Source organism: Krasilnikovia cinnamomea (assembly GCF_004217545.1).
Lineage (GTDB): Bacteria > Actinomycetota > Actinomycetes > Mycobacteriales > Micromonosporaceae > Actinoplanes > Actinoplanes cinnamomeus.
Genome location: NZ_SHKY01000001.1, coordinates 807403 through 921669, shown reverse-complemented (window position 1 = coordinate 921669; position 114267 = coordinate 807403). Strand labels below are relative to the sequence as shown.

Sequence of the window (114267 nt, the reverse complement as noted above, 5' to 3'; positions counted from 1 at the left end):
CCGCTGATCTGGGCGATCGTCGCGCGCAGCGTCTGGGTGGCGCGGTCCAGTTCGGCGCCCATCAGGCCCACCTCGTCGCGGCTGTCCACGTCGGCGGTCCTGGTCAGGTCCCCGTCCGCGAGGGCGCGGATCACCTGCGACAGGCGGCGGACCCGGGTGACCAGGCCACGCGCCACCAGCACGCCGAAGATCGCCGCCAGGCCGAGCCCGACCACCAGCACCGAGATCGTCACCGTCCGGGCGGTGGCGTACCGCGACCGGGCGTGTGCCGCGTCCGCGCTGGCCTGCGCGCTCTCCCCGGCGATCAGATCGGTCAGGTAGGCAGTGGCCGTGGCCGCGGCCGGCGCGAGGACGTTGTCGCCGATCTGTTCCACGTCGGGTGCGGCGAGCCGGCGGCTGGCGGGGACGAACTGCTTGTCCCGTACGGTGCGGTACTCCTGCCAGGCGGCGACCAGCCGGTCGAGGTGCCGGGGGTTCACCGTGACCTTGCGGTACGCGGCCACGTCCCGGTCGAACGCCGCGTCGATCTTCTTGATCTCCTGCTCGTACCGGGTCTTGGCCGAGGGGGAGGAGGTGAGCCCGTGGTTGAACACCGCGGTGCGGGTGGCACTGATGTCCACCGCGATCTGGTCGAGCTGCTGGGTGGGCACGACGCTGCCGGTGTACAGGCCGTCGGCGGTCCGGCTGAGCCCGGCCATCTGCACGATGGCGAAGGCGCCGACACCCGCACCGACCAGCGACAGCACCGTGACGATCAACAGGATCTTGGTGTACATCGGCAGGTTGCGGATCCAGCGGGTCGCCCCGCCGGCCTTGAATGCGTGGGAAGTCAACTCTGGACCCTGTCCTAGGCGGCGATTGTTGTCTGATCAATCGGCCGTCTTGACCTTGGTGTGAACCTCACGTGATCCGCATCATGGCCGCCGCCGTCCGGGACCCCGGACCGCGGCTCAGCGCGTCGTCAGCGTCGCCTGCGCCAGCATGCTCTCCGTCAGCCGGTCGCCGAGCTGCTGGGCCGACAGCGGACGGGAGAAGTGGTAGCCCTGGGCGAAGCGGTACCCGAGCCGGTGCAGCGTGTCCGCCTGCTCGGCGGTCTCCACACCCTCGGCGATCGCCTGCAGGTGCAGACCGTTGGTGATCTGGATCATCGCGGTGGCGATGACCGCCTCCTCCGAGCGCCCGCCGATGCCGTCCACGAACGACTTGTCCACCTTGAGGGTGTCCGCCGGACAGGTACGCAGCAGGCCGAGCGAGGAGTGGCCCGTGCCGAAGTCGTCGAGCGCGACCTTCACGCCGAGGGTCACGAGCATCTGCAGGGCGTCCAGCGCCACGCCGCCGTCGAAGACCGCGGTCTCGGTGACCTCGACGACCAGCCGCTCCGGGTCGAAGCCGGACTCGGCCAGCGCGTCGCGGACCGTCTCGGCGTAGCCGGGCTCGCGCAGCTGCCGCGCGGAGACGTTGACGCCGATCTCGTGCGGTGCGTCGTCACCGAACTGCTGGACCCAGGCCATCGCCTGGCGCAGCGCGGTACGCAGGATCCAGTCGCCCAGCGGCACGATCAGGCCGGTGCGCTCGGCGATCGGGATGAACTTGTCCGGCCCGACGAACCCACGGGTGGGACTGGTCCAGCGCACGAGCGTCTCGACGCCGGTCCACTTGCCGTCGGGCAGCCGCACGATCGGCTGGTAGACCAGCGAAAACTCGCCGCGGTCCAGGGCCTGGCGCAGCTCGGCGCCCAGCTGCGCGTCGGCGGCCTGGTGCTGCTCGAGTTCGGCGTCGTACACGGCGTGGCGGCCCTTGCCGCGCTCCTTGGCCGCGTACATGGCGAGGTCGGCGCGGCGCAGCAGCTCCTGCGGGCTGGCGTCGGGCCACGCCTCGGCCAGGCCGACGCTGGCGCGTACGAGCAGGTCGTAGCCGAGCGCGTGCACGGGACGGCTCAGGGCCTCGGTGATGCGGGCCAGCACCTCGGTGGCCTCGTCGCCGCGCAGGCCGTGCAGCAGCAGGCCGAACTCGTCGCCGCCGAGGCGGGCGACCACGTCCTCCGCCCGTACGCATTCGCGCAGTCGCTGGGCCACCACGACGAGCATCGCGTCACCGACCGCGTGGCCGAGCCGGTCGTTGATCGCCTTGAAGTCGTCCAGGTCGATGAGCGCCAGGCTCAGCGTGGAGTCTTCGGCGCCCCAGGCGGCCACCGCGGCGAGCGCGTCCCGGGTGTGCTGCTCGAACAGCGCCCGGTTGGCCAGGTCGGTGAGGCCGTCGTGGGTGGCCCGGTGGGTCAGCTGGTGCTGGTACTGGTTGAGCTGCACCAGGTTGGCGTCGAGCCGGCGCAGCAGGCGGCCGTTCTCGCGCAGCGCGTTGACCTGGCGGAACACGACCAGGGCGGTGAGGCAGACCGCCGCCAGCGCGACCACGAGCGCACCGTCCCCGACCGCGTTGCTGATCACCAGCAGCAGGCCGTCGGTCGCGGCGACCGCCAGGTACGGCAGCACGCCGAAGCGGCGGCGGGGGCGCTCGACGGGCGCCACGCCCGCGGCGCGCCGCTGCCGGTCGGCGGCGAACGCCAGGAACAGCAGGGTGGCGGGCGTGAACATCTGCGAGCCGCGCAGGCCCGGCGGCAGGTCGACGAAGAGGGGGAACAGGCCGGCGCCGAAGGCGCCCACCGCGGTCGCGCCGGCCAGCAGCCGGACCGTGATCCGGTCCAGGCCACCTAGGTCGCTCATGGCCAGCTTGCCGACGGCGGCCACGCCGACGAGGGCGAGTGTGGCCAGCACGATGACGGGCAGGGCGTCGCTGCCGGCCAGGGAGGCGCTGACCGCGTGCCGGGTCAGGTACCAGGCGAACAGACCCACCGTCACCATGACCGTGAGGGCGTCGCCCGCGAACCGCAGCAGCCGCTCCCGGCGCTCGTGCCGGATCACCGGCAGCTTCAGCATCGCCCACAGCAGGACGGCCATCGACAGGCAGTACAGGATCGTGGTGGGCAGGTCGTGCTGTGCGCCGGAGCCGTTCGGGTGGGCCGCGGCCTGCCGCACGTCGCCGCTGGCACCGAGGCCGATCAGTACGGCCGCCAGCGCCTGCAGGCGCCAGAAGCGGCGGCCGACGGCGTCCCGTCCCGGACCGGTGGCGGTGCGCCAGCACACCACGGCGGCGGCCACGGCGGTGCCGATGGACGGCACCCAGTTCCAGAACAGGGGGGTCCACGGCCCGGCGAGGTTGCCCAGGAACAGCGTGATCGAGACGACGACCATGGCGCCGGCCATGACGAGCGCGGGAGTCGGCCTCAGCCGCTCCACCTGCTGTCCTTCGACCGTCATGCCTTGTCGCCTTCCGGTGTCCGCCCAGGGCACCCGCGTGCCCCTCGGCCTGGCTTATCGGTCGCCCGCCCAATGGTCTGAGCAGAACGCGTCAGGGCTGGTCAGCGCGATGATCGGGTGCGGTACGCGTGCACGTGCATCTGCACGGCACAATTGGGGGAGGATCCCTTCCTTCTCCCCTCCGGAGCGATCTGGTGAGCGACCGCATGCAGTCCCCGCCCGAGACGACCGCCCCGCCCGCCGACGACCGGTCCGGTCCGCGACCGGAGAGCGCCGGGCCGCCCGGCACGCTGTGGGCCCGGATGAAGGCCGACCCCGAGTACGCCCCGGAGCACCTCGCGCTGGAGGCCGTGCGCCGCCTGGGGCCGCAGGCCCGCGCGTGGGCGGCGCGTACCCGGGCCGAGCGGCCGGACGCCGGCCCGGACGCCGTGGCGCAGCTCGCCATCCGGCGCTTCACCCACCAGGCCCGGCTCTCCGGTGCGATCTCCGGCGCCGTCGGGTTGCCCGGTGCCGTCGTGGACGTCGGCGTGCTGGCCTGGACGCAGGCGCGGATGGTGCTGCACGTCGCGGCGGCGTACGGCCTCGATCCGACCCATCCCGCCCGGGCCACCGATCTGCTGGTGTTGCAGCGGGTGCACCGGATCGCCGAGTCGGCCCGGCTGGCGCTCGGGGTGGCCGCCGGCCGGGAACGGGCCAGCCGGATCTTCGAGGGGGTGACCGACCGGCCGCTGACCGGCGCGATCCTGCGGCTCGGGGCGAAGCTGGCCCAGATGACGGGCATCAAGGCGACCAAGCGGATGTTTGCCAAGATCATCCCCGGGGCCGGTGTGATCCTGGGTACCTGGGCGAACTCGACGGCCACCACCCAGCTCGCGCGCCGGGCCCGCGATCACTATCGCCAAGATCACTAAAGTGGCCGGTGCCGCGTCCGATCTGAACCGGGTAACAGTCCGATCGGCGGGAGGCGCCGTGCGACCCAGGAGTTGGGCGGTGCTGCCGTTGGCAGTCGCCCTTCTGGCCGGCTGCGGCAGCGCGTCAAGCCTGCTGACGCCGAGCGCGGGCGTGCCCTCCACCAGCCCGCCGTCCGGCGGTCCGCCGTGGATCGTGGTGGCGCAGGGCAAGCCCACGCCGTCGCCGACGCCGAGCTACCGCGCCCCGGCGCCCAGCCCCGTCGCGACCGGCTTCCTGCCGTTGCCCTCCGCGACCCCGGTGCCCACCAACGGCCAGACCTGCGAGCCGCGGACCTACGACTTCTCCCGGATCGACGCCCTGGACGTCACGACCGGGACCACCGACGCCGTGGCCACCTGGTACAACATCGGCGGCTACAACCTGGTCGAGTTCCGGCTCACCGCGATCAGCCAGGACCTCAGGGTCGGCAGACAGCGCGACTACGGCTTCGTGACGATCCAGCCCGCGTCGCCCTGCGGCAAGATGACCGGCCGCATCACCGGCCTCACACCCAAGACGGGGTACGTGTTCTCCATCGACGCCGTGGTCCAGCGGCGCAGCGGCGACGGCACCCACGCGGCGACCGTCTACCGCTCACCCCCCATCCGCACCAAGTAGGGCAACCGCGCTCACCGGGTCGGCCGCACCACCAGGCTGCGCCAGCCCGGCAGGGCCGACCGGCGGTCCACCCGCGCCCGCACCACCTCCGGCCGGTACGGCGCGAGCGCGGCCAGCAGATCCGCGAGCTGCGCCCGGGCCAGCCTCGCCCCCGGGCAGGCATGGGGGCCCGCACCGAACACCACCTGCGCCACCTGGGGCGGGGCCGGCGCGACCGGATCCGGATCGGACCGGTGCGCGTCCGCCGCGTGCCGGGTGACCAGCAGCAGCCGGTCCCCGGCCCGCACCGGGCAACCACCTGGCCCCGCCGTGGTGCCCAGCTCGCCCGGCCCTGCCGCCGTGGTGCCCAGATCACCCGGCCCTGCCGCCACCCGGGGCAGCAGTGGGGTGGGTGCGGTGACCCGCAGCAGCTCGTCGACCAGGGCGGGCCGGTCCGCGTAGCGCCACAGGTCCGCGTCGGCCGCCCACGCCGCGGCGCGTGGCAGCGCGGAGACCGTCGTGTTCACGGCGGCGGCCGCCAGCATCGCCGCCAGACCCGCCCCGCCACCGGCCAGCTCCGACCCGCCACCGGTCAGCCCCGCCCCGCCACCGGCCAGCCCCGCCCCGCCACCGGCCAGCCCCGCCCCGCCACCGGCCAGCCCCGCCCCGCCACCGGCCAGCTCCGACCCGCCACCGGTCGGCGCCGCGCCACCACCGGGCGCGCCCGGGCCGGTCGGCGGGCCGCCGCCGGGGGTGGTCAGGGCGGTGAGCCGGGTCGCCGCCCGCCGCGCCGCTCGCTGTGCGCGGCGGCGGCCGGGGCCCGGCAGGTGCGCGCGGGCGGCGGTCGCCCCGGCCTCCCGCGCGGCGTCCGCCAGCGTCAGCGGGTCGACCGCGACACCCAGCAGGGCCGCCGCGGTGACCCCGGCCAGCTCGGCCGCGACCGGTACGAGGTCCACCTCGCCGCCGTCCGCCAACGGCGCCAGGCCCCGCGCCAGGACGGCGGTCCACACCGGACGCAACCGGGCCACGCCGCTGGCGCCCAGGGCGTCCGCCAGCGCCCGCCGGGCCCGCCGGTGCTCGCCGCCGTGCTGGTCGAACAGCAGCTCGCCGCCGGTCAGCTCGGCCGCCACACCGCCCGTGGTGCCCGCCGCGGTCCGGTCCAACGGCACCCGGGTCAACGCGGCCAGGTACGCCGCCCGGTCGTGCACCAGCAGCGTGCCGCCGAGCCGCAGCACCGGGCGGCACCGGCTGAGCGCCAGCAACGCGAACAGGACGGGATGGCTGCCGAGATAGACCCGGCGGTCCCGGCGACGGGCTCTCATCGGACGTGCACCTCGGCGGGCGCGTACCGGCGGTCCCAGTGCCACAGCAGGGTCCGCCGTGGACCCCACGCCCGCAGTCGGCGCAGGCTCGCCTGCACGACCAGGTGCTCGGCGCGCACGATCCGGTCGGTGTGCCGCCGGGCCCGGTTCAGCAGGGTGACGTCCTCGGCGCCGTCCGCCAGCGCCTCCCTCGGGGTGCCGCCGCAGCGCAGGTACAGCTCCGCGGTGAGCGCCAGGTTGTGGCCGTGCACCAGCACGTACGGGGTGCGGAACGCGGGGTCGCGGTGGGCTTTGCGGAAGCGGCCGTACAGCGCGGCGAGGCGCACCGCGGCGGGGAAGACGTACCGGTGGACCGGGCCGGGGTGCTCGTCGCGGCGCGGGACGCTGCGCCCGCACACCAGCTCCGCCCCGCCCGCCAGCAGTGACCGGGCGGTGGCCACCCAGTCGCGCGCCGGGACACAGTCCGCGTCCGTACGGGCCAGCAGGGTGGCGCCGTGCGCGATGGCGTACCGGAATCCGGTGTCGGCGGCGGTGCCCGCCCCGGGCTGCGGCTCGCGGATCAGCCGTACGTCCAGCCCGCTGTCGCGGGCGAACGCGCGCACCACCCCGGCCGTGCCGTCCGTGCTGGCGTTGTCCACGACGACCAGGGTGAAGTCGGTGTCGGTCTGGGCGGCCAGTGCCCGCAGGGTGGCGGGGATCCACGCCTGCTCGTTGTACGCGGGCACCACCACGGCCAGCGTCATCGGTGTCCGCCCGCGGTGAGGTGGGCCGCGGCCAGGCGCGCGGCGGCGGCCCGGTCCGGTTTGCGGGACCGGCCCGCCAGCGGGACCCCGGTGAGCAGCACGTCGTCGGGGCGGGCGGCGCCCATCCGGGCCAAGGGGCCGCGCAGGGCGGCCCGCACCGTGGTCTCCGCGACGCCGGGTTCCGGTTGCACGAGGGCGACGACCCGCTCGTCACCGTCGTCGGCGGGCACCCCCACGAGCACCGCCAGCTCGACGCCGGGCACGTGCAGGGCGGGCTCGTACAGTCCGGGGTAGATGTTCTCGGCACCGCGCAGGATCATGTCCTTGCACCGGCCACCCAGCACCACCCGGCGGCCCTCGAGCCGGCCGACGTCGCCGGTCGCCACCCAGGTCATCGGCGGCTCACCGAGGTAGCGGTCGGCCGTGTTCGGGCCTGCGAGCAGGAGCTGGCCGTCGGCGTCGACACGTGCCCGCACGCCGGGCAGCAGCTCGCCGACGAGATCGCCCACGCCGTCGAATGCGGCCTTGCCGGCGGACTCGACGGCGGCGGCCGGGAACACCTCGGTCAGCGCGTACACCCCCCAGGCCTCGCGGGCGCCGGCGCGGCGGACCGCCGCCAGCAGGCCCGCGCTGACCGGCGCGGAACCGCTGTACACCCGGCCGGTGAACCGGGTGCCCGCGGCCAGGGCGGCGCGCAGTTGCGGCGGGGTCAAGTAGGTGGCCTGCGGACCGAGCCGGGCCGCCTGCCGGGCCAGCAGCCGGGGGCGGCGGGCGGGCAGCGCCACGGGAGCGCCCGCCGCCAGCGACGGGACCAGGACGAAGAACGTGCCGCCCAGCACGGCCGCACCCGGCACCGGCCGGACCAGTTCGGTCACCGCCCGCATCCCCGCGGCCAGGCTGGCCCGGGTGTGCACCACCGCGCGCGGCGAACTCGTGGTGCCCGACGTGAAGATCACCACGGCGTCGCCGTCGCCGTCGTACACCGGTGCCGGGCCGGTCGCGGGGGCCAGCGCCGGGGCGCTGCCGGGCAGCCGGGGCCCGATCGTCGCCGCCGGGGCCAGTGCGGTCAGGTCCGGCAGGGCCAGCTGGGCGCGCCGGGCCAGCGGGGCGGCCCACCCGGCCACCGCCTGCGCGGCCGCGTCGGCCAGCACCAGCCGGGGCGCGGCCACACCCAGCCGGGCCAGCAGCACGTCCGGGCCCGCGGTCGGGTCCAGCACGGCCACCCGCAACCCCAGCCGGTACGCGGCCAGCACCACCGCCAGTGACCGGGGCCCCGGCCGCACCGCCACGCCGACGGTGTCGCCCGGTGCGAGCCCGCGCGCGTGCAGCGCGGCCGCGTACCCGGCCGCCAGCCGGGACAGCTCGCCCCGGCGGGCCCGGACCACGGTGCGCCCGGTGCGCCCGGCGGTCAGGATCGCGGGGCGCTCGTCGTCGTCGCGCAGGCTCGCCAGCAGGTCGCCGAGCATCAGCGGGGATCCTGCGTACGCGCGCCGCTGCCCCGGTCCAGATACCACTTCGCGGTGCCGACCAGCCCGTACGCGCGCAGCCGCCGGGTCGAGTTCTCCACCACCATCCGCCGGTCGTGCCGGATCGCCGCGGTGGTACGCCGGACCCGGTTGAGGAAGGTGCGGTCGGTGGGGGACGGGCGCCGGGGCATCCCGCCGCATGCCTCGTACAGCTCGGGGGTGATCGCCATGTTGTTGCCCGCGTGCATCCGGTACGGCGCGAGGTACCCGGCGCCGCGGTGCGCGGGACGCAGCCGCCCGAACGCTCCCGCGATCGCGACCAGTGCCCCGAACGCGGCCCGGCCCACCGGCCCGTGCTCGTCGCGGCGGGCCGTGACCCGCCCGCACATCAGCCCGGCCCCGCCGACGAGCCCGGCCCGGGCGGCGGCCAGCCAGCCGGGGCGGGGCAGACAGTCGGCGTCCGTGCGGGCCAGCAGGGTGGCGCCGTGCGCGATGGCGTGCCGGAAGCCGGTGTCCACCGCGCAGCCCACCCCCTTCTCCGGTTCCACCAGCACGTGCACGCCGAACGGGGCGCGGGCCGCGAAACCGCGCGCGATGTCCGCCGTGCCGTCGGTCGAGCCGTTGTCGACCACCAGCAGCGTGAAGTCGGTGTCGGTCTGCGCGGCCAGCGCGTCCAGGGTCTGGCCGATCCGCCCCGCCTCGTTGTACGCGGGCACCACCACCCACATGCTCATGGGGACACCTCCCACACCATCGTCATGAGGCTGACCCCGCCGCCCAGGCCGACGAACAGCACCCGGTCGCCGGGGCGCAGCTGCGGCCGGATCCGGGCCAGCTGCACGCCGAGGGTCGCACTGGCCAGGTTGCCCAGCTCGGGCACGGTCACCACCAGCTTGTCCTCGGGCACCCCGGCCACCTCCACGAACCGGCGCAGGTACGGCCACGTCACCTGGTGCACCAGCACCCGCGCGTAGTCGTCCCAGCCCAGCCCGGTGCGGTGGGCGACCCGTTCCAGCAGGCCGAGCCCGATCTTCTCGAAGACCCCGCGCAGCTTGTGCCCGTCGCCGGTGAAGTAGGTGTGCTCGTCGCCGCGCGGGTGCCGGGACCCGCCACCGAAGATGCCGCCGACGTCCCAGTGCTGGGAGTGCGTCTCCGTGTCCACGTCGAGGATGCCGCCGCTGGCCACCGGCTCCACCAGCACGGCCGCCCCGGCGTCGCCGAACGTGAACCCGGCCAGCGCGGTGCGGGCCTGCGCCAGGTCGGCCAGCCGGGGGCGCATCGCGCGGGTCGGTGTCTCGCCGGTGACCACGAGCGCCCGCCGGGCCCGGCCGGACAGGATCATGGAGCGGGCCAGGTCGACGCCGTTGAGGAAGCTGTTGCAGGCGTTGGTGACGTCCAAGGCGTGCGCCCGTCCGCCGAGCGCGGACTGCACCACGTGGGCGGTCGCCGGTTCCACCATGTCGCGGGTCGCCGAGGCGTACAGCAGCAGGTCGATGTCGAGGGCGTGCAGGTCGGTCTCGGCCAGCACCTGCCGGGCGGCGCCGATCGCCAGGTCCGAGGCGTACTCGTCGTCCCGGGCGACCCGGCGCCGGTCGATCCCGGTGGCCTGCGCGAACATCCCGGCGGGCAGCGGCAGGCCGCTGGCCGCCGCCACCCGCTGCTGCAGGTCGGCGGTGGCCACCTCCTGCGCTGGCAGGTACGCGGCCGCCGCGGTGATCCCCACCCGGGGCACGGTCGATGTCATGCGGGCCAGCCTCCCCGGAACCGGTGTCGCACAGGTGAGTACGGCGACTCATTCTGGTTGCGCACGCGTACCCGGCGCAGCCCCGCGTCCCGGTGACCGGGATGTCTCTAAGCTTCCCGGCATGGAGGCCATCGTCGACACGGTCGTGCTCGTGACGATCAGCGTGCTCGGCGCGGCGCTGGCCCGGCGGTTCGGGCTGATCGCGCCGCTGGTGCTGCTGGTGGCCGGGCTGGGCCTGTCCTTCGTGCCGGGCGTCCCCGAGGTGCACCTGGAGCCGGAGCTGGTGCTGCTCGGCATCCTGCCACCGCTGCTGTACGTGGCGGCGCTGCGCACCTCCCTGCCGGCGTTCAAGGATGCCTTGCGCCCGATCCTGCTGCTGGCCGTGGGTCTCGTGGTGGTCAGCGCGTTCGCGGTCGGCGCCGTCGTGCACCTGCTGCTGCCCGAGGTGCCGTTCGCGGCGTGCCTGGCGCTGGGCGCGGTGGTCGCCCCGCCGGACGCGGTCTCGGCGACCGCGGTGGCGCGGCGGGTCGGGCTGCCCCGCCGGGTGGTCACCATCCTGGACGGCGAGAGCCTGCTCAACGACGCCAGCGCCCTGGTGCTGCTGCGGATCTCGGTGGGCGCGCTGCTCGGTTCGGCCGTGGGTTTCTGGGACATCGCCGGCCAGGTGGTGCTCAAGGCGGGCGGCGGGCTGCTGATCGGCCTGCTGGCCGCGATGGGCGCGGCGTGGCTGCACCGCCGCATCGAGGACCCGCTGCTCGACGACGCCCTGTCGGTGCTGGCGCCGTTCGTGGTGGTGATCGTCGCCGAGCGGCTGCACACCTCCAGCGTGGTCGCGGTCGTGGTGGCCGGGCTGTACCTGGGCCACCGGATCCCGTACCTGCTCTCGGCGACCTCCCGGCTGCAGATGGAGGCGGTGTGGCGGCTGCTGACGTTCCTGCTCGAAGGGGTCGTGTTCCTGCTGGTGGGGTTGCAGCTGCGGGAGCTGGTCGCGGGGCTGGAGACGCCGCCCGCCACCACGGCCGCGGTCACCGGCGCGGTGTTCGCCACGGTGGTGGTGGTCCGGTTCGCCTGGATGTACCCGGCCACGTACCTGGCCCGGCTGGTGCCGCGGGTGCGGGCCCGGGAGCAGCGGCCCGCCCCGGCGGTGCCCGCGATCGTGGCGTGGGCCGGGATGCGCGGCGTGGTCACGCTGGCGGCGGCGCTGACGCTGACCGAGTACGAGAACCTGCCGGGCGAGCTGTTCGTGTTCGTGGCGTTCGCGGTCATCGTGCTGACCCTGCTCGTGCACGGGACCACCCTGCCGTGGCTGTCCCGGCGCCTCGGCGTGGTGGAGGACACCAGCGCGCAGGACGCCCTGGCCGAGGCCGGGGTGCAGCACGCGGCCAGCCGGGCGGCGCTGACCGCGCTGGAGGACAACGCGGGCGGGGCCCCGCCCGCCGTGGTGGACCGGCTGCGGGCGCTCACCGACAGCCGGGCCAACGTGGCCTGGGAACGGCTCGGCAACCAGGCCCAGGAGACACCGTCGGCGGCGTACGGTCGGTTGCGGCGCGAGATGATCGCGGCGGAGCGGCACGTCTTCAAGGTGGCCCGCAACGAGGGCCGCATCCCCGAGGAGGTGCTGACCCGCGCTCAGCGCGAGCTCGACCTGGAGGAGTCCCAGTTGACCCGGAGTGACGATTGACCTGCCAGCATCTGAAGGAGGCCGGGGAGCCCGCCCCCCGGACGGCGTACGAGGACGGCTGCCCGCAGTGCGTCGCGGGTGGCCTCCACGACTGGGTGCACCTGCGGGAGTGCCTGAGCTGCGGGCTGGTGGCCTGCTGCGACTCCTCGCCGCGCCGGCACATGTCCGCCCACCACGACGAGACCGGTCACCCGGTGATGCGCTCGTACGAGCCGGGGGAGACGTGGCGGTGGTGCTTCGAGGACGAACTGCTCGGCTGAGTCAACCCGCCGGACGCGGGGTACGGGCCTGCCGGGCGGGCGGGATGGTGATGCCGGTGGCCAGCACGTTCCCGGTCTCCCGGGCGACCGGGCGGGCGTCGCCGGCATGGTCGAGCGCACCGAGGGCCGCGAGCGCATGCCCGGCCGCCGCGGCTCCGGCCGCCTCGTACACCTCGGCGGTGCGGGCGGCGATGCGCGGCCAGGCAAAGTCCTCGCGGGCGCGGCGCCGGGCCCGCCGGGCCAGCGACCGCGCGAACTCCCGGTCGGCCAGTACGGTGCCGACCGCCGCCGCCAGCGCCCCGGGATCGCCCGGCGGGAACGTCACCCCGGTGGCGCCGGGTTCGACGATCTCGGCCAGGCCGCCGGTGTCGGCCACGGCGACCGGGGTCCCCGCCGCGGCGGCCTCCAACGCCACCATGCCGAACGGCTCGTACAGGCTGGGCACCACGTAGCAGTCGGACGCGCCCATCAGGGCGGCCAGCTCGTGGCCGCCGAGGAACCCGGTGAAGGTCACGTCCGGCAGCCCGGCCGCCTGCGCCCGCAGGTCGTCGGCGTAGGGGCCGTCGCCCGCCACCACAACCCGCAGCCCGGGGTGACGCTCGCGCAGCATCGGCACCGCCGCGAGCAGGAACTGCACGCCCTTCTCGTAGACCAGCCGGCCCGCGTAGCTGACCAGGGGGGCGTCGCCGTCCGCGTACCGGCGCCGGGCCGCGGCCACCGCCCGGGGCCGGGCGTGCCAGCGCAGCGCGTCGACCCCGTTGGGCACCACCTCGGCGCGCTGCGGCGCCACAGCGAACAGCCGCAGCACCTCCCGGCGCATGTACTGCGAGCAGACGACGACCCGTACCGCCTCGTGGGCCAGCCAGCGTTCCAGGTCGTCGATGGTGCGGTTGTGCGCGGCGGGCAGCCAGCCCTGGTGCCGCCCCGACTCGGTGGCGTGGATCGTGGCGACCAGCGGCACGTCCAGGTGCTCGCGCAGGGTCACCCCGGGGTGCGCGGCCAGCCAGTCGTGGGCGTGCACCACGTCGTACCCGCCGGTGCGGGCGGCGCGCAGGGCGGCCCGGGTCAGAGCGTGGCCGAAACCCAGCGCCCACGCGAGCGGGTCCCCGGTGGCGGCCACGACCGGCGGCGCGTCCTCGGCGGCCCGTACGACGCGTACCCCCTCGGTGTACTGCTCGCGCAGCGCGCCCGGCGTGTGCCGGGTCACGACGGTGATCTCGTGTCCCGTGGCGGCCAGCGCGGTGGCCAGGGCGTGTACGTGCCGGCCGAGGCCGCCCACGAGCAGCGGCGGGTACTCCCAGCTCAGCATCAGCACCCGGGTCACCGGCAGCGCTCCCGTACCCGCAGCGCCTCGGCCACCGCCCGGGCCGAGAACGGGCGGCCGGTGGCCCGGTGCGGCGCGTCGCCGTCGGCGCTCTCGCTCACCGATCCGATGCCGTGCTCGTGCATGTGCGCCTCCAGTCCGCTCAGCAGACCCTCCGTCGGGCGGCCGGTCGCGGCGCAGGCGTCCGCGTACGGGCCGATGAGCCAGGGCCGGACCCGGCCCTGGTGTGCGGTGTCCGCCTGGTAGCCGTACTCGGTGGGCGCCAGGGTGCGCAGGCCGAGCGGGGTGAGCAGGGCGTCGCCGATCGACCGGACGGCCGCCGCGCCTTTGCCGTCCGCGCCGGCCAGCGGGCCGTACGGCAGGGACCAGGCCAGCAGCTGGTGCGGCCGCAGCGTGGGGTCGTCGTGGTGTGCCCCGCCGAGCGGGTACGCGGCGGCGGGGCCGTCGACCACGTCGTACAGCCAGCCCTCGGGGGCGGGGAACCGGGCGGCGAAGGACGCGTGGGCGCGGGCGTGCCGGGCGCGCAGCTCGGTGGAGTCGCGTCCGGCGAGGTCGTACAGGCCGGCGAGGGCGGCGAGCGCGTTGACCCACAGCGCGTTGATCTCGACCGTCTTGCCGGTACGCGGGGCGACGGCCGCCTGATCCGCCGGTGTGTGGCCGGTACCGGGGCTGACGCGCAGCAGCTGGTCGCCGGGGTCGACGTGCAGCGGACCGCTGCCGTCGAGGTGGGCGCGCAACAGTCGGCCCAGCGGGGTGCCCAGCTCCGCGGCGAGGTCGGTGTCCCCGATCCGGTGGACGTGCCGGTCGACCGCGTGCACCAGCCACAGTGGCGCGTGCGGGGCCCCGGAGTTCGCGGCCCCGGAGTGTGCGGCCCCGGAGTGTGCGGGCCCGGAGTGCGGGGCGCCTGGCGACGGGACGCCGGGGGACGGGGCGCTCGCGCGCGGGGCCGGGATGTCCGGCTCGGCCGGATGGGCCGCGCGGGCCGCCCGTACCGCCGCGCGGGTGCGTACCGTGAGCAGGTCGCGGCCCTCGTCGGCGCGGCCGCCGTCGAGCAGCAGCCCCTCGTACGCGGTCATCGTGTCGCCCGGGTGGTGGCCCGTCCACGGATATCCGGCGACCACGTCGGGCCCGCCGGGCCCGTGGATCACGAACGCGTCGGCGGCGAGCGCCAGCGCGCCCGCGTACCCGTCGCCCGCAGCGGTGACCAGCCGCCGCGCCCGCTGGCGTGCGGCGGCGACGACGGTGCCGGCGGGTGGCGGGCGCCGGGTGAGCTCGCCCGCCCAGGCGGAGATCTCCATGACACCGCCGGGGGTCACCCGTTCGAGGAAGGTGCCCGCGAACCACAGGTCCTCGACGGCGCCGTCGGCGCGGGTGCGCGCCCCCAGGTGCCACGTCCCGCCGGGCTGCCAGCCGGGCCCGGCCAGCCGGAACGCGTCCGCCACCACCGCGCCGTCGGCCACCTGCTCGACCCGGGAGTAGTGCGCGCCGCACATCGCGGCGACGGCCAGGCTGACCGGTTCCGGCGCGGCCACCACCCGGTGCACGACGGCGAGGCCGGGCTGCCCGCGGGCCATCGCGAGTTCCCGCTCGACGACCACCTCGCCGACCCGCCACCGCCACCGGGGCAGGCCGTCGGCCAGCGTGAACGTCTCCAGGTGGCGATGCCCGGCGGGGGAGACCGCACCGGAGGCCCACTCGTGGCTGAACAGCGGCACCGCCGTACCCGAGGGCAGGGTGACGGTGAGGTCCAGCGCCGCGAGGCCCACCCGCCCGGTCCCGCCCGCCGGGTCCGCGACCGTCAGCAGGGCGTGCTCGCGGCGGGTGCGCAGGCCCGCGACCGTGCCCGCGGCGAAGCCGCCCAGCCCGTCGACCACCAGCCATTCGCGTCCGGCACCCGCGGTGTCCGCCAGCGAGGCGCACACCTGGGGACCGAAGCGGATGGGCGGGATCATCGCCGGGCGGGTCCGGCGCCGCGCGGGCGCGGTGGTGGTAGCTCGGTCAGCGGCACGGTCACCCTTATGCTCGAAAGTGGATCCCGCGGGCGGTCTGCGGGTAACCGGACAGTCGCGCAGACGTTATCAGCCGAATCGGTCAGAATGGCTGGTGACGCGGCCGCAGGCCTGACGGTCGAGGGTGGGAGACGACATGCAGGTGTGGCCGGGACACCGGTATCCACTGGGCGCGACCTACGACGGCACGGGCACGAACTTCGCGATCTTCTCCGAGGTCGCTGAGGCCGTCGAGCTGTGCCTGTTCGACCCGTCCGGCAACGAGCGCAAGGTCCAGTTGCACGAGCAGGACGCGTTCGTCTGGCACGCCTACCTGCCCGGCATCGAGCCCGGCCAGCGCTACGGCTACCGGGTGTACGGCCCGTACGACCCGGCGCGGGGCCTGCGGTGCAACCCGCACAAGCTGCTGCTCGATCCGTACGCGCGGGCGATCGACTCGGACATCGACTGGCACCCGTCGCTGTACGCGTACGACTTCGACAGCCCGGATCAGATGTCGGATCTGGACTCGGCGCCGCACATGGCCAAGGGCGTGGTGGTCAACCCGTACTTCGACTGGGGCAACGACCGGCGCCCGGACATCCCGTACCACCATTCGGTGATCTACGAGACGCACGTGAAGGGGCTGACCCAGCGGCATCCGGAGGTGCCGCGGGAGCTGCGCGGCACGTACGCCGCGCTGGGCCACCCGGCGATCATCGAGCATCTCAAGGGCCTCGGGATCACCGCGGTGGAGCTGATGCCGGTGCACCAGTTCGTGCACGACAACCGGCTGGTCGACCTGGGGCTGCGCAACTACTGGGGCTACAACACCCTCGGTTTCTTCGCGCCGTACCACGGGTACTCGGCGATGGGGGCGCTGGGCCAGCAGACCCAGGAGTTCCGGGGGATGGTCAAGGCCCTGCACGCCGCGGGCATGGAGGTGATTCTCGACGTCGTGTACAACCACACCGCCGAGGGCAACCACCTGGGGCCCACGATGAGCCTCAAGGGCATCGACAATCGCACCTACTACCGGCTGGTCGACGACCAGCCGGTTTTCTACATGGATTACACGGGCACGGGTAACAGCCTGAACGTGCGCAGCCCGCAGAGCCTGCAGCTGATCATGGATTCGCTGCGGTACTGGGTGACCGAGATGCACGTCGACGGCTTCCGCTTCGACCTGGCCTCCACCCTGGCCCGCGAGTTCTACGACGTCGACCGGCTGTCCACGTTCTTCGAGGTGGTGCAGCAGGACCCGGTGGTCGGCCAGGTGAAGCTCATCGCCGAGCCGTGGGACGTCGGCCCCGGCGGCTACCAGGTGGGCAACTTCCCGCCGAACTGGACGGAGTGGAACGGCAAGTACCGCGACACCGTGCGCGACTTCTGGCGCGGCGAGCCGGCCACCCTGGCGGAGTTCGCCAGCCGGATCACCGGTTCGGCCGACCTGTACCAGGACGACGGCCGCAAGCCGTTCCACTCGATCAACTTCGTCACCGCGCACGACGGGTTCACCCTCGCGGACCTGGTGTCGTACAACGACAAGCACAACGAGGCCAACGGCGAGGAGAACCGGGACGGGGAGAGCCACAACCGGTCCTGGAACTGCGGGGTGGAGGGCCCCACCGACGATCCGGCGGTGCTGGAGCTGCGGGCCCGGCAGCGGCGCAACTTCCTGGCCACCCTGATGCTCAGCCAGGGCGTGCCGATGATCTCGCACGGCGACGAGCTGGGCCGCACCCAGCAGGGCAACAACAACGCGTACTGCCAGGACGACGAGCTGGCCTGGATCGACTGGGACAACGCCGACGAGCAGCTGCTGGAGTTCACCCGCAAGCTGACCGCGTTCCGCCACCGGCACCAGGTGTTCCGCCGCCGCCGCTTCTTCACCGGCCTGCCCGTGACGGCCCGTGGCGGCGGCGACCCCCTGGAGGATCTCGCCTGGTTCACCCCGGACGGCCGGGAGATGACCGGCGACGACTGGGGCAACGACTTCGGCCGGGCCGTCGCGCTGTTCGTCAACGGCGAGGGCATCCGCGAACGCGGCCAGTACGGCCAGCGCCACGTCGACTCGTCGTTCCTGCTGTTCTTCAACGCGCACGACGCGCCGATCGAGTTCTCCACCCCGCCCATCGACTACGGCGAGAAGTGGGAGGTCGTCATCGACACCGCCGAACCGTCCCCGCACCGGCACCCGATGGTGGAGGCCGGCTCCAAGATCCTGGTCCCGGACCGTTCCCTGATGGTGCTGGACCGGACGGTCTGAGACCATGCCCCCGGCCACCCCCACCGCCACGTACCGGGTCCAGGTCCGTCCCGACTTCGACCTCAAGGCCACCGCCGAACTCTCCGACTACCTCGCGGAGCTGGGCGTCAGCCACCTCTACACCGCCCCCCTGCTGACCGCCGCCCCGGGCTCCGAGCACGGCTACGACGTGGTCGACCACCGCCAGGTGAATCCGCAGCTCGGCGGTGAGCAAGGCCGGCTCGGGCTGGTGACCGCGCTGCGCGCCGCCGGGCTGGGCCTGGTCGTCGACATCGTGCCCAACCACGCCGGCGTCGCCACCGCCGCCGCCAACCCGACCTGGTGGGACGTGCTCAAGCACGGCCCCGACTCGCGGTACGCCGACTGGTACGACATCGACTGGTCGCGCGGTCGGCTGCTGCTGCCGGTCCTGGCGGACGAACCGGACGCGCTGGACCGGCTCACCGTCTCCGGCGACGAACTGCACTACTACGAGCACCGGTTCCCGATCGCGGACGGCACCGGCGACGGTTCCGCCCGCGAGATCCACGACCGCCAGCACTACGAGCTGGCGGCCTGGACCCGAGGCGACGCCGAGCTGAACTACCGGCGCTTCTTCGGGATCGCCGGGCTGGCCGGGCTGCGCGTCGAGGACCCGGACGTCTTCGCCGCCACCCACGCCGAACTGCTGCGCTGGTACGCCGAGGGCGCCGTGCAGGGCATCCGGGTGGACCACCCGGACGGCCTGCGCGACCCGGGCGAGTACCTGGAACGGCTGCACGAGGCCGCCCCCGACGCCTGGATCGTGGTGGAGAAGATCCTGGCGCCGGGCGAGCCGCTGCCGCCCTGGCCGATCGCGGGCACCACCGGCTACGACGCCCTCGCGGAGGTCAGCGGCGTCTTCGTGGACACCACCACGGAGGCGTTCTTCGACACCCTCGACCACCACCTGACCGGCCGCGAGATGTCCTGGCACAACCTGGTGCACGACACCCGGTTCCACGTCGCCACGACCATGCTGGCCGCCGAGCTGGGCCGGATGAGCCGGTTGGCGCCGGAGCTGGACGCGGGCCCCGGCCTGGCCGAGCTGGCCGCCTGCTTCCCGGTCTACCGCACCTACCTGCCGTTCGGCTCGCGGCACCTGGCCCGGGCCCGCGCCGAGGCGGGGCGGCGCCGCCCCCAGCTCATCTCGACCCTCGACCAGCTCACCACCCGGCTGCGCAACCCGGCCGACGAGCTGGCGCAACGGTTCCAGCAGTTCAGCGGCGCGGTCACCGCCAAGGGCGTGGAGGACACCGCGTTCTACCGGTGGACCCGGTTCACGGCCCGCAACGAGGTCGGCACCGACCCGACGAAGTTCGGGCTCACGGTGGACGAGTTCCACGACGCGGCGCAGGAACGCCAGCAGACCTGGCCCACCGGGATGACCACGCTGTCCACTCACGACACCAAGCGCGGCGAGGATGTCCGCGCGCGGCTGGCCGTCCTGGCCGAGCTGCCCGGTGACTGGACCGAGGTGATCCGCCGCTGGGTGCGGATCGCCCCGCTGCCCGACCGGTCGCTGGCCCACCTGATCTGGCAGGCCGCGGTCGGTGCGTGGCCGATCGAGCGGGAACGGCTGCATGCGTACGCGCTCAAGGCCGCCCGGGAGGCCGGGACCGTGACCTCCTGGCAGCGGCCCGACGAACGGTTCGAGGCCGCTCTGCGCGCCATGGTGGACACCATCTACGACGATCCGGCGCTGCACCGCGAGGTGTCCGACTTCGTGGCCGCGATCACCCCGCCCGGCTGGTCGAATTCGCTCGGCCAGAAGCTCGTCCAGCTCACCATGCCCGGCGTGCCGGACACCTACCAGGGCGCGGAGCTGTGGGACCACTCGCTGGTGGACCCGGACAACCGGCGGCCGGTCGACTTCGGTGAGCGGCGGGCCCTGCTGGCCCGCCTCGACGAGGGCTGGCAGCCGCCGGTCGACGCGACCGGCGCCGCCAAGCTGCTGGTGACCAGCCGGGCCCTGCGGCTGCGCCGCCGGCATCCCGAGCTGTTCGGCACCTACCGGCCGGTGTTCGCCCAGGGGCGGGTAGGCGAGCACGCGCTCGTGTTCGACCGCGGCGGCGTCGTCGTGGTCGCCACCCGGCTGCCGGTCGGCCTGGCCCGCCACGGCGGCTGGCACGACACCGCGTTGAGCCTGGACGGCTCCCGCCTCACCGACGTCCTCACGGACACCGAGTTCGGGGGCCGCCACGTCGCGGTCGCCGACCTGCTGGCCACGTACCCCGTCGCGTTGCTGGTGAAGCAGTGACCGTCTTCGAAGTGTGGGCGCCGGAGCGGACCGTCCGGCTGCGGGTCGGCGGCGCGGACCGGGACATGGCACGCGGCGACGGCGGCTGGTGGCGCCTGGAGGTGCCGGAGGCGGGGCCGGGCGCGGACTACGCGTACCTGCTGGACGGGCAGGACGGCGCGCTGCCGGACCCGCGCTCGCGCTGGCAGCCCGCCGGGGTGCACGGCCCCAGCCGGGTGTACGACCACGCCGCCTTCGCCTGGACCGACGCCGGGTGGACCGGCCGCCAACTGCCCGGCAGCGTGCTGTACGAGCTGCACGTCGGCACGTTCACCGCGCAGGGCACGTTCGACGCCGCGATCGCCCGGCTGGACCACCTCGTCGACCTCGGCGTCGACCTGGTGCAACTGCTGCCGGTCAACGCGTTCAACGGCGACCGCAACTGGGGCTACGACGGCGCCTGCTGGTACGCGCCCCACGAGGGGTACGGCGGCCCCGATGGCCTGAAACGCTTCGTCGACGCCTGCCACGGCCGTGGCCTGGGCGTGGTGCTGGACGTGGTGTACAACCACTTCGGCCCCAGCGGGGCGTACGCGCCCGCGTTCGCGCCGTACCTGGCCGCGTCGGGCAGCAACCCGTGGGGTGCCGCCGTGAACCTCGACGGGCCGCGCTCGGACGGGGTGCGCCGGTACATCATCGACAGCGCCCTGGCCTGGCTGCGCGACTACCACGTCGACGGCCTGCGCCTCGACGCCGTGCACGCCCTGGTCGACCACACCGCGACGCACCTGCTGGAGGAACTGGCCGTCGAGGTGGCCGCCCTCTCGGCGCACCTGCGCCGCCCGCTGACCCTGATCGCCGAGTCGGACCTCAACGACCCACGGCTCATCACCCCCCGGGAGGCGGGCGGGTACGGCCTGCAGGCGCAGTGGGACGACGACGTGCACCACGCGCTGCACGCCCTGCTCACCGGCGAGCGGCAGGGCTACTACGGCGACTTCGGCTCGCTGGAGTGCCTGCGTACCGTGCTGGAGGGGGGGTTCTTCCACGCCGGGACGTGGTCGAGCTTCCGGGAGCGCCGGCACGGCCGCCCGGTCGACCGGCGCATCCCGGGGCACCGGTTCGTCGCCTACCTGCAGAACCACGACCAGATCGGCAACCGGGCCACCGGCGACCGGCTGTCCGCGATCCTGTCTCCGGGGCTGCTCAAGGTGGGCGCCACGCTGCTGCTGACCGGGCCGTTCACCCCGATGCTGTTCATGGGGGAGGAGTGGGCGGCCGGCACCCCGTGGCAGTTCTTCACCGGCCACCCCGAGACCGACCTGGCCGACGCGGTGCGCCGGGGGCGGCGCCGCGAGTTCGCCGCGCACGGCTGGGCCGAGGCCGACGTGCCGGACCCGCAGGACCCGGCCACCTTCGCCCGTTCCACCCTGGACTGGTCGGAGCTGGACAAACCGGGCCACGCCGAGCTGCTGGACCTGCACCGGCGGCTGATCGCCCTGCGCCGCGAGCGTGCCGAACTGACCGACCCGGACCTGAGCAAGGTGTCGGTGTGGCACGGCGAGGACTTCGTCGTGGTCCGGCGGGGCCGGTGCGCGATCGCCGCGAACCTGGCCGCGCGGGCGCAGGCGGTGGACCTGCGGGCACCCGTGGGCGCGGTGCTGCTGGCCACCGAGCCGGGCGTGGCGGCCCGCGACGACGGGGTCGAGCTGCCGCCCGAGTCGGCGGCGGTGATCGAGTACCGCTGACCCTGGCTCCGGGTGCTCGCCTCGCTCCGTCACCATGGTCGCCGTGAAACATCGCAGCAAGTGGTACAGCCGGAGCCGGCGGAACAGGCGGAAGAAGGACCGATGGTGGGAGCACTGCGACTGCGCCTGCGACTTCTGCGACCTGCCGTTCTGTGACCTGAGCCTGGTGTCGTTCGGGCTGCTGGCGGCGGGCCGGCTGGGCGGGCGGTCGGCGACCGGCGGCGCCGCCGTGTCGGACCGGGCGGCGCTGGCCGCCATCCGGGCGTACCGGAAGGTGTCGCCCCGGCTGCCCACCCGGTGCCGGTTCACCCCGACGTGCAGCGCCTACGGCCACGAGGCGATCAGCCGGTACGGTCTGCGTCGCGGGTCCGCCCTGGCCGCCGCGCGGGTTCGCCGCTGCCGCCCCGGTGTGGCGGAGGGAACAGCCGACCCCGTTCCGTGACCTTCCTGCGGCACCATGTGATCCCGCCGCAGTTCGAGAGTGGAGTGTTCAGACGATGGGGGACGCGCGCGGCCTGGAGCCGGTGACGCCGAGCGCCGAGGAGCCGGCCGCCGAGGAGCCGGCCGCCGAGGAGCCGACCGCCGAGGAGTCGGCGGCCGACCGGATCCTGCCCCGGCGCAGCGCCATGGCCGTGCGGCTGGTGGCCCTGGCCGTGGCGCTGGTGCTGGCGATCGTGCTGGCGTTCGTGGTGGTGGTGTTCACCGGGCCGCCGTCCGTCGACGAGCTGCGGGTGCAGGCCGGGCTCGACGGCAAGCGGGAGCTGCTCATCGGCGTGAAGGACGACCAGCCCGGCGTCGCCCAGTACGCGGACGGCCGGTGGACCGGCTTCGACATCGACATCGCGTACCTGATCGCCGAGGAACTCGGCTTCCGGCGCAGCGAGATCCGCTTCCTGTCCATCGAGAGCGAGGACCGGGCCCGCATGCAGGCCACCGACCGCAACGGCGAACGCGTCGGGGTCGACATGGTCATCGCCAGCTACAGCATCACCCCGGCGCGGGAACAGATGGCCGGGGTGACGTTCTCCGCGCCGTACCTGTACACCGAGCAGGCCGTGATGACCCGGCGCGGCCACGCCCCCGTGTCCTCGCTGGAGGATCTGAAGGGCCGCAGGGTGTGCAGCCTGGCCGCCTCCACGAGCGAGTCCCCGGCGACGCGGGTCGGCGCGTTGTTGAGCAGCCGCAAGAAGATCAGCGAGTGTTTCGCGGCACTGGACCGCGACGACTTCGACGCGATCACCACCGACGCCGCGATCCTGGCCGGATACAAGGCGAAATTCCCGGGGAAGTACGACCACTGGGACATCGGTCTCGACATCACCGAGGCGTGGGGTGTGAACGTCGGCGAGAACCCCGCCCTGCGTGACCTGGTGAACCTCGCGCTCTACCGGTCCCGCAACGATCCCAAGGACAACCGGTGGGAGGAGGCCTTCGACCGCAACTTCCGGGTCGAGGAGGCGGTCAACGAGCCCGCCCCGATCGCGGTGGGCGCCCAGCCCGCCGTCGAGGAACCCAGCGTCCGGCAGTGGCCGTGGGAACGGGTCTGACCGGGTGACCGAGCCGGTCCCGACAGCGCCCCGGCGCTCGCAGCAGAACTGGCTGCTGGCGGTCCTGCCCGCGTTCCCGCTGCTGCTGCTCGTCCTGCGGTTGTGGTATCTGAGCCGCCAGGACCTGCCGACCATGCTGCTGCTGGTCCAGTACGTCAACCCGCTCGGCATGATCAGCGCCCTGTTCATCACGCTGGCGTGGTCCGTACCCGCGGTCGTGCTCGTCCTGCGGGCGCTGGGCGGCCTGCTGCTGGTCAGCGCGCGGGACCAGGCCCGGGCCACCCGCTCGCTGCTGGCGGTGACCGCGCAGCGGATGCCCGACTGGGTGGTGGTCGTCGCCGCGTTGCTGGCCGCGTTCACCTGGCAGCTGCGCTTCCTGCCCGCACTGGTCATGCTGCTGGTGGTCATCATGGGCCTGACCGCCTGGCAGCGGCATCCGGACGACCGGCTCGTGCTGCGGGTGGTGTCGGTCGGGGTGCCGGTGGCCGCGGCCGCCGTGGTGTTCGTGTGGGTGCTGCCCGGCATCGTGGACGCGGTCCGGCGCGGCGAGGCCGCCACGGCCGTGCTGCTGCTGGCGCCACCGCTGCTGGGCACGATGCTGGCCGGTCCGGTGCCGGTCCGCTTCGCCCGGCTGGCCACGCACTGGCCCGCGGTGCTGGCGGCGCTGATCGCCCCGTTCGTCGTCGGGGTGGTGTTCCTGCGGGCGCCGATCCTGCCCACCTCGGCGGTCGAGGTCGCCACGGGCAACGGCGTGGAGGTGCTGCGCGGGCAGGTCATCACGGTCGACGACGTGGCCACCACGATCATCGACCGGGACGGCCTGGTCCACTTCGTCCGCAACACGGACCTGCGTACTCGGACGATCTGCCCCGAAACGGCGCAGGTCCCCGCAAGTGCCGTGGAGGTGCGCGGTTGGCCCGTCGAGGCGTCCGTACTCGAATGGGTGGCCCCCGCCCGGCGCCTCGCCGCCCTGGACCCCAGGTGCCTCGGCAGGCCCCTCGACCCGGGCTGAGCGGCGCCTCGCCGCGCTCGCCGGCCCTTCCCGGTGCGGGCCCGCCCGTCCCCGGGGGCCAAAGGCGGTGACCGCGTGCAGACAGGCTCGACCCGACCTGGCAGGCTGCACGCCATGACCTTGCACCTTCGGTGGGCCGCCGTCACCGACCAAGGACGAGTCCGCAGCACCAACCAGGACTGTTTCTACGCCGGTGACCGTTTGCTGGTCGTCGCCGACGGAATGGGTGGCATGGCCGCGGGCGACGTGGCGAGCCGCATCGCCATCGATGCGATGACCTCGCTGGACGTCCCGATCGACAACGATCAGCAGATGGACGCCCTGCACAAGGCGCTGGAGGTGGCCAACGGCAAGATCGCCGAGACGGTCGCCGCCGACGCCGCCCTGGTCGGCATGGGCACCACGCTGACGGCGGTCATCTTCTCCGGCGACCGGGCGGCGCTCGCCCACGTCGGCGACTCCCGCGCCTACCTGCTGCGCGACGGCCGGCTCAACCAGCTCACCAAGGACGACACGTACGTGCAGATGCTGGTCGACCAGGGGCTGATCCGCCCCGAGGAGGCGGGCAGCCACCCGCGCCGGGCGGTGGTCACCCAGGCGCTGCAGGGTGAGCCGGTCAGCCCCGCGTACGTCATCGTGGAGCCGGTCTCCGGCGACCGTTGGCTGCTGTGCAGCGACGGGCTCACCGGGGTTGTCGCGCCGGAGCAGATCGAGGCCGAGATGCTCCAGGTCGCCGACCCGCAGGAGTGCGCCGAGCGCCTCGTGCAGCTGGCCCTCGACGGCGGCGGCCCCGACAACGTCACGGTCATCATCGCCGACCTGACCGTCGCGCCCTGACGGATCAGCCGCGCCGGTTGGTGCGGCGGGTCGGTTCCGCGCTGGTCGGATCCTCGGGCCACGGGTGCCGCGGGTAGCGGCCGCGCAGCTCCGCGCGGACCTGCGGATACCCGGTCGCCCAGAACGACGCCAGGTCCCGGGTCACCGCGACCGGGCGGCCCGCCGGGGAGAGCAGGTGCAGCAGCACCGCCACCCGCCCCTCGGCCAGTCGCGGCGCCTCCCGCCAGCCGAACGTCTCCTGCACCTTCACCGCCAGCACCGGCGCCGCCGGGTCCGCGTAGTCGACCCGCACGAGGGAACCGCTGGGCACCGGCAGCCGCTCCGGCGCCACCTCGTCCAGCCGGGCCGCGACCTGCCACGGCAACCGCCGCCGCAGCGCGTTCGCCACGTCGATCCGGGCCAGGTCCGCGCGGCGGCGCACCCCCGGGTCCAGCCAGTCCTCGGCGGCGGCCAGCAGCGCCGCGTCGTCGACCGGCGGCCACGGTTCACCGAGCGCCGCGTGCGCGAACGCCAGCCGCTGCCGCAGCCGGGTCGCCGCGTCCGTCCACGCCAGCAGCCCGAGCCCGTCGCGGCGCAGCCCGTCCAGCACCGCCGCGCGCAGCCGTTCCGGATCGGGGGCGTCCAGCCGCCGCTCGGCCAGGGTGATCGCGCCTAGGCGTCGCACACCGCGGGCCACCACGTCGCCGTCCACCCAGCCGATCTCGGTCACCTCGGTGTGCAGCGCCGCCGCGGCCTCCCGCGCGGTGTCCTCGTCCAGCGGGGCGGCGGCGCGGATCCGCGCGGTCCGTGCCCCGGGCGCCCGGTCCGCGTCCGCGACGGCCAGCCACGGCGTCCCGGCCAGGCCGCTGCCGGCCGCCAGCTCCGCGGCGGTCCCGCCCGCCATCAGGTACGCGCGCCCGCCCGGCTCCCGGGCCCGCGCCACCCGCTCCGGGTACGCGAGCGCGACCACCAGCCCCGCCGCGAGATCGTCCGGCAGCCCCGTGGCGGGGCCGGTCCGCGGGCGCGCCTGGCGCCCACCCGGCGTCTCACCCGGCGTGCCGTGGCGGGACAGCACCGAGGTCAGCCGCGCGACCTCCGCTCGCCAGGCCGCGCCGCCGTCGCGGCGTGCCCGCCGCCACGCGGCCACCAGGTCGTCGCCGTCGGCGCGGACCTCGTCGAGCAGCGCCACCACCTCGGCGGCCCGGCGGGCGCCGACCGTGGTGGCGCCGTCCAGCAGGGCCCGGGCCAGGCGCGGGTGCAGGCCCGCCCCGGCCAGGTCCCGGCCGCGCGGCGTCACCCGGCCGTGCTCGTCCAGCGCGCCGAGGTCGTGCAGGGTGCCCACCGCGGTCCGCAGCGCCCCCGCCGGGGGCGGATCGGGCAGGCTCAGGCCGGTGCCGTCCGGGTGCCCCCACAACGCCAGGTCCAGGGCGAAGCCGGTCAGGTCGGCGGCGGCGATCTCCGGCTCCGGCTGGGCGGGCAGCCGGTCGTGCAGCGCCTGCGACCAGCAGCGGTAGACCCGCCCGGGCGCCTCGCGGCCCGCCCGCCCCGCGCGCTGCCGCGCCGCCGCCCGGGAGACCGGCACGGTCACCAGGGCTCCGAGGCCACGCGCGTGATCCATCCGCGGTACCCGGCTGAGCCCGGCGTCGACCACCGCGCGGACCCCCGGCACGGTCAGGCTGCTCTCCGCGACCGCGGTGGCCAGCACCACCCGCCGCCCGGCCGCCGCCTCGCCGCTCAGCACGGCGTCCTGGGCGGCGGCGGGCAGGCGGCCGTGCAGCGCCAGGACCCGCGCGCCGACCCCGTCCAGCCGGCGCGCCACCGTCTCGATCTCGCGGGCGCCGGGCAGGAAGACCAGCACGTCCCCGGGCCCGTCGGCCAGGGCGCGCCGGACCGTGGCCGCGACGTGGTCGAGCAGGCGCGGGTCGACACGCAGCCCGTGCGGCGCGTCGACCGGCTGCCCGGGCGGGCACCAGTGCACCTGCACCGGGAACAGCCGGGCCGCCGCCGTGACCACCGGGGCGCCGCCGAGCACCTGTGCCAGCCGGTGCGACTCGGCGGTCGCCGAGGTGGCCAGCAGCCCGAGGTCGGGGCGCAGCGCGGCGCGCACCTCCACCAGGAACGCCAGCGCGAGGTCGGCGTCCAGATGCCGCTCATGGCACTCGTCGAGCACGACCAGCGCCGTACCGGGCAGTTCGGGGTCGCGCTGCAGGCGGCGTACCAGCACGCCGGTGGTCACCACCTCGACGACCGTGTCGCGGCCGGTCCGCCGGTCCCCGCGCACGGTGTACCCGACCCGGGCGCCGACCGGCTCGCCGAGCAACGCCGCCATGCGGCGGGCGGCGGCGCGGGCCGCGACCCGGCGCGGTTCGGCCACCACCACCCGGCCCCCGGCCGCGTCGGCCAGGGCGAGGGGAACCACGGTGGTCTTGCCGGTGCCGGGCGGGGCCACCAGCACCGCCGTCCCGGCCCGCGCCAGCGCGCCGGTCAGCTCCGGTAGGACCGCCCGGACGGGCAGGTCCGGCAGGGCCTCGGCGGCGATCAGCATCGGCCCATCCTCGCTCACCCCGGCACCGCGCCGCTGGTGATCGACCGGCGTAATTTCCTTCGCAAACCGATGCGCGATCCGTTGCGGCCTGCTTGACTGTCCGTCAGCGCACGAGGGGGTGAGCTTGGCCGGCGTCGAGGTGTTCAACTCCTTGCCCGCGCACGATCTGGAGGCCCGGCTGGCCGCATGCTGCGCGGCTCCCGAGTGGGGTATCGCGCTCGCGGCGGGCCGCCCGTACCCGGATCGGGTCCGGCTGTTGGCCGCGGCCGACGCGGCCGCCACCGCCCTGACCTGGGATGACGTCCTCAAGGGGCTGTCCGCGCATCCGCGCATCGGCGAACGCGCCGCGGGTGACTCCCGGGAGGCGCAGTGGTCGCGGCGCGAGCAGGCCGCGGCGGCGACCGAGGACGACGCGACCCGGGCGGCGCTGATCGAGGCGAACCGGGCCTACGAGGAGCGGTTCGGCCACGTCTTCCTCATCTCCGCGAGTGGCAAGACACCCGCGGAGATCCTCGCGGCCGCGCGGGAACGGCTGGGCAACGACGAGACAAGGGAGCGCGCGATCGTGGCGGACGAGCTGCGCAAGATCGCCCTGTTGCGGCTGTGGAGGCTGCTCGATGAGCTCGGCTGACGGCACCGAACCGGAGTCACACGCCCGGATCTCCACCCACATCCTGGACACCGTCGCGGGCGAGCCCGCCCGCGACGTGTACGTGCGGCTGGAGCGCCACGACACCGACGGCTGGCGTACGGTCGCCGAGGGCCGTACCGACGACGACGGCCGCCTGCGCTACCAGGTGGGCATGCACGAGTGGCAGGCGGGCGGGTACCGCCTGCTGTTCTATGTGGAGCCGTATCTGGGTGGCAAGGCGTTCTTCCCGGAGATCACGGTGGCCTTCCACGTGCACGACCCGAACCGGCACTACCACGTCCCGCTGCTGCTGAGCCGGTACGGCTACACCACCTACCGAGGGAGTTGACGCGTGGCGATCGTGCTCGGGCCGAACCGGTACGGCAAGGCGGAGACCCGCCTGGTCCGCGTCGTGCGCGACGGCGACACCCACGCGCTGGCCGACCTCAACGTCAGCGTGTCCCTGGCGGGCGATCTGACCGCCACCCACGTGACCGGCGACAACAGTGCGGTGCTGCCGACCGACACGATGAAGAACACCGTGTACGCGTTCGCCCGTGAGCACGGCGTGGGCGAGCCCGAGGCGTTCGGGCTGCTGCTGGCCCGCCACTTCGTGAAGACCGTGGGACACGTGGACACGGCGACCGTGACGATCGAGTCGTACGGGTGGCGGCGGCTGGGCCCGCACTCGTTCCAGCGCACCGGCGACCTGACCCGGACGGCCACGGTGACGGTGCATCCGGGCGGCGTGCAGGTGGTGTCCGGAATCTCCGATCTGGTGCTGCTGAACACGACCGCCTCGGAGTTCCACGGCTTCATCAAGGACCGGTACACCACGCTGGCGGAGACCTCGGACCGGATCCTCGCCACGGCGGTGAACGCCCGCTGGCGCCACCTCGGCGACGAGGCGGACTGGGCGGACTCGTTCGACGGGGTCCGGGACGCGCTGGTGTCCGCGTTCGTCAACACGTACAGCCACTCGCTGCAGCAGACCCTGCTGTCCATGGGCACGGTCGTCCTGAGCCAGCGCCCGGAGGTGGCCGAGGTGCGGCTGGCGCTGCCGAACAAGCACCACTACCTGGTCGACCTGGCGCCGTTCGGACTGGACAACCCGGGCCAGGTGTTCCAGGCGGGGGACCGGCCGTACGGGCTGATCGAGGGCACGGTGTCCCGCGACGACGCGCCCCCGGCGACCGCGGACTGGTATTTGTGATCTTCATCCAGTGGGACGCCCGCTGTGCCACGCACCCTACCGGCCAGTAACGTACGGGCATCCGCAGTGCTGCGAAGGGAGCCCCGCACGTGACCGAGATCCTCTCCGCCGAGGCCGTGGCGTTCGTCGAAGACCTGAACCGCCGGTTCCGGCCCCGCCGTAACGAGCTGCTGGCCCGGCGCGCGCAGCGCCGCGCCGAGATCGCCGCGGGCGGCACGCTGGGCTTCCTGCCCGAGACCGCCGACATTCGCGCCGGGGACTGGACCGTGCCACCCGCCCCGGCCGACCTCACCGACCGCCGCGTCGAGATCACCGGCCCGACCGAGCGGAAAATGACCATCAACGCGCTCAACTCGGGCGCCAAGGTGTGGCTGGCCGACCTGGAGGACGCCAACACCCCGCACTGGGCCAACGTGACCGACGGCCAGCAGAACCTGTACGACGCGATCCGCCGCACCATCCGCCTGGAGACCCCCGCCAAGACGTACGAGCTGGGCGCCGGGCCGTACCCGACGATCGTCATGCGTCCGCGCGGCTGGCACCTCGACGAGCGGCACCTGCTGGTGGACGGCGAGCCCGCGGTCGGCGCCCTGGTCGACTTCGGCCTGTACTTCTTCCACAACGCCAAGGAGCTGCTGGAGCGCGGCAGCGGGCCGTACTTCTACCTGCCGAAGATGGAGTCGCACCTGGAGGCGGCGCTCTGGAACGACGTCTTCGACCACGCCCAGGACACGCTCGGCATCCCGCGCGGCACGATCCGCGCCACCGTGCTCATCGAGACGATTCCGGCCGCGTTCGAGATGGACGAGATCATCCACGCGCTGCGCCCGCACCTGGCCGGGCTCAACGCGGGCCGGTGGGACTACCTGTTCAGCATCATCAAGTACTTCCGCGACAACCCGGACATGGTGCTGCCGGACCGGGCCGCCGTGACGATGACCGCGCCGTTCATGCGGGCGTACACGGAACTGCTGGTGTCGACGTGCCACAAGCGCGGCGCGTTCGCGATGGGCGGCATGGCCGCTTTCATCCCCAGCCGCCGCGACCCGGCGGTCAACGAGGTGGCGCTCGCGAAGGTCCGCGAGGACAAGGAGCGCGAGGCCGGGGACGGCTTCGACGGCTCCTGGGTGGCCCACCCCGACCTGGTGCCGGTCTGCCAGGAGGTCTTCGACCGGGTGCTGGGCGACAAGCCCAACCAGCTCGACCGGCTCCGCGACGACGTCTCCGTCGAGGCGGCCCAGCTGCTCGACGTCTCGGCCACCCCGGGCGCGGTCACCGAGGCCGGGCTGCGCAACAACGTCGACGTGGCGCTGCAGTACCTGGAGGCGTGGCTGCGCGGCAACGGCGCCGTCGCCATCCACAACCTGATGGAGGACGCGGCCACCGCCGAGATCTCCCGCTCCCAGATCTGGCAGTGGATCCACAACGGGGTCCGCCTCGAGGACGGGACCCCGATCACCGCCGACCTCGTGGGCCGGATCGAGGACGAGGAACTGGTCAAGATCCGTCAGGCCATCGGCGACGAGGCGTGGACCGCCGGGCGCTTCGACGACGCCCGCAAGCTGTTCGAGCGGGTCGCCCTCGCCGACGACTTCGCGGACTTCCTCACGACCGTGGCGTACGACGCCATCGACTGATGCGCCTCGGCGACTCCGACCGTGCCGCGCTGGATGCCCGGCTCGCCGCCCACGACGCGTTCCTCGCGGAGCGCTACCCGGGCGAGCGCGCCGGGCGCCAGCCGGTGCACACCGTCTACGTGCCCGCCGACCGGATCGCGGACTTCCGCGAGTGGGGCACACAGGCGGTCGCCGCGATGGACCGGTACGGCTTCGGTTTCCCGGGCGCTGACGCGGTGCGCGCGAAGCTCGCCACCGAACCGATCGAGGACCTGCGCGTCGACTTCGAGGACGGCTACGGCGTGCGCGACGACGCGCAGGAGGACGCGGCGGTCCGCACCGCCGTGTCCGTGCTGCGCGCGGGCCCGGTGCCGCCGTTCGTCGGCATCCGGATCAAGTCGCTGGAGGCCGCCACCCGGCACCGGGCCCTGCGCACCCTGGAGCTGTTCCTGGAGTCCTATCCGGACCCGTTCGTCATCACGCTGCCCAAGGTCAGCGGCGCCGACCAGGTAGCCGCGATGGTCTGGCTGTGCGAGCGCCTGGAGTCGGCGTACGGCCTGGCCGCCGGGACCCTGCGCTTCGAGATCCAGGTCGAACTGCCCGCGGCCGTGCTGGGCGCGGACGGCACGGCCACGGTGGCCCGGCTCATCACGGCCGCGGCCGGGCGCTGCCTCGGCCTGCACTACGGCACGTACGACTACAGCGCGGCGGCGGGGGTGGCGGCGGCGTACCAGTCGATGGAGCACCCGGCCGCCGACCACGCCAAGGCGGTGATGCAGGCCGCCGCCGCCCAGACCGGCGTACGCCTGTCGGACGGCTCCACCAACGTGCTGCCCGTGGGCACCCCCGCGCAGGTGCACGCCGCGTGGGAGCTGCACCACCGGCTCGTCCGCCGCTCCCTGGAACGCGGCTTCTACCAGGGCTGGGACCTGCACCCGGCGCAGCTGCCCACCCGCTATGCGGCCACGTACGCGTTCTTCGCCGACGGCCGCGACACCGCCGTCGAACGCCTGCGGCGTTACCTGGACCGGCAGGACAGCGGGATCGCCGACGAGCCCGCGACCGCCCGCGCCCTCGCCGGGTTCCTGCTGCGCGGCGTCGACTGCGGGGCCCTGACCGACGCCGGATTCACCCGCGCGGAGCTGACCGCCCTGTCCGGCCGCTGAGCCCGGTCCGCCGACGAATCGCCCCATCGCCCCGTTACCGAACCGAGACCGGAAGTTGCGAACCGGGCCGCCCGTTCCGGCATCGCACCAGGTGATCGAACAACGGAGACCCGAACGGGGGATCGAGATGACCAGGACGCGACTCGCCGGGGTGGTGCTCGTCGGCGCGCTGGCGGTGGCCGGCTGCGACGACGGCCCACGGCGGCTGGACGGCAACGCGGCGCCCGCCGGAGGCTCCCCGCCCACGAGCGCCGCCCTGGCCCCGTCCGCCCTGGCCCCGTCCGCTCCGGGCTCACCCGCCCCGGCCCCGTCCACCACGCCGCCCGCAGCCGGCCCGAAGCCGTCGACGTCACCGGCCGCCCTGGTGCTGGGCCCCCAGGGCCTGGGCGCGCTCAAGCTGGGCATGACCCTGGAACAGGCCCGGGCGACCGGAATGATCGTCGGATACAAGGTCGAGGACTTCACCGGGCACTGCGGCATCTCGAAGCTGCGGGGTACCAACGCCACCGTCTTCTTCACCCCCGGCCTGGGACTGTCGAGTATCGACATGTACGGCGGCATCCGCACGCCGGAGGGTATCCGGCTGGGCAGTTCGATCGACGGAGTTCGGAAGGCGTACCCGGACTGGGAGGAGATTGTCGGGGGCGGCGACACGGGGTACGGCTGGGCGGACACGCCGGGCAACCGCAAGGCCGGCTACCGCATCGATGTGAGGAAGGGCAAGGTGGACGGTGTCGCCCTCGCGCTCGAAGGCCAGAAGTGCATCGAATAGAAGCCGACGTGCCCGCTAGTGATCGAGCGTGCGGCTGGGCAGCTTCCCGTAGGTGCGGCGGTAGTCGGCTACGACACCGCCACCGGATCAGCGCTTCGCGGCATGTCGGGTCGCGGCGTACGCGGCACCGACAACGGTCTTCAACTCTTCGGCCAGCGTCATCGGCAGAATCGGCCCGGCCGCGGTCGCAAAGGCGCCGAAGTAGGGAACGCGGTCAACAAACGGCTGGCGAGTCATCCAGTACGCGGCTGGCGTCGGATGCCGCTGCGCGCGCCGCAGAATGGCGCCGATGCTGACCACCTTGTCGGCCGCACTGGCGACAATCACGTCGGGCTCCCCGACGTTCACTCCCGGGATTACGGCGTGGTGCAGGCAGTCATGCTCTTCCTGGATCGCCCGGACGATCTGGACCACCCTGGGATTGAGCTGATCGGTGAGTACGAGTCCGAGGTCGAGGTCCTTAGGCGCGAAGTAGGGCGCGTCGTGCAAGATCACCGCAGCGAGCAGGGACTCAGGAGCGTCGGGCAGGTGTTCCACGACCTTGCGAGCCACCTTGAGGGCGTGTCCGATGGCTGGTGACCCGTCAATGACGTGGCCCTGGCACCATTGCCGGGCCAGCGTGATCGCCTGGGTGACCAATGGTGTCCGGGGCAATGACGGTGCACCCATTCGCATCTGCTTTCAGCTGGTTTGCACATGTACTGTGCTGGCATGGCGATGACGGCCGAGCAGTTGATCGACGCGACGTGCGTCGTCTGCCCGGCGCAGTCGCTGCCCCTCGGGCAGTTCGATGTGACCGACCGTCCAGGCCCGACGTCCCGTTACGATCCGGAGCTCGGCTGCCGCGTGGACGTCCACACCCGGGTTCCGGTATGCGTCCACCCGTACCGTGTCGGCCTTCCACCGGGCGCGTACCGTTCGGGTGGCCTGCCGGTGCCGACGATTCCCGAGGAACCGCCGGCACCGACTCGCGACGCCTTGGAATTGCCCGACGATGTGACCAACCTCGAAGCGTGGATCATCGCGGTAGTTCGCGCCGCCGGCCCGGCCCGGATCCATCAGGCACTGGCGGCAGCCGAAACGCTGGCCGGTGACCGTTTCGCCGAGAGGGACGTCGTGATCGCAATGCGCCGCGTGCTGACCGTGGAGCTGGCACGGCGCTGAGCCGTTGGATTCAGGCCGTGACGCCGGCTGCAGCAGCCTCGGTCGGCGTCGGCTCGTCGAAGCTGAACCGATGGCTCCGACCTTCCGCCTGGATGCCGATGCTCTCGTACTTCACGCCCAGGATGTCGAGCCTGCGGCCCATCTCCGCGCGGCTGAGCCAGTACCGCCGGTTCGGCTCCCCCCATCCGCCTGCGCGGTAACACTGGTCGGTATAGCCGTCAGCCTCGTAGTTGAACCGTTCCTGGTCGGTCATGTGCACGAACCGGATGCCGATCCTCCCGGTCATCGCCTGGCACAACGTGTACTGCGCCAGCACCGCGTGCACCATCTCGTCGACCGGGGCGCTGATCTCCAGCTCGGCTGTGTGCTCATCGCCTCCGGACAGCTCGAACACCGCGGACTTGAGGGCGAGCACCCGCAACGCCTCCTCGAACAGAGGCGGTGTGTCGGCGGTGAGGTCCCAGTTGGCGACCAGGGGGTAGCCGGTGAACGTCGCCCAGCAGTCGGTGTACGCCTGCGACGACCTCTCCAGCCGGGGGAACTCCTCCGTGCTCTTGATCAGCGCGAGAATATCTGCGGCGCGCGGACCAACCTGTGCCGGCGGGGGTGTGGTGGTGTCCAAGACGGTTCCCTTCTCTCGGAGTGAGGAGCACCGAGGCCGGCGGATTTCCGTACCTTGTGGAGGCGGTCTCAGCACCGGCCCCGGTGCCGTGTGAGGAAGCCTGCCGGGCGCGCCTGCGGCATCGAGACGGCATGAACCGGGATCCTGCTGGCTTCTCGATGTCTTCTTGGCGGCTTATCGGGCCGATCAGTGCCTTCCTCCGGATCCGCGCCCCGATCCCCGCATCCTGCGCATTAGGCTGACCCTGCCGCTGGCAAACCGGACCGGAGGGCACACATGGCGCGCTCATCGACGTTGCTCAAGTTGCTCCTGACCGAGCGGCATCTGCAGTCGTACCCGGCCTTCTGCCGTGAGTATGAACGCGTCGCCAGACGCATCGACGCCGCGCTTTCCGCGGGCGCACCGGGTCGCGAGCAATATCAGCGGTGGCTGTCCGGTCGGATCAGGACCAAACCGCACCCGGACCATTGCCGGGTCCTGGAACGCATGTTTCCTGGTCGGACAGTCGCCGAACTGTTCAGCCTCCCACCCGATGAGGACGCTTCCCAGGGGAGCGGAAAGGGGAATCCGACGAACCGGCGACGGGCGCTGAAGTCCGGCGCTGCCCTCATCGCACCATTTCTGCTGGACAAGCTCTGGTCCGAACCGAACCGGATGCACGAAGCGCTCGACGGTTCCTCGGTCGGACCCCTCCGGCTGGGGCAACTGCAGGAGGAAGCGGTTGACCTCGGCGTCCGTGTCGTCCGCCTACCACCGGCGACCTTGCTGGATCAGGCGCTCATGCGATTTCGGGAGGTCCGAAAGCTGGCCGCGCGGAAGCAGACCCTGGCGATCGCCCGCGAGCTCGTCCGGTGCTCGGCGATGTACGCCACCGTGGTAGGCGAGATCATGTTCAACGAGGGGCAGTTCGCGCTCGCCGGGCACTGGTACGGCATCGCGCGCCGATGTGCAGATGCGGCGGGGGATCAGCTCCTGTCAGACCTCGCGTTGGCGGGCAGCGCATACATCCCTACCTATTGCCCGGATCCTCGCGAGGTGCTGCACACAGTGGGGCCCCGGCTCGACGGTCGTGTCACCCCTACTCCAGCGACTGCGTGGCTCTGGGGCTTCGCCGCCAAAGCGCACGCCATGCTTGGTGACAGGTATTCGTTCGAGCGAGCGATCGACAGGGCGAAACACGTGCTCGGGCAATCGGATCAGTCTCTCATCCATCCGGGAATCTTTTCCTTTCTGCCAGAGAAGATTGACTTTTACGAGGCGCGTGGATGGGTGGAACTCTCCCAGGTCGACGAGGCGTCGGCCGCAGCCGAGCGCGCCATCGCCAGGTACGATTTTGCGGAAACCACCGAACCTGCGCTCGCTCGCTTCGAGCAGGCAAGCGCGTTCGTTCAAGCTGGGGAAATTCAGGAAGGGTGTCGGCTAGCGACGGCCGCCGTTCTCGATCGCCGCACATATCACGGGGTGACAGTCGTCGCGCGTGCGAAGGAATTCACCGGGCTCATAGGTCCTTCCGCCGGTCAGGCTGCCAGCGAATGGCGGGAGGTATTTTCCTCCCTCCGGCAGCCTCAGGGTGCCCTTCGAGGGGGTTCGGATGAATGACGCACGCCGGCTCTTGGAGGAATACGTGCGCAATGGCCAGCTGATGCAGGTTGCCACCCTGTCGCCGAGCGGCGGTCCGAATGTCTGCAACGTCTGGTACTCATGCGGCTTCGGCCCGGACACCCTGAACTTCATCTCGAAGGAGCAACGGCAACACTGCGAGAACATCCGGCGCGACGGCAGAGTCGCCGGCAGCATCGTCGCAATCGATCTTACCGGGCTTGGCCAGGTCACCCGAGGCGTCACGTTCGTCGGAACGGCCAGGGAGCTGCCCACGATCGGTACGGAGGACAGGGTGCGGGCTTTTCTTACGCGCTGGCCTGCCGCCAGCAGCGCCATAGATCCCGGACTGCTGGCGCGTGGTGAGGCGCACAGCCGTCTCTATGAGATCGCGGTGAGGGAGTGGGTGCTCTTCGACGAAGCCAACTTCCCGCAGGACCCCCGGCAGGTCGTCCCTGCCGATGGTGGCGTGGAATGAGCGATGGTCCTCGCTTCCGGGTGCATCATGTCTCCATCAGTGTTGCGGACATGGCCGAGGCCTGCGCCTTCTACCGGCGGTTCGGATTCAGGGAGACATTCGAGTACAAGCATCCGGACGGCAGTGTTTCCATCACTCACCTCAAGCTCGGGGAAACCCTTCTGGAGATCTTCTGCTACCGGAATCACCACCCGCCGCCCCGGTCGGCAGCCGAACTGGTGACGGATCTGCCGCGTGTGGGCATCAAGCATTTCGCACTGCAGGTGGAATCCATCGAGGATGCTAGGCACTTCGTGGCAGATTCCGGCCTCGCGCCCGTGCCACCAGAGATAACGGAGGGTCGGACCGGCATCAGGTACTTCTTCATCAAGGACCCGAGCGGCAATCTTCTCGAAATTGTGGAGGACCGCCGTCCGTCCTGAGACGGCTCGGTGGTGGTCGGAGCCGCTGCTGTGGCCGCCAGTGGTCGGGCAATGTGGGCGAGCATGAAGCGCGGCGATTTTCCAGGGGCGGTAAGTCCCCGCGAGTCGTGTCCGGGCCGCTACGCTCGGCGCATGGCTGATCTCGTCGTCCGGTCCCGGCGCGCGGTGACGCCCGCCGGGGAACGACCGGCCGCGGTCGAGATCACCGGCGGGCGCATCGTGGCCGTACACGAGCACGGCGCCCGCATCGATGCCGACCACGACGTCGATCTCGGTGAGCTGGCCCTGCTGCCCGGCCTGGTCGACACGCACGTGCACGTCAACGAGCCCGGCCGCACCGAGTGGGAGGGCTTCGCCACCGCCACCCGGGCCGCCGCCGCCGGTGGCGTCACCGCCATCATCGACATGCCACTCAACAGCATCCCGCCCACGGTGACCGTGGACGCACTGAAGATCAAACGCGCGGCGGCGGATGGTCAGTGCCACGTCGACGTCGGCTTCTGGGGCGGCGCCGTGCCCGGCAACACGGACGACCTGCCCGCCCTGCACGCGGCCGGGGTGTTCGGCTTCAAGGCGTTCCTCGCCGACTCCGGGGTACCCGAGTTCCCGCCCCTCGACCCCGACGGGCTGGCCGGCGCGCTGGCCGGGGTCGACGCCCGGTTCGTGCTGCACGCCGAGGACCCACACCACCTGCACGCGGCCGCGTCCTCACCGGCGTACGCGGACTTCCTCGCCTCCCGCCCGCCCGACGCCGAGCACGCCGCCGTCGCCACCGCGATCGCGGCCGCCCGCGCGGCCCGCGCCCGCGTACACATCCTGCATCTGTCCGCCGCGGACGCGCTGCCGCTGATCGCGGCCGCCCGGGCCGACGGGGTCCGGGTCACCGCAGAGACCTGCCCGCACTACCTGACCCTGGATGCGGCGGACATCCCCGCCGGTGCCACCGAGTTCAAGTGCTGCCCGCCCATCCGGGACGGGGCCAACGCCGACCGCCTGTGGGCGGCCCTCGCGAAGGGCCTCATCTCCTGCGTGGTCAGCGACCACTCGCCGTGCACCCCGGAGCTCAAACACCGCGACACGGGCGACTTCGCCGCGGCGTGGGGCGGCATCGCCTCCGTCCAGTTGGGCCTGCCGGTGGTGTGGAGCGCCGCCCGCGCGCGGGGGCACAGCCTCGCCGAGGTCGTCGACTGGATGGCACGGCGCCCCGCCGACCTGGTCGGGCTCACCCGCAAGGGGCGCATCGCGGTCGGCGCCGACGCCGACCTGGTGGCCTTCGACCCCGACGCCACGTTCACCGTGGACCCGCTGCGGCTGCACCACCGCAACCCGGTCACACCGTACGCGGGCCGGACCCTGTCGGGTGTGGTGCACACGACCTGGCTGCGCGGCCGGAGCGTGACCGGCGACGAGCCCCGCGGCCGCCTGCTGGAAAGGGAGGATCCGTGACCGACGATTTCACCGCGCTGCCCGACCTCGCGTCGCGCACTCTGGGCGCCAGTATCGTGCACGCGAACGACGAGTTCTTCGCCGCCGCGGACCACCTGCTGGACCCGGCGCCGCCCGTCTTCGAACCGCGCACCTTCGACCTGCGCGGCCAGGTGTACGACGGCTGGGAGACCCGCCGCCGCCGGGTTGAGGGCACCGACCACGTCGTCGTCCGGCTCGGCGCCCCCGGCGTCGTGTACGGCGTGGACGTCGATACGACGTTCTTCGTCGGCAACTACCCGCCGCACGCCTCCGTCGAGGCCTGCGCGGTGGGCGGCTACCCGGACGCCGACGAGCTGGCGGCGGCCGACTGGGTGGCGCTGGTGCCGATGTCGCCGATCAAGGGCGACGGGCACAACCTGTTCGCGGTGGACGCGCCGTACCGGTTCACCCATGTGCGGCTCACCATCTACCCCGACGGCGGGGTGGCCCGGCTGCGCGTGCACGGTGAGGTCGTGCCCGACCCGCGGCTGCTGCCCGGGGTGTTCGACGTCGCCGCCGCCCAGCACGGCGGGCGGATCGCCGGGTGCAGCGACCGGTTCTTCGGCCACCCGGAGAGCATGCTGGCCCCCGGGCTGGCCACCAGCATGGGCGACGGCTGGGAGACCGCGCGCCGCCGCGACGACGGCAACGACTGGGCGCTCGTCGAGCTGGCCGTGCCCGCCGTGATCGAGCTGGCCGAGCTGGACACCACCTGGTTCAAGGGCAACGCGCCCGGCCGGGCCGCCCTGCACGCGGTGGACACCCGTACCGGTGCGCTCGACGACGCGGCGGACTGGTTCGAGCTGCTGCCGCCCGTGCGGCTGATGCCGGACACCCCGCACCGGTTCCCGGTGACGGTGGTGCCCGCGGCCACCCACGTCCGCCTGGACATCTACCCCGACGGCGGGATGGCCCGGCTGCGGCTGCACGGCCGCCCCGACCCGGCGGGCGCCGAGACCCTGCAGGCCCGCTTCGACGAGACCCGCCTGCCGCCCCGCGAGTGACCGACGCGCCCCGCGACGCGGTGGCGGGCGGGCGCTACGGTCTCGGCGTGGATGTGATCGTGGGGCGCACCGTCACCCTCGTGCTGGTCGACCGCGCCGGGCAGCCGCTGGGGGTGCTGCCACCCGTCGCCGTGCCGCTGCCGTGGTGGCAGGAGGTCTCGGACGTGGTGGCGGCCGTGCAGGCCCGCGACGGCGTCGAGGTGCAGGTCCTGCGCCTGCTGCACGGCACGGGCGACGGCCCGGTGGGCGGCGAGGTGACCTACCTGGCGCAGCTGACCGGCAACCCGCCGATCGCCCTGGGCCCCGCCGAGGTCGACCTGTCCCCGCAACCGAACCGCGCCCCGTACGCGCAGCCCGGCGGGCCCGCCGACTCGGTGCGCTGGGCGGTGGCGGCCCTCGCCGCGCTCGGCACCCCGGCAGCCGCCGCGCGCCAGCAGCGCACCTGGAACCTGTCCGCGATCTGGCGGCTGGACGCCGCCGGGACCCCGGTGGCGTGGCTCAAGCAGGTGCCCGCCTTCTTCGCACACGAGCCCGCCGTGCTGCGGCTGGTCGCCAGCGTCGCCCCCGGCCTGGTGCCGCCGCTGCTGGCCTCGGGCGCCCACGGCCGGATGCTGCTGGCGCACGTTCCCGGAGCCGACGGGTACGGCGCGGGCGCCGACGTGTGCGCCCGGATCGCGCAGGCGTTCCACCCCGTGCAGGCGCACTTCGCGGGGCGGGTCGAGGAACTGCTGGCGGTGGGCCTGCCCGACCGGCGCCCGGCGGCGGAGCCGTTCGCCCGGGTCGCGGCGCCGTACCTGGACGAGATCGCGGGGTTGCGGGAGCTGATCGACGAGCTGCCGCGCCGGCTGGCCGAGGTGGCCGCCTGCGGGCTGCCGCCCACGCTGGTGCACGGCGACCTGCACCCCGGCAACGCCCGAGTGGGCGCCGGGCGGCCGGTCCTCATGGACTGGGGCGACGCGACCGTGGGCCACCCGGCGTACGACATTCTGCGGCTCACCGGCGGCCTGCCTCCCGGCGACGCCGAGGCACTGGTGGCGGCGTGGGCACTGCGCTGGCGGCGGGACGCCCCCGGCAGCGACCCGGTCCGGGCGGTCGAGCTCATGCGGCCGGTCGCGGCGCTGCGCGGAGCTCAGGTGTACGCGGACTTCCTCGCCGCCATCGAGCCCGCGGAACGGCCGTACCACGCCGCCGACGTGCCCGAACGGCTCGCGGCGGCGGTGGTGGAAGCGAGGCGGTCCGCCCTGCCGATCAAGCACAGTGGAACACGGCCTCTCCTAGATCCGGACGGACCGGCCTTCGCGTGAGTCCCGCTTGACGGCCCGGGTCGCCAGCACGATGGGGACCGGCGCGCCGCCCTCGGCGAAGCGTACGAACTCCAGCCCCGCGTCGAGGAAGGCGTGCAGCAGGGCGGGTAGCGGCAGGTGGGTGGCACCGACCTTGCCCCGTACGCCCTCGGTGGTCCACGACTGTTTCGTCCAGCGCCCGTCGAGGTAGCCGGGACGGATCACTACGGCCGCCGGGTCAACACGGTCGGCGAAGCCCCCACAGAACGCGGGGTGCACGCCGATGTGGACGAACGCGCCCCCGGGCCGCAGCACGCGGGCCGCCTCCCGCAGCACCGCCGGGTAGTCGGGCATGTCGGTGTGCACCATCACCGCGACGACAGCGTCGAGGCGCGCGTCGCGCAGGGGTAGCCGCACCGCGTCGGCGCGGGCGACCGGCAGGCGCCCTCGCGCGTGGCGCAGCATGCCCGCGGAAAGGTCCACGCCGGCGGGGTGCCAGCCCAGCATGCGAATCTGCGCGGCGTGGATGCCGGTGCCGCAGCCGACCTCCAGGCAGGTGCCGCCGGTGCCGGGGCCGAGCAGGGTGGTCAGCGCCTGCCGGATGCCCAGCGGGTCGGTGTCGGCCTGCTGGGGGAGGAACTCGGTCTCGTACCAGTCCGCGATCTCGTCGTATGCCGCCGAGGGTGCCATGGTCCTCAATATCCCGGGGAAGTGGTGAGCGTCAACCCGTGGTGAGGGCCGCAGCTCCTGCTCGTCGGTGAAGCCGCGACCCATCGGCGGCAGCCGGTGTCCGACACCAATGGGTGCCGGTACCGTTCATTGGAGATCCCCGAGGAAGGGCGTTTGCCATGCCGGGTGAGCACATCGGAGCCAGGGTCCGGCCGTGGCGTCGCCGCCGGGGACTGTCGCAGGCCACACTCGCCGGTCTGGCCGGGTTGAGCCAGGGCTACATCAGCCAGATCGAGGCGGGAACTCGCGGAGTTGATCGGCGGAGCACGCTGATCGCTCTGGCGTCCGCATTGGACACGTCGGTTGCCGACCTGCTCGGGCAGTCCGGTGATCCGGTTGATCCGGTCCGAGTGAGGGCCTCCGAGGCGGTCGCGGCCATTCGGGTCGCACTGGTGGAACTCGAAGCCGGGGAGGCGGACCCTGCCCGGCGCGGTCGTGACGAGATGGCCGACGCGGTCGAGAGCGCGATGCGGCTGCGGCAGAACAGCGACTACCTGACGTTGGCTCCGATGTTGCCCAGCCTGTTGCGCGACGCGGCAGGCCATCCGGGCACCGACGCACTCGTACGTATCGCTTATGAAGCCTCGGTGTGCCTGCGTAATCTCGGCTACCGTGATCTTGCGTGGCCCGCTGCCCGCATCGCGGTGAGTGCGGCCCGCGAGCTGGGGGATCCCGCGTGGATCGGTGCCGCGGAATTCGTCTATACGCTGTCCCTGCCGGTCGAGGCGGCCGCTGTCGCGCGCAAGGCCGGTGAGCGCAGTCTTGTTGCGCTACAGAATGCTGCCGGGGATCCCAGGGCCCGGCAGATGCTCGGACAGATTCACCTCTCGGCGGCGTTGTCGAGCGCGGCGGCCAAGCAGACGGCGCTTGCCGACGCGCACCTGGCGGAAGCGGAACGGGAGGGCCGAGCGTGCGGCCCCAGCGCCCTTCCGGCTCAACCCGATCACCCGTGAGCTCGTTTCAACCATGGTCGCCAGGTCCCGGCGCAGGGCGGTAGCCGAGGATCTACTCGCCATGACCAAGCGCCTCGGCCTGGGCGTCGCATAGCTCGGTGCAATGAAGTGCTCGCCCATCGACCCTAACTTCAGCGAAACGGCCGAGCCGGCATCCGCGGGCACAGGCCAACGCGTTCCTGGGGCGTGGGAGGCTGAATGCGGCATGGACGCCGGGTTCCGTTCATTCGTCGACGCAGATGCGGTCTCACGTGGCCATGCCCGGACGCCGAATGGCAGCAGCTCGGCGAGGCGGCGGACGACCTCGTGGCGGTCATGGGGAACGTGCCGCCCGACCTGTACGAGCGATTCCTCGGATGGATCCACTTGGCAGCCCGGCCTGACGACGGGCGTCCTGGATCAACCGGTGTGCGGTAGCCGTTCCGCCGGGATGACGCCCAGACGGCCCTGCTGGAAGTCCTCGAAGGCCTGGATCAGCTCTGCGCGGGTGTTCATGACGAACGGCCCGTACTGCGCCACCGGCTCGCGGATCGGCCGCCCGCCCAGGGCGAACAGTTCGAGGGTGTCCGGCGCGGGTTCGGCGGTGATCCGGATGGCGTCCCCCGCCCCGTGTACGACGAGCTGCCCGAGCCGCAGCGGCTGCTGGTCGGGGCCGACCGTGCCGCGCCCGGCGAGAACGTACACGAGCGCGTTGTACTCCCGCTGCCAGGGCAGGTCGAGCTGGGCGCCGGGCTGCAGGGTGATGTGCGCGAGGTTGATCGGCGTGTGGGTGGATCCGGGGCCGGCGTGCCCGGCGATCTCGCCCGCGATGACCCGGATGAGTGCGCCGCCGTCGGGCGTGGTGAGCAGGGCGGCCGCCTGCCCGCGGATGTCCTGGTAGCGCGGCGGGATCATCTTGGCCGCCCGGGGCAGGTTGACCCACAGCTGCAGGCCGTGGAAGAGCCCGCCGCTGGCGACCAGCCGCTCGGGCGGTGCCTCGATGTGCAGGATCCCCTGGCCGGCGGTCATCCACTGGGTGTCGCCGTTGGTGATCGTGCCGCCGCCACCGTTCGAGTCCTGGTGATCCATGGTGCCGTCGATCATGTACGTCACGGTCTCGAAGCCGCGGTGCGGATGCCACGGCGTTCCCTTCGGCTCACCCGGGGCGTAGTCGACCTCGCCCATCTGGTCGAGATGGACGAACGGGTCCAGCTCGGTGAGCGGCACCCCGGCGAACGCGCGGCGTACCGGGAAGCCCTCGCCCTCGAAGCCGCTCGGTGCCGTGGTGAGCCGATGGACCGGCCGGATGACGGCCGTGGGGTCGAGCCCGGGCAGGCGGGGCAGGACCAGGACGTCGTCAACAGTGATCGCAGGCATGTCACACCCTCCTGACCTGTCGGCCGACTCTACGTCCTCAACCTGTACGCCGCCCGCGAAGTAGCCGGTGATGCCCGATGTCCGGTTCGGGACGTTCGCCCCGTGATGGCACCGCTGCGGGAGCGACGCTCACCGCCCAGCCGAGCCCGGCGATAGGTAGGGCGAGCAACGGTCGGAGGTGCCGAGAAATGCAGATGTTGGTGGTCGACGATGACCTTCACGTCCAGGACTTGATGGCGGCGTGTCTGCGCACCCACGGACATACCGTGTTGGTCGCGGACGGCGCTGCCGCCGCCCTTGCCGCGGTGGACCGGCACGGGATGCCCGAAGCTGTGGTGCTGGACGTCACCCGGCCCGACGCCGACGGGGTGACCCTGCTGCACCGGCTGCGCCAGCGCGTCCCGGGCCTGCCGGCGCTGCTGCTGACCTGGTCGTGGAAGCCGGCGGACCTGGCCCCCGTCCCGCCCGGAAACGTCGGCTTTCTGGCCAAGCCGTTCACCTATGCCGATCTGTTCCGGGCCGTGGGCGAGCTGTCTGCCCGATCCGTCTAGCGGACGCTGGCGCCAAGCGCGGCTCGGCGCGGCTGCCCGGCCAGCCGCCGTGGCCGACGCGAAGGCGGCGCTCGACGCTCTACTCGCGGAGACCGAGAGGAAGAAGTAGGTAATCATCCGCCTTGGGTCCTTTTGCGGACGTCGATCCGTGCGAGCGGGTGCAACGAGGGCAAATGGGTGTAGCGTGGGTGCGTATGCACGTCGTCGGGTCCTTCGGCTGCTCACAGAGCCGTCCACTCGGCACCACCTCTGGGCTTCCAGGGTGGTTCGCACGCATGGACGATGGTGAGACCGACGGGAAGGATCCGTGGTGGACATTGCTGACATGCCGGACGTCTGCCCACCGCTGCACGTGGACGTTCGGCGCACCGCGAGTGTCACGACCGTGGTGATCGCCGGTGAGGTCGACCAGGTCACCAGTGCGGAGATGTCGAAGGCCGTCGCTGGAGTCCTCCAGGAGGACCGGAACAGCCACGTCGTCCTCGATCTGGGCAACGTGACCTTCCTGGACTCGTCCGGCATTCGGGCCCTGGTCATCTGCCGTGGCGACGCCGAGCAGCTCGGCATCCGGCTGGAGATTCGCCCGGTGCACGATCGAGTTCGTCGCGTACTCCACGTTTGTGGACTGGAGGACCTGTTTCACCTTCCGGCGGCGTGACGGCGGGTCAGTCCATCGCGTCCGCATTCGCGGTCAATCGGCACCAGCGCGTCAGGCGGCCCGGTGCTTGAGCGACTCGGTCAGCCCCGCGCGTAGTGTGGCGGCGTCGACGTGCGCGTCGGTGAGGATCCGCGCGGCCAACCCGTGGTTCTCGCGCAGCAGGCCGAGCATGAGGTGCTCGCGCGCGATGTAGTTGTGCTTGAGCCGGATCGCCTCCCGAAGCGACAGCTCCAGCACCTTCTTGGCGCGGTCGGAGAACGGGGTGTGGCCGCTGCCGTAGAAGCGGCTCATGAAGCCGCGGCGTTTGGGTTCGGTCTCGCGTGGCAGCCGCAGCGCCCCCGGTCCGAACGTCTCCTCGATGGTGCGGCGCACGGCGTCCAGGTCGATGCCGATGGCCTTGAGTGCGGCGGCGTCCTCGGCCTCCGGGTCGGGAGCGTCGGCGCCCGGTCCGGCGATGCCTCCGGCTCGCCGCAGGATCTCGGCCCGCACGTACGCGGCGTCGACGCCGTCCGCCCGGAGGGTCGCGGCTGGCGCCCAGTCGGGATCGGCCAGCAGCGCGAGCAGAAGGTGCTCGGTGCCGACGGGGGACTGGCGCAGCTGCTTCGCCTCCGTCGTGGCGCGGACGACCGCCTCGCGGGCGGAGCGGGTGAAGCGTTCGAACATCGGTCAGTCCTCCCGTGGGTCGCGCATCGGCATGCGGGCCGCGTGCTTCTTGTGTACGCCTTGGCGGGTCACCTCGAGGGCGTCGGCGATTTCCTGCCAGGACCAGCCCTGGTGGCGGGCGTTGGCCACCTGCAGGTGCTCCAGCCCTTCGAGCAGGCGGCGCAGCGCCACGACCGCCCGCAGGCCCACCCGGGGGTCGGCGCTGCCCGCGGCGGCGGCCAGGTCGGTTGCTTCGGTCATGCTGTCAACGTACGTTGACACGACCGCTCTGTCAACCAATGTTGACACGCGACCGGGGCCGGCCCCGCGAAGGGACCGACCCCGGTCGTCGTGTCGTCCGGCGCTCGTGTGCTAGCCCGGGAAGGTCAGCTCCACCCCCGTCGGCGATCCGAACGACATGCCCAGCTCCACCGGCACCCCCACCGGGGCGGCGACCGCGAACCGGCTGCCCCACGGGTCGACCAGCTCCGCGTACCGGCCCACGCCCATCTGCACCGGCCCCGCGACCACCCGGCCGCCGAGGGCCTGGCAGCGTTCGATGGCCCGGGCGCAGTCGGCCACCTGGAAGGCCGAGCGCCAGCGGGTCCAGCCGTCGCCGGGGGCCAGCCCGGCGATCGCGTCGTGCCCCCGGGTCAGCCACTCACCCCGGGTACGGGCACTGCCCGGCTCGTCGCGCAGCAGCCAGCCGAAGGCCCGGCCGTAGAAGTCCAGCGCGGTCTGCGCGTCATGGGTCAGCAGCTCCGGCCACGTCATCGCGCCCGGCTCGCCGCCCACCTCGATGCCCGCGAAGTCGCCCGCCTGCCACAACCCCAGCGTCGCCCCCTCCGCGTCGGCGACGATCGTGGACCAGCCGCCGTGGGCCGCCGCGGGCGCGCTCACGCAGTGCCCACCCGCCCGCAGCACGCGGTCGAGCGCGGCATCCAGATCGGGTTCGTTCAGGTAGGCCAGCCAGCCCGCCGGCCGGTCCGCGCCGGCCCGGGTCAACCCGGCCACGACGCGCCCGTCGAGGCGGAAACGGTGGCCGGCCGGCTCCCAGCCGAACAGGGCCGCGTAGAAATCCGCCGCCCGGGCGGGGTCCGCACTGGCCAGCTCGACCCAGCACGGGCTCGCCGGCGCGAAGCCTCGAATGCGCATCGGCCGCACCTCTTTCTCTCTCCGGTAGCTCCATCGTGGATGCCCGACTGATGGGGGAGGGGTGCCGAACACCTTACGACAATGAATACGCTCTGCCATCACACCGAGGTTCAATGTCCGAAAGAACTACGTTTCACGCTGCGTTCATCACTCAGCGTTGCGCATCTTGCAAGTACGGAACGTGAATGGTTGACGCGTTGCGCCGGCGTGAACACGCAGTGGCGCCGGTCCACCTCGGACCGCGTCCGGTGGGGTCAGCGGTGGGGGATGAGGATCTCGAACCAGACCGTCGCGCCGCGCACGCTCGGGTCCGTCCCCCAGGCGTCGCTCAGCTCCTCGATGAGCCCGAGGCCCCGGCCCCGGCTGCTCATCGTGTCGGTCTGCGCACGGGCCACGCTGCCGCGCGTGCCCGTGTCCGCCACCGAGACGAGCAGCCGCTCAGCGCTCAGGTCGATGTGCACCTGAGCGGGGGTGCCCGCGTGCAGCAGGGCATTGGTGGTCAGCTCGCTGGTGCACAGGATCGCCGCGCCGATGACCGGCTCGGGCACGGACCACTCGCGCAACCGGCTCGTCATCCAGTGCCGCACCCGGCTCGGCCCGGTCGGCTCCGCCGGCACCTGCATGGTGGCGGAGCGGCTCAACGTGACCGCGTGCTCGACCGCCAGGACCGCCACGTCGTCGTCGGTGCGCCCCGGAACCGCGGCGTTGGCCAGCGCGCAGAGATTGCGCGGATCACCGCTGGGCGCCGCGGCCACCACGTCGACCAGGGCGTCCAGGCCCACGCTCAGGGCCTGCTGGCGGCGCTCCACCACCCCGTCGCTGAACATGAGGATCGTGTCGCCGGGCTCCAGGCGTACCTTTCCGACATTCCACCGGCCGCCCAGGCCCAGGGGCGCACCCGGCGGGAGCGCGACGAGCTCGGCCGTCGCCGGGCCGCCGTCGGCGCCCGCGCGGCGCAGCACCGGCGGCGGGTGCCCGGCGCTGGCCAGCGTGATCATGCCGTCGACCGGATCCAGTACGCCGTAGACCACGGTTACGAAGATCTCCTCGTTGCGCGACTCCGCACCCAGCGAGCCGATCAGCCGGTCCAGCCCGGCCAGCACGGTCTGCGGGGCCGGATCCGTCAGCGCCAGCGCCCGCAGCGCGGCCCGGACCTGGCCCATCACCGCGGCGGCCCGCACATCGTGGCCGGCCACGTCACCGAGCACCATGGCCAGGCGTCCGCCGGCCAGCTCGAACGCGTCGTAGAAGTCGCCGCCCGCCGCGTTGCCGTCCACCCCCACGTCGTAGCGGGCCGCGATGCGGAAGCGGTCGAGCTCGGGCAGGTGCTCGGGGAGCATGCTGCGCTGCAGCAACTGGGCCGTGCCGTGCTGGGCCTCGAACCGGCGGGCCCGCTCGGCAGCCTGCGCGACCAGCTCCACCGCCGCCGTGAGCAGTGCCCGATCCGCGGGCGGCCAGGCATGGGCGCTGCGGTAGCCCAGCGAGAGGGCCCCGCGTACCGACATGGCCCGCAACGGCAGCACGGCCAGCGACCGGAGGCGTTGCTCGTGCCGGTCGGTCGCGACGTCGCGCAGCGGTGTGCCCTCGGCGGTGAACGCGCTCCGGCCGCTCTGCGCGGCCGCCACCAGCGGCGAGCCGGATTCGGGGCCGACCCGCTTCCACAGCGGGGGCAGCCGCTCGTCGGCCTCGTCGAGCATCTCACCGCGGATTCGGCGAACGGATCGCCAGGCCGGGCCGTCGTCTACCACGAAGGCACAGTGGTCCACGTCGAACGAGGCCGTCGCGAACGCGAGCACGACCCGGGCCACGTCGTCGATGGTCAGGGCGCCGGCCAGCTGGGCCGTCAGCTCGCTCAGGCTCTGCAGGCGCCGGGTCACCTGGGTGGTCTCGGCCGCCGTCACCTGCCACAGCTCGGCGGAGACCTCGGCGACCGGGCGACCGAGCGCGCCGGGATGCCGGTCGCCGAGCGCGCCGGCGTGGGCGTCGTTGTAGATCAGCCGGAAGTCGTCGCCGAGCGTGAGGGCCATCGGCACCGTGGCGGCGAGCACCACGTCCACGGCCGCCCGGACCTGCGGGTCCCACTCCGCCATGGGCCCCAGCGGGGTCGTTTCCCACGGGAACTCGTGCACCAGCCGGGCGCAGTCCGGGTCGCCCTGGGCCGCCGCGCCCGCCTGGGTCGGCAGCGCGGTGATCGTGGAAGGGTCCCCGCCTCCCGAGCCAGTCATGTAGAAAGCCTATCCCCACTCAACCTTTTGGACGATGTGGGCACCATCCGACCGTCCGAAACTTGCGAGTGCCACCTGGAGTGCCCTGCGTCACATGTGACGTTATCGCCCACGACCTGACGCTGGGTAGTCTCGTCGTACCCCAATTGACCTTGGTGTTCTCCATTTCCCAGGTCCTATAGTCCCGGCGTGACTTTTCCCAGCCAGCCCCGGCCGAGCCGCGGTGTGATGGGGTACGTCGCCGAGCTGCAGCAGTTCGACACTCAGCCCGCGGCCGAGCCCGACCCCGAGCCGACCGACCCGTACGCGGCCCTCGCCGATCTCGCCCCGCGCGATGAGGAGCCGCCGGGCCGGTCCGCCGCCGCGCCGTCCGCGCAGCCGGGCGGGGGGCACGCACCGGAGGGGGCGGGGCGGCCGGTTTCCGGCCAGGCGGCCCTCTTCCGGGACGCCTGGGCGCTGCCCGAGCCGGGCACGGAGCAGGAACAGCCGCGCGGCCGCTTCGCGGTGCCGGAGCATCCGCCCCACGACGCGGGCGACAACCGGCGCGCCGGAGGATCTCTGCTCAGCGGCGGGACCGGCGGTTTCGCCTGGCGGCCCGACGGGCCGTCGGCCGGGCCCGCCCAATCCCCGTACGGGGCCGGAACGTACGGCACCGGCGGAAACCAGGCCGACGCCGCGTCCGTTTGGTTCCCCCAGCACGAGGCGGCCGATTGGCGCCAGGAGCAGTACGGAACCGATTGGCGCCAGGAGCAGTACGGAACCGATTGGCGCCAGGAGCAGTACGGGGCCGATTGGCGCCAGCGGCAGGAGACCGATTCGCGCCAGGAGCAGCAGGCGTCGGATTGGAACCAGGAGCAGCAGGCAACCGGCTGGGGCCGGGAAGATCAGGCCGCTGGCTGGGGTGCTGAGGAACAGGCCGGTTGGGGCGCGCAGGAGCAGGGCGCCACTTGGGGCGCGCAGGAGCAGGCGACCGGCTGGGGCGCGCAGGAGCAGGCGACCGGCTGGGCGGCGGCGGACCGCTGGCAGGCCTCGGCCGTGGTGCCGCCGGCCCCCGGGTGGGACTCGCGGACCGCTGACGGCTGGGTGGCGCCCGCCGACGCCCCGGCCGAGGATGACTGGGCGGCGCACCGCACCGCCCCGGACGGCGACGATCGGGAACTCACGGTCACCGCCGACAACCGCCGCGGCGGCCCGCCGGCCGAGCGCCACGGCGCGGCGGCGGGGCACCGCCTGCCCGAGACGGAGACGCCGCGCGGCGCGCGGCGGCGCCGCCTCGTGCTCGGCGCCGCCGCCACGGCGGTCCTGCTCGGCACCGGCCTCTGCTACGCGGCGCTGCGCGGTCCCGCCGCGCCGTCGCGCGCGGCCGCACCCGCCGCGACCACCTCGGTCCTGCCCTCGGACGACGCGCCGCTGGACCCGGCGGACTCCGGCGCGGACGCCAGCCCGGCCCTGCCGAGCGAGTCCCCCAAGCCCACCACCGTGAGCCCCACCGCCACACCTTCCGCGTCCCGCCGCACCGGCCCCGCCGGGGGCAGTTCGCCCACCGGCACGCCGGGTGGACCGGGTACGGCCCTGCCCGGCGCCGCCACGCCGGGCAGCGGCACCCCCACCCCGAAGCCGACCGGCAGTGCCTCGTCGTCGGCGACGGCCAGCCCCACGCCGACCGCGCTTGCACCGCTCACCGCGACGTTCACGCACACGTCCGACACGGGACCGGACGGCATCACCGACTACGCGGGCACGGTGCGGGTCACCAACCCCCGGGACCGGGCCGCCGGGCAGTGGCGGGTCACCCTGAAGATCCCCGGCGGCAACGCGGTCGACGCTGACGCGGCCGTCGCCGTCACCCAGGACGGTGAGAAAGTCACCTTCACGCCGCCGGGTGACGCGACCATTCCCGCGGGCGGATCGGTCACCTTCACCTTCCGGGTGCAGGGTGTGCTCACCGCCGAGCCGCTGAACTGCGCGATCAACGGTGACCCCTGCGCCTGACCGGACGGGCGAACAGCCGCGCTGCACTCGGCGGGCTCCGCGCGACCGACCTAATGTCGTCAGTGTGCCGGCAGGTCGCCGGCCGGTTGCGGCAGCTAGGGGGCGCGGATGAATGGCGACGACCTGAGCCGGGGGTTGAGCGACATGTGGCGCTCGGTGCTGTTGTTCGTGCCGACGGCGCTGGCGTTCATCGCGATCCTGGCCATCGGGTACGTCGTCGCCCGGCTGGCCCGCACCCTCGTGGCCAAGGCCCTGCAGCGGATGGGCTTCGACCGGGCCGTGGAACGCGGCGCGGTACGCCGGGCGCTGCGGGGGAGCAACATCGACGCCAGCGACCTGTGCGCCAAGATCGCCTTCTACGCGGTGTTGCTGTTCGCCCTGCAGCTCGCGTTCGGACTGTGGGGTCCGAACCCGGTCAGTGATCTGCTCACCGTGCTCATCGCCTGGCTGCCCCGGGCGTTCGTGGCCATCGTGATCGTCGTGGTGGCCTCCGCTATCGCCGGGGCCGCGCACGACCTGATCGCGAGCGCGCTCGGCGGCCTGAGCTACGGCCGGCTGCTGGCCCGGATCGCCTCCGTACTGATCATCACGCTGGGGGTCATCGCGGCCCTGGATCAGGTCCACATCGCCACGTCGGTGACCCAGCCGCTACTCATCGCGGTTCTCGCCACGATCGCGGGCATCCTCGTCGTCGGCGTCGGCGGTGGCCTGGTACGGCCGATGCAGAAGCGCTGGGAGGAGTGGCTCGAGCGGGCTGGCGCGGAGTCCGCGGCGATCCGCGAGCACGCGCGGTCGTACGCCGACGAGCGCGCCCGGGAGGCGGCCGAGCAGGCCCGCCTGGCGGAGGAAGCTCGGCTGGCGGAAGAGGCCCGCAAGGCGGAGGAGGCCCGCCTGGCGGAGGAAGCTCGGCTGGCGGAAGAGGCGCGCAAGGCCGAGGAGGCCCGCAGGGTGGAAGAGGCGCGCAAGGCGGAAGAGGCGCGCAAGGCGGAAGAGGCCCGCAAGGCCGAGGAGGCCCGCAAGGCCGAGGAGGCCCGCAAGGCCGAGGAGGCGCGTGAGGCGGAGCAGGCCCGCCGGGCGCAGGAGATTCAGCGGGCCGCGGATCGGGCCCGCAAAGCCGAGGAGGCCCGGAAAGCGGAGGAGGCCCGCGAGCAGCAGCGGGTCGCGGGGGAACGCGCGGCCGACGAGGCCCGGCGCGCGGAGCAGGCCCGCCTCGCGGCGGCCGACGCGGTCCGGGCGGAGGCCGAGGCCGAGGCGGCCCGCCAGCGTGAACGCCGCGCGGCGGCCGCTGGACAGAACCGGGGCGGTTCGGGGCGCCGTTCCGGCGGCCGGGCCGATACCGAGGACGACCGGCCGGACTTCGTGCCCGGGTTCGGCCGCGACGACGACGAGGCGACCACCGACCTGTCCGCGGTTCCCGGCGCCGGTCCGGGCGGGCTCGCACCACCCGGCGGCACCCAGCCGCAGCCACCAGGCGACATCCAGCCGTTCCGCGCCGCCGATGACACCCAGCCGCTCCGCGCCGCCGATGACACCCAGCCGCTCCGCGTCAGCGACGACACCCAGCCGATCCCGGCGGATGACACCCAGCCGATTCCCGTAGCGACCGAGACCGCGACGGGGCCGGACGTGACCGAGCCGATCGCGGTCGGTGACGCCGACGCGGCGGCCGACACCCAGGTTCTCCCGCCCACCGGACCGGACGCCGACGCGGCCGGGCCGGAGCACCCACCCGCCACCACCCGCCGCGCCCGCCCCCGCAAGCGCAGCTGAGCGGACGACGAGGTAGCGGACGGACGAAGGCCGGTGCCGGAGATTCCGGCACCGGCCCATGATCGGTACGGCCTGATCGGTGTTTCCGCCTCGCGGGTCAGCGGCGCGGGGGCAGGCTCCGGGCGAGTGTGCACACGGCCAGCAGGCGCACCAGCACCCAGTCCTGCACCTCCCAGTCGATCCCGTCGGCCGGCGCGCGCCAGCCGTGCTTGTACGCGGCCTCCCGGACGCCTTCGGCGTACGCGGCGAGGACCACGGCCGTCAGCGGGCGGCTGTCCGCGGACAGGCTCTCCCGGATCCCGGCGGAGTGCTGGTCCACGGCTGCCAGCAGGCCGGGGGACTCCGCGGCCGCGGCGAAACCGGAAACTCCCACCGACGCGTGTACGGCGTCGAGGCAGGCATGGGCGGAGCGCAGTGCAGCGCGGGCGGCGTGGCCGCCGAACAGGCCAGTCATGGAAAGAGACGGTAGGAAGCCACGGGTAGCCATAGGTTCTCCCGACCGGTGCAGATCGGTTGAACCGCGATGACTATTCGGCTGGTTCCGGGCGGCGCCGTTGGACGTCGTCGGCGAGGATCACGGTGGCAACCACGAGCGCCACGACCAGCGCGAACAGCCAGGACGCGTCGTCGGTGAACTTCGCCGCGAGCGGAGCCTGGAACGCGGCCAGCACGAAGCCGAGCCACGCGAACCGGCGCTGGCGGTCGGAAAGGAAGCCTGCGGACTGCACCCGGCAAGTCTGCCGCGATGCGGGCGAAACGCCGTCACCCGTTCGGCCGATTCCGCGTTGTCCGATCGTGTTCCGCGAGCTGAGCCGCCGCCGCCCGGCCGCGCTGTTGTCCGCTCTGCTGGCCGTGCTTCCGGCGGCCGCGTGCACCGGCGCGGCCGAGCACGCCGGACCCGCCGAGCACGCCGGACCCGCCGGGAGCTCCACGGGAACCGCCGTACCCACGGGAACCGGGGCGGGCCACGTCGTCGAGGCGCCGCTGCGCGGGCGCGGTGGGGCGTCGCTGGTCGTCGGGGACGCGGCCTCCCGGGTCGACGTGCGCCTGGCGGACCTGCCTGGGCTGCTCTACCGGATCAGCACCCCGGCCGGGTCGGGCCTGGCCCCGCGGGTCACGGGCATGGACGGCCGGCTTCGCCTGGCCCTGCGGCCCACCGGCGGCGACGGCGCGGACGCGGTCGGGATCGCGCTGAACCGTACGGTCAGCTGGGACCTGCGGCTTCCGGCGGGGGCGGGGGAGCAGCACCTCGACCTGAGCCACGGGCGGATCCGGCGGCTGGACGTGGGCGCCGCCGGGCTGATCGAGGTGCGGCTGCCCCGCCCGCGCGGCACCGTGCCGGTCACGGTCACCGGCCCGGCCGCGACGATCACCGTACGGGCACCCGCCGCCAGCCCGGTCCGGGTGCGGCTGCGCGGCGGCGCCGGGTCGGTCACGACTCCGTGGGCGGCGCGGGACGCCGTGCCCGCCGGGTCGGTGCTGGCTCCGGCCGCCTGGCCGCGCGTTCCGGACCGGTACGCCATGGAACTTCGCGCACCCGCCACCGCCCTGAAACTCCGCACGTTCTGATGGGCCGGGTCGGGTTTATCCCGAGCTGGCCGGGGCACATCGCACCGAGTGTCACGGCCTTCCTCCGGTCGTCCTCCCGGAGGCTGCTCTGCTGGAGGAGGACCCATGCGCGTCGCGATGATCTCGGAGAACACCGGTTCCCTGGGCGCCGGCGGCCGGCACGTCCTGGAGCTGGCCGAGGCGCTGGCGGAGCTCGGCCACGACGTACGGATCCACACCCGGCGCGACGACCCCGCCGCGCCCGACGTGGTGCGGGCCCCGGGCGGTGTCCCGGTGGTACGGGTTCCCGCCGGTCCGGCGCGGGTGCTTCCCGTCCAGGAGCGGCTGCCGTGCCTGGGTGAGTTCGCGCGGTGGCTGGGCCGCTCCTGGCGGGACGGGGACTGGGCGCCGGCCGTGGTGCACGCGCACTTCTGGACGGGCGGTCTCGCCGCGGTGACCGCGGCCCGCCGGATCGGCGTACCCGTGGTGCAGTCGTTCCACGAGCTGGGCGCGGGCCCCGCCGAGCCGGGCGGCAACGGCCCGTCGCGGGCCGGCTACGAGCGGGCGCTCGGCCGCGCCGTCGATCGGGTGCTCGCCCGCAGCCAGCAGGAGGTAGGCGAACTGGTGGACCGGGGGGTGCCGCGCCCGCGGATCACCTTCGTCCCGGCCGGGGTGGACAGCCGGCGGTTCAACCCGGACGGCCCGGTGGCGGAGCGCGACCCGCGCCGCCCCCGCATCCTGGCCGTCGGGCGGCTGGCCGACGGTACGGGCTACGGCGCCGTGGTCCGGGCCATGCGGGCCGTGCCGGGAGCGGAGTTCGTGCTGATCGGCGGCCCGCCCGCGGCCGGGCTGCCCGACGACCCGCAGGCCGCCCGGCTGCGCGAGCTCGCGGTGCGCTGCCAGGTCGCCGACCGGGTCCGCCTGGTCGGTGCCGTCACCTCGGCGGACCTGCCGGCCTGGTACCGCTCGGCGGACGTGTTCGTCGTCGCGCCCGGGCAGGACCGGTACGAGGCGGCTCCGCTGGAGGCGATGGCGTGCGGCGTGCCCGTGGTGGGCGTCGCGTCCGGCGCGCTGCCGGAGACCGTGGTGGACGGCCTGACCGGTGATCTCGTGCCAGCCGCCGACCCCGAGGCGCTGGGGGGCACGCTGCGCCGGCTGATCATCGACCCGGTGCGCCGGTTCGCGTACGCGACCGCCGCGCTGGACCGGGCCCGCCAGGCGTACTCCTGGCAGCGGGCGGCGGCCCAGGTCGGCGCCGTGTACGCGGCGCTGGAGAGCCGCTCCGACGCCGAGGCGGTCGCGTAGCGCCCCGGCGCGTGATCAGTCCGCGAGCGCGGCGGACAGCTCGTCGCGGAACCGGCGCTCGCTGTCGGTCACCGTCTCGGCGCCGATGCCGAGCACACCTCCGGTGGAGGCGGCCCCGACCACCGATTCCGCGATCTCCACGAGCCAGTGCCGGTACGTCCGGGCGTCCTCGGCCGGGGCCTTGGCGGCCAGCAGCGTGACCGCCTGCCCGACCCGCTCCAGCACGTCCCCGGCGTACCCGGCGGGGTCGGCCGGGGCGAGGACCGGCAGTTCCTCGCCGAGTTCGGGGTCGCCGACGCGGTCCACCACGGCGGCGGCGACCGCCGCGACGAGCGGGCTGCTGCTGGTCCGGGCGTCCGCGATCTCGTCGAGGCCGGCGGCGTTCTCGGCGCGCGTCTTGCGGGCCCCGTCGAGGCTGGCGGCGCTGGCGGCGGTCAGCACCGACTGCGGCAGGCCGGTCAGCAGTCCCCATTCGGCGTCGGTGTAGCCCAGGCTGGCGTACATCGGTTGGTCCGTCACTCGGGTGGTCCTTTCCACGGTTGTCGGCGACCGAGAGTGCATTCTCCTCGCCTGCCGGAACGGACGGGATCCGTACCCGGGCTGCGCCGAACCGAATCGTCATCCGGTACCGCGGCGAATGTCGGGGACCGGCCGGGCCCGTATCGTCTGCCGCCCGGGTCCCGATTCCCGGCACCGCCGGACGGCGGGCTCGGCTGTGACCTACGCCACAGACCCCTGCCCGGGTCGTCCGCTTCCGGGGGTCTTGGACCAGCCGTGTCCCGCCGGGTACCCGACCGGGCGTCGGGTTCGTGAGTCGCGAGGTCCATGCAACCGCAGTGGCGGTGAGCCGGTTCGCCCCCGTGCCGACGGTAAGGGCGCACCCCGAACCCGGGGTCGCTGCTTCCGGCCGCGGAGTCCTGCCCGCCGGGAGTGCGAACGAAGACTGACTCCTATCAGTGACTTCGATGGGCAGGAGCGGGGGACCCAGTGTGCCGGTGCCCGACACCGGCTGGGGGTGCGGCCACGCGGAGCGTGGCGGGCCACTTCAAGGCCTAACCCGACAGCTAACCTCGCACGCGGGTTGAAGGATCAGGATGCCTGAATGTCTCATTCCCACCCGCCGGTTCTGCGTCGCCTCGCTCTGTTCGGGCTGGCCGCAGCGCTGGTAACCACCGTCACCCTGGGTGCCGCGGCGCCGTCGCCGGCGGCGGCGGACTCCAGGGCGGCCGGGTCGCACGCGACCGCGGCTCAGCGGGCCGCCAAGGCCCGCGCGGCTCAGGCGCGCGCCGTCGCGGCGGCCAAGGCCCGGGGCCTGCGGATCGTCGCGTTCGCCAAGGCGCAAAAGGGCAAGCCCTACCGGCTCGGCGCCGGCGGCCCGAAGGCCTTCGACTGCTCCGGCCTGGCCGGATACGTCTACCGCAAGGCGCAGCTGAAGCTGGGCCGCACCGCGAACGCCCAGTTCCACCAGGTGCGCCGCCTGGCCAAGGCGCAGCGGCGCCCCGGCGACCTGGTCTTCTGGGTTCGCGGCGGGCACGCCTACCACGTGGCCGTCTACGCCGGTCAGGGGAAGGTGTGGCACGCCCCGAAGCCCGGCAGCCGGGTCAAGCTCGCGGCGATCTTCGAGCCCGGCAGGGTCAGGTACGGCCGGATCGGCGTCTGACCCGGGTTCGGCCGCCTCGGCGGTGAAGTCAATTTGGCCGCCTCGGCGGCTGTCGCGGTCAAGGCCGCCCCGGTCACCGGGGTGGCCTTGACCGTTGCGTGGGCCGCCCAGGAGTGGGTCAGCGTTTGCCGCCGAACATGCGGCGAATCGCCCAGATCAGGATGAGCGCGGCGAGGGCGACGCCGAGCAGCCGGACGGCATGCACTTCGGACCAGTCCACGCCGGAGGTTGCCGCGAGGGGGGTCTGCACGCCGAGAACTCTAACGGGCGCGGACACCGTACCAATAGAAAGGTTTGTTGACTGAACGCGGACCGGGTGTGACCATTGGTCCGTCCGCCGCGCCCATGACGGTTGTCGGTTGTCAGTTGGGGACGCGCTCACCGGAGCGCGTGTCGATCGTCACCGGAGGTTCGGGGCTCATGCCGCGACAAGGGGACTTGCCGGAACTCGCCGCCACCGTGCTGCAGCCGGGCTTCGTGGGCACCACCGCGCCGGACTGGGTGCGCCGCCGCCTCGCCGAGGGCCTCGGTGGAGTGGCGCTGTTCGCCCGCAACGTCGAATCCGCGGCCCAGGTCGCCGCGCTCACCGCGCAACTGCGCGCGGAACGGCCGGACGTCATCGTGGCGATCGACGAGGAGGCCGGTGACGTCACCCGGCTCGAATCCCGTTACGGCAGCTCGCGTCCGGGCAATCTGGCCCTCGGCGCGATCGACGACGTCACGGTCACCGAGGTCGTCGCCCACGACCTCGGGCTCGACCTCGCCCACGCGGGCATCACTGTGGACTACGCCCCCGACACCGACGTCAATTCCAATCCGGACAACCCGGTGATCGGCGTACGGGCGTTCGGATCCGACGCGCACCTGGTCGCCCGGCACGGCGCCGCGTTCGTCACCGGCCTGCAGCGGGCGGGGGTGGCCGCCTGTGCCAAGCACTTCCCGGGTCACGGTGACACCAATGTGGACTCGCACCACGCCGTACCCGTGATCGACCGCAGCCGGGCCGAGCTGGACGCGTGTGAGCTGCTGCCGTTCCGTGCCGCGATCGCCGCCGGGGTGCAGGCCGTGATGACCGGGCATCTGCTGGTGCCCGCCTGGGATCCGGAGCTGCCCGCGACGCTGAGCCGGCGCATCCTCACCGGCCTGCTGCGCGAGGAACTCGGCTTCACCGGGCTCATCGTCACCGACGGCATCGAGATGGAGGGTGTGCGCCGACGGTACGGGCTGGCGGGTGCCGCCGTGCGGGCGCTGGCCGCGGGCGCCGACGCCATCTGTGTGGGCGGCGACCACGCCGACGAGCACACCGCGGTGCTGTTGCGCGACGCGATCGTCGCGGCGGTGCGCTCCGGCGAGCTCGGCGAACAACGACTGCGGGACGCCGCCGAGCGGGTCCGCCGGCTGGCCGCCTGGACCGAGGTGAGCCAGATCGCCACCGGCGCCCGCGCGGCCGCCGACGCGCGCGCCGCCAGGTCGCCGACGGCGCCCGGCCCCATCGGCGCCGCGCAGGCCGGATCCGCGGTGGGCCTGGCGGCCGCCCGGCGGGCCGTCAAGATCACCATCGGCGCGGCGGCCCCCGCCCTGCCGCTGACCGAGGCGCCGCACGTGGTCGAGTTCGCCCCGCCCCGCAACATCGCGGTCGGGTCGGAGACCCCGTGGGGCGTGGGCGGTCCCCTGGCCGAGCGCATGCCCGGCACCACGGCGGTCCGGCTCGACGCCGACGATCTCGCCGGGGTGCCCGATCCCGCCGCCCCGGTGCTGGCGGGTGCCGCCGGTCGCCCGCTGGTGCTCGTGGTCCGCGACGCGCACCGGCACCCCTGGATCGCCGGGGCGCTCGCGCACACCCTCGCCGTGCGGCCGGACGCGATCGTCGTGGAGATGGGTGTCCCGGTCGCGGTCAGCGGCGGCGTGCACGTCGCCACGTACGGCGCCACCCGCGCCTGCGGGCTCGCCGCCACCGAGGTCATCGCCGGATCGACCGTGCCCACGCCGGAGCCCGTGGCGGCCTGATCCCTACCCTCCGCGCCACCGCACCGCCCCGCAGCGCCGCCGGGTGGTGCGGTGGCGCGGCCCGCGTATCCTGGTCGGGATGTGGATCCGCCCCGCGCGCCGTAGCGCCGCCCTGCTGACCAGCGCCGTCCTCGCCGTCGCCCTGCTGTCCGGCTGCGGCGGCGACAACGTGGACTGCGGCGTCGACGCCTGCACGGTGACCCTGGAGCGCAGCACGGAGGCGAGCGCCAGCGTCCTCGGCGTCGACGCGCGTTTCGTCCGGGCCGACGGGGACACCGTGACGCTGGAGGTGGCCGGTGAGCAGATCCAGCTCACCACCGGCCAGTCCGCCGTCGACGTGGCGGGCCTGCAGGTGAGCCTGGACAGCGTCACCCAGGACGCCGTGAAGGTGCGGATCTCGCGCTGAGCCTGGGGCGCCCGGGCATCGCCTTCGGCGCCGTCGTCCGGGCCCCGGTGCGGGCCCGTCGTGTACGGTGTGAAAGGGAATTTTCGGGCGCTCGCGATCTCGCGGAGGAGAGACCGTGTCCGACTTCCTGAACGCCCTGCTGGCCGTGGTGCTCGCGGCCGGCACCGCCATCGTGCTCGTCGAAGCCGTGCACTGGCTGCTGACCCGGTACGCGCGCCGCTCACCCCTGCTGAGCAGGCTCGAGCGCACCGCGCACAAGCCCTTCCTCACCACCGTCACCCTGTTCGCGGTGCAGCAGGCGCTGCGCACCGCCACCGGCGAGTTCCCCGGCCGCCACGAGGTGCTGCACATCCTGGTCATCCTGGTCATCGTCTCCGGTGCCTGGCTGGTGGGCGCTCTGCTGCTCGTGCTCGAGGACATGGCGCTGTCGCGGTGGCGTACCGACGTGCCCGACAACCGCAAGGCCCGCAGGGTCCGCACCCAGGTGGTGATGCTGCGCCGGGTCACGGTCGCCGTGATCGTCGTACTGGCGTTCGGGGTGGCGTTGATGACCTTCCCCGCGGTCCGGGCCCTGGGGGCGAGCCTGCTGGCCTCCGCGGGCATCATCAGCGTGGTCGCGGCGGTGGCCGCGCAGAGCACCCTGGCCAACGTCTTCGCCGGGATCCAGCTGGCCTTCAGCGACGCCATCCGCATCGACGACGTGGTGGTGGTCGAGCAGGAATGGGGCCGGATCGAGGAGATCACCCTCACGTACGTGGCCCTGCAGGTCTGGGACGACCGGCGGCTGATCCTGCCCACCTCGTACTTCACCACCAAGCCGTTCCAGAACTGGACCCGGACCGGGTCGGCGGTGCTGGGCACCGCCGAGATCGACGTGGACTTCGGGACCGCGGTGGAACCGCTGCGCGCGGAGTTGCGGGCGGTGTGCGAGAGCACCGAGCTGTGGGACGGCCGGGTGTGCGTGCTGCAGGTGACCGACGCGGTGCGCGGCATGGTGCGGCTGCGGGCGCTGGTGAGCGCGCACGACGCGCCGTCGCTGTGGGACCTGCGCTGCCTGGTCCGGGAACGGCTGGTCGCCTGGGTCTGGGAGCACCAGCGCGAGGCGTTGCCCCGCTACCGCGCCGAGACGCCGCCCGCCCATGATCCGGGACGGCCCGCGACCATCACCGCGGTGGTACCCGAGACCGACGAGGACGCGCGGGTCTTCAGCGGCGGGTCGGACGGCGAGAGCCGCGGCGCGACGTTCGTGGGCCGCCCGGCGCCGGGCGCGCAGCCGTGAGCTGAGGTGTACCGGCCGGTGTCACCGGTGGGGGATTTCTCCCGGGTCAGGATTGACGCCTCGCTGATCAGGGCATAAAGCCTAGGCAGAAGAAGGGAGGACGCAATGGCTGACGTCCTGAGCGGTGGCCCGGCCGCCCCGGCCACCGACCAGTCGACCGCAGCGCTGATCCAGCGTGCGAGCGACCAGCTCAGCACCCTGGTGCGCAGCGAGATCGCACTGGCGAAAGCGGAGCTGATGGAGAAGGGCAAACATGCCGGCCTCGGTGCGGGCCTGTTCGGCGGTGGAGGCGTGCTGGCCCTGTACGGCGTGGGCGCGCTGATCGCCACCTGCATCGTGGTGCTGGACCTGTTCCTCCCGCTCTGGCTGGCCGCACTGATCATGACCGTGGTGTTGTTCGCCGCGGCCGGGGTGATGGCGTTGCTCGGCAGGAAGCAGATGCGCCGGGCCACCCCAATCGAACCGGAGAGCGCCATCGAGAGCGCCAGGGCGGATGTCGACGAGGTCAAGCACGCGATCAAGGAGCGCAGCCGGGCATGAGTGAGAAGAACGGTTCCCCGCAGGCCAAACCGGAGATCACCGCGCTGCGGGAAGAGATCGCGGAAACGAGAGCCGATCTTGGCGAGACCGTCAGTGCGCTGGCCGCCAAGACGGACGTCAAGGCCCGCGCCAAGGAGCAGGTCGAGCAGACCAAGCAGCGGGTCAAGACGCAGGCGGCCGAGGCCACCGGCGCGGTCCGGGACGCGGCGCAGTCCGCCACGGACGCGGTCCGCGACGCGACGCAGTCGGCCACCGACCGGGTTCGCGAATCCGGCGCGCTAGACGTAGCCGCCGACGCGGGGGAACGGGTGCGCCGTAACCCGATCCCGCTGGTCGCGCTGCTGGCCGGCGCCGCGGTGCTGGGCGGCATCATCCTGGTCATGCGACGGAGGCGCCGATGAGCGCCCGGGTGCAGAAGATCGCGTACAAGCCCGTCGGGTTGCTGCTCGGGGTGATGGCCGGTGCCGTCGCGGGCATGGTGACCCGGAAGATCTGGCAGGTCGCCTCCGGCGACGACGACACCCCGGACGCGACCGATGAGGACAGGGGCTGGGGCGAGATCGTCGCCGCCGCCGCGTTGCAGGGCGCCGTCTTCGCCGTCGTGAAGGCACTGGTGGATCGCGGCGGCGCGACCGGGGTGCGCAAGCTCACCGGAGAGTGGCCGGGCTGAGTGTACGGACATTGATCGACCCTGATCGAGGGCCCTCACACGCAATCGCGTTGTGGGGGCCCGTTTCCCTGTCCTGTCAAGGGTTTTCGATGCGGCCGGGGGGCAGCTTTGCGCGCCGTTCTTCGGTACAGTATGGCCAGTTTTTGCGTACGTGGTTTGCTGCTTCCGCCCGCCGCGCTCCGCCGCCAGGTGTCGCGTGGCGAGCGGGTGGGACTGTCCTTCACAGGGCCGCCTGAGGCGCCGCTGCTCGAAAACGGCCATCGGCCCCGCATCACGGGGGCCGGCATTGTCAGAAGGAGAGTTCAGCATGGCGCAGGGAACCGTGAAGTGGTTCAACGCAGACAAGGGCTTCGGCTTCATCACCGTCGACGGTGGGGGCGCTGACGTGTTCGTCCACTTCTCGGCCATCGAGATGAGCGGCTATCGCACTCTGGAAGAAAACCAGCGGGTCGAGTTCGAGATCGCCCAGGGCCAGAAGGGCCCGCAGGCGGAGCAGGTCCGCCCGCTCTGAGACCAGCCCGCCGGTGGTGACACCGGCTGCCGGCCGCCTGGCGGAGGTCGGCCCGGGTTGGCCCCGCATCCTCGCAGGATGCGGGGCTTTCCCGTTATTCGGCCGCGCTTCCGGCCCTGCCGCGGCTGCGCTGCCGGAGTCCGATCACGATGAGGGCCAGGCCGCCGACCGCGACGACCGGGCCTATGACCGCCCACGCGGTCACGCCGCTCATCGCGCTGTCGGTGAGCACGTCCAGCCCCTGCAGTGTCCACACCGCACCGAGCACGACCGCCAGCAGCCCGAGGCTCATCGCCAGCCATCCGCGCATGACGTCGTTCACCACCGATCGTGGACCTGGGGCCGGACGAGCTCGTCGTAGACGGCCCGTACGGCGTCGTGGGTGCTCTCGGGCAGGGGGGCCAGACCTGCGGCGGCCGCGTTGGCGCGGGCCTGTCCGGCATCGCGGGCGCCCGGGATGACCACCGTCACCGCCGGCTGGTCGATGATCCAGCGCAGGGCGAACTGCGCCATGCTCGCCCCGGCGGGCACCAGCGGGCGCAGGCGGCGTACCGCTTCCAGGCCGGTGGCGAAGTCCACACCGGCGAAGGTCTCGCCGACGTCGAAGGCCTCGCCGTGCCGGTTGAAGTTGCGGTGGTCGTCGGGCGCGAACGTGGTGTGCTCGTCGTAGCGGCCGGAGAGCAGCCCGCTGGCCAGCGGCACCCGGGCGATGATGCCGACCCCGGCCGCCGCGGCGGCGGGCAGCACCCGTTCCAGGGGCTTGAGCCGCAACGCGTTGAGGATGATCTGGACGCTGGCGACGCCGGGCCGCGCGATGGCGGTGAGGGCCTCGTCGACCCGTTCCACGCTGACGCCGTACGCCGCGACGCGCCTCTCCTGCACCAGGGTGTCCAGCGCGTCGAAGACGGCGTCCATGGCGAACACCGGCGAGGGCGGGCAGTGCAGCTGGACCAGGTCCAGGGTCTCCACGCCGAGGTTGGCGCGGGAACGGTCCGTCCAGGCCCGGAAGTTGTCCAGCGTGTACGCGGAGGGCTCCTGCGGCACGCGGCGGCCCATCTTGGTGGCGACCGTGATGCCGGGGCGGTCCTTCAGGAAGCTGCCGATGATCTGTTCGCTGCGGCCGTCGCCGTACACGTCGGCGGTGTCGAAGAACGTCACGCCCGCGTCGGCGGCCGCCTGCAGGGTGGCGTGGGCGTCCTGCTCGGTCACGCTGCCCCAGTCGGCACCGAGTTGCCAGGCGCCGAGCCCGACCACGCCGACATCTCGCCCCATCCGGGCAAAGGTCCGGGTTTCCACGTCCAGAGCCTACCCGCGAGGTGTTACCGTCATACAAAACGTACGTACGGTTTTATTGGGAGGCGCGTCATGTGGGACCCCGCCGTCTACCGCCGGTTCGGCGCCGAACGCTCCCGGCCCTTCGCCGACCTGCTGGCCCGGGTGGCCGCCGAGGCGCCGCGCGCGGTCGTCGACCTCGGCTGCGGCTCCGGCGAGTTGACCGCCACCCTCGCCCAGCGCTGGCCGTCCGCCCGGGTCACCGGCCTCGACTCCTCGCCCGAAATGATCGAGAGGGCCGTGGCCCTCGGCGCCCCGGCCGACTTCCGGGTCGCCGACGTACGGGCCTGGCGGCCCGGCCCGGACGACGACGTGGTGATCAGCAACGCCGTCCTGCAATGGGTGCCCGGGCACGACGACCTGCTGCGCCGCTGGGTCCGCGAGCTGCCCCCGGGGGCGTGGCTGGCCGTGCAGGTCCCCGGCAACTTCGACGCCCCGTCCCACCGGGCGCTGCGCGAGGTCGCCCGGTCCACGCCGTGGGCCGACCGGCTCGGCGGCCTGCTGCGCGAGGCGCCGGTCGACGACGCGCCCGGCTACGCGCGGGTGCTCACCGACGCCGGTGCCACGGTCGACGCCTGGGAGACTACGTACGTGCATCTGCTGCCCGCCGATCCCGCCGCGGCCCACCCCGTGCTGCGCTGGATGGAGGGCACCGCCCTGCGGCCGGTCCGCGCGGCCCTCGACGACGCGGCGTGGCAGGAGTTCCGCGCCGCCCTCGGCGAGCGGCTGGCTGCCGCGTACCCCGCCCGTGGCGGCCTCGTGGCCTTCCCGTTCCGTCGCGTCTTCGCCGTGGCGACCACACCCAAGGAGAGTCCACAGTGACCGAGCTGGCCTCATTCATCGCCGGCCTGCCCAAGGCCGAGCTGCACGTGCACCACGTCGGTTCGGCCTCCCCGCGCGCCGTGGCCGAGCTGGCCGCCCGGCACGAGGGCGCCACGCCCGTGCCCGCCGATCCCGCCGCGCTCGCGGACTACTTCGCGTTCCGGGACTTCGCCCACTTCATCGAGGTCTACCTCAGCGTCGTCGACCTGATCCGCGACGCCGAGGACGTACGCACCCTCACCTACGAGGTGGCCCGCGAGCTCGGCCGTCAGCAGGTCCGGTACGCCGAGCTGACGGTCACCCCGTACTCGTCCACCAGCCGGGGAATCCCCGCCGCCGAGTTCTGCGGCGCTATCGAGGACGCGCGCCGCAGCGCGGCCACCGACTTCGGCGTGCAACTGCAGTGGTGCTTCGACATCCCCGGCGAGGCCGGCCTGGCCGCCGCCGAGGAGACGCTGCGGATCGCGCTGGAACAGCGCCCGGACGGGCTGGTCAGCTTCGGTCTCGGCGGCCCCGAGGTGGGGGTGCCCCGGCCGCAGTTCAAGCCGTACTTCGACAAGGCGCGGGCGGCCGGGCTGCGCAGCGTCCCGCACGCGGGCGAGACCACGGGGCCGCAGACCGTCTGGGACGCGCTGCGCGAGCTCGGCGCCGAACGGATCGGCCACGGCATCGCCAGCGCCCAGGACCCGGCGCTGATGGCCCACCTCGCCGAGCACCAGATCACCCTGGAGGTGTGCCCCACCTCGAACGTGCGGACCCGGGCGGTCACCGACCTCGACGACCACCCGCTGCCGACCCTGGTCGCGGCGGGGGTCCCGGTCACGATCAACTCCGACGACCCGCCGATGTTCGGCACCACCCTGGAGCAGGAGTACGCGGTCGCCGCCCGCCTGCTCGGCCTCGACGAGTCCGGGGTCGCCGACCTGGCCCGCGCCGCGGTGGACGCGTCGTTCCTGCCCGCCCAGGGCAAGGCGGCGCTGCGGTCCGAGATCGACGCGTACGCGGCCGGTCACTGACCCGGCGCGGCGCCTCCCGGGCCCGCGCCCACGGGTGCGGGCCCGCGCGTCAGGAGCGGCCCGCGTACAGCGGGTCCTGCCAGACCGCCAGCACCACCACGATGCCGACGGTCAGGACCGCCACCCAGCGCACCAGGCGGCGGCGATTGAAGCGGGCCGGGTCCTCGTCCGGTTCCAGCCCCGGCTCCACGGTCACGTCCGTGTCCAGCATGGTCGTTCCCCTTCCCTCGGCGGCGGGTCCGGCGCCACCCGTCCGCTGTCGGTTCTGTGTCCGCCTGCTCAGCCCGGCACGGCCGTCCAACTCTGATGCCGGGACCCGTTGCCCTGCTGCAGCACCAGCAGCCGGTGCGCCCCGAACCGCTGGTCGCCCACGCCCACCGCCAGATCCCCGACCGTCGTACGCAGCGTGAAGCCGTAGTCGGAGGCCTGCAGCGACCAGCGCCCCGCGTCCGCCGTGCAGTCGCCCTGCACCAGCGGCGTGCCCGCCACGAGGTTGCCGTCGAGCGGCACGACGCACTTGCCCGTGGCCCGCGACTGCAGCGCGAACGTGCCACCCGAGGCCGGGACGAACTTCCACTGCTGCTGCGCGTCGCCGTCCGTGCCGCCGAGCGTGATCGGCGTGCCGCTGGCCGTGCGGGCCGCGTACAGGTCGGCGGCGCCGCCGGTCAGCGAGTTGGTCAGCACGAACCAGGTGTTCTGCGCGGGCCGGGCCGCGGGCACGGTCCGCGCGGTGCTGCGGGCGAGATAGCCGTGCTTCTCGCTGCGCACGCTCACCTGGTACGACGTGTCGGGCTTGAGCCCGATGAGCTGCGCCCGGGTCGCCGCCGTGGTCGCCACCGGCACGCCGTCCACGGCCACCTCGTAGCGGGCGTCGCGGGCGGCGGCGCTCCAAGTCAGCCGGACCGCCGTGCTGGTCGGATCGCGGATCTCCAGCACCGCCTGCACCTGCTGAGCCACGGGATCGGCGGGGGGCGCGCTACCGGACGCCCCGGCCGTGGGCGGGGCGGGCGGGGTCTCGGCGGACGGCTCGGCGCCGGGTGGCGTGCTCGCCGGAGCGCTCGGCGTGGGCTTGCCCCGGTCGTCGGGTGGGCCGTTCCCCTGCTCGCCCGGCGTGGCCGGGGCTCCGCCCGGCTTCGGGTCGGCGGGCGGCGCGGTGGTGGCCGCCGGGGAGGAGGGCGTACCGGTCGGCGCGACGGTGGTGGCGGGGGACTGTGCCGGGACCGCCCCCTCGGGCAGGTCGTCACCGCCGTCCGTGCGCAGCAGGAACTCGCTCTGCGCGACGTTCCAGTTGCGGGCCAGGTAGCTGTCCGGCTTCGGACTGGTGTGGAAGTAGTCGTCGTGGCCGCAGTCGAGGCGGTTCTCGTGCTTCTTCGGGCAGACCGTGCGGACCGGCTTGCCCGAGCGGTCCCGCCCGCACAGCAGGTCGTAGTCGTCGGTGCAGCCGCCCGCACCGCTGGCGTTGGGGGAGTCCTGCAGCACCGCGCCCAGCGTGTACGTCACCTCACGCGCCGCCATCGTGGAACTCCAGCAGCCGGAGTCCACCCGCCCGTACGAGGGGCCGCCGTTGTTGCGGTTGCCCAGACCCGGCCGCCGGTCGGCGATGTACGTGCCGATGCCGCAGTACACGTTCGCGTCCGCGAAGATCAGGTACTTGCGGTCGGTGCGGTTGTAGCCCAGCGTCTGCAGCGCGTCGATGCTCGCGGTGAAGGAGGCGAGCGCCCCCTCGGGCACCTGCACCTCCGCGACGTCCACCCGGCACTGCGGGGTGGTCACGAAGCGCACGTGCCGCGACCCGCCGGTCTCCGCCGCGCTGGCGTCGAAGATGGCGTCCACCCCGGCCGACCAGACCCGCATCGAGCCGAGGTAGTCGGGGTACCGGCTCGGCGTGCCGAACTCGTGCAGGTAGAGCACCTGGACCCGCTTGCCGGTCCGGCCGTCGCCCGCGCAGGCGACGTCGTGGCTGCCCATGACGAAGTCGGCGTCACCGGGCGCCGCGTCCGGGATCAGCGCGGGGGCGGTGGGGGTGAGCGCGCTGCCGCCCTGGTCGCGGACGATCTCGGCGTCGGCGGGCACCCGGCCCGCCTCGCGCCGCGGACCGGCCGGTTCGGGCGCCTTCTCGGTCACCGGGGGCACGCTGCGGCGTACCCGCAGCCCGGCCGGGGCCGGGTCGGGCCCGTGGGTGCAGGTCAGCTCGTCCAGCTGGTACGACCCCGCGCACAGCGAGTCCGCCGAGGCGAGCCGCAGCCCGTCGTAGATGAGGCCCTGGTCCGGCACGTCCGGCAGGGCGGCGAAGGTGATCCGTTCCCGGTTCTGCCCGTCCTCACCGTTCCAGCCGCCACCGACCACCCCGGGACCCGCCACCGCGGCGATGGCCAGCAGGCCGAGGCCGAGCGCGACCGGCAGCAGCCGGTGCGTACCCGAGCGCGTCCGCCGACGAGGGCGCACGGCAGCCAGGCGACGTCGCGCCGCCTCGCGCAGCGCGGGCCGTCGGTGCGCGGACAAAGACCCTCCTCGTGCTGCCGGAGCGCGGTGGGAGGGGGTTATGGGGTGACCACCTCCCACCGCGCGGGGGCTCGACCGGTCCGCGCTGCGAGGACGACGTGCGCCCGTCGAACCGGCAAGCCGGATGGGATCGGTTGGGATCGTGCCAGGCCTGCCGCGCCAGGGGAACGCCCTTAATAGAGATCTAAGCAAGAGTTGGTCCGTCCGGAGTGAATCGCCCAGGTCGGGCGGATCGGGCAGGTCCTCAGGTCTGCTCGGTGCGTTGCTGCGGCCATCTGCGCCGCACCGGATCTCGTTCCCGGGCCAGCCGCCCGACCAGGCCGAACCGGCTGGCCTGCTTCGGGGCGGCCTCGGCGTCGGCCAGCAGCATCACCACGCTGGCGCCGCCCAGCACGGCCCGGTCGATGCTCACCGACCCGCCGGTCGCGGTCGCCGCGCGCCGGGCGATGTCCAGCCCGAGGCCGGTGGAACCCTGCTCGCTCTCGCCGCGGCGCAGCGCCTTCTCCGGGTCGGCGATGCCCGGCCCCGCGTCGTCCACCCGCAGCGCCACCCAGCCGTCGCGGCGCGAGATGCTGACCTCGAAGTCGGTGCCCTGCGGGGTGTACCGGAAGACGTTGCCCAGCACGGCGTCGAGCGCGGCGGCCAGCTCGGCGCGGTCCACCGGCACCGGGATGCGGGTGCTGGCCCCCAGCACCCGGTGCTTCCGGTCCTGGTCGCCGGCGAGCGCGGACCAGAACACCATCCGGTCCCGGACCACCTCGCTGGCGTCGCAGAGGCCGTCCTCGGGCGCCTGCACCTGCGCGGCGACCGCCTTGCGGGTGGTGTTGATGAGCTGGTCGACCTCGCCCTCCAGGGTGGCGATGGCCTGCCGGATGCGCCGGATGCCCCGGCGGCGGTCCAGCTCGGCGGCGGAGTACTCGCCGATGTGGGTGTCGTCCGGGTCGAGCGCCTCCGCGTCGAGCCGCAGCACGGTCAGCGGGGTGCGTAGCCGGTGCGACAGGTCCGCCACCAGCTCCCGCTCCATCGTGCGGGAGGTGACCAGCCGGTCCGCCATCCGGTTGAACGCGTACCCGGCCTCGGCCAGTTCGCGCGGCCCGCTGGGCTGGATCCGGACGCCCAGGTCACCGCCGCCGACGGCCATCGCGGCCTGCACCAGGTTGCGCACGGACGCCACCGCGCCGCGGGCCAGCCGGTCCACCACGATCACCGAACCGACCACCAGGCCGAGCGCGATACCCAGCAGGATCCACCAGTCCCGGGCGGTGTTCTGGCCCAGCTCGGCGTCGGGCACGAACACCTCGACCACGGAGGTCTTGTCACCGACCGTGACCGGCTGAAGGCGGACGACTCCGCCGTCGACGTCCTCGGTGAGGCTGCGCCGGCCGGTCGCGGCGGCGCGGACGTCGTCGGCGGCCGCGCGGCCTGCGCCGGTGCCGCCGGGCGCGTGCACGACCGGGGTGCCGCCCGCCGCGTCGATCGCGGCCTGCAACTCCCGGCGGCTCGCACCGGCCACGAGCGCACCGGCCACGGTCGCGCTGCGCTGGTCGGCGGCCGACAGGGCCTGTACGCGGTGGTCGTCGCGCAGTTCCCAGCCGAGCGGGATGAGGAACGCGAGGGCGGCGACGGCGGTGGTGGCGGCGCTGACGTACGCCAGCCGCGCCCTCAGTCCGGGGCCACCAACCGGAATCCGACCCCCCGCACGGTGCGCAGGTAGCGAGGTTTCGCCGCGGATTCGCCCAGTTTCCGGCGTAGCCAGTACAGATGCACGTCGATCGTCTGGTCTTCCCCGACGGATGGCTGTCGCCATACCTCCTCCAACAGCTCACGACGCGAGACCACCCGGCCCGGGCGGGCGGCGAGATACGCCAGCAGGTCGAACTCCTTGCGGGTCAGCGCCAGCGGAGTGTCACCGAGCGTGGCGCTGCGCTCCCCGACGTCCACGCGCAGCTCGCCGACCTCGTGCACGGCGGGCTGCGCGGTGCGGCTGGCCCGGCCCACCCGGCGCAGCACCGTGGTGATGCGCGCGTCGAGGTGGGCTCCGGTGAACGGTTTGACCATGTAGTCGTCCGCGCCGGCGCGCAGCAGCCGCACCACGGTCTGCTCGTCGTCGCGGGCGGTGGCGATGATGATGGGTACGTCGGTGATGCCGCGCAGCATCCGCAGCGCGTCCGAGCCGTCCAGATCAGGTAACCCCAGGTCGAGCACGACCAGGTCGGGTGTTTCGGCGGCGACCCGGCGCAGGGCGTCCAGCGCCGTACCGACGGCGTGCACGGCGTGGCCCCGGTCGGCCAGCGACCGCAGCATCGCGCCGCGCACGACGTGGTCGTCCTCGACGAGCAACACCGTGGCCATGCCGAGCACCGTACTGCCACCGGCACGTAACTCCTAAATGGTGATGCAGGGGAATATCACGATGACACAGAGTCACGAAAGCGGGGGGTCGGAACGGGGCGCCGAGGTCCTGGGGCGGGCTTTTCCGGCATTGGCCGGGCGCACCGGAAATCCGGTGGCCGCGTCGGTTCCGAGGTGCGCAAATGGAACCACTAGCATCGGGAACGGCCCGCAATCGGCGGGCCGGTACACCACCGGCGAAAAGGAGAAAGACCGTGTCTGCACCCCGTACCCATGCCGTGGCCGACCCCGTCGTCGTCCCGGCCGGGACGACGGCGGGCGACGCGGTGGCCGCCGCGGGCCTGCCCGCCTCCGGCCCCAAGGCGATCGTGGTGGTGCGCGACGCCGACGGCCGGCTGCGCGACCTCGACTGGGCCCCGGACGCTCCCGCACAGGTGGAGCCGGTGTCGATGGACTCACCCGACGGGCTGAACGTGCTGCGGCACTCCGCCGCCCACGTGCTGGCCCAGGCCGTGCAGGACATCTTCCCGGAGGCGAAGCTCGGCATCGGCCCGCCCATCCACGACGGCTTCTACTACGACTTCGACGTGGCCAAGCCGTTCCAGCCCGACGACCTGGCGAAGCTCGAAAAGCGGATGCAGGAGATCGTCAAGGCCGGGCAGCTGTTCCGCCGCCGCCGCTACGACTCGCTGGACGAGGCCAAGGCGGAGCTGGCGAACGAGCCGTTCAAGCTGGAACTGGTCGATCTCAAGGGTGACGTCGAGGACGACGAGGTGATGGAGGTCGGCGGCGGCGAGCTGACCGTCTACGACAACATCGACCCGAAGTCCGGCGACCGGGTCTGGGGCGACCTGTGCCGGGGCCCGCACCTGCCCTCGACCCGGCTGATCCCGGCGGTCAAGCTGATGCGCTCGGCCGCCGCCTACTGGCGCGGCAGCGAGAAGAACCCCCAACTGCAGCGGGTGTACGGCACCGCGTGGCCGAGCCGCGACGAGCTGAAGGCGTACCTGAACCGGCTGGCCGAGGCGGAGCGGCGCGACCACCGGCGCCTCGGCGCCGAACTGGACCTGTTCTCGTTCCCCGACGAGATCGGCTCCGGCCTCCCGGTGTTCCACCCCAAGGGCGGGGTGATCAAGCGGGAGATGGAGGACTACGTCCGGGCCCGCCACATCCAGGAGGGCTTCCAGTACGTCGGCACCCCGCACATCAGCAAGGAGGGGCTGTTCCACACCTCCGGGCACCTGCCGTACTACGCCGACACGATGTTCCCGCCGATCCCGTTCGAGGGCGCGGACTACTACCTCAAGGCCATGAACTGCCCGATGCACAACCTGATCTTCCGCTCGCGCGGGCGGTCGTACCGGGAGCTGCCGCTGCGGCTGTTCGAGTTCGGGTCGGTGTACCGGTACGAGAAGTCCGGGGTGGTGCACGGCCTGACCCGGGTGCGCGGCCTGACCCAGGACGACTCCCACTCGTACGTCACCGCGGAGCAGGCCCCTGGCGAGATCAAGCACCTGCTGGACTTCGTGCTGTCGCTGCTGCGCGACTTCGGCCTGGACGACTTCTACCTGGAGCTGTCCACCCGCGACCCGAAGAGCGACAAGTTCATCGGTACGGACGAGCAGTGGGAGGTGGCCACCGCGGTGCTGGAGCGGGTCGCCACCGACAGCGGCCTGGAGCTGGTGGCCGACCCGGGCGGCGCCGCGTTCTACGGACCGAAGATCTCCGTGCAGGCTCGCGACGCGATCGGCCGTACCTGGCAGATGTCGACGATCCAGTACGACTTCAACCAGCCGGCCGGCTTCAACCTGGAGTACCAGGCCGCGGACGGGTCCCGGCAGCAGCCCGTAATGATCCACTCGGCGAAGTTCGGCTCGATCGAGCGGTTCTTCGGCGTCCTCGTGGAGCACTACGCGGGGGCGTTCCCGGCCTGGCTGGCGCCGGTGCAGGTGGTCGGCATCCCGATCCGCGACGACCACGCCGACTACCTGGAGCAGTTCGCGGCCAGGCTGCGGGCCGAGGGCATCCGGGCCGAGGTGGACCACTCCACCGACCGCATGCAGAAGAAGATCCGCACCGCCCAGCAGCAGAAGATCCCGTTCATGGCGATCGCGGGCGACGACGACGTCAGCGGCGGCACGGTCTCGTTCCGCTACCGCGACGGCTCGCAGCGCAACGGCGTGCCGCTCGACGAGGCGGTCGCGCACGTCGCCGAGGTGGTGCGCTCCCGGGTCAACACCGGGCCGTCCGCGGCCTGAGGCGGCCCGCGCCCGCTCGTCCACTACGCCTAGGATCACAGGCGTGGTGGACGAGCGGCGCGGGCAGGATCCGGACGGGCTGGAGCGGCTCTGGACGCCGCACCGGATGACGTACATCTCGGGGGAGGACCGGCCGGAGGGCGGGTACGAGCAGCCGTCGGGCTGCCCGTTCTGTCTCGCGCCGGGGCGCGCCGAGCCGGACAGCCTGGTGGTGGCGCGCGGCGAGAAGGTCTTCGCGGTGCTCAACCTGTACCCGTACAACCCGGGGCACCTGATGGTGTGCCCGTACCGGCACGTCGCCGACTACACCGAGCTGGACGCGGCCGAGACGGTCGAGCTGGCCGAGTTCACCCAGCGGGCGATGCGGGTGATCCGCAGTGCCAGCCGCCCGCACGGGTTCAACCTGGGCATGAACCAGGGCGCGGTCGCGGGTGCGGGCATCGCCGCACACCTGCACCAGCACGTGGTGCCGCGCTGGGGTGGCGACGCCAACTTCATGCCGGTGATCGGGCGCACCAAGGTGCTGCCCCAGCTGCTGGCCGACACCCGGGAGATGCTGGCGAAGGCGTGGCCCGAGGTCGCCTGAGGGCCCCGGGCCGGTCGTCGGGAGCGGTCAGCGGCTGGCCACGGCCTCCTTGCGGACGGCCTCGGCCAGGTGAGCGGGCATCGGCTCATGCCGCACGTACGTACGGGAGAAGGTGCCCGCCCCGGAGGTGATCGCGCGCAGCTCCACCGCGTACCGGATCAGCTCGGTGGCCGGGACCTCGGCCCGCACGAGGCTGTAGCCGGTGTCGTCGTCGCTCTCGCTGCCCATCGGGCGGCCCCGGCGGCCGGACAGGTCGCTCATCACCGCGCCGACGTACGTCTCCGGCACCCGCACGACGATCTCGTCGACCGGTTCGAGCAGGGTCATCTGGCCGGCCTCCGCGGCCTCCTTCAGCGCCATCGAGCCCGCCGTCTGGAACGCCGCGTCGGACGAGTCGACGCTGTGCGCCTTGCCGTCGAACAGCGTGACCCGCAGGTCCACCACGGGGTAGCCGGCGACGAGGCCGCGCTCCAGCTGTGCGCGTACCCCCTTCTCCACCGACGGGATGTAGTTGTGCGGCACCGCGCCGCCCACCACCTTGTCGACGAACTCGAAGCCCGAACCGCGCGGCAGCGGCTCCACCTCGATGTCGCAGACCGCGTACTGGCCGTGGCCGCCGGACTGCTTGACGTGGCGGCCGTGGCCCTTGGCGGCCGCGCCGAAGGTCTCCCGCAGTGACACCTTGACCGGCTCGGTGTCCAGCTCGACGCCGCCCGCGCGCAGCCGCTCCAGCACCACGTCGGCGTGCGACTCGCCCATGCACCACAGCACGAGCTGGTGGGTGTCGGCGTTGCGTTCCAGGCGCAGGGTCGGGTCGCCGGCGACCAGCCGGGCCAGGTTCTTGGCCAGGGCGTCCTCGTCGGAGCGGGACTTGGCCACCACGGCGATCGGCAGCAGCGGCTCCGGCATCCGCCACGGCGCCATCAGCAGCGGCTGGTCCTTGCCGGAGAGGGTGTCGCCGGTCTCGGCGCTGCCGGACTTGGTGATCGCGCACAGGTCCCCGGCCACGCACGCGGAGACCTCGCGCAGCTGGGCGCCGAGCGGGGAGTAGATGTGCGCGATGCGCTCGTCGGCGTCGTGGTCCGGGTGGCCGCGCTCGGCCATGCCGTGCCCGGAGACGTGCACGGTCTGCTCCGGGCGCAGGGTGCCGGAGAAGACGCGGACCAGCGAGACCCGCCCGACGTGCCGGTCGATGGTCGTCTTGACCACCTCGGCGACCAGTGGGCCGTCCGGGTCGCAGGTCAGCGGCGTACGCGGGGAACCGTCCACCCCGGTCACCGCGGGCAGGTCGTGTTCCAGCGGGGTCGGCGCGCTGGTGACCAGCGTGTCCAGCAGCGCGTCGAGGCCTACCCCGGTCTGGGCGCACACCGGGATGACGGGGTAGAAGTGGCCGCGGGCCACCGCCTTCTCCAGGTCGGGGATCAGTACGTCCTGGCCGACCGGCTCGCCGCCGAGGTAGCGGTCCATCAGGGTCTCGTCCTCGCTCTCGGCGATGATCCCCTCGATGAGCGTGTTGCGGTCCTCCTCGACCGGGGCGAGGTGCTCGGGCTCGGCGTCGCGCGCCTGCGGCGGGTAGCCCGCCGAGTAGTCCAGCACCCGCAGTGTCACCAGGCCCAGCAGGCCCGCGACCGACTGGCCGTCGTCGGCCAGCATCGGCTGGTAGAGCGGCATGACGTTGTCGCCGAACGCCTCCTGGCAGCGCTCCAGGGTGCCGTCGTAGTCGGCGCGCGGATGGTCCAGCCGGGTGATCGCCACGGCGCGGGGCATGCCGACCGCGGCGCACTCCTCCCAGAGCGCGGTGGTGGCGTCGTCCACGCCGTCCACCGCGGAGACGACGAAGAGCGCGGCGTCCGCGGCCCGCAGGCCGGCGCGCAGCTCCCCGACGAAGTCGGCGAACCCGGGGGTGTCCAGCAAGTTGATTTTGACGTCGTCGTGCACCAGCGGGGCACACGCGAGGGAGACGGACCGTTGCTGGCGTACGGCCGCCGGATCGTGATCGCACACCGTGGTGCCCTCGGTCACCGAACCGGGCCGGGGAATCGTGCCGGACGCGGCGAGCAGCGCCTCCGCCAGCGTCGTCTTCCCGGAACCGGAGTGGCCCACCAGCACCACGTTACGAACTCTGCCGGGCTCGGTAACCACCGGCGCGGCAGCGCCGGCGAGCCCCCTCTCCGAAGTCTTCTGCGCCATGGCAGCGCACCTCCGTTTCAGAAGAGTTACGACGCTGTTCTTGGATCCCACACCCTGCGCAGTCGTGACCGCAACCCCCAGTAGTCGCCGGCGGCGCCACCATGACGATACGGCCAACGGGTGACCTGGGCCGTACCGTCGGCAGACGGCACGCCGTTATGGTGAGACGGCCATGGCAAAGATCTTCACCGGAACCGCCCGTGCGGTCGTGTCGCACGGCGTCGACCCGACCGCCCGGTTCCTGCTGCGCCTCGGCGTCACCCCCAACGCGGTCACCGTGGCCGGCACCGTCGGGGTGCTCGCCGGCTCGACCGTCGCCGCGTTCGGCCACCTGTTCTGGGGCGTCTGGATCGTCACCGCCTGCGCGCTGACGGACGCGCTGGACGGCACGATGGCCCGGATGAGCGGCGGCACCAGCAGGTTCGGGGCGCTGCTCGACTCGTCCATGGACCGCATCGCCGACGCGGCCGTCTTCGGCGCCGTCACCTTCTATCTGGCCGAGCGCGGCAACCCGTACGGGGGAGTGGTGGCCGCGCTGCTGTGCCTCGCCTCCGGCCAGGTGGTCTCGTACGTCAAGGCCCGCGCGCAGAGCCTCGGCCTGGACGCCGACGTCGGCATCGCCGAACGCCTCGAACGGCTGCTCATCGTCGGCGTCGGCGGCCTGCTCTCCAGCGCGGGCCTGCTCTGGGGCCTGCCCGTCATGCTGTGGCTGCTGGCGGTGCTCTCGATCATCACGGTGTTCCAGCGGCTCACGCACGCCGCCCGCTCGGCGCGGACCCCCACCCCGTGAGCAGGGCCCAGGACCGGCTCGCCGAGTTGGGGTACGCGGCGGGCTGGCGGCTCGTCCGCGCCCTGCCCCAGCGCGCCGCCGAGGCGCTGTTCCGCGCCGGCGCGGACCGGGCGTACCGCGGCGACGGGCGTGGCACCCAGCGCCTGCGCCACAACCTGCGCCAGGTCGTCGGGCCGGACCTGCCGGAGGCGGACCTGGACGAACTCGTCCGGGCTGGACTGCGCTCCTACGCCCGGTACTGGATGGAGGCGTTCCGGCTCCCGTCGCGCACCCCAGCGCAGCATCTCGACGGCTTCCGGCTGGCCCAGGCCGACGAACTGGCCGAGCTGCTGAACCACGGCCGCGGGGCGGTCCTCGCGCTGCCGCACGTCGCCAACTGGGACGCCGCGGCCGCCTGGGTGTCCGCCAACGGCTGGCGGCTGGTCACGGTCGCGGAACGGCTCAAGCCCGAAAGCGTGTTCCGGCGCTTCGTCGAGTACCGGGAAAAGCTCGGCATGGAGGTGCTGGCGCTGACCGGCGGGCAGCGCCACCCGCTGGACGTGCTCGCCGAACGGGCCACCCAGGGGTACGCGGTGGCCCTGCTGGCCGACCGTGACCTGTCCGCGCGCGGCGTCGAGGTGAACTTCTTCGGCGGCCGCACCCGGATGCCCCCCGGCCCGGCCCTGGTGGCGCTGCGCACCGGCGCGCCACTGTACGCCGTGGACATGTGGTTCACCCCCGAGCGCACCGAGGCCAGCATGCGCCGCATTCCGCTGCCCGGACCGGACGAGGGGCCGCTGACCGCGCGGGTCCGCGTGGCCACCCAGCGCCTCGCCGACGCGTTCGCCGAGGGGATCGCCGCGCACCCGCAGGACTGGCACATGCTGCAGAAGCTGTGGCTGGACACGCCCGCGCGCACGGGCCGGGCCTGAGGCGGGCGGCGTGCGGATCGGGATCGTCTCCCCGTACTCGTTCGACGTGCCCGGCGGGGTGCAGAACCACATCATCGACCTCGCCGAGGCACTGATCGAGCTGGGCCACTCCGTCAGCGTGCTGGCCCCGGCCGACGAGGACGCCGACCTGCCGCCGTACGTGGTGCCCGCGGGCCGGGCGGTGCCGCTGCCGTACAACGGGTCGGTGGCGCGGATCGCGTTCGGGCCGGTCTCCACCGCCCGGGTGCGGCGCTGGCTGTCCCGGGGCGAGTTCGACGTGCTGCACGTCCACGAGCCGATGGCGCTGAGCCTGTCCATGCTGGCCGTACTGTCCGCCCGGGGTCCCGTGGTCGCCACGTTCCACACCGCGATGACCCGGTCCCGGGCGCTGGCGGTCGCCCAGGGCCTGCTCCAGCTCATCGTGGAGAAGATCACCGCGCGGATCGCGGTGAGTGAACTGGCCCGCAAGGTGCAGGTGGAACACCTGGGCGGCGGGGCCGTGGAAATCCCCAACGGGGTGGCGGTGGCGAAGTTCGCCCACGCCGAACCGCTGCCCGGCTGGCCGGGCGACGGCGGCGCACTGGGCTTCCTGGGCCGGTTCACCGAGCCGCGCAAGGGCTTCGCCATCCTGCGCACCGCCTTTGTCACCCTGGCCCGGCAGCGCCCCGGCCTGCGGCTGCTGGTCGCCGGCCCCGGCGACCGCGACGAACTGTACGACGAGCTGCCCGCCGACCTGCACGACCGGGTGACCCTCCTGGGGCTGGTCTCCGAGGCCGACAAGGCGCGGATGCTGCGCAGCGTCGACGTGTACGTGGCACCCAACACCGGCGGCGAATCCTTCGGCATGATCCTCACCGAGGCCATGGCGGCCGGGGCGGCCGTCGCGGCCAGCGACCTGGACGCCTTCCGCCGCGTCCTGGACGGCGGCCGGGCCGGAGCGCTGTTCCCCACCGGTGACGCGGACGCGCTCGCCGAGGTGCTGGCCGGGCTGCTGGACTCGCCCGCCCGCCGGGCCGAGCTCGCCGCCTGCGCCCGCGAGGTGGTGCGGGCCTACGACTGGTCGTCCGTGGCGCAGCGGGTCCTGGAGGTCTACGCCACCGCCATCGAGGCCACCGACGGGCGGGTTTTCGACGCCGAGTGGGCGGAACCACCCCCCGCGCGGTGAGTGCCACGAGCGATCCCGCACTACGATGCCCGGCATGTGGTGGGTCATGGGCATCGTCATGGCGGCTGCCCTGCTCTCGGGTTACCTGACCTGGACGGCGCACCGCGTCGAGCGCGTACACGTGCGCGCCCGTTCCGCCCAGCGCGCCCTCGACGCCCACCTGCTGCGCCGCGCGGCGGCGGCCGCGGTCGTCGCGGAGGCCGCCGAGAACACCGAGCTGTACCTGGCCGCCCGGCTGGCCCTGGACGCCGCGCCGGGGGAGCGGGAGGCCGCCGAGAACGACCTGACCCGCCAGCTCGAGGCGATCGACCTGACCGGCACCGACCCGGCCACCCACGCCCTGATCGTGCACAGCCGGCGGGTGGTGCTGGCCCGCCAGGTGCACACCGACCAGGTACGCGACGCGCTCACCGCCCGCCGCCGCCCGCTCGTGCGGGTGCTGCGGTTGGCCCGCCGCTACCCCCGGCCGCAGTACTTCGACATCGTCGACCCGTACACGACGATGGCCCGCCTTGCCCCGCCCGCCGTCGCGGTGGAGGCCGGCTGACCGCAGGTGGCTCTGCGGAGCAGGCCACTGGGGGGTCGATTGGCCATCGGTGGCCCCAAGTGGCCGCTCTAGACTCGGACCCCGACAAACCCCGCCGTAAGGAGCCGATCTCCGTGTCCGACAGCCAGCAGCCGACGCCCGTCACCGGTACCGCCCGCGTCAAGCGCGGCATGGCCGAAATGCTCAAGGGCGGCGTGATCATGGACGTGGTCACCGCCGAGCAGGCCAAGATCGCCGAGGACGCCGGAGCCGTCGCCGTCATGGCGCTCGAACGGGTCCCCGCCGACATCCGTGCCCAGGGCGGCGTGTCCCGGATGAGCGACCCCGACATGATCGACGGCATCATCAACGCGGTCTCGATCCCCGTCATGGCCAAGGCCCGCATCGGCCACTTCGTCGAGGCCCAGGTCCTGCAGTCGCTCGGCGTCGACTACATCGACGAATCCGAGGTGCTGACCCCGGCCGACTACGCCAACCACATCGACAAGTGGGCGTTCACCGTGCCGTTCGTCTGCGGCGCCACCAACCTCGGCGAGGCCCTGCGCCGGATCAACGAGGGCGCCGCCATGATCCGCTCGAAGGGCGAGGCCGGCACCGGCGACGTCTCCAACGCGGTCACCCACATGCGCACCATCCGCGCCGAGATCCGCCGCCTGCAGTCGCTGCCCGCCGACGAGCTGTACGTCGCCGCCAAGGAGCTGCAGGCCCCGTACGAGCTGGTCAAGGAGGTCGCCGAGGCGGGCAAGCTGCCGGTGGTGCTGTTCACCGCGGGCGGCATCGCCACCCCCGCCGACGCGGCCATGATGATGCAGCTCGGCGCCGAGGGCGTGTTCGTCGGCTCCGGCATCTTCAAGTCCGGCAACCCGGCCGAGCGGGCCGCCGCCATCGTCAAGGCCACCACGTTCCACGACGACCCCGACGTCGTCGCCAAGGTGTCGCGCGGCCTCGGCGAGGCCATGGTCGGCATCAACGTCGACGACATCCCGGTCCCGCACCGTCTCGCCGAGCGCGGCTGGTAATCCATCCCCGGGCACCACGCGGTCTCCGGGCCCCTCGAGGGCCCGGGGACCGCTTTTGACGAGTTGGAGGACGACGTGACCATCGGGGTGCTGGCCCTGCAGGGCGACGTGCGCGAGCACCTGAACGCGCTGACCGACAGCGGCGCGCAGGCGCGGCCGGTGCGCCGCACGGAGGAACTGGACGCGGTCGACGCGCTGGTCATCCCCGGCGGGGAGTCCACCACGATGAGCAACCTGGCCGTCTCGTTCGGCCTGCTCGACCCGATCCGCAAGCGGATCGCCGACGGCATGCCGGTGTACGGCTCCTGCGCCGGCATGATCATGCTGGCCACGACCGTGCTGGACGGCCGAGCCGACCAGGAGTCCTTCGCCGGCATCGAGATGACCGTGCGGCGCAACGCGTTCGGCCGCCAGGTCGACTCGTTCGAGGCTCCGGTCGCGATCGACGGCATCGCGGGCGGCGACTTCCACGCCGTCTTCATCCGCGCCCCGTGGGTCGAGGAGATCGGCCCGGCGGCGCGGGCGCTGGGCCGCGTCACGGCGGGACCGGCCGCCGGTAGGATTGTCGCGGTTCAGCAGGGAAACCTGCTCGCCACGGCCTTCCATCCCGAGCTGACCGGCGACCTGCGCGTCCACCGGCACTTCGTGCAGATGGTGTCCAGCGCCGCAGACGACCGGTGAAGACGGAGGTTCCCCATGTCCGGCCACTCCAAGTGGGCGACGACCAAGCACAAGAAGGCCGTCATCGACGCCAAGCGCGGCAAGATGTTCGCCAAGCTGATCAAGAACATCGAGGTCGCGGCGCGCACCGGGGGCGGCGACCCGGCCGGTAACCCCACCCTCTACGACGCCATCCAGAAGGCGAAGAAGAGCTCCGTACCCAACGACAACATCGACCGCGCCGTCAAGCGCGGCTCCGGCCTGGAGGCCGGCGGCGCCGACTGGCAGACGATCATGTACGAGGGGTACGGCCCGAACGGCGTCGCCATCCTCATCGAGTGCCTCACGGACAACCGCAACCGCGCCGCCACCGAGGTGCGGACCGCGCTCACCCGCAACGGCGGCACGTTCGCCGACGCGGGCAGCGTGTCGTACCTGTTCAACCGCAAGGGCGTGGTCATCGTCCCGAAGACCGGCCTGAGCGAGGACGACGTCATGCTGGCGGTCCTCGACGCCGGGGCCGAGGAGATCAACGACCTGGGTGACTCGTTCGAGGTGATCAGCGAGGCCGGCGACCTGGTCGGCGTCCGCACGGCCCTGCAGGGCGCCGGCATCGAGTACGACTCGGCCGAGTCGTCGCTGGTGCCCACGATGACCGTGGAGGTCGACGAGGAGGCGGCCCGCAAGGTGTTCAAGCTCATCGACGTCCTGGAGGACTGCGACGACGTGCAGAACATCTTCGCCAACTTCGACGTCTCGGACGACGTCATGGCCAAGATCGACGCCTGACGCCGATGCTGCAGTGGTCCTCCGCGGAAGGCTCAGCTCGGCCGCCCACCGCGTAGCTCCACTGCCGCTCGCTCCTCCCGCGTTGTACGCTATTACGTACGAACCGGGGAGGTGTGCGATGCGAGTGATCTCCGCGTCTGATCTGCGGTCGAACCTCGCGGCCGCGCTCGACGCCATCGAGAGCGACGCCGAGAACTTGGTCGTGACCCGCAGTGGTCACGAAGACGTCGTGATCATGCTCAAGCGCGACTACGACGCCTGGCGGGAGACCGACTACCTGTCTCGTGGTGCCAACGGTCTTGAACTGCGCCGCCGTATTGCGGAGATGGACGCCGGTGGCGGTGTGGTGCACGACCTGATCGACGGCGACACCGGTCCGAGCCTTGCGTGAAGATCATTTGGCATCCCTCCGCGTGGGACGAGTATGTCGCCTGGCAGGCGGAGGACCGGCGCGTGCTGCGCCGCGTCAACGAACTCATCCGAGACATCCGACGGGGTAACGACGGGGGCATCGGCAAACCCGAACTGCTCAAGGGCGACCTGAGCGGTTGGTCGTCGCGCCGTATCAACCAGGAGCACCGTCTCGTGTACCGGACCACGGCGAGCGGCGACCTGGAGATCCTCATGTGCCGCTACCACTACGGCTGATCCAGCCTCGACTCCGCGATGGGTCCGTCGCAGTGATCGACGCAATGAACCACCCGGCGGTCAAGGGATCGGCGCGGACAGGTGGGACATGATCTGGACGATGCCGCCCACGATCAGCACCACCGCCGCGGCCACCCGCCCCACCCGCCGCCAGCAGTACCGCTGGTAGGCATGCACCCAGGCGATCTCCGCCTCCGCCACCGCCCGCCCGGTCACCCGGATCGTCGACCCCAACAACGGCGCCAGCCCCTGAGCCACGCTGACCGGCCGGGCAGCCGCCAGACACGAGGCCGCCCCAGTTGCCGGTATCGAGGCAGCTGCCGGCCTCCGGGCGTCTGACGGCACGGAACGCACGTCGACCGGATACGGCCGGTCCTCGCGCCACTGCTTCGCCCGGGCCACGAGCCGGCGCGACAGGAAGTCCGCCGCCGCGTCGCCCCGGCGCAGCCGGGACCACCACCGCAGCCGCCGCCAGTGCCCCGCCACGTCCGCCAGCACCTCACCGGGCAGCTGATTCGCGTACGGGTCGCCGTCCGTCAGGCGCGCGGCGTCCCGGCGCAGCGCGGTGAGATGACCGGCCACGAAGTCCACGTAGTCGCTCGGCGGCTCCTCCGCCATCGGCGGGAACAGGTACGCCATGACGCCTCCCACCCCATCGTCGAGGCGTGTCGCTTCCTGGCACAAGAGGTACTCGTACTAGGGTGTCGAACACACGTACGCCAGGCATGGGGAGGTCGCGTAGTGCGGGTGCTCGGCATCGACCCGGGGCTGACCCGGTGCGGGGTCGGCGTCGTCGAGGGTGTGCCGGGCCGGCCCTGCAAGCTGGTCGCCTACTACGTGGTCTACACCGAGGCCGACGAGGACATCGCGTTGCGCCTGCGGCACCTCGACGAGTCGCTGGCGAAGCTGGTCGCGGAGCACCGGCCCGAGAGCGTCGCGGTCGAGCGCGTCTTCAGCCAGCACAACGTACGTACGGTCATGGGCACCGCCCAGGCGAGCGCGGTCGCCATCCTGGCCGGGGCGCGCGCCCGCCTGCCGGTGCAGACGTACACCCCGAGCGAGGTCAAGGCGGCCATCACCGGCTCCGGCACCGCCGGAAAGGCGCAGGTCACTAGCATGGTGACCCGGCTGCTCGGCCTCGACAAGCCGCCCCGCCCGGCCGACGCCGCCGACGCGCTCGCCCTGGCCATCTGCCACATCTGGCGCGGCGGCACCCGCGCCCGCATCGCCGCGGCGGCCCAGGCCGCCGCCCGCCGGACAGGAGCCCCCCGATGATCGCCAGCGTCCGCGGCGTGGTCGCCGCGATCGCCCCCGACAGCGCCGTCATCGAGGTCGGCGGCGTGGGCCTCGCGGTGCTGTGCGCACCGGGCACCCTCGCGGGCCTCAAGACCGGCGCGGAGGCGCGGCTGGCCACCAGCCTCGTCGTCCGCGAGGACTCGCTCACCCTGTACGGCTTCGCCGACGACGACGAGAAGCACCTGTTCGAGCTGCTGCAGACCGCCAGCGGGGTGGGTCCGCGGCTCGCGCAGGCCGTGCTGGCCGTGCACGCGCCCGACGCGGTGCGCCGGGCGGTGTCCGGTGGCGACATCGCCGCCCTGACCCGGGTGCCCGGCATCGGCAAGAAGGGCGCCGAACGCCTCGTTCTGGAGCTGCGCGACCGGATCGGCGTCGTACCGGCCACCGACGGCGCGTCCGGCGGGGTGCTGCGCGGCGACTGGCAGGACCAGGTACGCCAGGGCGTCGTCGCGCTCGGCTGGTCCGCCGCCCAGGCCGACCAGGCGGTCGCCGCGATCGGTGAGACCCTCGATGGCGAGATCCCGCCGGTGCCCGTCCTGCTGCGCCAGGCGATCCGGCTGCTCGGGCGGACCAGGTGACCGGCGACGGCGTGGTCTCGCCGTACGTCGGTGATGAGGAGCTGGACGCCGAGGCCAGCGTCCGCCCCCGCCGGCTGGCCGAGTTCATCGCCCAGCATCGGGTCCGCGACCAGCTGGAACTGCTGCTCAAGGGCGCGATGGGGCGCGGCACCCCACCCGACCACATCCTCTTGTCCGGTCCGCCCGGTTTGGGGAAGACGACCCTGGCCAACATCGTCGCCGCCGAGCTGGGTACGGGCATCCGCACCACGAGCGGCCCGGTGATCGAACGCTCCGGCGACCTCGCCGCCATCCTCACCAGCCTCGGCCCCGGGGACGTGCTGTTCATCGACGAGATCCACCGGATCGCCAAGCCCGCCGAGGAACTGCTCTACAGCGCCATGGAGGACTTCCGGGTCGACGTGGTGGTCGGCAAGGGGCCCGGCGCGACCGCGATCCCGCTGGACGTGGAGCCGTTCACGCTGGTCGGCGCGACCACCCGGGCCGGCCTGCTGTCCGGGCCGATGCGCGACCGCTTCGGGTTCGTGGCGCACCTCGACTTCTACTCGCCCGCCGACCTGGATGCGCTGCTGCACCGCTCCGCGCGCATCCTGGGCGTGCCGATCACCCCGGAAGGCGCCGTGGAGATCGCCGGGCGCTCGCGGGGCACCCCCCGGATCGCGAACCGCCTGCTGCGCCGCGTGCGCGACTACGCGGAGGTCCGCGCGGACGGGGTGGTCAACGAGCAGACGGCCCAGGCCGCGCTGGCCGTGTACGACGTCGACGAGCTGGGCCTGGACCGGCTGGACCGGGCCGTGCTGCGGGCGCTCATCGAGTCGTTCCGGGGCGGGCCGGTCGGACTGTCGACGCTGGCCGTGGCGGTGGGGGAGCAGGCGGACACCGTCGAGGAGGTGTGCGAGCCGTTCCTGGTCCGGGCGGGGCTGCTGGCGCGTACCCCGCGCGGGCGGGTGGCCACCGACGCGGGCTGGCGGCATCTGGGCAGGACCCCGCCGGCGGACGGGCGCGGCCTGGTCGCGGGCCAGCCGGAGTTGTTCGCCCGTGACGCCTGAGCGCGGGTGCCCTCGTAATGTGAACGTGACGTGTGCCGCGCGCTGTGTTCCCAGGAAGAGGGACTAAACTCGCCGCGGTTCTTACGGGATGTCTGTCTCGCCCCGTCGCGCACCATGTGCCGCGCCGGAGGCTCCATGGAAGGCTCACTTCGTGTTTCTTGCAGCTGATCCCCAGGGTGGTGGCAGCTTCACGCCGCTGCTGCTGATCGCCCTGCTTTTCGGCGTCATGTACTTCATGATGATCCGCCCCCAGCAGAAGCGGCGCCGGGAGGCGCAGGCGATGCAGTCCGCGCTCGGCCCCGGCGACCAGGTCGTCACGATCGGCGGGCTGCACGGCACGGTGACCGCTGCGGACGACGAGGTGGTGACGATCGAGGCGTCTCCCGGCGTCGAGCTGCGATTCGCGCGCCCGGCCATCGCGCGGGTGGTCAAGCCCGAGACGACCGCGACCGCGGCGGACGAGGCCGAGTCCGAGCCCGCCGCCGACGCTCCGGCCGCCGAGGAGCCGATCCAGAGCCCGGTCGTCGAGACCCGCAAGGACAAGGACTGATCGCTCAGCTTCGATGGCGGGATGTCCGGGTCGGGGAGACCGGGCAGCCCGCCATTGTGAATAATCATCGCCGGGCGGATCGTCCGGTTTGACGCGGCTGCCCCGCACCTTTACCCGTTGTCGTCGCGAGCGTGCGGCGGCCGTACCGCACGAGGAGACCGAACGCCGTGGCCCGACCACCACAGGGACAGATGCATCCCGGGCGGCAACTCGCCGTGCTCGGCTTCATCTTCGTCGTGCTGTACCTGCTCGTCTTCTTCGCGGCGGGCGCGGAGGGCAGCGTCCGGGACCGGTTGCAGCCGAAGCTCGGCCTCGACCTCATCGGCGGTACGCAGGTGACGTACCAGGCCTCCCTGCTGGCCAACGGCCAGGTGCCGTCGCGCCAGAGCATGGAGCAGGCCAAAGAGATCATGGAGAGCCGGGTCAACGCGCTCGGTGTCTCCGAGGCCGAGGTCGTCATCGAGGGTGACCGCAACATCGTGGTCTCCGTCGCGGGCCAGGAAGCCGACGAGCTGAAGAACATCGGCCAGGCCGCGCAGATGCGCTTCCGCAAGGTCCTCAAGGCCACCCCCGACGTCGCCGCGGCCGCGCTCAACCCGCCGTCGGCGGCCCCGAGCGCCGCCCCCAGCGGCAGCGCGAAGCCGTCGGCACCGGCCTCCAAGGCGCCGAACGTCACCGGCACCGACCAGCCGACCACCACGCCGAGCGGTGGCCAGGGCGGCGGCCAGATGGCGCCGAGCGCGTCCCCGAGCGCACCGGCCCCGTCGGCGACCGCGGCGGCCACCTCCGCTCCGGCGGCGTCCGCGTCGGCCGCGCCCGTTGCGGGAAAGACGGCCCCGACCCGCGCGGACGTGGAGAAGAAGGTCGGCCCGGAGGCCTGGGCGGCCGCCAGCAAGCTGACCGACGCGCCGGACCTGTCGCAGAACCCGCAGGCCGCGGCGCAGTTCGCGAAGTTCGCGACGCTCACCGGCGACGAGGTCAACGCGCTGACCCCGGAGATGCAGTACAACGTGCCGACGATCAGCTGCAAGCAGCTGCAGGACCGGCCCAACGGCGCGATCGACAACGAGACGGCCAAGGCCACCGCCTGCGACAAGGCCGGGCGGAAGATGTACCTGGACGTCGCCAAGGTGGTCGGCACCGACATCGACACGGCCAGCCCGCAGTACGACCAGCAGCAGGGCCAGTGGGTCGTGTCCCTGGACTTCACCGCGTCGGGCCAGCAGAAGTGGGCCGACCTGACGCGCGAGGCGTACAACAAGACTCCCCCCGACGGGTGTGAGAACGCGGCCCAGGCGCTCGGCGGGGACGGCCAGCACTGCCACGTCGCGGTCGTGCTGGACAAGACGGTCATCTCGGCGCCGGAGATCCAGGGTGTGCTCACCGGCCAGTCCCAGATCACCGGCGACTTCGACGCGAAGTCGGCCCGCGAGCTGGCCGACCAGATCCAGTACGGCGCCCTGCCGGTCACGTTCACCGCGGGCGAGGCCATGACGGTCTCCCCGACGCTGGGCACCGCGCAGCTCAAGGCCGGTCTGCTGGCCGCCGCGATCGGCATGGGGCTGGTGGCGATCTACGCCTTCTTCTACTACCGCCTGCTCGGCACGGTCATCTTCCTGAGCCTGATCCTGTCCGGCGTGTTGACCTACGGGGCCCTGGTCTTCCTGGGCCGGGCGACCGGCTTCACGCTGACCCTGGCGGGCATCGCGGGCTTCGTCGTCTCACTCGGTGTGGCGGCGGACTCGTTCGTCATCTACTTCGAACGCCTCAAGGACGAGATCCACGAGGGGCGAAGCCCGCGCAGCGCGGTGCCCCGGGCGTGGGTGCGGGCGCGGCGTACCATCATCAGCGCCAACACGATCACGATCATGGCGGCCGTGGTGCTGTACGTCGTGTCGATCGGCGCGGTGAAGGGGTTCGCGGCCGCGCTCGGCCTCGCCACGATCATCGACCTGTTGGTGGTGTTCCTGTTCCGCCACCCGATCATGACGATGTTCGCGAACACCAAGGCGTTCCTGTCGCCTCGCGTCAGCGGCCTCGGCCGGGTGCTTCCCGCCCGGACCAAGGCAGACGAGTCGGCGCCCCGCACGTCGCGCGCGAAGGAGGCATGAGATGGCCCGCACCGGCGGTTTCGCCGATCGCCTGTACCGAGGCGAGGCGAACCTCAACATCATCGGGCGGCGCAGGCAGTGGTTCCTCATCTCGGCTCTGCTCACGCTCGTCGCGATCGGCAGCTTCATCTTCCGCGGTTTCGAGCTGGGCATCGAGTTCGAGGGCGGCACGGCGTTCAACGTGCCCGCCACCGCTCAGGGCCGTGAGCTGACGCAGACCGAGATCCAGGACGGGGTGTCGCGGGCGGTCGAGTCGGTCGCTCCGGAGGCCCACGTCGGCGCCGCGCAGAAGGTCGGCCGTGCCGGAGGGGGGCAGCAGTTCTACACCATCCGGGCGTCCACGATGACCCCGCAGCAGGCCGCGGACGCGAAGGCCGCCATCGTCCAGGATCTCAAGGTCGACGCCACCCAGGTCAGCGACAGCCAGGTCTCGGCCGCCTGGGGCGGAGCGGTCACCCGGCAGGCCCTGATCGGGCTCGGCGTCTTCCTCGTCCTGGTGATGGGGTATCTGGTGATCCGCTTCGAGTGGCGGATGGCCGTGGCCGCGGTCTCGTCGCTGCTGCTCGACCTGGTCCTCACGGCGGGCGTCTACTCGCTGATCGGCTTCGAGGTCACCCCGTCCACGGTGATCGGCTTCCTGACGATTCTGGGCTTCTCCCTGTATGACGTGGTCGTGGTGTTCGACAAGGTGCAGGAGAACACCCGGGGCATCACGGCGGGCAGCACGCAGACCTACGGCGAGGCCACCAACCTGGCGGTCAACCAGACCCTGATGCGCTCGATCAACACTGGTCTGGTGGCGCTGCTGCCGGTCGGCGGTCTGCTGTTCATCGGCGCCGGCCTGCTCGGCGCGGGCACCCTCAAGGACCTCGGCCTGGTGCTGTTCGTCGGCATGGGCATCGGCGTGGCCGCCTCGATCCTGTTCGCGGCGCCGCTGCTGTCCTGGCTGAAGGACCAGGAGCCGCGGATCAAGGCGCACAACGCCCGGGTGATGAGCCGCCGTTCCGCGGCCCGGACGGAAGGCGCGGCCAAGCGGGCGGAGGGCGCCTCCGACGAGGCCGCCCCGGCGCTGGCCGGTTCGTCCCCCCGCCCGGGGGCTCGCCCGGCCGCCAAGCGCAACTCTCGCGGGGGCCGTCCCGGCGCGTCCGGCAACCGGCCTGGCGGCGGCGGCAAGCGCCGCTGACCGTCAACCTGCTGGTGGCGGCAAGCGTCGCCGACCGGCCCGAGCATGTCCCGAACGGCCCGCCCACCGCACCGGTGGCGGGCCTTTCGGCCGTCGATAGGCTGAGCGGGTGACTGAGACCGCAGCGGTACGCGGCGACAGCGGGCGGCTGGCCGCCGAGCTCGTCGCCAGCCGGGTGCTGGATGTGCCCGACTTCCCGAAGCCCGGCATCCTCTTCAAGGACCTCATGCCGCTGTTCGCGGACGGGCCGGTGTTCCGGCAGGTCATCGACCAGATCGTGGCGCACCACGGCGCGCAACGGTTCGACGTGGTCGCGGGGGTGGAGGCACGCGGGTTCGTGGTCGCGGCGGCCATCGCCTACGCGACGGGCACCGGCGTGGTGCCGGTGCGCAAGGCCGGCAAGCTGCCGCGCCGCGCGCTGTCGGCGACGTACGCGCTGGAGTACGGCGAAGCCACCCTCGAGGTGCACGAGGACGCGTTCATCGCCGGACAGCGGGTCCTCGTGGTCGACGACGTGCTGGCCACGGGCGGCACCGCGGCGGCGGCGCTCGACCTGGTGGAGCAGGCGGGCGGCACGGTCGCCGGGTTCACGGTGTTGCTCGAGCTCGGCTTCCTGGACGGTCGGCAACGGCTGGCCCCGCGTACGGTCCATGCGGTCCTGACCGTTTGATCCGTTTGGGCCCCACCAGGTGACCCCTTTCGGAGTTCAGGCCCGGCCACCGGGTATGAAGACCCGGGTAGGATGACGTTTCCAACCAGGTGAGCAACGGTGTTCCTGGCGGTGAAGGAGCCCGGTGGCCGACTCCGGCCGGCGGATTCCCTGGCGATGGTGTGAGGAGGCCGGTGTCCAGCGACGTCGCTCCTCCAGTGAAGGGCGCGGTGCAGCCGACCGACAGCTCACCGCCCGGCGCGGACGCCCAGGCGGTGGCCGCTGCGGACTCCGCACGCCCAGGCGCATCACAGGCGGCCGGAGACGCGACGAATCCCGGAGCGGCGCCGGTCGCTGACCTCGCGCAGCCCAATGGCGGTCCACCGGTGGTGGAAGGCCCCACCAGGTCGCGCTCGGGCAACCGCCCGGCCGATCCCGCGCCGCCCGCAGGCGACCGCCCGTCGAAGGCGTCGCCCAAGGCCGCGCCGCCCAAGGCTGAGCCGCCCAAGGCTGAGCCGCCCAAGGCTGAGCCGCCCAAGGCTGAGCCGCCCAAGGCTGAGCCGCCCAAGGCTGAGCCGCAGGCAGCGCCGGCCAAAGGCGGGCCGCAGGCAGCGCCGGCCAAGAGCCAAGCGACCAAGGCCGCGCCGTCCAAGGGCGAGGTCACCAAGGCCCCGTCCCCCCAGGCTGAGCCGCACGCCGCGCCCGCCAAGGGCCAGGCGGCCAAGACGGCGTCGCCCAAGGGCGAGGCGTCCCCGGGCGAGGCGTCCCCGGGCGAGGCGTCCCCGGGCGAGGCGTCCCCGGGCGAGGCGTCCCGGGGCGAGGCGCCCAAGGCCGCAGTGTCCAAGACGGCAGCCTCCAAGACCGCCCCGCCCGCTGCGTCGCCGAAGGCGGAGACGTCCAAGGGGAAGACGCCCACGGGTCAGACCGCCAAGGGCGGTGACGCGTCCAAGGGTGAGGCGACCGCCCGGGCCGCGCGCACCGGGGCCACCACCGTGCGGCCGGGAGCGCCCAGCCGGCCGGCATCGTCTGGCCGCCCGACCACGACCGCGCGCCCGAGCGGCCCCGACCCCGACGCGACCCAGCCGCTGGCGCCCGCCGACGACCCGAGCGCCCCGCTCGGTGCGCTGGCCAGCGCACCGACCGGCCGCCGGGTCCGGGCCCGGCTCGCCCGGTTCAACGCCCCGTGGCAGAGCACCCAGGTCAGCGAGGTGCTCGAGCCGCTGATCGCGACCCACCGGGCCAGCCACCCGAAGGCGGACATCCGGGCGTTGCAGCGGGCGTTCGACGTGGCGGCCCGCTGGCACTCGGGGCAGTACCGCAAGTCGGGCGACCCGTACATCACGCATCCGCTCGCGGTCGCGACGATCCTGGCGAACCTCGGCATGGACACCACCACCCTGGTGGCCGCGCTGCTGCACGACACGATCGAGGACACGGCGTACTCCCTCGAGCAGATGAAGGCCGACTTCGGCCCCGAGGTGGCGCTGCTGGTCGACGGCGTGACGAAGCTCGACCGGGTGAAGCTGGGCGACGCGGCGAAGGCCGAGACGATCCGCAAGATGGTCGTGGCCATGGCCAAGGACCCCCGGGTGCTGGTCATCAAGCTGGCCGACCGGCTGCACAACATGCGTACGCTGACCTTCCTGCCCCGCGCCAAGCAGGAGCAGAAGGCCAAGGAGACGCTGGAGATCCTCGCCCCGCTGGCCCACCGCCTCGGTATGAACACGATCAAGTGGGAGCTGGAGGACCTCGCGTTCGGGACCCTGTTCCCAAAGCGGTTCGAGGAGATCAACCGGCTGATCGGGGAGCACCAGCCGCAGCGCGAGGCGCTGCTGCGCCAGGTCACCCAGCGGGTCCAACTCGACCTGAAGTCCGCGAAGATCAAGGCGGAGGTCACCGGCCGCCCGAAGCACCTGTACTCGATCTACCAGAAGATGATCGTGCGGGGCCGCGACTTCAACGACATCTACGACCTGGTCGGCGTGCGCATCCTGGTGGACACGGTCCGCGACTGCTACGCGGCCCTCGGCGTCATCCACGCGAACTGGCAGCCCGTGCCGGGCCGGTTCAAGGACTACATCGCGATGCCGAAGTTCAACATGTACCAGTCGCTGCACACGACGGTCATCGGCCCGACCGGCAAGCCGGTCGAGATGCAGATCCGTACGTTCGCGATGCACCGCACCGCCGAGTTCGGCATCGCCGCGCACTGGAAGTACAAGGAGCAGAAGGGCGCCACGATCGTGGGCCCGCCCGCGCACATCGACGAGATGACGTGGTTGCGCCAGTTACTTGACTGGCAGCGGGAGGCCAGCGACCCGAGCGAGTTCCTCGACGCGTTGCGCTTCGACCTGTCCAGCCAGGAGGTGTACGTCTTCACCCCCAAGGGCGACGTCATCCCGCTGCCGACCGGTTCCACCCCGGTCGACTTCGCGTACGCGGTGCACACCGAGGTCGGCCACAAGTGCATCGGCGCCCGGGTCAACGGCAAGCTGGTGCCGCTGGAGTCCACACTGTCCAACGGCGACGTCATCGAGATCTTCACCTCGAAGTCGTCCTCGGCGGGCCCGACCCAGGACTGGCTCGGCTTCGTCAAGAGCCCCCGCGCCCGTACGAAGATCCGGCAGTACTTCAACAAGGAGCGCCGCGAAGAGGCGATCGAGGTCGGCAAGGAAGCCATCGTCAAGGCGATGCGCAAGCAGGGCCTGCCCCTGCAGCGCATGCTGACCAGCGAGAACCTCACCACGATCGCCCGCGACCTGCACCTGGCCGACGTGGCGTCGCTGTACGCGGCGGTCGGCGAGAACACGGTGTCGGCGCAGTCGGTGGTGCAGAAGCTCGTCGCCGGGTTCGGCGGCGAGGAGGGCGCGGTCGAGGACATCGCCGAGACCGCCGTGGCCACCCGCCCCCCGCGTACCCGGGGCAGCGCCCAGGATCCCGGCGTCGTCGTCAAGGGTGTCAGCGACGTGTGGGTGAAGCTGGCCCGCTGCTGCACCCCGGTGCCGGGCGACACGGTGTTCGGCTTCGTCACCCGTTCCGGCGGGGTCAGCGTGCACCGCGAGGACTGCGCGAACGCGGAGGACCTGCGGATGCAGCGGGAACGGGTCGTCGAGGTCAGCTGGAAGCCGACCAGCGCGTCGACGTTCCTGGTGGCCATCCAGGTGGAGGCGCTCGACCGGCACAAGCTGCTGGCGGACGTGACCCGCGTGCTGTCGGAGGAGCGGGTCAACATCCTGTCCGCGACGGTCACCACCACCCGGGACCGGGTGGCGGTCAGCCGGTTCACCTTCGAGATGGCCGACCCGAAGCACCTGGGCCATCTGGTCGCCGCGGTGCGCAAGGTGGACGGCGTATTCGACGCCTACCGGGTCACCTCGGGGGCCTGACAGACAACGGAAGAGGGCGCGGACCACGGTCCGCGCCCTCTCTTCGTGTACGGGTCAGCTCGGGCTGACCGACACCGACTTGATCACGGTCTCCATCTTGGGGTGACCGCCACCCGCCTGTGCCTTGAACGCGCCGTCGTCGCCCGCCTTGACGACCTTCTGGACAATGTCCAGGCCGGAGTCGAGCTTGCCGACCAGGGTGTAGCTGGGCGGCAGCTTCGTGTCCTCCGCGACGATGAAGAACTGGCTGCCCGAGCTGTTGGGCTGCCCGGTGTTGGCCATCGCGATCGAGCCCGCCGGGTACGGGTTGTTCTGGTCGGTGGGCAGGTTCTCCTCGGCCATGGTGTAGCTCGGGCCGCCCGTACCGTCGGTCTCCCGGTAGCCCTTGCCCTTGGCGAACGGGTCGCCGCACTGCAGCACCCGGAAGCCGGGCTCGTTGACCACCCGGTGGCACTTGGTGTCGTTCCAGAAGTTCTTGCTGCCCAGGTGCTGGAAGCTGGCCGCCGTGCACGGCACCTTGCTCAGGTCGAGCTTCGCCGTCATCTTGCCCAGGTTCGTGTCGATCGTCATGACACTGGTGCCGGTGTTCGGCACGTTGGGCGGGGGCGTGCCGACGTCCTTGACCTTGCCGCCATTGGCCGGCACGGGGGTCCAGGTGCAGGCGACCGTGCCCGCCGGCGGGGCGCCGGCGTTGGACGTCGACTTCTTGTCGTCGTCGCGCATGGCGGTCACGATCCACACGGCGGCGCCGGCGATGAGTACGACCGCGGCGGCCGACCCGATGATGGCCTGGCGCTGGCGCCGCTTCTTGGCGGCCGCCGCGCGCTCGGCCATCTCCTTCTCGAGCCGGGCCCGCGCCGCCGCGCGCTGCCGGTCCTTGATCGACGACACGGTCTTCCTCCTGTATGCCTCGGTGCGGTGAGGGTGGTCAGGACTGGCTGCTGGTGCTGGGCGCCGGCGTGGCGCCGGTCGCGGCGGAGACGGTCACGCTCTGCACAACGATCTTGTCCTTGGGCTTGACCTTGGCGCCGGAGCCATTGTCCACGACCGGGATGCGCCCGATCGCCGCCACGGTGTCCAGGCCGTCGGTGACCCGGCCGACGATCGAGTACTGCGGGGTCTTCGGGCTGAAGTCCTTGAAGAAGATCAGGAACTGGCTGCCGTTGCTGCCCGGCGGGTTGCCGATCATGGCGACCGTGCCCCTCGGGTACAGCGGAGCGATCTTCGGCGGGGTCTTCACCGAGGGGCTCGGCGCCGGGGTCGGCGGAGCCGTGGGCAGGTTCTCGTCATAGAAGCTGTACGTCGGGCCGCCCTGGCCCGTACCCGTCGGGTCGCCGCAGCGGACCGCGCCGTCGGTGGTGAGCTCATGGCACTCGGTGTTGTCGAAGAACTTCTTGCCCGCAAGGTAGTTGAAGCTGGCCGCACTGCACGGCGTGGTGGCCGTGTCCATGCTCACGACGATCGGCTTGCCCTTGTTGGTGGTGATCGTCATCGTCTGGGGGCCCGAGGTCGGAATGCCCTTGGTCGGCGGCGTGCCGACCTCCTTGAGGCTGGTGTTGGTCGTCGCGCTCTGCGGGGTCCACGCGCACACGTCGGAGGCGGAAGCGTCCGGGGCGTCCGTGTCGTCGCTGTCGAAGGCGCCACCCAGCCAGGCCACCCCGCCGACGATGAGCAGCAGCCCGAGCGCGGCACCCACGCCGGCCTGGATCCGCCGGCGGCGCTGCAGCTTCGAGGCCCGGCGCGCCTGCTGCCGGTCGAGCTTGGCCCGCGCCAGTTTCCGCTGCCGGTCCTTGCTGGATGCCACCGAGTGTTTCCTTCCTCATCCCGTCGCGGCGCGCGCGCCCACCCGGTGCGCACACCGGCCTGTTGCGGCGAGTGCGCGATGCCACACGCCCGCAAGAGTGTACGGGTAACTCCTGAGAATGTGGTGTGCGAGGTTCCGTCACGGTGTGTACGGTGTGGCGGCCCGTCCCGGTGCACCGCCGACCGAACCACCCCGCACGGTAGGCTCGCGGGGCGATACCGACCGTGCGAGAGGGGTGCCCTGTGCTCGTCACCGGCTTCGAGGCCGAGGCGTTCGGCACCAACTGCTACGTGCTGGCCGCCGGTCCGGGGGAGCAGTGCCTGATCGTCGACCCGGGCATCGGCGTGCTGGACCGGCTCGACGAGGTGATCGCGAAGCACCGGCTGCACCCGGCCGCCGTGCTGCTGACTCACGGCCACCTGGATCACACCTTCTCCGTCGCGCCGGTGTGCGGCGCCCGCGGCATCACCGCGTACGTGCACCCCGCCGACCGCGAACTGCTGGCCGACCCCGCCAAGGGGCTGAGCATCGACCTGGCCGCCCTGTTCGGCGGCCGGCTGCCGTACACCGAGCCCGAGGACGTGGCCGAGCTGACCGACGGCGGCACGCTGACCATCGCGGGCATCGAGATCACGGTCGACCACGCGCCCGGCCATACCGGCGGGTCGGTGCTGTTCCGGCTGCCCGGCGCCGGCACGACGTGGGACGCAGATGAGGTCTGCCTCTCCGGTGACGTGCTGTTCGCCGGCTCCATCGGACGCACCGACCTGCCGGGCGGCGACACGGCGACGATGATGTCCAGCCTGCGGGACAAGATCCTGCCGCTGGCCGACGACACCGTCGTGCTGCCCGGCCACGGACCGGCAACGACCATCGGCCGCGAGCGCGCCTCGAACCCGTACCTGCGGGAACTGACCGGCGCGCCCCGCCGCGGCCTCTGACCCCGTATACGGAGAGACAGTGCCCATTTCCGGCTTCCCCGAGTGGCTGCCGCCCCAGCGCCTGATCGAGCAGTACGTGCTGGACAAGATCCGCGCCACCTTCGAGCTGTACGGCTTCGCCCCCCTGGAGACCCGCGCGGTCGAGCCGCTGGACCAGCTGCTGCGCAAGGGCGAGACCTCCAAGGAGGTGTACGTCCTGCGCCGCCTGCAGGAGGACCCGTCCGCGCCCGGCGGGGACGACGCGCTCGGCCTGCACTTCGACCTGACCGTGCCGTTCGCGCGCTTCGTGCTGGAGAACGCGGGCAAGCTGCAGTTCCCGTTCCGGCGCTACCAGATCCAGAAGGTGTGGCGCGGCGAGCGCCCGCAGGAGGGCCGGTACCGGGAGTTCCTGCAGGCCGACATCGACGTGGTCGACCGCGACACCCTGCCGTTCCACTACGACACCGAGATGCCGCTGGTGATCGGCGACGTGTTCGCCGCCCTGCCGATCCCGCCCGCCCGGATCCTGGTGAACAACCGCAAGGTCTGCGAGGGCTTCTACCGCGGCCTCGGTCTGGCCGACACCGAGCAGGTGCTGCGTACGGTCGACAAGCTCGACAAGATCGGCCCGGAGAAGGTGGCCGCGCTGCTGGTCGAGACCGCCGGGGCGAGCGACGCCCAGGCCGCCGCATGCCTGAAGCTGGCGGAGATCAGCGCGTCGGACGCCTCGTTCGTCGACGCGGTACGCGCCCTCGGCGTGGACGACCCGCTGCTCGACGAGGGCCTCGGCGAGTTGGTCCGGGTGGTGGAGGCCGCCGCCGAGCACGCCCCCGGCCTGGTGGTGGCGGACCTGAAGATCGCCCGCGGCCTGGACTACTACACCGGCACGGTCTACGAGACCCAGCTGCGGGGCTACGAGCAGTTCGGCTCGATCTGCTCCGGCGGCCGGTACGACAACCTCGCCACCTCGGGCACGGAACGCTTCCCCGGGGTCGGCATCTCCATCGGCGTGTCCCGGATGCTCGGGCTGCTGTTCGGCCGCGACGCGCTGGCGGTGTCCCGCCCCGTGCCCACCTGCGTCGTGGTGGCCCTGCCGAACGAGGAACTGCGGCCCGCCTGCGACCGGATCGCGACCGCGCTGCGCCGTCGCGGCATCGCCACCGAGGTGGCGCCGACGGCGGCGAAGTTCGGCAAGCAGATCCGCTTCGCCGAGCGGCGCGGGGTGCCGTACGTGTGGTTCCCGGGTGTGGAGGGGGCGGCCGATTCGGTCAAGGACATCCGCTCGGGCGCACAGGTCGACGCGGACCCGGCGACCTGGGAGCCACCCGCCGCCGACCGGCACGCGACGGTCAGCGCGGGCTAACCGAGCCCGTCGAGGAACTCCTCGATCGCGGTGCCCACGGTGCCGAGCGCGTCGGTGTAGCGGTGCAGCGGGCCGGGCACCCGCAGGTTGTGGTCGCCGTCCGCGACGGTTACCACGGGCTTGCCCGTCGCCTGCGCGGCCTCGGGCACCCAGGCGAAGTCCGCGGTGCCGCAGACCAGCAGCGCCGGGGCGGGGTTGCGGCCGATGGCGGCGACGACGTCGTCGGCGGTGAGCACCGGGGTCAGCCAGACCGCGGGCAGCCCGCGTTCTGCCGCCAGGGCGGCCGCCCAGCAGCCCAGCGACTTGGCGATCACCACCGGCCGGGCGTTCGGCGCGGCCTCGTGCGCCCGGTGCAGGGCCGCTTCCACGTGCGCCCGCACGAACGGCTCCGGTCCCACGTCCAGCAGACCGGACGGCACGGTCCACGAGATCGTCTCCAGATGCGCCTGCCGGTCGCGTAGCGCGTGGTCGGCGAGGTCGAGCAGCGGACCCTGCGCGGTGTATCCGCGACCCGGCACGACGATTCCGGCGAGCATCCCGTGACCCTACCGGCGCCCTCGTCAGCCTGGGGGAAAGGCGTGACCGCCGTCGGCGGGGCAGCGTGGACGGTGTGCAGGCACCCGGCCGTCCACGGCACCGGCGGCGGCACCCGATCAGGGGGTGACCTCGAAGATGAGGCAGCTGGACGTGGCGTGCGCGACCAGGCGGCCGTCGGCGTCGGTCATCCGGGCTTCCGCGTACGCGGTGCGGCGCCCCCGCTGGATCACAACCCCCTCGCAGCGCAGCCGTCCGGAGGCCACGGTGACCGCGCGCAGGAACTTGACGTTGAGGTCCTGCGACGTGTAGCCGAACCCGGGCGGCAGGGTGCTGTGCACGGCACAGGCGGCGGCGCTGTCGAGCAGGGTGGACAGCACCCCGCCGTGCACGGTGCCCAGCGGGTTGTAGTGGAACTCCTGCGGTCGCAGGTAGAAGGTGACCCGGCCCTCCTCGGCCTCCATGCCGGACATGTCGAGCAGCTCCATCACCGGCGGTGGCGGCAGTTCGCCCGCGGCGATGCGCCGCAGCAGCTCCAGCCCACCGCTGCGGCCCAGCAGGTGGGCGTGGCGCGCGGGATCGGTCCAGGTGAACGTGCGGGCGCGGACACCGTCATCCGCCGCGGCGGTGCCGAGATCGTCGGTGTGGCCGGTGGCATCCTGAGTCTGGGTCATGGACGCAGCTTGGCACCGGTTTGCTGCATCTGTCAAACAGACCTAGCCTGGCGGTATGACGCCCGCCACCACCCACCCCGAGGCCCTCGACTACGACGCCGACGTCTGCACGATCGGCCGGGCCATGGCGGTCCTCGGCGAGCGATGGACCGTCGTCGTGCTGCGCGAGGTCTTCGTCGGCAACCGGCGCTTCGACGACATGCGGACACGCACCGGCATCCCGCGCCAGGTTCTGGCCAACCGGCTGGCCGCCCTGGTCGCCGACGGGCTGCTGCGCCGGGAGCCGTACCGGGAGCCCGGCGCCCGGGTGCGGCACGAGTACCGGCTCACCGACAAGGGTCTCGATCTGTATCCCGTGCTGATCGCGGTCCGCGAGTGGGGTGACCGGTACCTGGCCGAGCCGGAGGGGCCGCCGCTGGTGATGGAGCACCGGGGGTGCGGCGCCCCGCTGCACGGCGAGTTGCACTGTGCCGAGGGCCACCGCGTCGACCGGTACCGCGACATCGTGCCGCGCCCCGGCCCCGGCGCCCGGCGGCGCTGACCTCGGGGTCCGCCGGACCGCGGCCGCCCGGGCCCGCGACGGCCGGGCCCGCGGCGGCCGGGCCCGCGACGCCGGACGAGGGCCGCCGCCCACTCGGGAGATTAGCGGGATGTTTCGGAAATGTTCCGATTAACCTCAGGGGTGGTTCCACTCTGGTGCGGCCGGGTGAGGAGGATGCGGTGAAAATCCTGAGCGTCCGGCGCCTGCGCGGACCCAATGTGTACCTCGCCCGGCCGGTCGCCGTCGCGCGCCTGCGCCTGGACGAACTGGCCGGGCAGGAGACCACCGATCTCGCCGGCTTTCCGGAACGGCTGCTGCGGGCACTGCCCGGCCTGGCCGAGCACCGCTGCGCGGCGGGCGGCCCCGGTGAGTTCGTCAGCCGGATGCGCGTCGGCACCTGCTTCGGGCACGTCACCGAGCACGTCTGCGTCGAGCTGTCGCGCCGGATCGGGCGCGAGGTGAGCTTCGGCCGTACGGTCGCCTCCGCCGAGCCGGGGCAGTACGACCTCGTCGTCGAGTGCCCCGTGGACGAGTCGCCCGACTCCACCCTCCCGGCCGAACTGCTGGACGCCGCCGTGGAGGCGGTGACCTCGGTGGCCGCCGTGCTGCCCGACTTCGACCTGGCCCAACGCCTCGCGGAGCTGGCCGCTGTGTCCGAGCGGCAGGCCACCGGGCCGGGTACCCGCTCCGTGGTCGCCGCCGCCCGGCGCCGGGGCATCCCGGTCGAACGCTACGGCGATCTCGGCCTGCTGCGGCTCGGCTGGGGCAACCGGCGCCGCCTCGCCTGGGACGCCAGGACCGATCGCACCAGCGGGGTGGGCGTCGACATCGCGGGGGACCGGCAGGTCACCCGGCGGCTGCTGGCCGAGGCGGGTGTCCCGGTGGTGCCCGGCGGTGCCGCGAACACCGCCGAGCAGGCGGTGCGCCTGTTCAACCGGCTCGGGGCGCCGGTCGTGGTCAAGGCGCGGCGTGGCCGGCCGGGCGAGGGCATCGCCCTCGATCTCGGCACGCCGGACGAGGTCGAGCGGGCGTTCGCGGCCGCCGGCGGCGACGTGGTGGTCGAACGCCAGCTGCCGGGCCGCGACTACCGCGTCCTGGTCGTGGCCGACGCCGTGGTGGCCGCCGCCGAGCGGATGGCGGCACCCTCGGCCAGGGGCGGCGCGAGCCGTGACGTCACCGACCGGGTCCACCCCGACGTGGCCCGGCTCTGCCGGCGCGTCGCCGCGCTGGTGGGACTCGACATCGCCGGCGTCGACCTGCGCCTGGCCGACGTCGCGGAGCCGGTGCCGGCCGGCGACCCCACGGTGGAGCCGGCCGGCGGGGTCGTCGAGGTCACCGCCGCACCCGGGCTGCTCAGGCATCTCGCACCCGAGCAGGGCCCGGCCCGCGACGTCGGGGACGCGATCGTGCGGGCCATGTTCCCGGGCGGTTCCAACGGGCGGATCCCGGCCGCCGCGGTGACCGGCACGAACGGCAAGACCAGCGTCGCCCGCCTCGCCGCGCACCTGCTGGCGGGCACTCAGCGGGTCGGGCTCACCACCTCCGACGGGGTGAGCATCGACGGGCGCCTGATCCACCGGGGGGACGCCACCGGGCCGGGCGCGGCGCAGATGGTCCTGGGCGATCCAGGGGTGCAGGCGGTCGTGCTGGAGACCGGGCGCGGCGCGACGGTACGCGGCGGGCTCGGTTACGACTGGACCGACGTCGGGGTGATCACCAACATCACGGCCGACCACCTGGGCCAGGACGGGGCCGATTCGATCGAGGACCGCGTGCGGGTCGAGGCGCTCATCGCCGAACGGGTCCGCGACGGCGGGACCCTGGTGCTCAACGCGGACGACCCGTGGGTTCGCGGCCTGGTGGACCTGCCCCGGGTACGGGCGGACCGCAAACGCGTGGTCTGGTTCGGTCTGGACCCGCGCCATCCGGTGCTGACCGCGCACCTGGCCGGGGGTGGCACCGCGTACCTGCTGGCGGACGGCTGGCTGGTGCAGGCCACCGGAGCCCGGCGTACGCCGCTGGTGCGCGCGGCCGACGTGCCGGGCGCGTTCGGGGGAGCGGCCGGATACGCCGTGGCAAACGCGCTCGCGGCGCTGGCGGCGGCCCGTGCGCTGGGCACCGCCCAGCAGACGGCGCTCGCCCGGCTGGCAGAGTTCGACCCGCCGCGGCACAACCCCGGCCGGGGCACCCTGCTGCGGGTCGGCGAGGTGTCGGTCTTCGTGGACGACGCCCGCGATCCGGCGGCGCTGGCGGCCGTGTTGCGGACCCTGCACCGGCTCTGGGGCGCCGAGCGGTGCCTCGCGGCGGTCACGCTGCCCGGTGACCGCCGCGACGATGTGCTGGCGCTCTGCGCTCAGGTGCTGGCGGACGGGCTGACCCGGGTCGTGCTCTACGACGGCGAGCTGCGGGGACGCGCCCCCGGGGAGGTTCCGGCCCTGGTCGAGCGGGAGATGCTGGCGCGGCGGCCGGAGCTGACCCCGGTGCGGGCGGGAAGCGACGCGCAGGCCCTCGACGCCGTCCTGCGGCTCGCGCAGCCCGGCGACGTCGTGCTGCTGCTGCACGGGCACGCGGACGCCGCGCTGGGGCTGCTGCACGGGCGGGGCGCGCGGCCCGCGGAGGCGGGACTGGCCGGCGCCGCCCGATGATCGCGTCCACGACCGACTTGGCCCCTATGTCCGTACGAATGTCGACGGCTGCGAATAAGGAATGATCGTTCGCCCGGATCGGCCAATCAGGCGGGGTTGTCCTGGTCAATGCCGGAGCCTCGGCGGGCGAGTACCGATAGGGCCGGAAAATGAGTATCGAAAGAATGGCAACGCACGGTAATCGCCGGCCGGTTCCGTCGCAGATTCCGGGTCTGATCGTTGTTTGCATCGAACCGAGGAATTCGCTGCGTAGCGTGTTCGCCACGAGAAGTGCGACCCCCTGGCCGGATGCCTCACTAATGGGTGACCGTCGCAAGAGTACGCGAATCCGGCATACCGTCTAGATCGGACAAGCGTTGTGCACGGAAACGCCTCTGAGCTGGGGTTTCTCCGATCAACGTGAGACCATCTCAGGTGCGGAAAGTCCGGAACGGAGAGTGACGGCCCGTGAGCCGGTACTGTCATTGATCGGTCGAGATAGTGGCCGATCGTCGGCTAACATCCTCGCCGTCGATGGGGAATGCTTCGGTTCAACGACGGACCGATCCACACCCGGCGTCGGGCAGCATGGCGGTGCGAACTCGACGTTTCTTCCGATCGCGCATGTGGGGGCACATGAGCACGACGGACCTCCCCGGTTCGAGTCTGCTGGCCGGCCGATACCGGCTGGTCGAGCGACTCGGCGCCGGCGGGATGTCAGTGGTGTGGCGAGGGTTCGACGAAGTACTCGGTCGCCAGGTCGCGGTGAAGGTCCTGCCGCCGTCGACCAGTGCCGACCCGTCGTTCCGGCGCCGGCTGCGCGCAGAGGCCCAGGCGGCCGCCCGGCTCAGCCATCCGCACATCACCAATGTGTACGACTACGGCGAGGCGACCACGGTCGACGGCGAGCCCGTCCCGTACGTCGTCATGGAGCTGGTCGACGGCGAGTCGCTCGCCGCCGTACTCGCCCGCGTCCGGCGGCTGCCCTGGCCCGCCGCCGTACGCATCTGTGCCGAGGTCTCGGCGGCGCTGGCGGCCGCGCACGCCCGCGGCATCGTGCACCGCGACGTCACCCCGGCCAACGTCATGCTGACCTCGACCGGCGCCAAGGTCGTCGACTTCGGCATCTCCGCCCTGATCGGCGAGAACGACATCGACCCCGACGGCAGCCTGCTGGGCACGCCCGCCTACCTCGCACCGGAGCGCCTCGAGGGCGGCCAGGTCAGCCCCGCCACCGACGTGTACGCGGTCGGCCTGCTGATCTACCGCACCCTCATCGGCCAGCTCCCCTGGGACGTCGGCACGACCACGGCACTGCTGCGCGCACACCAGTACACCGAGCCGGAGCCGCTGCCGCCCGTGGAGGGCCTGCCGCACGCGGTCGAGGCGCTGGTCGGCCGGTGCCTGGAGAAGGGCCCCGACGACCGCCCCTCCAGTGCCGAGCTGGCACACGTGCTGGCGGGCCTCTCGGCGGGCGCCCCGGCCCCACGCGGCTTCGTGCCGGACTGGGCCGACAACAGCGAAGACACGACGATCCTGCCGTCTCGCTGGCAGACCGACGGCTTCCTCGGCCGGGTACGGCCGGGGCACGCCCGGGTCGCGGACGCACCGGCCCAGGCCGGGCGCGGGGTCGCGGCGGTGCCCTCGGGGATGGCCGCGGCCGGGCTCGCCGCGGTGGCCGATGTGGACGCCCAGGGCTCCCCGCTGGCCCGATCCGACGCGGGGAGCGGCGTCGACGCGGACCCGTTCCACGACGGGTTCCCCGCACCGGCGAGCCTCGCCGACCCGCTCGACCCGGCCGCCCCGTCGCCCGCCAACGGAGGCCCGTTGCGTCCCGCGCCGGGCCTGGCACGCAACAACCGGTTCAGCGCGGCGGCCCGGTCCGCCCCGCCCGGCACCGCCCCACCCGGCCCTGGCCTTCCCGGCACTGCCCTGCCCGGCGCCGCTCTGCCCGGCCCTGGCCATCCCGGCACTGCCCTGCCCGGCGCCGCTCTGCCCGGCGAGCCGGGCGGAGGGGCACCCGGCGCCGAGCTGCGCCGGGCCACCGGGCACGACGCCGAGAACTCCGGCTGGGCCGACCGTGAAGCGCAGGCGTGGGCCGGTCCCGGGGCCGTGGGCGTGGCCGGCCTGTCCGGGGACACTCCGACCGCCATCCGCCCGCCCGTGGGAGCGAACAGCCGTGACGGGCTGGACCCGCAACGACAGGTCGTGCCGCCGCAGCGTCGCGGCGACGGGCCGGCGGCGCCGGACGGCCCCGCCGGCGGTCGCGGCGTGCCGACGCGGCGGGCGTTGATCGTGACCGGAGCGCTGGTCGCGTTCGGTGCGGGGGCCTGGGCGGTCGCGGGCACCGGGCCCGGTCGCAACGACGCCGCCCATGTGGCGCCGCAGCCGTCCGTGCTGGCCGCCAACGGCAAATGCGTGGTGAGCTACACGGTCTGGTCCGACGACGGCAAGCGGTTCAAGGCGGCCGTCACGGTCGCCAACCGGGACACCGTGCCGATCAAGGACTGGAACCTGTGGTTCGTCATGCCGGGTGACCAGACCATGTCCGGCAACGGCAAGCTCAGGCTCGACCAGCAGGATCGTGGCGTCACGGTTACGTCGGACGACCCGCTCAGCCCGCTGCATACGACCACCGTGCAGGTCACCGGCCGGTACGCGGAGAGCAACGCCGCGCCGATGGTCTTCCAGCTCGACGGCAAGACCTGCGAGACGTTCGTGTCGGGCAAGCCCGGCGAGCCGTCCCGCCCGGTCGAGCACCTGGTCGGCGGCGGCGTCCGGTTGGGGCCGGTGCCGACGACCAGCAACCCCGTGCCCGGCATCTCCATCGCGCCCAACGGGCTGGCGGTGCCCGTGCCGGTGGCATCGACCCCCGGCGCGACCGGGACGCCGTCCCCCGGCGCCACCACGCCGACGACCGACCCGACCACGACGGCGCCCACCACGGCCGCGACGACAACCACCCCACCGCCGCCGAAGCCGCCGGACGACGACACGCCGACGACCGACCCGACCACGACGGCGCCCACCACGACCACGACGACCAACCCGCCGCCGCCGAGCCCGTCGCTGCCGCCGCCCGACCCTGCGGACCAGGACCCGGCTGACCAGTGACCGGGCGGACCGTGACCGGGCAGACCGTGACCGGGCAGACCGTGACCGGGCAGACCGTGACCGGGCAGACCGTGACCGGGCAGACCGTGACCGGGCAGACCGTGACCGGGCAGACCGTGACCGGGCAGACCGTGACCGGGCAGGGTCCTAGGACGCCGTAGGGGCGATGCGCCTCGTCTCCCGGCCGGTCGGCCTCATCCGAGGGGGAGATCCGGCGGCCGACCAAAAAACGCGGCGGGTCGGCCGATCGCCGCGATACGGTTGTGGGTGACACCAGCAGACACTTTCCGGCCTGGACCGCGCGGTCGGTGACGACGACGCCGCCGCGGGCCCCGGATGTCGCATCAGGGACGACCCGACGTACCGCCGCCTCGCCCTCCGATGCCGGTGGGGCTCAGCCGTGCCACTGCGGCGCGGATGTGGTCCCGCGTGTGGGCGGGTCTCGGCGCACCCAGCCGCCCGACCCGTCCGGTACGGCGAAGCCTGCGGTTCCGGGTGCGCGACCCGCGCCCGTACCCGGGCTGTACTCGCGAAAAAATGCATCGGCGTGCCTGCCGGGCGGTAGGGCACATGCGAGGAAGATGAAGGCGATCGGTCCTAGCGCATGTGTTCGGCCGGATATCGCACGTCGTCGCACATCGGGGAGTTCGACATGATCAGCACCATGCGGGAGCTGGCCGCCGAAGCGTTGTTCGTTTCCAACCTGCAGCCGTCCGAGCACCCCAGCCGACAGTCGATGGAGCAGGCGGTCACCGCCATGATCCTGCGGCACGGCAGCGATGGCTGCGCCGCCGGCGTCGCCACGGAGTACGGGGACCACCCGGACCTGGCCGTTCGCCGCATGGGGTGGGTGTGCAGGCAACTCCAACGCCTGATGGTCGAGGAGCGCCACCCCCACTTCGCGAACTGAGGATTTTCAGCAAAAAGCACCAGAAAAGCAACCGAGTTCGGCCGCCCCTGCACCCGGGGGCGGCGAGGGTTCTCCTGACCGGCCACCACCGGGCCGGCTCTCGTACGCGCGAGGAGGACCTCCGTGACCGTCACGTCCGAACTCCCCGCCACCATCGGCACCACCCACGACGCGCCGTCCGCGCGCGACCTCGAGGACCTGATCCGGGAACACATGCCGCTGGTGGGTTATCTGGTGCGGGAACTGCTGAACCGCGTACCCGGGCATGTGCATGCCGACGACCTGTCGTCCGCCGGGTTCGCCGCGCTGCTGGACGCCGCCCGCTCGTTCGACGTCACCCGGGGCATCCCGTTCCACCGGTTCGCCGCCGTACGCATCCGCGGCGCCCTGCTCGATGAGCTCCGCGGCCAGGACTGGGCCAGCCGCCTGGTACGCGCCCGGGCGCGCCGCACCGCCGCCGCGCGGCAGGAGCTCACCGCGGCGCTCGGCCGCACCCCCACCGATGCCGAGGTGGCCGAATTCCTCGGCATCGGGATCTCCGAACTGTCCGCGGTCGACGACGACGTGCAGAAGGCCGCGCTGCTCAGCCTGCAGGGCTTCCCCGCCGGAGCCGCCGAGGAACTGATCGCGGAGACCGCCGAGGGCCCGGAGGACCTGCTGCTCAAGCGGGAACGGCTCGGCTACCTGCATCAGGCGATCCAGGCGCTGCCCGAGCGGCTGCGCATGGTCGTCACCCAGTCGTTCCTGCAGGAGCGGCCGCTCAGCGAGGTCGCCGCGGAACTGGGGGTTACCGAGTCGCGGATCTCCCAGTTGCGTACGGAGGCGCTGCGGATGCTGCGTGAGGGCCTGAACAGTTCGCTGGCGCCGGAGCTGCTCACCGTCGCGGCCGGTGGGCCGCGCACCCGGAAAGGGTGCATGCAGCGGCGCCGCACCGAGTATTTCGCCCGGGTCACCCGGCAGGGCAACCTGCACACCAGACTGGCCCTGACGGACAGCCACGGGGTGCCGGTCGCAGTCGCCGCCTAGCGGCCGCCCGGCGGTGGTGGCCGCTCGGCGGTGGTGGCCGCTCGGCGGTGGTGGCCGCTCGGCCGTGGTGGCGGTGTGGCGCTACCGGTTGCGGTCGCCGCATTCGCGCACCGTTGTTGCCGGGCTACGCGCCAGCCTCTCGTCGGCAACGGACCCGGTCGCCGTGGCGTGGCCGGAACCTGAAGAGTTCCGGTCAGTAGCTCGCCCGAACTCTGCAAGATCTCGCCGCGGTGCGGCAAGGTGTCGTGGCCACGTGGGCAGCGGTGCGGCCGGAACCTGAAGAGTTCGGGCGAGCAGCTCGCCCGAACTCTGCAAGATCTCGTAGCCCGTGCGGCAAGGTGTCGTGGCCGTGTGGGCAGCGGCCTGCTCGCGGTCGCCATCGCAGTGCGGCCGGAACCTGAAGAGTTCGGGTGAGCAGCTCGCCCGAGCTCTGCAAGATCTCGTAGCCCGTGCGGCAAGGTGTCGTCGCCGTGCGGCTAGCGGCCTCGGTCGCCGTCGCCATGGCATGGTGCGGCCGGAACCTGAAGAGATTGGGTCAGTAGCTCGCCCGAACTCTGCAACGTCTTGAAGCTGGTCGGTGAACGGCTCCGGTCGCTGTAGCCGTGACGCGGTGCGGCCGGGACCCGCAGAGCTCGGGTCAGTTCCTCGCCTATCACTTTGAGCCTTGCAAGATCTCGTTACGGTGCGGCACAGCACGGGTCCAGCGTTGCCATTACCGGGCGCATGTCCGGTGTCAGCGCGGTTGCCAGCACTTCCGGCCCAGTCGAGGTGGCGGTCGGTGGCCACGGGGATCATGTACCGCGCCAGGGCCACGACAGCCGACTCGCACTCGGGCGCTGCCCGCGAGAGGTTCGAGGTAGCGCGGTGTGTTGCGGAGGTCCGAACTTGCGGAGTTTGGGTTAGTGCCTCACCCGGACTCTGCAAGATCTTGTAGGCGAGCGGCACACCAGGGGTCCAGCGTTGCCTTTACCGAGCGAATGTCCGGCCCGATCGCCGTTGCCAGCACACCCGGCCCGGCCAGGGCCATGACAGCCGACTCGCCACGCGGCGGCGCCTCCGAGAAGTGCGAGGTGGCGCGGTGTGTCGCGGAGGGGTCCGAACTGGCGAACACGACCGAGCCCACCGCGTGACCGTCGCCTGGGGCGCCGGGCCGGCCGGAGACGGTACCCCGCGGCCTCGGCACGTGGCCGGGTGTCGGCGGGCTGGCGGCGCAGGGGCGTTGTCCCGCCACGGTGGTGAGCGGGGCGCCGGCTGGACGATCACTATGCGCCGGCTCCTCCACCGCCGGGACGTCGCACAGCAGCGCCGCACCCAGCACCGCAGCTCCCGACCAGCCAGGGGACTGCGGTCCGATCGCGAGCTCGTGCCGGTACAGGGTCGACCCGGCGTACCGGATGGTCACGTCGGTGTGGACGTCGCCCGGGGGCTCGCCGTGCCGGCCGCAGGCCAGGTCGTCGCGCCAGAGCAGCGTCCCGCCGTCGGCCACCTCCACCCTGGTCACCGCGCGGTGATCGCAGCCCGCGCCCGCGATGAGCGGCTCCGGCAACCAGCACAGTGTCGCCCGCGCGGCGACCGACGCCCGGACCTCGAACCGCGACGGCGGGACGCCGGGCCGACCCGGCAGCGCCAGGGCGGCCGCGACCGATTCGCCCGGGGGACCCGGCAGCGCCAGGGCGGCCGCGACCGATTCGCCCGAGGGACCCGGCAGCGCCAGGGCGGCCGCCACCGATTCGCCCGAGGGACCCGGCAGCGCCAGGGCGGCCGCGACCGAGCCGTCCGGGGGACCCGGCAGCGCCAGGGTGGCCGCCACCGAGCGCACCTCCAGCCACGCGCCCGGACCGACCTCGACGTCGAGCCGCAGGTCGTCGCCGCCCAGCGGGCCCGCCGCCCCGCCCACCAGATGCACCGTGGCGGGGCCGCCGGCCGCACCGGTACGCCGGAGCAACAGCGGGGGCTCGCCGCGCAGCACCGACAGCCGGGTGCCGCCGCGCCCGTCGGCCTCGGCCACGATGCGCGCGGCCGCCCGCATCACTGCGCTGGGGTCGCGGATGGCGTCGCGCTCGCGGCCGTCGGTACGCGGTCCGCCAGCAGGCCGCGGATCCAGTCCGCCACGGGGACGGCGGCGCGGTCCTCGACCAGCGACAGGAACACGGTCGGCAGGGCGCCACGCCGCGCCGCCGCGTCCCGCCGCATCACGCCGAGATCCGCGCCGACCAGCGGCGCCAGGTCGGTCTTGTTGACCACGAGCAGGTCCGCTCCCGTGACCCCGGGGCCGCCCTTGCGTGGCACCTTGTCACCGCCCGCCACGTCCACGACGAACACCTGACGGTCGACGAGCCCGCGGCTGAACGTCGCGGTCAGGTTGTCGCCGCCGCTCTCGACCAGTACGAGATCCAGGGGGCCGAGCGCCGCCTCGAGATCCTCGACCGCATCCAGGTTGGCCGAGATGTCGTCACGGATCGCGGTGTGCGGGCAGCAGCCGGTCTCCACCGCGCGGATCCGCTCCGCTGGCAGCACGCCCGTGCGTAGCAGGAAGTCGGCGTCCTCGGTGGTGTAGATGTCGTTGGTGACGACGGCCAGGCGCACCTCGGTGCCGAGTGCCCGGCACAGCGCGGCCACCAGGGCGGTCTTGCCGGAGCCGACCGGGCCGCCGATCCCCACCCGCAGCGCACGGGTACCGGCGGGCAGGGCGGCATGCGGGTCGCGTCCCGGCTGTGGATGGGTGTGTGGCACCTCGTCCGGGGCGTGTGCGTGCGGCCCGGCGCCGCGCGGCGCCGGGGGAGCGGTCGGTTCAGGATGCAAAGAGACGCACCTCCCAGGTGGCATGGAACTCCGCGCCGATGTCCAGCAGTGGCGCCCCGGACGCGGGCAGGGCGTCCACCGGATCGTCCGCCCGGGCGTGGGCGTCGTCCGCGATCCGGTCACACACCCCGGCCAGCTCCGCCAGCAGCGCGTGCACCCCGTACGGGTCGAGGCCGAGCAGCCGGACCGCGGCGGACGCCGGGCCGGTCAGCGTGCCGTGCGCGGCGGCGACGGCGGCCTCGCGGGGCCGCAGGCCCGCGGCCGCAGCGACCAGACCAAGCGCGACGGGATGATGGGGCGCGATGCCCAAGGATGCGGCGCTCATGGCCGCGCCCGGGCTTGCGGGCCCCTCGGCAGGTGAAGGACGCATGGCCGCGCCCGGGCTTGCGGGCCCCTCGGCAGGTGAAGGACGCATGGCCGTGCCCGGGCTTGCGGGGTCCCCGGGGGGTGAAGGACGTATCGCCGCGCCCGGGCTAGCGAGGTCTCCAGGTGGTGAAGGGCTCGTTGCGTCGCCTCGGGTCGCTTGGCCTCCGGGGCGACTCATGGCCGCGTCCGGCAGCGCGCGGCCGGGGGAGGCGGGGAGGAGCGGCGGGGCCGGCCAGATGGCCCGGCCCGCGCGCAGCAGGGCCCGGCCCTGGGCGCGCGATGCCCGGCGCAGCGCGGGCGACGGCGTGCGGGCGTCCAGGCCCGCGTCCAGGTCGGCCCATTCCCGGGTACGGGCGCAGGCGGCCGCGGCGAACACCGCCCCGACCACCCCGGAGGTGGCCAGCCGTCCCCGCAGGAACCCGGCCAGCCCTGCGAGGTCGGTGACGCGGCCCGCCGCCACGGCCGCCTCCAGTCCGCCCGAGTGCGCGTGGCCCCCTGCGGGCAGCCGCCCGTCAGCCAGTACGAGCAGCGTGGCCAGCGACGTCTGCGGCATCAGAACAGGAAGTACCGCTGCGCCATGGGCAGCTCGGTGACCGGTTCGGGCGTCACGACCTCGCCGTCGACGCGCACGGTGAACGTGTCCGGCTCGACCTCGATGCGGGGCAGCGCGTCGTTGAGTGGCAGGTCCGCCTTGCCCACCGCGCGGGTGTCCGCGACGGGCACGAGGGTGCGCTTGACCGCGACCCGGTCGCCGAGCAGCGCGTCGATCGCCGCGGGCGCCACGAACGCCAGCGACGTCTGGGCCGGGACGACGCCGTACGCGCCGAACATCGGGCGGGGCAGCACCGGCTGGGGGGTGGGGATGGAGGCGTTGGCGTCGCCCATCTGCGCGTACGCGATCATGCCGCCCTTGAGGACCAGGGCGGGCCGGACGCCGAAGAACGCCGGGTCCCACAGCACCAGGTCGGCCAGCTTGCCCGGCTCAACGGAGCCGATCAGCTCGGACAGGCCGTGCGTGACCGCGGGGCAGATCGTGTACTTGGCGACGTACCGCCGGGCGCGCAGGTTGTCGGCGGCGCCGTCGCCGGGCAGCGCGCCGCGCCGGGCCTTCATCACGTGCGCGGTCTGCCAGGTCCGCAGGATCACCTCGCCGATCCGGCCCATGGCCTGCGAATCCGAGCCGATCATCGAAATGGCGCCGAGGTCGTGCAGCAGGTCCTCGGCGGCCATCGTGGACGGCCGGATCCGGCTCTCCGCGAACGCCAGGTCCTCGGGCACCGCCGGGTTCAGGTGGTGGCAGACCATCAGCATGTCGAGGTGCTCGCTGAGGGTGTTTCGGGTGTACGGGCGGGTCGGGTTCGTCGAGGACGGCAGCACGTGCGGCTGCCCGGCGACCGTGATGATGTCCGGCGCGTGCCCGCCGCCCGCCCCCTCGGTGTGGTACGCGTGGATCGAGCGTCCCGCGATGGCCCGCAGCGTCTCCTCGACGAAGCCGGCCTCGTTGAGCGTGTCCGTGTGGATGGCGACCTGCACCCCGGAGGCGTCGGCGACCCGCAGGCAGGCGTCGATCGCGGCCGGGGTGGTGCCCCAGTCCTCGTGCAGTTTGAAGCCGCCCGCCCCGCCGCGCAGCTGCTCCCACAGCGACTCCTCGGACACCGTGTTGCCCTTGCCGAGCAGCAGCACGTTGAGCGGCCACGCGTCGAGGGACTCCAACATCCGGGCCAGGTGCCACGAGTTCGGGGTGACCGTGGTGGCCTTGGTGCCCTCGGCCGGGCCGGTGCCCCCGCCGATGATGGTGGTGATGCCGGAGGCCAGCGCGGTGTCGAGGATGGTCGGGCTGATCAGGTGCACGTGGCTGTCGATCGCGCCCGCGGTGAGTATCTTCCCGTTGCCCGCGATGACCTCGGTGCCGGGGCCGATGACCAGCCCCGGGTCCACGCCGTCCATGGTGTCGGGGTTGCCGGCCTTGCCGAGCGCCACGATGCGCCCGTCGCGGATGCCGACGTCGGCCTTCACGATGCCCCAGTGATCCAGTACGACCGCGCCGGTGATCACCGTGTCCGGGGTGCCCTCGCCGCGGGTCGCCCGGGACTGGCCCATCGACTCGCGGATCACCTTGCCGCCGCCGAACACCACCTCGTCACCGGGGTGCGGGCCAGCGCTGAGGTCCTGGTCGATCTCGATGAGCAGGTTCGTGTCGGCCAGCCGGATCCGGTCGCCTGCGGTGGGGCCGTACAGGGCGGCGTAGCGGCCGCGGTCGAGGGCGGTCACCGGGCGCTCCCGTTGCCGGCGGGGCCGTCGCCCTCGTCCTCGTCCAGGGAGCCCGCGGGCTCGATGTCGTCCACCTCGGCCGGTGGGGGTGGCGGTGGGTCGGTGTCCAGGCCGCCACCGGCGAGGCCGCGCAGTCCGGGTACGATCCGTCGCCCGGCCAGCGGCACCAGTTCGACGTCGCGGGGCAGCCCCGGCTCGAAGCGCACCGAGGTCCCGGCCGGCACGGCCAGCCGGTGCCCCCAGGCGGCCTGCCGGTCGAACTCCAGCGCCGCGTTGCACTCCGCGAAGTGGTAGTGCGAGCCGACCTGCACCGGCCGGTCGCCGGTGTTGCGGACCGACAGTGCCCGCACCGGACGGTCCGGGTTGATGGTGATGTCGCCGGACCCGGGCAGGATCTCGCCGGGGATCATGAGATCGGCCCGTGTACGGTGACGAGCTTCGTGCCGTCCGGGAAGGTCGCCTCCACCTGCACCTCGGTCAGCATCTCGGGCACCCCGGCCAGCACGTCGTCGCGGGTGAGCACCCGGCGGCCGTCGTCCATCAGCTCGGCGACCGTCCGGCCGTCTCGGGCGCCCTCCAGCAGGAACGCGGTGATGATCGCGGTGGCCTCCGGATGGTTGAGCCGCAGTCCTCGCTCCCGCCGGCGCCGGGCAACGTCCGCCGCGACGTGGATGAGCAGGCGTTCCTGCTCGTGCTGGCTGAGGAACAAGCCGGGCCTCCCTGATCGCCGAAGCGAAATGCTCGCAGCCTGAGGTTTCCGGCGCGTTACCGCCGCGTCCGCCACCGGTCACCCGATCAAAGCACGCCGGGCGGCCCGGGACGCGGCCCGACACTCAGCCGAGGTACAGCACGGCGTCCACTTCGATGTCGAAGCCCTCCAGCGCCGCCGGGATCGTGGTGCGCGCGGGCGGGACCGGGCCGCGGAAGTACTGGGCGAAGATCTCGTTGAGCTCGGCGAAGTTGGCGAAGTCGCGCAGGTAGACACCGACCCGTACGGCCTGGTCCAGGCTGGCGCCGGCGGCCTCGGCGACCGCCGCGAGGTTGCCGAACGCCGCGTGCGCCTGCTCGGCGAAGCCGCCCGTGACGCCGGTGCCGTCGGGGCGCGCCGGGATCACCCCGGCCAGGTACACGGTGTCGCCCGCGACGACGGCTTGCGAGTACGGTCCGCCCACGGGGGCGGCCTGGTCGGTGTGGACGGCACGGCTGGGCATTCGCCTACTCCTGTACGGGTGTGGTGGGCTCGGGAAGCTGTCCGGTCCCCTGCCGAGGACTCGCAACCGGTCCGGTCGGTGGCATGCGAGATGAATCGGCGGTGGACCGGGGTGGGCGAGACGGTTCGGCGGTGGAGCGGGCTGGGCGCGAGGGTCCGGCGGTGGAGCGGGGTGGGCGGGGGAACTGTTCGGCCAGCCCGTCGACGCCGACGAGCGGGGCGGCGAGCAGCGCGCGTACGTCGCGTTCGCGGCGGCGCAGGGCGGCGTGCTGGGCGTCCGTGAGCGGGATCCACGACGGCGGCGGTGCGGGCAGCCGTGGCTCCAGCCGCCGCCCGGCCACGTACGTGGCCTCGTTGATCAGCCGCACCGGGGCCCGCCGGGCCTGCCGGTGCGCGTCGACCACCTCGAACTCGCCCGGCTCGACGGCGAACACCGCCAGGTCGGCGGGCGCACCCGGGGTGAGGGTACCGGCGTCGAGTCGCAGCGCGCGGGCCGGGTGCACGGTCGCCGCCGCGACCACGTCCGGCAGCGACATCCCCACGGCCAGCAGCTTGGCCATGGTGGTGGGCAGGTCGAAGACCGGACCGTGGACCGAGCGGGCGTGCAGGTCGGTGGAGATCGTGTACGGCCGCAGCCCCGCGTCGAGCTGCGCCTCCAGCACGTCGAAGGCGAACCCGCCCGAGCCGTGCCCGACGTCGAACAGCACCCCCCGCTCGTGCGCGGCCCGCGCCGAGGGCCCG

110 protein-coding genes and 1 riboswitch (2 of these 111 cut by a window edge) are annotated in these 114267 nt (G+C 73.2%); of the genes, 68 read left to right on the top strand and 42 right to left on the bottom strand.

What is annotated here, in order from left to right:
- A protein-coding gene (locus EV385_RS04035; protein ID WP_130508225.1) for a methyl-accepting chemotaxis protein crosses the window boundary here: on the bottom strand, window positions 1–833 show its 5' portion. It extends 781 nt beyond the left edge of the window; 833 of the gene's 1614 nt are visible here — the first part of the coding sequence; the start codon lies at window positions 831–833; its stop codon lies beyond the left edge, outside the window.
- A 117-nt stretch (window positions 834–950) separates the two neighbouring features.
- The gene (locus EV385_RS04030) at window positions 951–3314 is read right to left on the bottom strand and encodes a putative bifunctional diguanylate cyclase/phosphodiesterase (protein WP_130508224.1); all 2364 of its coding nucleotides are present in this window, start codon (window positions 3312–3314) and stop codon (window positions 951–953) included.
- Between the two features lie 206 nt (window positions 3315–3520).
- Between EV385_RS04030 and EV385_RS04025 the strand changes: the two genes are divergently transcribed.
- Complete coding sequence (locus EV385_RS04025) at window positions 3521–4225, top strand: EcsC family protein (protein ID WP_130513061.1); 705 nt, start codon at window positions 3521–3523, stop codon at window positions 4223–4225.
- A 79-nt stretch (window positions 4226–4304) separates the two neighbouring features.
- Complete coding sequence (locus tag EV385_RS04020) at window positions 4305–4883, top strand: hypothetical protein (protein WP_165449382.1); 579 nt, start codon at window positions 4305–4307, stop codon at window positions 4881–4883.
- A gap of 11 nt (window positions 4884–4894) precedes the next feature.
- Here EV385_RS04020 and EV385_RS04015 read toward each other — a convergent pair whose 3' ends face one another.
- The 5 genes from EV385_RS04015 to EV385_RS03995 are packed head-to-tail and all read right to left on the bottom strand — an operon-like array spanning window position 4895 to window position 10137.
- Window positions 4895–6184 (bottom strand): cytochrome P450, encoded by a 1290-nt coding sequence (locus EV385_RS04015; RefSeq protein ID WP_130508222.1) that lies wholly within the window; start codon window positions 6182–6184, stop codon window positions 4895–4897.
- Window positions 6181–6927, bottom strand: coding sequence for a glycosyltransferase family 2 protein (locus tag EV385_RS04010; protein ID WP_130508221.1), 747 nt, complete (start codon window positions 6925–6927; stop codon window positions 6181–6183). The genes EV385_RS04015 and EV385_RS04010 overlap by 4 nt, the downstream gene beginning before the upstream one ends.
- A complete protein-coding gene (locus EV385_RS04005; RefSeq protein ID WP_130508220.1) occupies window positions 6924–8393 on the bottom strand; it encodes an AMP-binding protein in 1470 nt (489 codons plus the stop codon). Before EV385_RS04005 ends, EV385_RS04010 begins: the two co-directional genes overlap by 4 nt.
- The gene (locus tag EV385_RS04000; RefSeq protein WP_207229743.1) at window positions 8393–9127 is read right to left on the bottom strand and encodes a glycosyltransferase family A protein; all 735 of its coding nucleotides are present in this window, start codon (window positions 9125–9127) and stop codon (window positions 8393–8395) included. The genes EV385_RS04005 and EV385_RS04000 overlap by 1 nt, the downstream gene beginning before the upstream one ends.
- Window positions 9124–10137, bottom strand: a complete 1014-nt coding sequence (locus EV385_RS03995; protein ID WP_130508219.1) for a 3-oxoacyl-ACP synthase III family protein — start codon at window positions 10135–10137, stop codon at window positions 9124–9126. Before EV385_RS03995 ends, EV385_RS04000 begins: the two co-directional genes overlap by 4 nt.
- Window positions 10138–10258: 121 nt before the next feature.
- Here EV385_RS03995 and EV385_RS03990 point away from each other — a divergent pair, with 121 nt between their 5' ends.
- Window positions 10259–11818 (top strand): Na+/H+ antiporter, encoded by a 1560-nt coding sequence (locus EV385_RS03990; RefSeq protein WP_130508218.1) that lies wholly within the window; start codon window positions 10259–10261, stop codon window positions 11816–11818.
- Complete coding sequence (locus EV385_RS03985) at window positions 11815–12078, top strand: UBP-type zinc finger domain-containing protein (RefSeq protein WP_130508217.1); 264 nt, start codon at window positions 11815–11817, stop codon at window positions 12076–12078. Before EV385_RS03990 ends, EV385_RS03985 begins: the two co-directional genes overlap by 4 nt.
- A gap of 1 nt (window position 12079) precedes the next feature.
- On the opposite strand, the gene EV385_RS03980 is transcribed toward EV385_RS03985, so the two are convergent.
- On the bottom strand, window positions 12080–13402 hold the full coding sequence (locus tag EV385_RS03980) for a glycosyltransferase family 4 protein (protein ID WP_423203015.1): 1323 nt from the start codon (window positions 13400–13402) through the stop codon (window positions 12080–12082).
- On the bottom strand, window positions 13399–15354 hold the full coding sequence (locus tag EV385_RS03975; RefSeq protein ID WP_130508216.1) for a glycogen debranching enzyme N-terminal domain-containing protein: 1956 nt from the start codon (window positions 15352–15354) through the stop codon (window positions 13399–13401). The genes EV385_RS03980 and EV385_RS03975 overlap by 4 nt, the downstream gene beginning before the upstream one ends.
- A gap of 193 nt (window positions 15355–15547) precedes the next feature.
- Between EV385_RS03975 and glgX the strand changes: the two genes are divergently transcribed.
- From glgX to EV385_RS03940, 7 genes are all read left to right on the top strand, one after another.
- Entirely contained in the window at window positions 15548–17659 is a 2112-nt protein-coding gene (gene glgX, locus EV385_RS03970) for a glycogen debranching protein GlgX (RefSeq protein WP_130508215.1), read from the top strand.
- 4 nt (window positions 17660–17663) lie between these two features.
- Window positions 17664–19937, top strand: coding sequence for a malto-oligosyltrehalose synthase (gene treY, locus EV385_RS03965; RefSeq protein ID WP_130508214.1), 2274 nt, complete (start codon window positions 17664–17666; stop codon window positions 19935–19937).
- Window positions 19934–21664 carry a malto-oligosyltrehalose trehalohydrolase gene (gene treZ, locus EV385_RS03960; protein WP_130508213.1) on the top strand — a complete coding sequence of 577 codons (1731 nt, stop codon included), beginning with the start codon at window positions 19934–19936 and terminating at the stop codon, window positions 21662–21664. Before treY ends, treZ begins: the two co-directional genes overlap by 4 nt.
- A gap of 34 nt (window positions 21665–21698) precedes the next feature.
- Entirely contained in the window at window positions 21699–22106 is a 408-nt protein-coding gene (gene yidD / locus EV385_RS03955; protein WP_130508212.1) for a membrane protein insertion efficiency factor YidD, read from the top strand.
- Window positions 22107–22161: 55 nt separating this feature from the next.
- Complete coding sequence (locus EV385_RS03950; RefSeq protein ID WP_130508211.1) at window positions 22162–23211, top strand: transporter substrate-binding domain-containing protein; 1050 nt, start codon at window positions 22162–22164, stop codon at window positions 23209–23211.
- A gap of 4 nt (window positions 23212–23215) precedes the next feature.
- A complete protein-coding gene (locus EV385_RS03945; RefSeq protein ID WP_130508210.1) occupies window positions 23216–24223 on the top strand; it encodes a hypothetical protein in 1008 nt (335 codons plus the stop codon).
- Window positions 24224–24337: 114 nt separating this feature from the next.
- Window positions 24338–25060, top strand: coding sequence for a PP2C family protein-serine/threonine phosphatase (locus EV385_RS03940; protein ID WP_130508209.1), 723 nt, complete (start codon window positions 24338–24340; stop codon window positions 25058–25060).
- A 4-nt stretch (window positions 25061–25064) separates the two neighbouring features.
- Here EV385_RS03940 and hrpB read toward each other — a convergent pair whose 3' ends face one another.
- Entirely contained in the window at window positions 25065–27578 is a 2514-nt protein-coding gene (gene hrpB, locus EV385_RS03935) for an ATP-dependent helicase HrpB (protein ID WP_207230050.1), read from the bottom strand.
- Window positions 27579–27708: 130 nt separating this feature from the next.
- Here hrpB and uraD point away from each other — a divergent pair, with 130 nt between their 5' ends.
- From uraD to EV385_RS03905, 6 genes are all read left to right on the top strand, one after another.
- On the top strand, window positions 27709–28215 hold the full coding sequence (uraD, locus tag EV385_RS03930; protein ID WP_130508207.1) for a 2-oxo-4-hydroxy-4-carboxy-5-ureidoimidazoline decarboxylase: 507 nt from the start codon (window positions 27709–27711) through the stop codon (window positions 28213–28215).
- Entirely contained in the window at window positions 28202–28564 is a 363-nt protein-coding gene (uraH, locus tag EV385_RS03925; protein WP_130508206.1) for a hydroxyisourate hydrolase, read from the top strand. The genes uraD and uraH overlap by 14 nt, the downstream gene beginning before the upstream one ends.
- 3 nt (window positions 28565–28567) lie before the next feature.
- Window positions 28568–29428 (top strand): factor-independent urate hydroxylase, encoded by an 861-nt coding sequence (gene pucL / locus EV385_RS03920; RefSeq protein WP_130508205.1) that lies wholly within the window; start codon window positions 28568–28570, stop codon window positions 29426–29428.
- Window positions 29429–29517: 89 nt separating this feature from the next.
- Window positions 29518–31065, top strand: coding sequence for a malate synthase A (gene aceB / locus EV385_RS03915; RefSeq protein ID WP_242624684.1), 1548 nt, complete (start codon window positions 29518–29520; stop codon window positions 31063–31065).
- Window positions 31065–32210 (top strand): DUF6986 family protein, encoded by a 1146-nt coding sequence (locus EV385_RS03910; RefSeq protein WP_130508203.1) that lies wholly within the window; start codon window positions 31065–31067, stop codon window positions 32208–32210. The genes aceB and EV385_RS03910 overlap by 1 nt, the downstream gene beginning before the upstream one ends.
- 127 nt (window positions 32211–32337) lie before the next feature.
- On the top strand, window positions 32338–32982 hold the full coding sequence (locus EV385_RS03905) for a hypothetical protein (RefSeq protein WP_130508202.1): 645 nt from the start codon (window positions 32338–32340) through the stop codon (window positions 32980–32982).
- A gap of 87 nt (window positions 32983–33069) precedes the next feature.
- Here EV385_RS03905 and EV385_RS03900 read toward each other — a convergent pair whose 3' ends face one another.
- Window positions 33070–33651, bottom strand: a complete 582-nt coding sequence (locus tag EV385_RS03900; protein WP_130508201.1) for a hypothetical protein — start codon at window positions 33649–33651, stop codon at window positions 33070–33072.
- 42 nt (window positions 33652–33693) lie between these two features.
- On the opposite strand from EV385_RS03900, the gene EV385_RS03895 reads away from it, so the two are divergent.
- A complete protein-coding gene (locus EV385_RS03895) occupies window positions 33694–34146 on the top strand; it encodes a hypothetical protein (RefSeq protein WP_130508200.1) in 453 nt (150 codons plus the stop codon).
- 10 nt (window positions 34147–34156) lie between these two features.
- Here EV385_RS03895 and EV385_RS03890 read toward each other — a convergent pair whose 3' ends face one another.
- Window positions 34157–34768 carry a hypothetical protein gene (locus EV385_RS03890; RefSeq protein WP_130508199.1) on the bottom strand — a complete coding sequence of 204 codons (612 nt, stop codon included), beginning with the start codon at window positions 34766–34768 and terminating at the stop codon, window positions 34157–34159.
- 276 nt (window positions 34769–35044) lie between these two features.
- Here EV385_RS03890 and EV385_RS03885 point away from each other — a divergent pair, with 276 nt between their 5' ends.
- From EV385_RS03885 to EV385_RS03860, 6 genes are all read left to right on the top strand, one after another.
- Entirely contained in the window at window positions 35045–36367 is a 1323-nt protein-coding gene (locus tag EV385_RS03885) for an NsdA family TPR-like regulatory protein (protein WP_130508198.1), read from the top strand.
- Window positions 36360–36845 (top strand): pyridoxamine 5'-phosphate oxidase family protein, encoded by a 486-nt coding sequence (locus EV385_RS03880; protein WP_130508197.1) that lies wholly within the window; start codon window positions 36360–36362, stop codon window positions 36843–36845. Before EV385_RS03885 ends, EV385_RS03880 begins: the two co-directional genes overlap by 8 nt.
- Entirely contained in the window at window positions 36842–37267 is a 426-nt protein-coding gene (locus tag EV385_RS03875; RefSeq protein ID WP_130508196.1) for a VOC family protein, read from the top strand. Before EV385_RS03880 ends, EV385_RS03875 begins: the two co-directional genes overlap by 4 nt.
- Window positions 37268–37399: 132 nt before the next feature.
- Complete coding sequence (gene allB, locus EV385_RS03870; RefSeq protein WP_130508195.1) at window positions 37400–38713, top strand: allantoinase AllB; 1314 nt, start codon at window positions 37400–37402, stop codon at window positions 38711–38713.
- Window positions 38710–39738, top strand: coding sequence for an allantoicase (gene alc / locus EV385_RS03865; protein WP_130508194.1), 1029 nt, complete (start codon window positions 38710–38712; stop codon window positions 39736–39738). The genes allB and alc overlap by 4 nt, the downstream gene beginning before the upstream one ends.
- Window positions 39735–41042: a phosphotransferase family protein gene (locus tag EV385_RS03860; RefSeq protein ID WP_242624683.1), complete on the top strand. Its 1308-nt coding sequence runs from the start codon at window positions 39735–39737 to the stop codon at window positions 41040–41042. The genes alc and EV385_RS03860 overlap by 4 nt, the downstream gene beginning before the upstream one ends.
- Here the strand turns inward: EV385_RS03860 and EV385_RS03855 are convergent.
- Window positions 41013–41711 carry a class I SAM-dependent methyltransferase gene (locus tag EV385_RS03855; protein WP_130508193.1) on the bottom strand — a complete coding sequence of 233 codons (699 nt, stop codon included), beginning with the start codon at window positions 41709–41711 and terminating at the stop codon, window positions 41013–41015. The two genes, EV385_RS03860 and EV385_RS03855, sit on opposite strands and share 30 nt — an antisense overlap.
- Before the next feature lie 158 nt (window positions 41712–41869).
- Here EV385_RS03855 and EV385_RS03850 point away from each other — a divergent pair, with 158 nt between their 5' ends.
- A complete protein-coding gene (locus EV385_RS03850) occupies window positions 41870–42703 on the top strand; it encodes a helix-turn-helix domain-containing protein (RefSeq protein WP_242624682.1) in 834 nt (277 codons plus the stop codon).
- A gap of 399 nt (window positions 42704–43102) precedes the next feature.
- Here EV385_RS03850 and EV385_RS03845 read toward each other — a convergent pair whose 3' ends face one another.
- Window positions 43103–44059: a pirin family protein gene (locus EV385_RS03845; RefSeq protein ID WP_130508192.1), complete on the bottom strand. Its 957-nt coding sequence runs from the start codon at window positions 44057–44059 to the stop codon at window positions 43103–43105.
- Between the two features lie 188 nt (window positions 44060–44247).
- Between EV385_RS03845 and EV385_RS03840 the strand changes: the two genes are divergently transcribed.
- Window positions 44248–44610, top strand: a complete 363-nt coding sequence (locus tag EV385_RS03840) for a response regulator (RefSeq protein ID WP_165449381.1) — start codon at window positions 44248–44250, stop codon at window positions 44608–44610.
- A gap of 310 nt (window positions 44611–44920) precedes the next feature.
- Window positions 44921–45268 (top strand): STAS domain-containing protein, encoded by a 348-nt coding sequence (locus tag EV385_RS03835; protein ID WP_130508190.1) that lies wholly within the window; start codon window positions 44921–44923, stop codon window positions 45266–45268.
- A 51-nt stretch (window positions 45269–45319) separates the two neighbouring features.
- On the opposite strand, the gene EV385_RS03830 is transcribed toward EV385_RS03835, so the two are convergent.
- From EV385_RS03830 to EV385_RS03815, 4 genes are all read right to left on the bottom strand, one after another.
- Window positions 45320–45931, bottom strand: coding sequence for a Clp protease N-terminal domain-containing protein (locus EV385_RS03830; protein ID WP_130508189.1), 612 nt, complete (start codon window positions 45929–45931; stop codon window positions 45320–45322).
- 3 nt (window positions 45932–45934) lie between these two features.
- On the bottom strand, window positions 45935–46171 hold the full coding sequence (locus EV385_RS03825; protein WP_130508188.1) for a helix-turn-helix domain-containing protein: 237 nt from the start codon (window positions 46169–46171) through the stop codon (window positions 45935–45937).
- A 111-nt stretch (window positions 46172–46282) separates the two neighbouring features.
- On the bottom strand, window positions 46283–47065 hold the full coding sequence (locus EV385_RS03820; protein WP_242624681.1) for a VOC family protein: 783 nt from the start codon (window positions 47063–47065) through the stop codon (window positions 46283–46285).
- Window positions 47066–47319: 254 nt separating this feature from the next.
- The gene (locus EV385_RS03815; protein WP_130508186.1) at window positions 47320–49290 is read right to left on the bottom strand and encodes an ATP-binding SpoIIE family protein phosphatase; all 1971 of its coding nucleotides are present in this window, start codon (window positions 49288–49290) and stop codon (window positions 47320–47322) included.
- A gap of 189 nt (window positions 49291–49479) precedes the next feature.
- Between EV385_RS03815 and EV385_RS03810 the strand changes: the two genes are divergently transcribed.
- Together EV385_RS03810 and EV385_RS36050 are read left to right on the top strand one after the other, a co-directional pair.
- Entirely contained in the window at window positions 49480–51282 is a 1803-nt protein-coding gene (locus EV385_RS03810) for a cellulose binding domain-containing protein (protein WP_130508185.1), read from the top strand.
- Window positions 51283–51390: 108 nt separating this feature from the next.
- Entirely contained in the window at window positions 51391–53052 is a 1662-nt protein-coding gene (locus EV385_RS36050; RefSeq protein WP_242624680.1) for a mechanosensitive ion channel family protein, read from the top strand.
- A gap of 97 nt (window positions 53053–53149) precedes the next feature.
- Here the strand turns inward: EV385_RS36050 and EV385_RS03800 are convergent, their stop codons facing one another.
- Both EV385_RS03800 and EV385_RS03795 read right to left on the bottom strand, forming a co-directional pair.
- On the bottom strand, window positions 53150–53506 hold the full coding sequence (locus EV385_RS03800; protein WP_130508184.1) for a DUF6401 family natural product biosynthesis protein: 357 nt from the start codon (window positions 53504–53506) through the stop codon (window positions 53150–53152).
- A gap of 73 nt (window positions 53507–53579) precedes the next feature.
- Window positions 53580–53780, bottom strand: a complete 201-nt coding sequence (locus EV385_RS03795) for a hypothetical protein (RefSeq protein ID WP_130508183.1) — start codon at window positions 53778–53780, stop codon at window positions 53580–53582.
- Between the two features lie 67 nt (window positions 53781–53847).
- Between EV385_RS03795 and EV385_RS03790 the strand changes: the two genes are divergently transcribed.
- Together EV385_RS03790 and EV385_RS03785 are read left to right on the top strand one after the other, a co-directional pair.
- Complete coding sequence (locus EV385_RS03790; protein ID WP_242624679.1) at window positions 53848–54621, top strand: hypothetical protein; 774 nt, start codon at window positions 53848–53850, stop codon at window positions 54619–54621.
- A 105-nt stretch (window positions 54622–54726) separates the two neighbouring features.
- Window positions 54727–55905, top strand: coding sequence for a glycosyltransferase (locus tag EV385_RS03785; RefSeq protein WP_130508182.1), 1179 nt, complete (start codon window positions 54727–54729; stop codon window positions 55903–55905).
- 15 nt (window positions 55906–55920) lie between these two features.
- Here the strand turns inward: EV385_RS03785 and EV385_RS03780 are convergent, their stop codons facing one another.
- The gene (locus tag EV385_RS03780) at window positions 55921–56424 is read right to left on the bottom strand and encodes a hypothetical protein (protein ID WP_130508181.1); all 504 of its coding nucleotides are present in this window, start codon (window positions 56422–56424) and stop codon (window positions 55921–55923) included.
- A 412-nt stretch (window positions 56425–56836) separates the two neighbouring features.
- Window positions 56837–56998, top strand: a riboswitch (cyclic di-AMP (ydaO/yuaA leader).
- 9 nt (window positions 56999–57007) lie between these two features.
- Between EV385_RS03780 and EV385_RS03775 the strand changes: the two genes are divergently transcribed.
- Complete coding sequence (locus EV385_RS03775) at window positions 57008–57565, top strand: C40 family peptidase (protein WP_130508180.1); 558 nt, start codon at window positions 57008–57010, stop codon at window positions 57563–57565.
- A gap of 118 nt (window positions 57566–57683) precedes the next feature.
- Here EV385_RS03775 and EV385_RS35585 read toward each other — a convergent pair whose 3' ends face one another.
- Window positions 57684–57815, bottom strand: a complete 132-nt coding sequence (locus EV385_RS35585; RefSeq protein ID WP_278044965.1) for a hypothetical protein — start codon at window positions 57813–57815, stop codon at window positions 57684–57686.
- A 170-nt stretch (window positions 57816–57985) separates the two neighbouring features.
- On the opposite strand from EV385_RS35585, the gene EV385_RS03770 reads away from it, so the two are divergent.
- The 7 genes from EV385_RS03770 (at window position 57986) to EV385_RS03740 (ending at window position 62978) form a co-directional block, all read left to right on the top strand.
- Window positions 57986–59572: a glycoside hydrolase family 3 protein gene (locus EV385_RS03770; RefSeq protein WP_130508179.1), complete on the top strand. Its 1587-nt coding sequence runs from the start codon at window positions 57986–57988 to the stop codon at window positions 59570–59572.
- A gap of 79 nt (window positions 59573–59651) precedes the next feature.
- Complete coding sequence (locus EV385_RS03765; protein WP_130508178.1) at window positions 59652–59978, top strand: hypothetical protein; 327 nt, start codon at window positions 59652–59654, stop codon at window positions 59976–59978.
- Window positions 59979–60093: 115 nt separating this feature from the next.
- The gene (locus tag EV385_RS03760) at window positions 60094–61257 is read left to right on the top strand and encodes a mechanosensitive ion channel family protein (protein WP_130508177.1); all 1164 of its coding nucleotides are present in this window, start codon (window positions 60094–60096) and stop codon (window positions 61255–61257) included.
- A 105-nt stretch (window positions 61258–61362) separates the two neighbouring features.
- The gene (locus EV385_RS03755; protein WP_130508176.1) at window positions 61363–61797 is read left to right on the top strand and encodes a phage holin family protein; all 435 of its coding nucleotides are present in this window, start codon (window positions 61363–61365) and stop codon (window positions 61795–61797) included.
- Window positions 61794–62198, top strand: a complete 405-nt coding sequence (locus tag EV385_RS03750; protein WP_130508175.1) for a DUF3618 domain-containing protein — start codon at window positions 61794–61796, stop codon at window positions 62196–62198. The genes EV385_RS03755 and EV385_RS03750 overlap by 4 nt, the downstream gene beginning before the upstream one ends.
- Window positions 62195–62467 (top strand): DUF4235 domain-containing protein, encoded by a 273-nt coding sequence (locus tag EV385_RS03745; RefSeq protein ID WP_130508174.1) that lies wholly within the window; start codon window positions 62195–62197, stop codon window positions 62465–62467. Before EV385_RS03750 ends, EV385_RS03745 begins: the two co-directional genes overlap by 4 nt.
- Window positions 62468–62774: 307 nt before the next feature.
- Window positions 62775–62978: a cold-shock protein gene (locus EV385_RS03740; RefSeq protein ID WP_130508173.1), complete on the top strand. Its 204-nt coding sequence runs from the start codon at window positions 62775–62777 to the stop codon at window positions 62976–62978.
- 94 nt (window positions 62979–63072) lie between these two features.
- On the opposite strand, the gene EV385_RS03735 is transcribed toward EV385_RS03740, so the two are convergent.
- Window positions 63073–63288, bottom strand: coding sequence for a hypothetical protein (locus tag EV385_RS03735; RefSeq protein ID WP_130513055.1), 216 nt, complete (start codon window positions 63286–63288; stop codon window positions 63073–63075).
- A gap of 8 nt (window positions 63289–63296) precedes the next feature.
- A complete protein-coding gene (locus EV385_RS03730; protein ID WP_130508172.1) occupies window positions 63297–64274 on the bottom strand; it encodes an aldo/keto reductase in 978 nt (325 codons plus the stop codon).
- Between the two features lie 69 nt (window positions 64275–64343).
- Here EV385_RS03730 and EV385_RS03725 point away from each other — a divergent pair, with 69 nt between their 5' ends.
- Entirely contained in the window at window positions 64344–65132 is a 789-nt protein-coding gene (locus EV385_RS03725) for a trans-aconitate 2-methyltransferase (protein ID WP_130508171.1), read from the top strand.
- Window positions 65129–66148, top strand: a complete 1020-nt coding sequence (locus EV385_RS03720) for an adenosine deaminase (RefSeq protein ID WP_130508170.1) — start codon at window positions 65129–65131, stop codon at window positions 66146–66148. The genes EV385_RS03725 and EV385_RS03720 overlap by 4 nt, the downstream gene beginning before the upstream one ends.
- A 49-nt stretch (window positions 66149–66197) precedes the next feature.
- Here EV385_RS03720 and EV385_RS33745 read toward each other — a convergent pair whose 3' ends face one another.
- The 4 genes from EV385_RS33745 to EV385_RS03705 all read right to left on the bottom strand — a co-directional run bounded on the left by EV385_RS33745 (window position 66198) and on the right by EV385_RS03705 (window position 71002).
- Window positions 66198–66359, bottom strand: a complete 162-nt coding sequence (locus EV385_RS33745; RefSeq protein WP_165449380.1) for a hypothetical protein — start codon at window positions 66357–66359, stop codon at window positions 66198–66200.
- Window positions 66360–66427: 68 nt separating this feature from the next.
- The gene (locus tag EV385_RS03715; RefSeq protein ID WP_130508169.1) at window positions 66428–68650 is read right to left on the bottom strand and encodes an RICIN domain-containing protein; all 2223 of its coding nucleotides are present in this window, start codon (window positions 68648–68650) and stop codon (window positions 66428–66430) included.
- A 244-nt stretch (window positions 68651–68894) separates the two neighbouring features.
- Window positions 68895–70235, bottom strand: a complete 1341-nt coding sequence (locus EV385_RS03710) for a HAMP domain-containing sensor histidine kinase (RefSeq protein WP_423203100.1) — start codon at window positions 70233–70235, stop codon at window positions 68895–68897.
- 77 nt (window positions 70236–70312) lie between these two features.
- A complete protein-coding gene (locus tag EV385_RS03705; RefSeq protein WP_130508168.1) occupies window positions 70313–71002 on the bottom strand; it encodes a response regulator transcription factor in 690 nt (229 codons plus the stop codon).
- Window positions 71003–71256: 254 nt separating this feature from the next.
- On the opposite strand from EV385_RS03705, the gene thrS reads away from it, so the two are divergent.
- Together thrS and EV385_RS03695 are read left to right on the top strand one after the other, a co-directional pair.
- Window positions 71257–73260, top strand: coding sequence for a threonine--tRNA ligase (gene thrS / locus EV385_RS03700; protein WP_207229742.1), 2004 nt, complete (start codon window positions 71257–71259; stop codon window positions 73258–73260).
- Between the two features lie 106 nt (window positions 73261–73366).
- Complete coding sequence (locus EV385_RS03695) at window positions 73367–73846, top strand: HIT family protein (RefSeq protein ID WP_130513052.1); 480 nt, start codon at window positions 73367–73369, stop codon at window positions 73844–73846.
- Between the two features lie 27 nt (window positions 73847–73873).
- Here the strand turns inward: EV385_RS03695 and EV385_RS03690 are convergent, their stop codons facing one another.
- On the bottom strand, window positions 73874–76036 hold the full coding sequence (locus EV385_RS03690; protein WP_130508167.1) for an elongation factor G-like protein EF-G2: 2163 nt from the start codon (window positions 76034–76036) through the stop codon (window positions 73874–73876).
- Between the two features lie 172 nt (window positions 76037–76208).
- Here EV385_RS03690 and pgsA point away from each other — a divergent pair, with 172 nt between their 5' ends.
- The 9 genes from pgsA (at window position 76209) to EV385_RS03645 (ending at window position 82565) form a co-directional block, all read left to right on the top strand.
- The gene (pgsA, locus tag EV385_RS03685; RefSeq protein ID WP_130508166.1) at window positions 76209–76826 is read left to right on the top strand and encodes a phosphatidylinositol phosphate synthase; all 618 of its coding nucleotides are present in this window, start codon (window positions 76209–76211) and stop codon (window positions 76824–76826) included.
- On the top strand, window positions 76823–77737 hold the full coding sequence (locus EV385_RS03680; RefSeq protein ID WP_130508165.1) for a phosphatidylinositol mannoside acyltransferase: 915 nt from the start codon (window positions 76823–76825) through the stop codon (window positions 77735–77737). Before pgsA ends, EV385_RS03680 begins: the two co-directional genes overlap by 4 nt.
- 10 nt (window positions 77738–77747) lie before the next feature.
- On the top strand, window positions 77748–78902 hold the full coding sequence (locus tag EV385_RS03675) for a glycosyltransferase family 4 protein (protein ID WP_130508164.1): 1155 nt from the start codon (window positions 77748–77750) through the stop codon (window positions 78900–78902).
- Between the two features lie 25 nt (window positions 78903–78927).
- Window positions 78928–79449, top strand: coding sequence for a hypothetical protein (locus EV385_RS03670; RefSeq protein ID WP_130508163.1), 522 nt, complete (start codon window positions 78928–78930; stop codon window positions 79447–79449).
- Window positions 79450–79562: 113 nt separating this feature from the next.
- The gene (gene pdxS, locus EV385_RS03665; RefSeq protein ID WP_130508162.1) at window positions 79563–80468 is read left to right on the top strand and encodes a pyridoxal 5'-phosphate synthase lyase subunit PdxS; all 906 of its coding nucleotides are present in this window, start codon (window positions 79563–79565) and stop codon (window positions 80466–80468) included.
- A 75-nt stretch (window positions 80469–80543) separates the two neighbouring features.
- Window positions 80544–81149: a pyridoxal 5'-phosphate synthase glutaminase subunit PdxT gene (pdxT, locus tag EV385_RS03660; RefSeq protein ID WP_130508161.1), complete on the top strand. Its 606-nt coding sequence runs from the start codon at window positions 80544–80546 to the stop codon at window positions 81147–81149.
- A 15-nt stretch (window positions 81150–81164) separates the two neighbouring features.
- Window positions 81165–81917 carry a YebC/PmpR family DNA-binding transcriptional regulator gene (locus EV385_RS03655; RefSeq protein WP_130508160.1) on the top strand — a complete coding sequence of 251 codons (753 nt, stop codon included), beginning with the start codon at window positions 81165–81167 and terminating at the stop codon, window positions 81915–81917.
- A 118-nt stretch (window positions 81918–82035) separates the two neighbouring features.
- Window positions 82036–82308: a type II toxin-antitoxin system Phd/YefM family antitoxin gene (locus tag EV385_RS03650; RefSeq protein ID WP_130508159.1), complete on the top strand. Its 273-nt coding sequence runs from the start codon at window positions 82036–82038 to the stop codon at window positions 82306–82308.
- The gene (locus EV385_RS03645; RefSeq protein ID WP_130508158.1) at window positions 82305–82565 is read left to right on the top strand and encodes a Txe/YoeB family addiction module toxin; all 261 of its coding nucleotides are present in this window, start codon (window positions 82305–82307) and stop codon (window positions 82563–82565) included. The genes EV385_RS03650 and EV385_RS03645 overlap by 4 nt, the downstream gene beginning before the upstream one ends.
- Before the next feature lie 60 nt (window positions 82566–82625).
- Here EV385_RS03645 and EV385_RS03640 read toward each other — a convergent pair whose 3' ends face one another.
- Window positions 82626–83204 (bottom strand): hypothetical protein, encoded by a 579-nt coding sequence (locus EV385_RS03640; RefSeq protein WP_130508157.1) that lies wholly within the window; start codon window positions 83202–83204, stop codon window positions 82626–82628.
- Window positions 83205–83306: 102 nt separating this feature from the next.
- Here EV385_RS03640 and ruvC point away from each other — a divergent pair, with 102 nt between their 5' ends.
- The 8 genes from ruvC to EV385_RS03595 all read left to right on the top strand — a co-directional run bounded on the left by ruvC (window position 83307) and on the right by EV385_RS03595 (window position 93367).
- On the top strand, window positions 83307–83840 hold the full coding sequence (ruvC, locus tag EV385_RS03635) for a crossover junction endodeoxyribonuclease RuvC (protein ID WP_130508156.1): 534 nt from the start codon (window positions 83307–83309) through the stop codon (window positions 83838–83840).
- Complete coding sequence (ruvA, locus tag EV385_RS03630; protein WP_130508155.1) at window positions 83837–84439, top strand: Holliday junction branch migration protein RuvA; 603 nt, start codon at window positions 83837–83839, stop codon at window positions 84437–84439. Before ruvC ends, ruvA begins: the two co-directional genes overlap by 4 nt.
- The gene (ruvB, locus tag EV385_RS03625) at window positions 84436–85488 is read left to right on the top strand and encodes a Holliday junction branch migration DNA helicase RuvB (RefSeq protein WP_130508154.1); all 1053 of its coding nucleotides are present in this window, start codon (window positions 84436–84438) and stop codon (window positions 85486–85488) included. Before ruvA ends, ruvB begins: the two co-directional genes overlap by 4 nt.
- A gap of 151 nt (window positions 85489–85639) precedes the next feature.
- Entirely contained in the window at window positions 85640–86038 is a 399-nt protein-coding gene (gene yajC / locus EV385_RS03620) for a preprotein translocase subunit YajC (RefSeq protein WP_242624678.1), read from the top strand.
- A 191-nt stretch (window positions 86039–86229) separates the two neighbouring features.
- A complete protein-coding gene (gene secD, locus EV385_RS03615) occupies window positions 86230–88149 on the top strand; it encodes a protein translocase subunit SecD (RefSeq protein ID WP_130513051.1) in 1920 nt (639 codons plus the stop codon).
- Between the two features lies 1 nt (window position 88150).
- Window positions 88151–89332: a protein translocase subunit SecF gene (gene secF, locus EV385_RS03610; protein ID WP_130508152.1), complete on the top strand. Its 1182-nt coding sequence runs from the start codon at window positions 88151–88153 to the stop codon at window positions 89330–89332.
- A gap of 109 nt (window positions 89333–89441) precedes the next feature.
- A complete protein-coding gene (locus tag EV385_RS03605) occupies window positions 89442–90002 on the top strand; it encodes an adenine phosphoribosyltransferase (RefSeq protein WP_130508151.1) in 561 nt (186 codons plus the stop codon).
- A gap of 815 nt (window positions 90003–90817) precedes the next feature.
- Window positions 90818–93367 carry a RelA/SpoT family protein gene (locus EV385_RS03595; protein ID WP_130513050.1) on the top strand — a complete coding sequence of 850 codons (2550 nt, stop codon included), beginning with the start codon at window positions 90818–90820 and terminating at the stop codon, window positions 93365–93367.
- Window positions 93368–93421: 54 nt separating this feature from the next.
- Here EV385_RS03595 and EV385_RS03590 read toward each other — a convergent pair whose 3' ends face one another.
- Both EV385_RS03590 and EV385_RS03585 read right to left on the bottom strand, forming a co-directional pair.
- On the bottom strand, window positions 93422–94258 hold the full coding sequence (locus EV385_RS03590) for a peptidylprolyl isomerase (protein WP_130508150.1): 837 nt from the start codon (window positions 94256–94258) through the stop codon (window positions 93422–93424).
- Between the two features lie 37 nt (window positions 94259–94295).
- On the bottom strand, window positions 94296–95171 hold the full coding sequence (locus EV385_RS03585) for a peptidylprolyl isomerase (RefSeq protein WP_130508149.1): 876 nt from the start codon (window positions 95169–95171) through the stop codon (window positions 94296–94298).
- A gap of 242 nt (window positions 95172–95413) precedes the next feature.
- Between EV385_RS03585 and EV385_RS03580 the strand changes: the two genes are divergently transcribed.
- Both EV385_RS03580 and hisS read left to right on the top strand, forming a co-directional pair.
- Window positions 95414–96112 carry an MBL fold metallo-hydrolase gene (locus tag EV385_RS03580; RefSeq protein ID WP_130508148.1) on the top strand — a complete coding sequence of 233 codons (699 nt, stop codon included), beginning with the start codon at window positions 95414–95416 and terminating at the stop codon, window positions 96110–96112.
- 19 nt (window positions 96113–96131) lie between these two features.
- Window positions 96132–97454: a histidine--tRNA ligase gene (hisS, locus tag EV385_RS03575; RefSeq protein ID WP_130508147.1), complete on the top strand. Its 1323-nt coding sequence runs from the start codon at window positions 96132–96134 to the stop codon at window positions 97452–97454.
- Here the strand turns inward: hisS and EV385_RS03570 are convergent.
- Together EV385_RS03570 and EV385_RS03565 are read right to left on the bottom strand one after the other, a co-directional pair.
- Entirely contained in the window at window positions 97451–97990 is a 540-nt protein-coding gene (locus EV385_RS03570; RefSeq protein WP_130508146.1) for an alpha/beta hydrolase, read from the bottom strand. The genes hisS and EV385_RS03570 overlap by 4 nt on opposite strands.
- Window positions 97991–98107: 117 nt before the next feature.
- Window positions 98108–98662, bottom strand: a complete 555-nt coding sequence (locus EV385_RS03565; RefSeq protein ID WP_130508145.1) for a PaaI family thioesterase — start codon at window positions 98660–98662, stop codon at window positions 98108–98110.
- Window positions 98663–98717: 55 nt separating this feature from the next.
- Here EV385_RS03565 and EV385_RS03560 point away from each other — a divergent pair, with 55 nt between their 5' ends.
- From EV385_RS03560 to EV385_RS03540, 6 genes are all read left to right on the top strand, one after another.
- Window positions 98718–99203 carry a winged helix-turn-helix transcriptional regulator gene (locus tag EV385_RS03560; protein WP_130508144.1) on the top strand — a complete coding sequence of 162 codons (486 nt, stop codon included), beginning with the start codon at window positions 98718–98720 and terminating at the stop codon, window positions 99201–99203.
- Window positions 99204–99382: 179 nt separating this feature from the next.
- On the top strand, window positions 99383–101848 hold the full coding sequence (locus tag EV385_RS03555) for a cyanophycin synthetase family protein (RefSeq protein WP_130508143.1): 2466 nt from the start codon (window positions 99383–99385) through the stop codon (window positions 101846–101848).
- Window positions 101849–102463: 615 nt separating this feature from the next.
- On the top strand, window positions 102464–104941 hold the full coding sequence (locus tag EV385_RS36045; protein ID WP_423203013.1) for a protein kinase domain-containing protein: 2478 nt from the start codon (window positions 102464–102466) through the stop codon (window positions 104939–104941).
- Entirely contained in the window at window positions 104938–105102 is a 165-nt protein-coding gene (locus tag EV385_RS33740) for a hypothetical protein (RefSeq protein ID WP_165449379.1), read from the top strand. The genes EV385_RS36045 and EV385_RS33740 overlap by 4 nt, the downstream gene beginning before the upstream one ends.
- A 491-nt stretch (window positions 105103–105593) precedes the next feature.
- The gene (locus EV385_RS03545) at window positions 105594–105851 is read left to right on the top strand and encodes a hypothetical protein (protein WP_130508142.1); all 258 of its coding nucleotides are present in this window, start codon (window positions 105594–105596) and stop codon (window positions 105849–105851) included.
- 123 nt (window positions 105852–105974) lie between these two features.
- On the top strand, window positions 105975–106877 hold the full coding sequence (locus EV385_RS03540; RefSeq protein ID WP_130508141.1) for a sigma-70 family RNA polymerase sigma factor: 903 nt from the start codon (window positions 105975–105977) through the stop codon (window positions 106875–106877).
- Between the two features lie 907 nt (window positions 106878–107784).
- Here EV385_RS03540 and EV385_RS03535 read toward each other — a convergent pair.
- The 8 genes from EV385_RS03535 to EV385_RS03500 all read right to left on the bottom strand — a co-directional run.
- Window positions 107785–108906 carry an urease accessory protein UreD gene (locus tag EV385_RS03535; RefSeq protein WP_130513049.1) on the bottom strand — a complete coding sequence of 374 codons (1122 nt, stop codon included), beginning with the start codon at window positions 108904–108906 and terminating at the stop codon, window positions 107785–107787.
- A complete protein-coding gene (ureG, locus tag EV385_RS03530; RefSeq protein ID WP_341273916.1) occupies window positions 108906–109679 on the bottom strand; it encodes an urease accessory protein UreG in 774 nt (257 codons plus the stop codon). The genes EV385_RS03535 and ureG overlap by 1 nt, the downstream gene beginning before the upstream one ends.
- On the bottom strand, window positions 109669–110598 hold the full coding sequence (locus EV385_RS03525) for an urease accessory protein UreF (RefSeq protein ID WP_130508139.1): 930 nt from the start codon (window positions 110596–110598) through the stop codon (window positions 109669–109671). The genes ureG and EV385_RS03525 overlap by 11 nt, the downstream gene beginning before the upstream one ends.
- Window positions 110598–112316 (bottom strand): urease subunit alpha, encoded by a 1719-nt coding sequence (locus EV385_RS03520; protein ID WP_130508138.1) that lies wholly within the window; start codon window positions 112314–112316, stop codon window positions 110598–110600. Before EV385_RS03520 ends, EV385_RS03525 begins: the two co-directional genes overlap by 1 nt.
- Window positions 112313–112726 (bottom strand): urease subunit beta, encoded by a 414-nt coding sequence (locus EV385_RS03515; RefSeq protein WP_130508137.1) that lies wholly within the window; start codon window positions 112724–112726, stop codon window positions 112313–112315. The genes EV385_RS03520 and EV385_RS03515 overlap by 4 nt, the downstream gene beginning before the upstream one ends.
- Window positions 112723–113025, bottom strand: a complete 303-nt coding sequence (locus tag EV385_RS03510) for an urease subunit gamma (RefSeq protein ID WP_130508136.1) — start codon at window positions 113023–113025, stop codon at window positions 112723–112725. The genes EV385_RS03515 and EV385_RS03510 overlap by 4 nt, the downstream gene beginning before the upstream one ends.
- Before the next feature lie 124 nt (window positions 113026–113149).
- Entirely contained in the window at window positions 113150–113527 is a 378-nt protein-coding gene (locus EV385_RS03505) for a RidA family protein (RefSeq protein WP_130508135.1), read from the bottom strand.
- A 4-nt stretch (window positions 113528–113531) separates the two neighbouring features.
- Window positions 113532–114267 carry the 3' portion of an amidohydrolase/deacetylase family metallohydrolase gene (locus EV385_RS03500; RefSeq protein ID WP_130508134.1) on the bottom strand. The gene runs 671 nt beyond the window's last position, so 736 of the gene's 1407 nt are visible here — the last part of the coding sequence; its start codon lies off the right edge, out of view; its stop codon occupies window positions 113532–113534.

Coding starts and splice junctions, on each gene's coding strand:
- EV385_RS04030 (WP_130508224.1), bottom strand. CDS start 3,314: ATGACGGTCGAAGGACAGCAGGTGGAGCGGCTGAGGCCGACTCCCGCG.
- EV385_RS04025 (WP_130513061.1), top strand. CDS start 3,521: ATGCAGTCCCCGCCCGAGACGACCGCCCCGCCCGCCGACGACCGGTCC.
- EV385_RS04015 (WP_130508222.1), bottom strand. CDS start 6,184: ATGAGAGCCCGTCGCCGGGACCGCCGGGTCTATCTCGGCAGCCATCCC.
- EV385_RS04010 (WP_130508221.1), bottom strand. CDS start 6,927: ATGACGCTGGCCGTGGTGGTGCCCGCGTACAACGAGCAGGCGTGGATC.
- EV385_RS04005 (WP_130508220.1), bottom strand. CDS start 8,393: ATGCTCGGCGACCTGCTGGCGAGCCTGCGCGACGACGACGAGCGCCCC.
- EV385_RS04000 (WP_207229743.1), bottom strand. CDS start 9,127: ATGAGCATGTGGGTGGTGGTGCCCGCGTACAACGAGGCGGGGCGGATC.
- EV385_RS03995 (WP_130508219.1), bottom strand. CDS start 10,137: ATGACATCGACCGTGCCCCGGGTGGGGATCACCGCGGCGGCCGCGTAC.
- EV385_RS03990 (WP_130508218.1), top strand. CDS start 10,259: ATGGAGGCCATCGTCGACACGGTCGTGCTCGTGACGATCAGCGTGCTC.
- EV385_RS03975 (WP_130508216.1), bottom strand. CDS start 15,354: ATGATCCCGCCCATCCGCTTCGGTCCCCAGGTGTGCGCCTCGCTGGCG.
- glgX (WP_130508215.1), top strand. CDS start 15,548: ATGCAGGTGTGGCCGGGACACCGGTATCCACTGGGCGCGACCTACGAC.
- treY (WP_130508214.1), top strand. CDS start 17,664: ATGCCCCCGGCCACCCCCACCGCCACGTACCGGGTCCAGGTCCGTCCC.
- yidD (WP_130508212.1), top strand. CDS start 21,699: ATGGTCGCCGTGAAACATCGCAGCAAGTGGTACAGCCGGAGCCGGCGG.
- EV385_RS03950 (WP_130508211.1), top strand. CDS start 22,162: ATGGGGGACGCGCGCGGCCTGGAGCCGGTGACGCCGAGCGCCGAGGAG.
- EV385_RS03940 (WP_130508209.1), top strand. CDS start 24,338: ATGACCTTGCACCTTCGGTGGGCCGCCGTCACCGACCAAGGACGAGTC.
- uraH (WP_130508206.1), top strand. CDS start 28,202: ATGAGCTCGGCTGACGGCACCGAACCGGAGTCACACGCCCGGATCTCC.
- EV385_RS03910 (WP_130508203.1), top strand. CDS start 31,065: ATGCGCCTCGGCGACTCCGACCGTGCCGCGCTGGATGCCCGGCTCGCC.
- EV385_RS03905 (WP_130508202.1), top strand. CDS start 32,338: ATGACCAGGACGCGACTCGCCGGGGTGGTGCTCGTCGGCGCGCTGGCG.
- EV385_RS03900 (WP_130508201.1), bottom strand. CDS start 33,651: ATGGGTGCACCGTCATTGCCCCGGACACCATTGGTCACCCAGGCGATC.
- EV385_RS03895 (WP_130508200.1), top strand. CDS start 33,694: ATGGCGATGACGGCCGAGCAGTTGATCGACGCGACGTGCGTCGTCTGC.
- EV385_RS03885 (WP_130508198.1), top strand. CDS start 35,045: ATGGCGCGCTCATCGACGTTGCTCAAGTTGCTCCTGACCGAGCGGCAT.
- EV385_RS03880 (WP_130508197.1), top strand. CDS start 36,360: ATGAATGACGCACGCCGGCTCTTGGAGGAATACGTGCGCAATGGCCAG.
- EV385_RS03875 (WP_130508196.1), top strand. CDS start 36,842: ATGAGCGATGGTCCTCGCTTCCGGGTGCATCATGTCTCCATCAGTGTT.
- allB (WP_130508195.1), top strand. CDS start 37,400: ATGGCTGATCTCGTCGTCCGGTCCCGGCGCGCGGTGACGCCCGCCGGG.
- EV385_RS03855 (WP_130508193.1), bottom strand. CDS start 41,711: ATGGCACCCTCGGCGGCATACGACGAGATCGCGGACTGGTACGAGACC.
- EV385_RS03850 (WP_242624682.1), top strand. CDS start 41,870: ATGCCGGGTGAGCACATCGGAGCCAGGGTCCGGCCGTGGCGTCGCCGC.
- EV385_RS03845 (WP_130508192.1), bottom strand. CDS start 44,059: ATGCCTGCGATCACTGTTGACGACGTCCTGGTCCTGCCCCGCCTGCCC.
- EV385_RS03840 (WP_165449381.1), top strand. CDS start 44,248: ATGCAGATGTTGGTGGTCGACGATGACCTTCACGTCCAGGACTTGATG.
- EV385_RS03830 (WP_130508189.1), bottom strand. CDS start 45,931: ATGTTCGAACGCTTCACCCGCTCCGCCCGCGAGGCGGTCGTCCGCGCC.
- EV385_RS03825 (WP_130508188.1), bottom strand. CDS start 46,171: ATGACCGAAGCAACCGACCTGGCCGCCGCCGCGGGCAGCGCCGACCCC.
- EV385_RS03820 (WP_242624681.1), bottom strand. CDS start 47,065: ATGCGCATTCGAGGCTTCGCGCCGGCGAGCCCGTGCTGGGTCGAGCTG.
- EV385_RS03815 (WP_130508186.1), bottom strand. CDS start 49,290: ATGACTGGCTCGGGAGGCGGGGACCCTTCCACGATCACCGCGCTGCCG.
- EV385_RS36050 (WP_242624680.1), top strand. CDS start 51,391: ATGAATGGCGACGACCTGAGCCGGGGGTTGAGCGACATGTGGCGCTCG.
- EV385_RS03800 (WP_130508184.1), bottom strand. CDS start 53,506: ATGACTGGCCTGTTCGGCGGCCACGCCGCCCGCGCTGCACTGCGCTCC.
- EV385_RS03785 (WP_130508182.1), top strand. CDS start 54,727: ATGCGCGTCGCGATGATCTCGGAGAACACCGGTTCCCTGGGCGCCGGC.
- EV385_RS03775 (WP_130508180.1), top strand. CDS start 57,008: ATGTCTCATTCCCACCCGCCGGTTCTGCGTCGCCTCGCTCTGTTCGGG.
- EV385_RS03770 (WP_130508179.1), top strand. CDS start 57,986: ATGCCGCGACAAGGGGACTTGCCGGAACTCGCCGCCACCGTGCTGCAG.
- EV385_RS03765 (WP_130508178.1), top strand. CDS start 59,652: ATGTGGATCCGCCCCGCGCGCCGTAGCGCCGCCCTGCTGACCAGCGCC.
- EV385_RS03755 (WP_130508176.1), top strand. CDS start 61,363: ATGGCTGACGTCCTGAGCGGTGGCCCGGCCGCCCCGGCCACCGACCAG.
- EV385_RS03750 (WP_130508175.1), top strand. CDS start 61,794: ATGAGTGAGAAGAACGGTTCCCCGCAGGCCAAACCGGAGATCACCGCG.
- EV385_RS03745 (WP_130508174.1), top strand. CDS start 62,195: ATGAGCGCCCGGGTGCAGAAGATCGCGTACAAGCCCGTCGGGTTGCTG.
- EV385_RS03740 (WP_130508173.1), top strand. CDS start 62,775: ATGGCGCAGGGAACCGTGAAGTGGTTCAACGCAGACAAGGGCTTCGGC.
- EV385_RS03735 (WP_130513055.1), bottom strand. CDS start 63,288: ATGCGCGGATGGCTGGCGATGAGCCTCGGGCTGCTGGCGGTCGTGCTC.
- EV385_RS03725 (WP_130508171.1), top strand. CDS start 64,344: ATGTGGGACCCCGCCGTCTACCGCCGGTTCGGCGCCGAACGCTCCCGG.
- EV385_RS33745 (WP_165449380.1), bottom strand. CDS start 66,359: ATGCTGGACACGGACGTGACCGTGGAGCCGGGGCTGGAACCGGACGAG.
- EV385_RS03705 (WP_130508168.1), bottom strand. CDS start 71,002: ATGGCCACGGTGTTGCTCGTCGAGGACGACCACGTCGTGCGCGGCGCG.
- EV385_RS03695 (WP_130513052.1), top strand. CDS start 73,367: ATGACGTACATCTCGGGGGAGGACCGGCCGGAGGGCGGGTACGAGCAG.
- EV385_RS03690 (WP_130508167.1), bottom strand. CDS start 76,036: ATGGCGCAGAAGACTTCGGAGAGGGGGCTCGCCGGCGCTGCCGCGCCG.
- pgsA (WP_130508166.1), top strand. CDS start 76,209: ATGGCAAAGATCTTCACCGGAACCGCCCGTGCGGTCGTGTCGCACGGC.
- EV385_RS03670 (WP_130508163.1), top strand. CDS start 78,928: ATGCCCGGCATGTGGTGGGTCATGGGCATCGTCATGGCGGCTGCCCTG.
- EV385_RS03655 (WP_130508160.1), top strand. CDS start 81,165: ATGTCCGGCCACTCCAAGTGGGCGACGACCAAGCACAAGAAGGCCGTC.
- EV385_RS03650 (WP_130508159.1), top strand. CDS start 82,036: ATGCGAGTGATCTCCGCGTCTGATCTGCGGTCGAACCTCGCGGCCGCG.
- EV385_RS03640 (WP_130508157.1), bottom strand. CDS start 83,204: ATGGCGTACCTGTTCCCGCCGATGGCGGAGGAGCCGCCGAGCGACTAC.
- ruvA (WP_130508155.1), top strand. CDS start 83,837: ATGATCGCCAGCGTCCGCGGCGTGGTCGCCGCGATCGCCCCCGACAGC.
- secD (WP_130513051.1), top strand. CDS start 86,230: ATGCATCCCGGGCGGCAACTCGCCGTGCTCGGCTTCATCTTCGTCGTG.
- secF (WP_130508152.1), top strand. CDS start 88,151: ATGGCCCGCACCGGCGGTTTCGCCGATCGCCTGTACCGAGGCGAGGCG.
- EV385_RS03570 (WP_130508146.1), bottom strand. CDS start 97,990: ATGCTCGCCGGAATCGTCGTGCCGGGTCGCGGATACACCGCGCAGGGT.
- EV385_RS03565 (WP_130508145.1), bottom strand. CDS start 98,662: ATGACCCAGACTCAGGATGCCACCGGCCACACCGACGATCTCGGCACC.
- EV385_RS03560 (WP_130508144.1), top strand. CDS start 98,718: ATGACGCCCGCCACCACCCACCCCGAGGCCCTCGACTACGACGCCGAC.
- EV385_RS36045 (WP_423203013.1), top strand. CDS start 102,464: ATGAGCACGACGGACCTCCCCGGTTCGAGTCTGCTGGCCGGCCGATAC.
- EV385_RS03545 (WP_130508142.1), top strand. CDS start 105,594: ATGATCAGCACCATGCGGGAGCTGGCCGCCGAAGCGTTGTTCGTTTCC.
- EV385_RS03535 (WP_130513049.1), bottom strand. CDS start 108,906: ATGCGGGCGGCCGCGCGCATCGTGGCCGAGGCCGACGGGCGCGGCGGC.
- EV385_RS03525 (WP_130508139.1), bottom strand. CDS start 110,598: ATGCCGCAGACGTCGCTGGCCACGCTGCTCGTACTGGCTGACGGGCGG.
- EV385_RS03515 (WP_130508137.1), bottom strand. CDS start 112,726: ATGATCCCCGGCGAGATCCTGCCCGGGTCCGGCGACATCACCATCAAC.
- EV385_RS03505 (WP_130508135.1), bottom strand. CDS start 113,527: ATGCCCAGCCGTGCCGTCCACACCGACCAGGCCGCCCCCGTGGGCGGA.